Below are 97,124 nucleotides of genomic sequence, written 5' to 3'. Positions count from 1 at the left end.
AGCCAACTGACTGCCTCCATTCGCTTGCCGCATGCACTGCACCCGACACGCCGCAACTCCACATTCAGCCGAACCGCGCGACCCAGTATGGGCAGGTCGCGGATCGAGCGCTGGCAGTATTCGTGGGTGGTGGTACTGGGCTGGTGGCAGCCGCTGCAGGTAGGGAATCTGGTGGTCTGAGGGATCAGGTCGATCAGCAGGTCATCGCCGTCTGGCCTGATCGCGACGACAGAAAAGCCCTCCCAAAAGGGCAGAAACGTATTAATATCGTGCACAAGAACGCCGGTTTGGTTGATGTGTTTGCTCGCACGAACATCATCCATCAAATCGGCGTTCTTGTTTCTGTCTTTCCCGGGATTCCGTGAAGAACCTAAAAAAACCGGGCTCATCGCTGAGCCCGGTTTTTTTGTGTCGGCTTACTGCGAGCCGAGGAGCGAGCCGATGCTCGGGTCCTTGAACAGGCGGGTCAGGGCATCACTCAACACATCGCTGACCAGCTTGGTGTTGGTTTCCTGGTTGGGGGCCATGCCGAAGCGCTGGTCCAGGGACGCGCCGTAACGGCCGCTGTAGCGGCGGGTGCCAGCGGTAACGTCAGACTTGAAGGTTGCACCGATGGTGGCCTCGGTCACGTACAGGCCTTCTTTGGGCGACTGGTATTTCAGCTCGGCCAGGGTGACGGTCAATTGCGGAGCACCCGGCGCATTGGCGGGCGTAAAGCCCAGCAGGCGCACGGCGGCTTCAGCCTGGGCCTGCAACTTGGGCAGCACGTCGGCACCGGTCACCGTGATGGCGCTGGTTTCGGGGTACAGGCCACCGCGCGTGCCCAGGGTCGGCGATGGGCGCCCGTCAACGACACGCACCGACACCGGCTGGCCATGCCCTACAGGCGCCAGCTGGCTGGTGATTTTGGGTTGCGGGCTGAGTTGTTGCGGGCTGTGGGCGCAGCCAACCAGGGTCAAACTGGTCACAGTGATCAAACCGAACAACAGGCGTTGCAACATACTCATTTCTCCAGGACTAGAGGCAAACAGGCCGCCAGTATAACGGCGAGGGCCCGCCACTCACCAGAATTCCTGAACCGGCGCTGACGGGGCGACGAAATTACAATTTTCACACAGAACCGTCACTGCAATGTCATGGCAGACTGCCAACCTTTGCTGCATGTAACGAGTCAGGTACACACTCATGCGTCTTCTCAAATCCCTGTTCATGTCCCACACCCGCCACCGCCACTTTGCCTTGCTGGATGCCCAAGGTTGCTGCCAGGCGTTCAAGCAATGCGCGCTGCCGCCTGTCGGTGAAGGCTGGGTGGAAGTGCACGAGGTTCGCCTGAGCTGGATGCATCGCCCGCTGCCAGCCAGCGCCCGGGTCAGCCCGCAGCGCTCACCGGCGCGGGCGACGCATGCGTTGGCCTCCTGACCCGCTCGTGAATAAAAGTCATTAAACACGCCCATCTGCGCGCATTTCTTCGCTACAATCTCCCCCCGATTATAAGGACGTCTCCTGATCGGGCCTCGCAGCATCGCTAATGCCTTTGGCATCAGCTCCTCCGTACCGCCCACAGAGAGCCGCCCACACAGATAGAGTGAAGCTGGCGCGCCTGCTGTATCGCCCCCGTCTTTACCCGAATCTGCCAGAGCTGCCGTTGCCAGGCCCTGTTTAGTTGTTTGCCCGTGCTGATTTCGGGCCAGGTGCCAGGCCGGGGTAGCCCTTTTTTGAGGTTCACGTCTTCAAAAGAGCGTGAAAAAACGGGTTTTCACAACTTCACAAGAGTGTGGCGAGCAAATGAATAGTTTGGCGTTTGTACAAGCACCATCAGCGTCTGGAACAGCCCCTCCGCACAGGACCGAGCACTCCACCTACACCGGAGCTTGAAGCCTGTCCGCTACGGATTTGGTTGCACGATCGGACGTATTGACCCTAAGTCGAATTGCCACAGGCGCCCCTGGATGCGTTCATACGCCCATCAGGCACCGCTGGTAGCGTCCGCTGAAGTTGCAAAAAATTGCGAAGAATCGGACATGGCAATCCTGGCCACGGGCTCTGCGAGGCGATACGTGAACCGCCCCGCCCGCCCTGGCAGCCATGCCGTCAATTTGGTGCTGCAGATTTTGGAGACGCGTTAAATGGCGCATAACGAAGCAGTCGACGTAGTACTGGTAGGGGCCGGCATCATGAGTGCCACCCTCGCGGTACTGCTCAAAGAGCTCGACCCTGGCCTTGCGCTGGAAGTCGTTGAGCTGATGGATTCGGGTGCCGCGGAAAGTTCCAACCCGTGGAACAACGCGGGCACCGGCCACGCCGGGCTGTGTGAGTTGAACTACACGCCCCAGGCCGCCGATGGCTCCATCGACATCAAGAAAGCTGTGCACATCAACACCCAGTTCGAGGTGTCGAAGCAGTTTTGGGCGTACCTGACCCAAAAAGACACCTTTGGCTCGTCCAAGTCCTTTATCAGCCCGGTGCCGCACCTGAGCTTCGTACAGGGCGAAAAAGGCGTCTCGTACCTCAAGAAGCGCTTTGAAACCCTCAGCCAGCACCACGCCTTCGCCGACATGGTCTACACCGAAGACCGTAGCCAGATGGCCGAGTGGATGCCGCTGATGATGCCCGGCCGCCCGCTGGACGAAAAAATCGCGGCCACCCGCGTGATGAACGGCACCGACGTCAACTTCGGCGCCCTGACCAACCAGCTGCTGCGCCACCTGACCAGTGCGCCGGATGCCCAGGTCAAGTACAGCAAGCGCGTCACCGGCCTCAAGCGCAATGGCGCAGGCTGGACCGTGAGCATCAAGGACGTGAACAGCGGCAATACCCGTGAAGTCGACGCCAAGTTCGTGTTCCTGGGCGCTGGCGGTGCGGCGCTGCCGCTGCTGCAAGCCTCGGGCATCGAAGAGAGCAAAGGCTTCGGCGGCTTCCCGGTCAGTGGCCAGTGGCTGCGCTGCGACAACCCGGAAGTGGTCAAGCATCACCAGGCCAAGGTGTACAGCCAGGCCGCCGTGGGTTCGCCGCCCATGTCCGTGCCGCACCTGGACACCCGCGTGGTCGACGGCAAGAAATCCCTGCTGTTCGGACCGTACGCGGGCTTCACCACCAAGTTCCTCAAGCACGGCTCGTTCCTGGACCTGCCGCTGTCGGTGCGCGCAGGCAATATCGGCCCGATGCTGGCCGTGGCCCGTGACAACATGGACCTGACCAAATACCTGGTCAGCGAAGTGATGCAGTCCATGGAGCAGCGCCTGGAATCCCTGCGCCGGTTCTACCCCGAGGCGAAAGCCGAGGACTGGCGCCTGGAAGTGGCTGGCCAACGGGTGCAGATCATCAAGAAAGACCCGAAAAAAGGCGGCGTGCTGCAATTTGGCACTGAACTGGTGGCCGCCAAGGACGGCTCGCTCGCCGCCCTGCTGGGCGCGTCCCCGGGGGCGTCGGTGACGGTTTCGATCATGCTGGAGCTGATCGAACGCTGCTTCCCGACCAAGGCGAGCGGTGAGTGGGCGGCCAAGCTGGCGCAGATCTTCCCGGCACGCGAAAAGGTCCTGGAAACCGACGCTGCGCTGTATCGCAAGATCAACGCGCAGAACAACGTCGCCCTGGAACTGGTTGAGCCGAGCAGCGAGACTGAAAGCTACGCATAAGGTCCGCCATCAAAAACGCCCCGCTCTCGCAAGAGATCGGGGCGTTTTTTTGTGCGTCAATCAGCGCGCTTGTTCGATCAACTCGATGTAGTCTCCGCCGTTGCGCTGGTCCTTGATCAGGTCGACGAAGGTCTGGCCGTGCTCGTCCTTGCCGTCCAGGTCCAGGCCGGCCTCTTTGAAAAAGCCCAGGAAACGCTCGAAATCGTCGATGCGCAGGCCGCGATACGCCTTGATCAGTTTGTGCAGGGAGGGCGACGTGGCATCGGCCGGTTCGAAATCCAGGAACAGTTTGATCTGCTCGTCGCCGATTTCATCACCAATCACCTGTTTTTTATCTTTACGCATTACCGACTCCAGCCTGCAGACATATACACGGGACGGGCAGTTTACCTATCAGATAGCGCGTTCGAAAGCGGAGCAGATTCAGCGGCGCACTCATTGACGGGCGCGAACCACCCCGGTGTGCAGGTCTGCCCAGATGTGGCCGTTGGCATAGCTCAAGAACTGCACGCACACCGCCTCGTTGCGCAGCAAGTCAACGATCACCCGGTACTGGGCTGCGGGGTAGGACAAGGTCAGGGTTTTGGTTTGGCCGTCGAACACCGGCTTTTTCAGGCTTTTGCTTTCGGCATCAAAGCTCAGGATCACTTGGGCGATGGTAGCGCCCTTGTTCAGAGCCTTGCCCTTGAGGCGAATCATCAACGGCGACGTCACCGGAATCGGCTGCTGGCTGGATTGACGCTGGTTACCCACCACCACCGAATACTCGGTGATTTGCAGCAACTGTTGCTGCTCGGGCGTTTCGGCGCGCAGGGCCAGGTCGTCCGGCGGCAAGAATTGACTGTGCAGCGGCGCGGGGGCGGCCGCTGCACAAAAGCTTGAGATCAACGCCAGCACGGCGCAGGTGCGAATCAAAAGACTCATGGGCCGCTCCGCTACAGATGGCCCAGCACTTTAGCTCAATCGAACTGGGCAAGCATCCAGCGTTGGTACTCGGCCACCCCGGCCTCCCCTTCACGGGGCGCCCAAGTCGCCAGCTCGCCTTCGCCCACCGGGCGGTAAGGCCCGGCCTTGCACTCGAACATCAAGGTATCGGGCTCCAGCACCACCAGGCCGTGAAACACACCGGGCGGCACATCGACACCCACGCACTCGCCGCCCGCCTGCATCACGCGCTTGGCCAGCACCTCGCCGGTTTCGCTGAAAATCAACAAGCCCAGGCACCCCTTGAGTACCAGCAGGGTTTCCGCCTTGTCGGCGCTCAAGTGCCGATGCGGTGGCACATACGTGCTGGGCTGTAGGGCCACGGCCAGGCGGTGGCAAGGTTCTTCCATCTGATGAAAATTGTGATGGTGCCGGCCACGTGGGCTGGCGGCCGCTTTCTCGGCCAGCTCGGCAAACAGGGTTTGGTCCAGAAAGCGGGTCATCGCTTACATTCCTTTAACGGCGTAGATACCGTTGGCGTTGCGCCAGTAACCTTTGTAGTCCATGCCGTAACCAAAGATATAGCGGTCAACGCACGGCAGGCCGACGTAATCGGCTTTGAGGTCCGGGCGCGCCTTGCGGTCGTGGTCCTTGTCGATCAGCACGGCGGTGTGCACTTTGCTCGCGCCCGCGTGGCGGCAGAAGTCGATGATGGCGCCCAGGGTATGACCCTCGTCGAGGATGTCGTCGATGATCAGCACCTCGCGGTCGATGAACGAGACTTCCGGCTTGGCCTTCCAGAACAGATCGCCGCCGGTGGTTTCATTGCGATAACGGGTCGCATGCAAGTAGGACGCTTCCAGCGGGAACTGCAGATGCGTGAGCAGTTTGCCCGCGAAAATCAGACCGCCGTTCATCACACAGAACACCACCGGGTTGGTGTCAGCCATTTCGCGGGTGATATGAGCGCCGACCTTGGCGATGGCCTCTTCGACCTGCGCTTCGGTGTACAGGCAGTCAGCCTCGCGCATGATTTGACGGATATGCTCGAGATCAGCGGACATGTCGCTCTCCAAGGGGTGCTGTGGCAAGAAAAGCGAGCAAAGGTACGCACCTTGAGCCGTCCCATCAAGCCTTTATGGACTAACGTAGGTGTTGTCTATAGGACAACACCCTCGGATAGATTAATCTAGGCCGGTTTTTTTGCCCGCCGCCGGAGCCTTTCCCCATGCCCATCCGTGAGATCCGCCATCCGCTGATCCGACACAAGCTCGGCCTTATGCGCCGCGCCGACATTAGCACGAAGAACTTCCGCGAGCTCGCTCAGGAAGTCGGAGCGTTGCTCACCTACGAGGCGACCAAAGATCTGCCCCTGGAAAACTACGAGATCCCCGGCTGGTGCGGTCCCGTCCAGGTCGAAAAAATTGCCGGCAAGAAGATTACCGTGGTGCCGATCCTGCGCGCCGGTATCGGCATGCTCGAAGGCGTGTTGAGCCTGATCCCGGGCGCCAAGGTGAGCGCCGTGGGCGTAGCCCGCAATGAAGAAACGCTACAGGCCCACACCTACCTGGAAAAACTCGTACCGGAAATCAACGAACGCCTGGCGATGATCATCGACCCGATGCTGGCCACGGGCAGCTCCATGGTCGCCACCATCGACCTGCTGAAAAAAGCCGGCTGCAAAGACATCCGCGCCATGGTGCTGGTGGCTGCGCCCGAAGGCATTGCCGCGGTAGAAAACGCACACCCCGACGTACAGATCTACACCGCGTCGATTGACGAGCGCCTGAACGAACACGGCTACATCATCCCGGGCCTGGGCGATGCCGGTGACAAGATCTTCGGCACCAAGCAAAAGGACGCGTAAACATGCAGGATGAGTTCAACGACCCGCTTTGGCGCCAGATCCTGTCTGGCGCACAGATGCTGTTCGTGGCATTTGGCGCGCTGGTGTTGATGCCGCTGATCACCGGCCTGGACCCGAACGTTGCGCTGTTTACCGCAGGCCTGGGCACGCTGTTGTTCCAACTGGTGACCGGCCGGCAAGTGCCGGTGTTCCTGGCCTCGAGCTTTGCCTTTATCACCCCGATCATTCTCGCCAAGGGCCAGTTCGGCCTCGCCGCGACCATGGGCGGCGTGATGGCGGCCGGTTTCGTTTATACGTTCCTGGGCCTGGCGGTAAAAATCAAAGGCACCGGTTTTATCGACCGGCTGCTGCCGCCGGTGGTGATCGGGCCGGTGATCATTTCGATTGGCCTGGCCATGGCGCCAATTGCCGCCAACATGGCGATGGGCAAGGCCGGTGACGGCAGCGAACTGATTCACTACCAGACCGCCATGATGATTTCGATGCCGGCGCTGCTGACCACACTGATCGTGGCCGTGTTCGGCAAGGGCATCTTCCGCCTGGTGCCGATTATCTCGGGCGTGCTGGTGGGCTTTGCCATGTCGTTCTACTTTGGCGTGGTCGACACGGCCAAGATCGCCGCCGCACCGTGGTTAGCCCTGCCCCACTTCACCGCGCCGGAGTTCAACTGGCAGGCGATCCTGTTTATCGTCCCGGTGGCCCTGGCCCCGGCGATCGAACACATCGGCGGCGTGATCGCCGTAGGCAGCGTGACCGGCCGCGACTACCTGAAAAAACCCGGCCTGCATCGCACGCTGCTGGGCGACGGTATCGCCACCACCGCGGCTGGCCTGTTCGGCGGCCCGCCCAACACCACCTACGCCGAAGTCACGGGCGCGGTGATGCTGACCAAGAACTACAACCCGAAAATCATGACCTGGGCGGCGATCTTCGCCATCAGCCTGGCCTTTATCGGCAAGTTCGGCGCGCTGCTGCAAAGCATTCCGGTGCCGGTGATGGGCGGGATTCTGTGCCTGCTGTTCGGCTCGATTGCCGCGGTGGGGATGAACACCCTGATCCGCCACAAGATCGACCTGGGCGAGGCGCGCAACCTGGTGATTGTGTCGGTAACCCTGGTGTTCGGGATTGGCGGCGTGCTGATCGGCACCGGCACGGGGCCGGATGACTTTGGCCTCAAGGGCATTGCCCTGTGTGCCATCGTTGCGATTGGCTTGAACCTGTTGCTGCCGGGCAATGACGGCTGGAAGAACAAACAGCCGGATGAGCCGTTGCTGTAACCCTGCGCCGCTGCTGGTGGCCTCATCGCGGGCACGCCCGGCTCCTACACGGAAATACTTCCAAATGTAGGAGCGGGCGGGCCCGCCAATGAAGCACTAGAGGTCGCCGAGGCCGTCGATCAGTGCCTGGTTTTGCTCTGGCGTACCGATAGAAATCCGCAGGAACTGGGCAATCCGTTCCTGCTTGAAGTGCCGCACAATCACCCCTTGCTCACGCAACTTCGCCGCCAGACCGGCGGCGTCGTGCTGTGGGTGGCGGGCAAAAATGAAGTTCGCCGCCGATGGCAGCACCTTAAACCCCTTGGCCTGCAACTGGGCCGTCAGCGTTTCACGGCTGTCGATGACCCGCTTGCACGTCGTCTCGAAGTACGCCTGGTCTTCAAACGCCACCGCCGCGCCAACAATCGCCAAGCGGTCCAGCGGGTAGGAGTTGAAGCTGTTCTTGACCCGCTCCAGCGCTTCGATCAGGTCCGGGTGGCCCACCGCCAACCCTACCCGAAGGCCTGCCAGCGAGCGCGACTTGGACAGGGTCTGGGTCACCAGCAGGTTGGGGTAACGGTCCACCAAGGTGATGGCCGTCTCGCCGCCGAAGTCGATGTAAGCCTCGTCCACCACCACGACCGAGTCCGGGCTGGCCTTGAGGATCTGCTCTACGGCGTCCAGTGCCAGCAGGCAACCGGTCGGCGCGTTCGGGTTGGGGAAGATGATCCCGCCGTTGGGCCTGGCGTAGTCCGACACGCGGATCTGGAACTGCTCGTCCAGCGGCACCGCGTCGAAGTGGATGCCGTAGAGGCCGCAGTAAACCGGGTAGAAGCTGTAGCTGATGTCGGGGAACAACAACGGCAAATCGTGTTGCAGCAAGCCGTGGAAGATATGCGCCAACACTTCGTCGGAGCCATTGCCGAGAAATACTTTGTTGGCGTCCACCGCGTAATACTTGGCCACCGCCTGCTTGAGCCGGTCGCTGTTGGGGTCTGAATACAGGCGCAGGTCGTCAGTCAGTTCGGCGCGCATGGCCTCCAGCGCTTTGGGCGAAGGGCCATAGGGGTTTTCATTGGTGTTGAGCTTGACCAGTTTGGTCAGTTTCGGCTGCTCGCCCGGCACGTAAGGCACCAGGTTCTTGACGAACGGGCTCCAGAATTTGCTCATGTCTCAGTTACCTTTCTTGTCGTCAAGGATGCGGTATTCGGCGCTGCGGGCGTGGGCGCTCAGGGACTCGCCACGCGCCAGCACGGAGGCGGTCTTGCCCAGCACTGAAGCCCCTTGTGGCGAGCAGAAGATGATCGAGGAGCGCTTCTGGAAGTCATACACACCCAGCGGCGAGGAGAACCGCGCCGTGCCGGAGGTTGGCAAGACATGGTTGGGGCCAGCGCAGTAATCGCCCAGCGCTTCGCTGGTGTGGCGGCCCATGAAGATCGCACCGGCGTGGCGAATATGCGGCAACCAGGCTTGCGGGTCGGCCACGGACAACTCCAGGTGCTCGGGCGCAATACGGTTGGCCACTTCGATGGCCTGCTCCATGTCGCGGGTCAGAATCAACGCACCCCGGCCATTGATGGACTTTTCGATAATCTCGGCGCGGTCCATGGTCGGCAGCAGCTTGGCGATGCTGGCGGCGACCTGGTCGAGGAACCCGGCGTCGGGGCTGACCAGAATCGCTTGCGCGTCTTCGTCGTGCTCGGCCTGGGAAAACAGGTCCATGGCGATCCAGTCCGGGTCGGTCTGGCCGTCGCACACCACCAGAATCTCCGAGGGCCCGGCGATCATGTCTATGCCGACCTGGCCGAACACATGACGCTTGGCCGTGGCCACGTAGATGTTGCCCGGGCCCACCACTTTGTCGACCTTCGGCACGCTTTGGGTGCCGTAGGCCAGCGCGGCAACGGCCTGGGCACCGCCGATGGTGAACACGCGGTCGACCCCCGCAATGCAGGCGGCAGCCAGTACCAGCTCGTTGATTTCACCGCGCGGGGTCGGCACCACCATGACCACTTCGGCTACCCCGGCCACCTTGGCGGGGATCGCGTTCATCAACACCGAAGACGGGTACGACGCCTTGCCGCCCGGCACGTACAGGCCTGCGCGGTCCAGCGGCGTGACCTTTTGGCCCAGCACCGTGCCGTCGGCCTCGGTGTAGCTCCAGGACTCCTGCTTTTGTTTTTCGTGGTAGCTGCGCACCCGCGCCGCCGCCACTTCCAGGGCTTCGCGCTGAGGCGCGGTGATGCGGGTCAGTGCCAGTTCCAGGCGCTCACGCGGCAGGATCAGGTCAGCCATGGACTTGACGTCGAGGGCATCGAACTGGCGGGTGAAGTCCACCAGCGCCGCATCGCCGCGCTCGCGAACAGCCTTGATGATGTCGAGCACCCGCCCGTTGACCGAGTCGTCGGACACACTTTCCCAGCTCAGCAGATGATCCAGATGATGGGCAAAATCCGGGTCGGCAGCGTTGAGTCGGGCAATTGCAGTGGACGTGGTCATAGCGAGGGCCTCAATAGAATGGCAAAAACTCAGGCGCCCTAAACTAGCAGTCGTTTCCGCTTGGGCACCTGAGAATTCTGGCTATGAGGCGGATAGACGGGCGTAGCTTTTCAGCTACGCGGGTGAGTCAACCGCGGTGTCGCGACTCCACTGCCGTGCGCAGGGTGTCGATCAACGCCTGGATACGGGCGTGCTGCATTTTCATCGACGCCTTGTTGACGATCAGCCGGGAGGTGACGTCGGCGATGAAGTCCTGGGGTTCCAGGCCGTTGGCGCGCAAGGTGTTGCCGGTGTCGACCACGTCGATGATCTTGTCGGCAAGGCCGATCAGCGGCGCCAGCTCCATCGAGCCATACAGCTTGATGATGTCGACTTGGCGGCCCTGTTCGGCGTAGTAGCGCTTGGCGATGTTGACGAACTTGGTGGCCACGCGCAGGCGGCCTTTGGGCTCGACATCACCGACGCGGCCGGCGGTCATCAGCTTGCAGCGGGCGATACGCAGGTCCAGCGGCTCGTACAGGCCCTGGCCACCGTATTCCATCAGCACGTCCTTGCCGGCAACGCCGAGGTCGGCCGCACCATGCTCGACGTAGGTCGGCACGTCGGTGGCGCGCACGATCAACAGGCGGACGTCGGCCTGGGTCGTGGGGATGATCAGCTTGCGGCTCTTGTCCGGATTCTCGGTCGGCACGATGCCCGCTTCAGCCAGAAGCGGCAGTGTGTCGTCAAGGATGCGGCCCTTGGACAGTGCAATGGTCAACATGGGAAACGTCAGTCCTTCATCAGGCTATTGCTGTCCGGTCGCAGTGGGCGCCAGACACAGATCGAGGCCTTTACAGACCTCGATTGAAACAAAACCAGTGGGTACGTCCCTGTACCCGCAGCGGGCCCTAGCCCGGTACGCGGCGGATTTTCGCGCCGAGCATCTGCAACTTCTCTTCGATGCACTCGTAGCCACGGTCGATGTGGTAGATGCGGTCGATCAGGGTGTCACCTTCGGCGCTCAGTGCCGAGATCACAAGGCTGGCCGAGGCGCGCAGGTCGGTCGCCATCACGGGCGCGCCCTTGAGCTTGTCGATGCCGGTGACGATGGCCGTGTTGCCTTCGACCTGGATCTTGGCGCCCATGCGGTGCAGTTCGTACACGTGCATGAAGCGGTTTTCGAAGATGGTTTCGATCACGGCCCCGGTGCCTTCGGCAATCGCGTTCAGGGAAATGAACTGCGCCTGCATGTCGGTCGGGAACGCCGGGTACGGAGCGGTACGCACGTTGACGGCTTTTGGCCGCTTGCCGTGCATGTTCAGCTCGATCCAGTCTTCGCCCGTGGTGATTTCTGCACCGGCTTCCTTGAGTTTTTCCAGGACGGCTTCAAGGATGGTCGGATCGGTGTCCTTGACCTTGACGCGGCCACCCGTGACGGCAGCGGCCACCAGGTAGGTGCCCGTCTCGATACGGTCCGGCATCACTTTATAGGTGGCCGGGTGCAGGCGTGCGACACCGTCGATGGTGATGGTGTCGGTGCCGGCGCCGCTGATGTTGGCGCCCATGGCGATCAGGAAGTTCGCCAGGTCGACCACTTCCGGCTCGCGCGCGGCGTTTTGCAGGACGCTGCGGCCGTTGGCCAGGGCAGCGGCCATCATGATGTTCTCGGTCCCGGTCACGCTGACGGTATCAAAGAAGAAGTTCGCGCCACGCAGGCCGCCTTCTGGCGCCTTGGCCTTGATGTAGCCGCCTTCGACGTCGATGACCGCGCCCATGGCTTCCAGGCCACGGATGTGCAGGTCGACCGGGCGCGAACCAATGGCGCAACCGCCAGGCAAAGCCACTTCGGCTTCACCAAAGCGGGCAACCATCGGGCCCAGCACCAGGATGGAGGCGCGCATGGTTTTCACCAGCTCGTACGGCGCAACCAGGGTCTTGATGGTGCGCGGATCGATTTCGACCGCCAGTTTTTCGTCGATGATCGGCTCGATGCCCATACGGCCGAACAACTCGATCATGGTGGTGATGTCGTGCAGGTGCGGCAGGTTGGCCACGGTGACCGGGCCGTCGCACAGCAACGTGGCGGCCAGAATCGGCAGGGCGGAGTTCTTCGCCCCGGAAATGCGGATCTCGCCATCAAGACGAGCGCCACCGGTAATAATCAATTTATCCATAAAAATCTCGACGCCTAGAGGGGCTCAGGTGCGCTCGGCCCAGGCCGCGCGGCTGAAAAATTTCATAGTGACCGCATGGATGCTGCCGTCGGTGATCCACGGGTTCAAATGGGCATAGATCTGCTGCTGACGCTTGACCGGGCTCAATGCCGCCAGTTCATCGCTAATCACATTCAGCTGGAAGTTGCAGCCTTCGCCCTCAACTTCGACGTTCGTTTCGGGCAGCTTTGCTTCAAGGAAGCTCTTAACTTCTAGGGCCTGCATGATCAACCTCTATCGGCGCCCAGTGCGCGCGGGTCGCACATCATACAAAAAAGCCCCGCGCCTGCGAACCCCGCATGGCAGGACTCTGACGGGGGGCTTCTTTAAATGTATGGCTCAAGGATGCGCCAGCAGCTCGGTCAAACCGCAAACCTGGGCAATTTCACGCATATCTTCGGGCATGGCACGGATGCTGACGGCTTTTTTGGCCGCCTGGGCATCGCGCAAAAAGCACAGCAGCAAGGACAAGCCGACGCTGGTGGACTTCACGACCGAGGAGCAATCCAGCACCAGCGCAGGCGCGGTGCTGGCATTGATCAGCGCCTGGCCCTGCTTGCGCAGGGCAGGCCCGGAGCGGTAATCGAGCACGCCACTGATGAACAGCTCGCCCGCCTCTCCCTGACGAATGGCCGATTCGGTCATTGGGCAGGTTTCCCGGCAGCTTTGTCGGTTTCTTCCTTGGCCTTGGCCACTTCACCGGCCCAACCATTGATGGTCTTGTCCAGATCGTTGCCATTGCGCTGCATCGCGTCCGCGAACTGGTCACGGAACAGCTTGCCGATATTGATACCGTTGATGATCACGTTACGCAGCTTCCACTCGCCGTTGACCTTTTCCAGCGTGTACGACACTGGGTACACGGCGCCGTTGCTGCCCTTGACGGTCATGCCAACGCTGGTGCGGTCGTCCGACTCGTCCTTGGGCGCATCCACGGTGATGCCCTGGTTGTTGTACTCGAGCAAGGCGTTGCCATAGAACTGGAACAAACCGCGCTTGAAGTTTTCCTGGAAGCGGGTCATCTGGTCAGGCGTGGCTTTGCGCGAGTACTTCACGGTCATGATGCTGCGGGAAATGCCTTCGGCATCCACCACCGGACCGACAATGGTATTGAGCGCCTCGTAAAACTTTGTAGGGTCCTGCTTGTAGGCTTCCTTGTTGGCGCTCAGGTCCGACAACATTTTGTTGGTGGTGTCCTGGACCAGGTCGTGCGCAGAGCCTGCCGCGTTAGCCATCAACGGCAGCGCTGCAAGCAGTACCAACAGGCCACGTCGCAAGGTGGAGATCATGAACACATTCCTCATTTGGCGTCTTTATTGACGGTATTGAGCAGGAATTTACCGATCAAATCCTCCAGCACCAACGACGACTGTGTGTCATGAATGGTCGAGCCATCCTTGAGCAAGGCTGTTTCCCCGCCCACGCTGATGCCGATGTACTTCTCGCCCAGCAGGCCTGCCGTGAGAATGGATGCGGTGGAGTCGGTCGGAAGGTTATTCACGCTCTTGTCCACTTGCATCGTCACGCGGCCGGTGAAGCTGTCGCGATCAAGATCGATAGCAGTGACCTTGCCGATGGTCACACCGGCCATGGTCACTTTAGCTCTGACAGTCAAACCGGCGATATTGTCGAAATAAGCATAAAGTTTATAGGTGTCGGCCGTCGGGCTGGCCGAAAGGCCGCTGACTCGCAGGGCCAGCAACAGTAAAGCCAGGATGCCAGCCAGCAAGAAAAGGCCTACACCGATTTCCACAGTGCGGTTTTGCATCAGAAATCTCCAAACATCAAGGCGGTCAAAATGAAGTCAAGGCCCAGTACCGCCAGCGAGGCGTACACAACGGTCTTGGTAGTGGCGCGACTGATCCCTTCTGAAGTGGGCTCACAGTCATAGCCTTGGAATACGGCGATCCAGGTCACGACAAAGGCAAAAACGATGCTTTTGATCACACCGTTGAGCACATCACCGGAAAAGGTCACGCTGTTTTGCATGTTGGCCCAGTAGGAACCGTCATAGACGCCCAGCCAGTCCACAGCCACCCACGAGCCGCCCCAGATACCCACCACGCTGAAGATTGTCGCCAGCAGAGGCAAGGAAATGAAGCCGGCCCACAGGCGCGGGGCCACGATGTACTTGAGCGGGTCCACGCCGATCATTTCCAGGCTGGACAGCTGCTCGGTGGCCTTCATGTTGCCGATCTCGGCGGTCAGCGCCGAACCTGCGCGGCCGGCAAACAGCAATGCCGTCACCACCGGGCCCAGTTCACGCAACAGCGTCAGGGCCACCATCTGCCCCACCGCCTGCTCGGAACCGTAGCTGGACAAGATGTTGAACCCCTGCAGCGCCAGCACCATGCCGATAAAAATACCGGACACCACGATGATCACCAGGGACATCACGCCCACAGCGTGCAGTTGCTTGAGCAACAGGCCAAAGCTGCCGGCAATGCTGCCGCGACCGAGCAGGGCGTGAAACAGAAAAATCGTCGACCGGCCAAGCACCGACAGGATATCGATGGCGGCATGCCCGAAAAGGCGGACCCTTTCGATTAAAGATGTCTTGCGCATCAGCGCTTCCCCAGGAGATCTGCGCGGTAGTCCGCTGCCGGAAAGTGAAAAGGCACAGGGCCATCGGGATCGCCGGTCATGAATTGACGAATGCGCGGGTTGTCAGCGTTCATCAGCTCCTCAGGAGTGCCCTGGCCCAGCACCTGCCCATCACCGACCACATAGAGGTAGTCGGCAATGCTCGCGGTTTCGGCCAAGTCGTGGGACACCACGATGCTGGTGATACCCAGTGCATCGTTGAGCAAGCGGATGAGCCGCACCAGAACGCCCATGGCGATAGGGTCCTGGCCGACGAAAGGCTCGTCGTACATGAGGATCTGAGGGTCCAGCGCAATGGCCCGCGCCAGGGCGACACGACGCTTCATGCCGCCGGACAACTCGTCAGGCATCAGGTCGATGGCACCGCGCAGCCCTACGGCCTGCAGTTTCAGCAACACAATGTCACGAATCATTTCATCAGAAAGCTGAGTGTGCACCCGCAGCGGGAACGCGACGTTTTCGAAAACATCGAGGTCGGTGAACAGTGCACCGCTCTGGAACAGCACGCCCATGTGTTTGCGCGCATCGAACAGGTCGCTGCGCGACAACGTCGGCAGGTTTTGCCCGTTGACCCACACTTCGCCGGCACTGGGGCGCAATTGCATGCCGATCAGGCGCAACAGCGTAGTTTTGCCGCAACCGGACGGCCCCATGATGCCCGTGACCTTGCCGCGGGGAATGCGAATATCCACATTATTGAAGATGCTGCGCGTACCGCGCTTGAAGGACACACCCTTCAGCTCGACCGCGTAGGCGTTATCGGCACTCATCTAAACTCCTTGGGATGCAGCCTTTCACTCAGACACTTTGTTTTCGACAAATGCTTGCGCCGATTAGACACAAAGGCTGTGCGGACCGAACTGGCGGCGAACTATATCACCGCTGACACAGCGCGCCAAAGGCCGCAGCAGAGCTTGTTCAGATTAAGGACAGCTAAAAAATGTGGCTGAGTATCAATCTCGGGCAGCACCGGAATAAACCCTGACGAACTAGCGTGAGGGAATTGTGCATTACCGTTATAATCGCCGACTTTTCGTCAGGCTATACGATTTCAGACATGAGCCAATCCAGCGACCTCATCGAATCCGCACAACGCACCATCCGCCTCGAGCTTGAAGCCGTAGAGGGCTTGCTGGCCCATATCGACGCGGATTTCGTACGCGCCTGCGAGATGATTCTGGCCAGCACCGGCCGTGTTGTCGTGGTGGGCATGGGTAAATCCGGCCACGTCGGCAACAAGATTGCCGCGACCTTGGCCAGCACCGGCACCACCGCTTTTTTTGTCCACCCCGCCGAGGCCAGCCACGGCGACATGGGCATGATCACCAAGGATGACATCATCCTGGCGCTGTCCAACTCCGGCACCACCCACGAAATCGTGACCCTGCTGCCCCTGATCAAACGCCTGGGCATCAAGATGATCAGCATCACCGGCAACCCGCAGTCCACGCTGGCCAAGGCGGCCGAGGTGAACCTGAACGTACACGTTGCCCATGAGGCGTGCCCGCTGAACCTGGCCCCCACCTCCTCCACCACCGCCGCGCTGGTCATGGGCGACGCCCTGGCCGTGGCGCTGCTGGACGCGCGCGGGTTCACCGCTGAAGACTTCGCGTTTTCTCACCCGGGCGGCGCCCTGGGCCGTCGCCTGCTGCTCAAGGTGGACAACGTGATGCACGCCGGCGACGAACTGCCGCACGTACCACGCGGCACGCTGCTCAAGGACGCCCTGATGGAAATGACCCGCAAGGGCCTGGGCATGACCGTCATCCTGGAGGCTGACGGGCGCCTTGCCGGGGTGTTCACCGACGGCGACCTGCGCCGCACGCTGGACCGCACCATCGATATCCATACCGCCATCATCGACGCCGTGATGACCCCGCACGGCAAGACCGCGCGCCCGGACATGCTGGCCGCCGAGGCCCTGAAAATCATGGAAGACCACAAGATTGGCGCCCTGGTCGTCGTCGACAGTGACGACCGTCCGATTGGCGCCCTGAACATGCACGACTTGTTGCGTGCGGGAGTGATGTAAATGACCACAGACCTGATGCAACGTGGCAAACACATCAAGCTGGCGATTTTCGACGTCGACGGCGTGCTGACCGACGGCCGCCTGTACTTTTTGGAAGACGGCAGCGAATTCAAGACCTTCAATACCCTGGACGGCCAAGGCATCAAAATGCTGATGGCGGCAGGCGTGCAGACAGGCATCATCAGCGGTCGCAAGACGCCAGTGGTGGAACGTCGCGCACAAAACCTGGGAATTCCTCACCTCTATCAGGGCCGCGAAGATAAACTGGTGGTTCTGGACGAGCTTCTTGGCCAACTCAACCTAAGCTATGAGCAGGTCGCCTACCTGGGTGATGACCTGCCCGACCTGCCGGTCATTCGCCGGGTCGGCCTGGGCATGGCCGTCGCCAATGCGGCGGCGTTTGTACGCGAGCACGCCCACGGAGTGACGACCGCACGGGGCGGCGAAGGCGCTGCCCGTGAGTTCTGCGAGCTGATCCTGCGCGCCCAAGGCAGCCTTGAAGCGGCCCACGCCGCCTACCTATAGAGCGTTTTATGCTGAGCAAAAAAATTCGCAACTTCCTGATATTCGGGGTCATCGCCGCACTGTTCCTGGCGGTGGGCTACTGGAATATCAGCCCGGAGCGCTTCCTCGACAAGCCTGTTGCACAGGTCGACGAAGGCGCTATCGACTATTACGCCATCAACGCCCATAGCATCCAGTTCCTGCCCGACGGCAAGGTTCAGTATGAAATGACCTCCGACAAAGTCGAGCACCTGAAGGCGTCGGAAGTCACCCTGCTGACCAAGCCGGACATGAACCTGTACCGCGGCGCGGAATTCCCGTGGCATGTCACCAGTGATCGTGGCGAGGTCAACCCGGACGGCACCCAGGTGGAATTGATCGACTCGGTGCGCGTAGCCCGCACCGACGCAAAGAATCGCGAGACGCTTATTACTACAACTCGCATGACCGTATTCCCACAACAGCAATATGCGCAGACCGAGCAAAACGTTAGAATCGACGGCGCTGGCGGTGTATCGACTGGCAAGGGAATGAAGGCGTATTTGAAAGACAGCAGGATACACCTGCTATCGAACGTAAGAGGACAGTATGAGGCTCGTTAAAACCCTCCCTATTTTGCTCGGTCTGGGCGCAGCACTGGGAAGCGTGAGCGCCTGGGCTCTGCCGAACGATAGCCAGCAACCGATCCACATCCAGGCCGACGACGCGCAGCTGGATGACAAGCAAGGCATCGCCACCTACAAGGGCGACGTGATCATCACCCAGGGCTCGATGAAAGTGACGGGTAACACCGTGACACTGACTCGCACCCCTGCGGGCGATATCGACGTGGTTACGTCGGTAGGCAACCTTGCGTATTTTGAACAACTGCAAAAACCTGGCGACACGGTGCCGGTCAAAGGCTACGGCCTGACCATCCAGTACCATGCCCAGCAAAACCGCATCGTGCTGATCGACAAAGCCAAGGTCGTCAATGACGGCAACACCACCGAAGGCGAGAAAATCGTCTACGACACCGTGAAGCAGGTTGCCCAGGCGGGTCGCGCCAACGGCAACAAAGTGACCGCGCCACGTCCACGTATCGACATGGTTATCCAGCCGAAGAAGAAGGCCGAGTAATGGCAACCCTAAAAGCCCAGCATCTGGCCAAGGCCTATAAAAGCCGTCAGGTCGTGCGCGACGTCAGCCTGTCGATCGACAGCGGCCAGATCGTCGGCTTGCTCGGCCCCAACGGTGCCGGCAAGACCACGTGTTTCTACATGATTGTCGGCCTGGTTCAGGCAGACCAGGGCCGTGTGCTGATCGACGACCTGGACGTCAGCCACCAGCCAATGCACGGTCGTGCGCGCGCAGGTATCGGCTATCTGCCTCAAGAAGCGTCGATCTTCCGCAAGTTGTCGGTATCGGACAACATCATGGCGATCCTGGAAACCCGCAAGGAACTCGACCACGCCGGGCGCAAGCAAGAGCTGGAAAACCTGCTGCAGGAATTCCACATCAACCACATTCGCGACAACCTCGGCATGAGCCTTTCCGGCGGCGAACGTCGTCGCGTGGAAATCGCCCGCGCCCTGGCCACGGCGCCGAAATTCATCCTGCTGGATGAACCTTTCGCCGGTGTGGACCCGATCTCCGTAGGCGATATCAAGCAGATCATCCATCACCTCAAGGCGAAGGGCATCGGCGTACTGATCACCGACCACAACGTACGCGAGACGCTGGATATCTGCGAAACCGCGTACATCGTCAACGATGGACAGCTGATTGCCGAAGGCGACTCCGCCACCATCCTGGCCAACCAGTTGGTCAAGGAAGTGTACCTGGGGCACGAGTTCCGCCTGTAACACCATGGTATGAGGCCCTGCACACTGGAGCGCGCGCGATAAAAACCTCAGTGTTTTTATTGTTACCGCGCTCTAGGCAAGGCCCCCGATATCAGGCATATAATTTGCTTATGTTTGGCGCTCACGCGCCCTGTCGTGGATGGCGCACTGCGCCGGCGAATAAGGTGTTAAGCCCCTGCCATGAAACCATCGCTAGTCCTGAGAATGGGCCAGCAGCTGACGATGACCCCGCAGCTGCAACAGGCCATCCGCCTGCTCCAATTGTCGACCCTGGACCTGCAACAGGAAATCCAGGAGGCCCTGGAGTCCAATCCGATGCTCGAACGTCAGGAAGAAGGCGACGACTTCGATAACGCCGACCCCCTGGCCGACAACATCGAGCAAAAGCCCAACACCGACGTACAGGAACCCTCCTACCAGGAAACCGCCCCGACGGTGGACAACCTCGAGGACGGCGAATGGGGCGAGCGCATTCCCAACGAGCTCCCTGTGGACACCGCCTGGGAAGACGTCTACCAGACCAGCGCCAGTAGTCTGCCAAGCAACGATGACGACGAATGGGACTTCACCACCCGCACGTCTGCCGGCGAGAGCCTGCAAAGCCACCTGCTCTGGCAGCTGAATTTGGCCCCCATGTCGGACACCGACCGCCTGATCGCCGTCACCTTGATCGATTGCATCAACAATCAGGGTTACCTGGACGAAACCCTCGAGGAAATTCTCGAAGCCTTCGACCCGGAACTGGACATCGAACTGGACGAAATCGAAGCCGTCCTGCACCGCATCCAACAATTTGAACCGGCCGGCATCGGCGCCCGTAACCTGGGTGAGTGCCTGCTGCTGCAACTGCGTCAACTGCCCGCCAAGACGCCTTGGCTGAGCGAGGCGCAACGCCTGGTGACCGACTACATCGACCTGCTGGGCAGCCGCGACTATAGCCAGTTGATGCGCCGCATGAAGCTCAAGGAAGATGACCTGCGTCACGTCATCGAGCTGGTACAAAGCCTCAACCCGCGTCCCGGCTCGCAAATCGAGTCCACCGAAGCCGAGTACGTAGTGCCAGACGTGATCGTGCGCAAGGACAACGAACGCTGGCTGGTGGAACTGAACCAGGAATCGGTGCCACGCCTGCGGGTCAACCCGCAATACGCAGGCTTCGTGCGCCGCGCCGACACCAGCGCCGACAACACCTTCATGCGCAACCAGTTGCAGGAAGCCCGCTGGTTCATCAAGAGCCTGCAAAGCCGCAACGAAACCCTGATGAAAGTGGCCACCCAGATCGTCGAGCACCAGCGCGGCTTCCTGGAATATGGCGACGAAGCCATGAAACCGCTGGTCTTGCACGACATCGCCGAAGCGGTGGGCATGCACGAATCGACGATTTCCCGGGTAACCACGCAAAAATTCATGCATACCCCACGGGGTATTTATGAGCTGAAATACTTTTTCTCCAGCCATGTCAGTACCTCCGAAGGCGGCGAATGCTCGTCCACGGCGATCCGCGCAATCATCAAGAAACTGGTTGCAGCGGAAAATCAGAAAAAGCCGTTGAGTGACAGCAAGATCGCTGGTTTACTGGAGGCACAAGGCATTCAGGTAGCCCGTCGCACGGTCGCCAAGTATCGCGAATCCCTCGGGATCGCGCCTTCCAGCGAGCGCAAGCGTTTGATGTGACGGGTTCGCCATAGCGTTCCGGCAGCAGGCACCCCGGCCTGCTGCTTTATGCACTGGCAACGAAGGAGAAGCTGTATGCAAGTCAACATCAGTGGACACCATGTAGAAGTCACTCCACCGCTGCGCGACTACGTCGAGCAGAAGCTCAAGAGGCTCGAGGGGCATTTCGACAAGATCACCAACGTGCAGGTCATCATGAAGGTCGACAAGCTTCAGCAGAAAATTGAAGCGACCCTGCAGATCCCCGGGGGTGAAGTCGTCGCCAACGCCGAGCACGAAGACATGTATGCCTCAATCGACTTGCTCACCGACAAGCTTGATCGCCAACTCAAAAAGCATAAGGAAAAGAACCTGAGCCTGCTGCAAGGCACGGGTCGTTAACTCTCCCCCCATGATCCGACTTGAAACCATCCTGACCCCCGGCCGTTCCCTCGTGAACGCGCCGGGCGGCAGTAAAAAGAAAGCCCTCGAACAAATTGCCAACCTGATCAGCCGCGAAGTGCCTGAGCTGGAAATGCAAGAGGTGTACGAGGCTCTGATCGCCCGTGAAAAGCTCGGCTCGACCGGCTTTGGCAACGGCATCGCCATTCCCCATTGCCGCCTTAAAGGCTGCGAAGCCCCGGTGAGCGCCTTGCTGCACCTGGACGCACCCATTGATTTTGACGCCATTGATGGCGCCCCGGTCGACCTGCTGTTTGTGCTGCTGGTCCCGCAGGCTGCCACCGATGCGCACCTGGAGCTGCTTCGGCAGATCGCCAGCATGCTTGACCGCAAGGAAGTACGCGACAAACTGCGCAGCGCCGCCACCAACGAGGCGCTCTACCACGTTGTCCTGGATGAACAAAACGGGCAGTAATCATGCGTTTGATCATCGTCAGCGGCCGCTCTGGCTCGGGTAAAAGTACCGCCCTCAATGTGCTTGAGGACAACGGGTTCTACTGCATCGACAACCTGCCCGCGGGCCTTTTGCCGGAGCTGGCAGAACGCGCCCTGATCCATACCGAACTGGCGCAACCGCTGGTCGCTGTCTCGATCGACGCCCGCAACCTGCCCAGCCACCTCACGCGCTTTCCCGAGTTGCTGGCCGAGGTGCGCGCCAAGCACATCCATTGCGACGTGCTGTACCTGGATGCCGACGAAGAAACCCTGCTCAAGCGGTTCTCCGAAACCCGCCGACGCCACCCCCTGAGCAGTCCTCATCGCTCGCTGGCCGAAGCCATCGAGGACGAAACCAGCCTGCTCGGGCCGATCATTGATCTGGCCGACCTCAAGATCAACACCACGGACCTGAACCTGTATCAACTGCGCGATGCCATCAAGCTGCGCCTGTTGAACCAGCCAGAGCCCGGCACCGCCTTTTTGGTGGAGTCCTTCGGCTTCAAACGGGGCATGCCGGTGGATGCCGACCTGGTGTTTGACGTGCGCTGCCTGCCCAATCCGTACTGGAAACCCGAGCTGCGGGAACAGTCGGGGCTGGATGCGCCCGTGGCCGAGTACCTGGCCGCGCAACCGGATGTCGAGGAGATGTTCCAGGACATTTCCAGCTACCTGCTCAAATGGCTGCCCCGCTTTGCGGCCAGTAATCGCGCTTATGTCACCATCGCCATTGGTTGCACCGGCGGCCATCACCGCTCCGTCTACCTGACCGAACGCATTGGCCAGTTGTTGCAGCAAACCCTCAAGAATGTCCAGGTTCGCCACCGCGACCTCATCTGAAAGGAACACCCCCGCGATGCCCGCTCTGGAAATTGAAATCATCAACAAATTGGGTTTGCACGCCCGTGCTTCGGCCAAGTTCGTCGGCGTTGCCGGGCAGTTTCCTTGCCAGATTCGTGCGGGGCGCTCACCAGACTCCATGGTCGACGGCAAAAGCATCATGGCAATGATGATGCTGGCCGCTGGCAAGGGCACCACCATTCATCTGAAGACCGAAGGCGAGCAGGAAGTCGAAGCGATGAACGCGTTGGTGGCGTTGATCAACAACTTTTTTGACGAGGGTGAGTAACGCCACCCTCAAAGGCCAGGGCTAAAACGGCGTCATCCCAGCGCCGTGTCCATCACCATCATCAAGCAGAACCCGATACACAGTCCCAGGCTCGCAAGCTTTTCATGGCCATTGTGCCGGGACTCGGGAATGACTTCATGAGTCACCACCAGCAACATCGCCCCAGCGGCCAGCGCCAGGCCCAGCGGCAGTAACACCTCGGCCAGGGTGACAAGCCAGGCACACAGCACGGCGAACAAAGGCTCGACAAGACCCGACGCCGCCCCAATCAGAAACGCCTTGACCCGCGACATCCCTGCCCCGGCCAGTACCAACGCAATCACCAGGCCCTCCGGTACATCCTGCAAGGCAATGCCCATGGCGAGGCTGTCGGCACCGGGCATGCCGCCCCCCGCCGATACGCCGACAGCCATGCCCTCGGGAATGTTGTGGGCAATGATGGCCGCGACAAACAACCAGATTCGTGGAGCAATGACCGCACGTTCGGGGCTTTCCAACCGCCTCTCAGGCGTGGTGCCTGACACTTTGCGGTCCACCAGATACAGGCCGAAGGCACCGAGCATAATGCCAAAACTGACCAACCCGCTTGCGCCCCAAGGGGCCAGCCCAAGGTGCTCAGCGGCAGCAATACCGGGCACGATCAGCGAAAACGCCGTGGCAGCCAGCATCACGCCAGCACCAAAACCCAGCAAGGCATCATTTAACGCCTGGGGCATTCGGCGAATCACCAACACCGGCACCGCACCCAATGCGGTGCCCAGCGCACAAATGGCGCCGCCTTGCAGCGCCCGCAACATACGCGGCTCCAGCTCCAGCCAGGCCATGCCTTTGGCCACCAGCAATGCAGTCCCTGCCAACATCAACAGCGAGCCAAACGCATAACGAAACATTCGCACGCTGCTGATCGCCAGTGTTTCCGTGCCCATAGTCAGCCTTAGATCTTGTTGTAGGTGGGGGTTCAGGCCAACGCGGCCTGATAACGTTCAGCGACTTCCGGCCAGTTGACGACGCTATAGAACGCATTGATGTATTCGGGGCGACGGTTTTGATACAGCAGGTAATAAGCGTGCTCCCAGACATCCAACCCCAGCACCGGCGTATTACCGTTCATCAGCGGGCTGTCCTGGTTGCCGCTGCTTTCCACCACCAGGGTCTTTTGCGGCGTGACGCTCAGCCAGGCCCAACCGCTGCCAAAACGCGTCAAGGCCGCCTTGGTGAACGCTTCCTTGAAACGTTCGAAGCCGCCCAATTGCTCGTCAATCGCCTGACCCAAAGCACCATCGGGCTTGCCACCGCCCTTGGGCGACATGACCGCCCAGAAAAGCGAATGGTTGGCATGCCCACCGCCCTGATTGATCACCGCCGTGCGCAACGTTTCAGGCAATTGCTGGACGCTGGACACCAGTTTCTCCACGGGCCAGCCGGCAAATTCGGTGCCCTCGATCGCCGCATTGAGGTTATTGATGTAAGTCTGGTGGTGCTTGGTGTAGTGGATCTCCATGGTTTGCGCATCGATATGCGGTTCCAGGGCATCGTAGGCGTAGGGCAAAGCCGGCAAGGTGTAGGTCATATCAATGTGCTCCGTAGGAAGGGCTGTTGCGGGTCGACGCCTCGGGCTGCGCCGCATGGTTGCCCAGCAGGCGATGGGTACGCGGGTACTCGCCGTGCTCGCTGATGAAATTGAGCAGTTCGACGTAGGTCTTGCTGCTCTGGCGCAACGCCGCTTCACGCAATTGCGGGCTCAGGCGGGTGTCTTGCAGGGTCTGAAGCAACCGTTGGTGGATGGCGCAGAGGTACTCCGCGCTTTCCTCTGGCTGGTTAAGACGCATGTGCAGGTCCGCCAGGTTGTGGTGAGAAATAACGCAGGCCGCCACTGCTTCGTCGGCATCCGCCCAGCGCTCGAACAACACAAGCGCCAGGGCCAGGGCTTGCAGGTAATGCTCGCGCGCATCGACCAATTCGCCGTTCATAAAGCAGCGATTGGCGCGCTCGATCGTGCGTTTCCAGTGCTCCATGGTGAACCTCCAAAGCAGAGTGGGTAATTACACGCCGCCGGCCGTGAGTTTTTCCGGGTTCAGCAGGACTTCCAGTTGGCTGCGCGGCAGGTCGGTATATTCCAGGGCGACCTCAATCACCGGCCGGCCTTGCTGGTAGGCCGTCTTGGCGATTTGCGCGGCCTTTTGGTAACCGATGATCGGGTTAAGCGCGGTCACCAGAATCGGGTTGCGCGACAGCGCTTCCTTGAGCTTGGCCTCGTTGACCTTGAAGCTGGCGATGGCCTTGTCAGCCAATAAACGGCTGGAGTTGGCCAGCAACTCCAGGCTGCCAAGCAGGTTTTGCGCGATGATCGGCAACATCACGTTGAGTTCGAAGTTGCCGGACTGGCCAGCGATCGTGATCACTGTGTCGTTGCCGATCACCTGCGCCGCCACCATGGCCGTGGCTTCGGGAATCACCGGGTTGACCTTGCCCGGCATGATCGAAGAACCCGGCTGCAAACCTTCCAGCTCGATTTCACCAAGGCCGGCAAGCGGACCAGAGTTCATCCAGCGCAGGTCGTTGGCGATTTTCATCAGCGTTACAGCGATGGCCTTGAGCTGCCCGGACACCGCGACGGCAGTATCCTGGGACCCAATCAGGGCAAACAGGTTGACACCCGGCGTGAATTTCACCTGGGTCAGACTGCTCAAGTGTTGGCTGAAACGTGCAGCGAACTCCGGATGCGCGTTGATGCCCGTGCCCACCGCCGTACCGCCCTGGGCCAGCGCTTGCAGGCTGGGCAGCAAGTCTTGCAAATGCGCGATATTGGCCTTGAGCTGCTGGGCCCAGCCGTTTAGCACCTGGCTCATCCGCACGGGCATGGCGTCCATCAGGTGGGTACGGCCGGTCTTGACGAAACCGTGCACTTCTTCAGCCTTGCGTTCGATCACCTGCACCAGGTGCAGCAGCGCAGGCAGGGTTTGCTCATGCAGCACCAACGCCGCGCTGACGTGGATGGTGGTCGGGATAATGTCGTTGCTGCTTTGTCCGCAATTGACGTGATCGTTGGGGTTCACCGGCTCGCCCAGCAAGCGGCTGGCCAGCGTGGCGATGACCTCGTTGGCGTTCATGTTGGAACTGGTGCCGGAACCGGTCTGGAAGATATCCACCGGAAAATGCTGCATGAAGTCGCCTTCCAACAGGCCTTGGGCAGCATCGACGATCGCCTTGCCCTGGCCAGCACTCAGTTGGTTGAGCTCGATATTGGCCTTGGCCGCCGCCGCCTTGGCCAGGATCAGCGCACGAATGAACGGCGCGGGCATGCGCTGGTGGCTGGTGGGAAAGTTGTTCACCGCGCGCTGGGTTTGGGCGCCATAGAGGGCCTCGGCGGGCACGTTCAGTTCGCCCATGCTGTCGCGTTCGATACGGGTGTTACTCATCGGAAGATCCTTGCACCAGGTCAGTGTGAGAAATCGAGGGCAGCAACTGGCAGCTCGCCAATTGCCAGGCAAAGGTTTGCCAGCGCTTGAGGCGGCAGGCACAACCGGACAGTTTTTCCATGTCTCGCAGCGGTCGCCACGCCTGGTCCAGGCACAAGGAGCGCCAATGCCACGGCAGGACGATATCGCTGGCGGTGTCGAGCAGGAGGCGAAAAGAGGTTTCTGCGATGGTCCACGGATGCGTTGCGGTGCAACAGCCGAGGTAACGGCCTTCGGCCAGGTAATGCTCGATCAGTCGGGGCTCGTCAGGATTAAGGCCGCAGCGGATTTGACGGCTCATCCAGCGCCAGCTGTCCAGGTAAGGATCCTCGTGCAGAACAGAACTCATGATCCATGCTCATTCGATAATGATATTTATTATTAAATGATATTGAGAATCAAAACAATAGCGGCAAGGCCCTACTCAAAAATTTTGGACACAAAAAAGGCGCGCTACCCCGATGGGTGGCGCGCCTGTTTAAAAACCGCCGGATTAGCTGCCCGCGACGGTCATCTTCTCTATCAACACCGAACCTGTGCGAATGTTGCTGCGCAGCTCCAGGTCATTACCCACGGCAACGATCTGCTTGAACATGTCACGCAGGTTGCCGGCAATCGTCACTTCCTGGACAGCAAACTGGATCTCGCCATTTTCGACCCAGAAACCCGCTGCCCCACGGGAGTAGTCCCCCGTCACCATGTTCAAGCCGTGGCCCATCAATTCAGTCACCAGCAACCCACGCCCCATGCGCCGCAACAGCGCCGCCTGGTCTTCATCACCGTGGGTCACGAACAGGTTGTTTACCCCCCCGGCGTTGGCGGTGCTGGGCAAGCCCAGTTTGCGGCCGGCATAGGTGCCCAGGATGTAGGACACCAACTCACCGTCCTTTACGAAGGGTTTGGCGTAGGTGGCCAGACCATCGCCGTCAAACGCCGAGCTGCCCATGGCGCGCATCAGGTGCGGGCGCTCATCGAGGGTCAGCCACTCAGGAAACAGCTGCTGGCCAAGTGCGCCCTCAAGGAACGACGACTTGCGGTACAGGTTGCCGCCGGAAATGGCCCCCAGGAAACTGCCGAACAGACCGCCGGCCAGTTCCGCCGAAAACAGCACCGGCACCTCGCAAGTCGGCACCGGGCGTGCACCCAGGCGGCTCGCCGCGCGCTCGGCGGCCCGACGGCCGATGCTGACCGGGTCGGCCAACAGCTCGCCCTGGCGGCTCACGTCGTACCAGTAGTCGCGCTGCATCTGGTCGTTGGCCTGCGCAATCATCACGCAACTCAGACTGTGGCGAGTGGACGCGTAGCCGCCAATAAAACCGTGACTGTTGCCATACACGCGGCAACCCTGGTGAGTACTCAACGTGGTGCCGTCAGCGTTCTTGATCCGGCTGTCGGCTTCAAAGGCGGCGGCCTCACAGGCCAAGGCTTTTTCGATGGCTTGCTCGGGGGTGATGTCCCAGGCGTGGAACAGGTCAAAGTCCATCAGGTCCCGTGCCATCAAGGCAGCATCGGCCAGCCCCGAGCACTCGTCTTCAGAGGTGTGCTTGGCAATCGCCAAGGCGGCGGCAACCGTTTCACGAATCGCGTCGGGGCCACTGGCCGACGTGCTGGCCGAGCCCTTGCGCTGGCCCACGTACAAGGTGATGCCAAAGCCCTGGTCGCGATTGAATTCGACGGTTTCCACTTCCCGCTGACGCACCGACGTCGACAGCCCCTGCTCCAGCGATACCGCCACTTCACAGGCACTGGCGCCCTGGCGCTTGGCCTCGGCCAGGATCTGCTCGACTTGTTCCTGCAGTGCCGGTAACGCTTGCGGACCGACGCTTTGGGCTGAACTCATGGTTTTCTCCACTCAAATTCTGCTTTCGGTTAAGGCCTTCGAGCGACCGGGCCGGACAAGCGGCCCCCGACTGGTTATCATGGCGGCGTTTCTTTGCGGACTGCCACCATGGTTGATTCTTACGACGACTCCCTCGATGGGGAGAAAAGCAAATCTCAGGTCAAACGCGAGCTGCATGCTCTGGTTGACCTCGGCGAGCGCCTTACAACACTCAAGCCTGCCTTGCGTGAAAAACTGCCACTGACCGACGCCCTGCGCCGGGCACTGGACGATGCCCCCAAGCATGTCGCGAACATTGCGCGTAAACGGCACCTGCAATTTATCGGCAAACTCATGCGCGATCAGGACACTGACGCCATCCTGAGCCTGCTCGATCAATTGGACGCCTCTACCCGCCAGTACAACGAACGCTTCCACAACCTGGAACGCTGGCGCGACCGCCTGATTGCAGGCGACGACGCCGTGCTGGAAAAATTCGTGATGGACTACCCGGATGCGGACCGCCAGCAATTGCGCTCCCTGATCCGTCAGGCCCAACACGAAACGGCGCAAAACAAGCCACCGGCTTCCACCCGTAAAATCTTCAAGTACATCCGTGAGCTGGACGAGACTCAACGCGGCCTGCGCTGATCCTCTTCCCGGGTGGCGACCCTCGCCACCCGAAGCTCCCCGCCTTTAAGCGCCCGTGCCACCCACAGTGATCGCATCGATTTTCAAGGTAGGCTGGCCGACACCGACCGGCACCGACTGCCCATCCTTGCCGCAAGTGCCCACGCCGCTGTCCAGCGACAGGTCGTTACCGACCATCGATACCTTGCTCATGGCTTCCGGCCCGTTGCCAATCAACGTTGCGCCCTTGACCGGTGCGGTGATCTTGCCGTCTTCGATCAGGTACGCCTCACTGGTGGAGAACACGAACTTGCCGCTGGTGATGTCCACCTGGCCGCCCCCGAGGTTGGCGCAGTAGATGCCGCGCTTCACAGACGCGATGATTTCCGCCGGGTCGCTTTCGCCACCGAGCATGTAAGTGTTGGTCATGCGCGGCATCGGTAGGTGAGCATAAGACTCGCGGCGACCGTTGCCGGTGCGGGCAACCCCCATCAGGCGGGCGTTGAGCTTGTCTTGCATGTAGCCCTTGAGCACACCGTTTTCAATCAGGGTGGTGCATTCGGTCGGCGTGCCTTCATCGTCGACGCTCAACGAACCGCGCCGCCCGGCCAGGGTGCCGTCATCGACGATGGTGCAGAGCGTGGAGGCGACTTTCTCGCCCATGCGCCCGCTGTAGGCCGAGCTGCCCTTGCGGTTGAAATCGCCTTCCAGGCCATGGCCCACCGCTTCATGCAGCAGCACGCCGGACCAACCCGAGCCCAGCACCACAGGCAAGGTGCCCGCGGGCGCCGGGATGGCTTCCAGGTTGACCAGCGCCTGGCGCAGCGCTTCACGGGCGTAGCCCATGGCGCGGTCTTCGGTGAGGAAATAACGGTAGTCGGTACGCCCGCCGCCACCATGGCCACCGCGCTCACGACGGCCATTTTGCTCCACGATCACACTGACGTTGAACCGCACCAATGGCCGCACGTCCGCCGCCAGGCCACCGTCGGTCGACGCCACCAGAATGCGTTCCCACACACCAGCCATGCTCACGCTGACCTGCTGGATGCGCGGGTCCAGGGCACGGGTCGCTGCGTCCACACGCTTGAGCAACTCGACCTTTTCAGCGCGGCTGATGACTTCCAGCGGGTTATCCGGCGCATACAGTTGGGCGACGTCCTGCGTGCTGAACGCCTGCACCGTGCCGTTCTGCCCGGCACGGGAGATCGAACGGGCAGCGCGGGCGGCCTGGCCCAGGGCTTCCAGGGTGATGGCATTGCTGTAGGCAAACCCGGTCTTCTCACCGGATTGCGCACGTACGCCCACACCTTGGTCCAGGTTGAAACTGCCTTCTTTGACGATGCCGTCTTCGAGCGCCCAGGACTCGGAAATCTGCCCCTGGAAATACAGGTCGGCAGCGTCGATGCCCGGCCCGGCCAGATCGCCAAGCACGGTTTGCAAGCTTTCGATGGTCACGCCACCGGGCGCCAGGAGGTGTTCACTGACTGAGGACAACAACTCGCTCATAGGTTTAGCCTTAAATTCATCGTTCTGAAGCAGGCCGCTGCGCGCCCTGCGAGAAAAAGCGCCGATGGCCTGCCACCGGCATACGCGCCCGTATCGACGCCTGTTCATTGCTATCGCGCTCGGCCAACAGCACCGCTTCGCCTTGATCCTGTTGCGCCAACACTCGGCCCCAGGGGTCGATGATGGCGGCGTGTCCAAATGTCTCACGCGGCCCCGGATGCACCCCGCCCTGGGCGGCAGCCAAGATGTAGCACTGGGTTTCGATGGCCCGGGCGCGAATCAATACGTCCCAATGAGCGGCCCCCGTCACCGCCGTAAATGCCGAGGGCGCGGTAATCAGCTCGGCCCTCGCGGCACGCAGTTCGCTGTACAGCTCCGGAAAACGCAGGTCGTAGCACACCGTCAACCCCAGCCGCCCCACCGGTGTGTCCGCCACAACCACCTGGCTGCCATAAGCATAGTCATCAGATTCGCGGTAACGCCCACGCGTATCGGCTACATCGACATCGAACAGGTGCAGTTTGTCGTAACGGGCAACGACTTCCCCCCGGTCATCCACCAGCAGCGAGCAGGCATTGGACTTGGCGTCCGGCTGGCCCGCTGGCGGCAGAGGCAAGGTGCCCGCCACTATCCATAACTTGAGGTCGCGTGCGGTCTGTTTCAACCAGGGCAAGATCGGCCCCTGTCCCAAGGCCTCGGCACGACCGATATCGGCCACGTCGCGACGGCCCATGGCGGCGAAGTTTTCCGGCAGCACCGCCAGCCTGGCACCGCCCCTGGCGGCTTGCTCCAGCAGACGACGGGCCTGCACAAGGTTGGCCAGCACATCGCTTTGGCTGACCATTTGAATTACCGCAAGGGACATGGGCCGAGACTCCAGAAAAAGCATTCGGCCATGCTACTCCACAGCGGCTTATTGTGGCTTTTCAAATGGCTTGTCAAAGGTGATTTTCGGGTCTTTCCAAGGGCCTTGTACCTTGTATTGCACACTGGCGAACCGGGAAACCTGGTCACCGATCAATTTGTCGATCAGAAACAACGCGCCGCCAATGGCCGGGGCGCCCACGATCAGCGCGGCAATGGGCAGGTTGTTGGTCACCGGCAGCGTCACCAACAGCTTGGCGTCCACGCGGTCAGCCACTAGGTCCAGGGTGCCGTTGATTTCCAGGTTGCTCGAAGGGCCGGTCATGGTGATGGGCTCACGGGTGACAAACACGCCGTCACTCGCCGCCAACAAGCCTTTGACCCGGTCATAACTCAGACCTTTGCCGAGCAGGTCGGAGAAGTCCAGGCGCAAGCGGCGACCAATCGAGTTGAAGTTCAGCAGGCCAAACACCCGCAGCGCCTGTGCGCCGCCGTCCACTTCAACAAACTGGCCCTTGCGAAACGCCGCGTCCAGGCTGCCGGAGAACCGCTTGGGCCCGACCCAGGCCGGCGAACCCGGCCAGCGCCCGTCCACGTCCACACGAAAATCTTCGCTGGTCACGCTGGGCGCAAACCCCCAGCCCTTGAGCACATCGGCGATGTTCTTGCCGTCCAGGCGGCCCTTGTACCAACTGCCGCTGGCACCGGGCGCACCCTCCCAACCGCCAGCCCCGGTAAGCTGCATCCCCTTGAGGCCCATATCGAGGCTGTTGAAGGCCATCCCCTTGGCGGTCGGGCGAATTTTCATCGACCAGGCGCCGACCAGGTCGGGGCCCTGGAACAGCTGGCCAATCGACACATCCAGTGCAGGGATGTCTTTGGGGTCGATATCGGCCAGCGGGTCCGGCGCGTTTTCATCGGCCTGCACCGTCGGGTCCACTGCGGGCAGCTTCACGTACTGCAAGTTGATGGCAATCGGCGCAGCCTTCGCATCCGGCAGGCTCACAGTGCCCTTGGCTTGCTGACTGTCGAACTGCAGGCCCCAGGCAGCAGGCTTGCGGTCCAACAGCAGGTTGACCTGATCGAACTGGATGCCAAAACCCGTCAGTTTGTCGACCTTGAAATCGGCACCGCTCAACAGTTGCTTGGCGCTGCCGCCCGGGTCGTTGGCGGCGTAGCGACCCATCAGTTTTTTCCAGGGGTCGATATCCAGCTCCGACAGCACGCCGCGTATACGCAGCCCCTTGGCGGCCGGCAATATCGCATCGCCATTACCGAGGAACAGCTCGCCGCGCCCTTCGGCAAATTTGTCCGGCGCAGCAGCGAAGGTAAAGCTGGCCAACTCGCCATAATCGAACCAGTAACGCCGCTCCGCACCTTGCAGCGTCATGCGAAACACGCTGTCACGCCCTTGGCTGGCTGGCATGCCGAACGGCGCGGGCAAGTCCACCGTCACCCCCTTGAGGTCGGAGGTGACCATCAATTGGCTATCGGCGCCATCCAGGGTGAGCTGCAATTGGTAGGGAATGTCGCCGGACACCGGCAGCGGCTGGCTGAATTTAAGCCAGTCAGTGAGTTTTTTGACCGTCACCTGGCCCTTTGCCGCGATGCGTGTACTGAGATTGCCTGGCTTGCCATCGGCAAAAATCTGCGCGGTGACAGGGCGATCAAACGCCTGCGCACTGATGTTCTGACCGCTGAGCCCCTTGGCCGTGTCAAAGCGGAAATTGCCTTTGAGCTGGTTCAGGTCCAGGACCGGGTCGGCCAATTGCAGGCGCGCCTTGTCTGTCTTGAAGTCCACCACCACCTTGGGGTCGGCGCCTTTTGACAGGGGGATGTCCAGGTCGAGCTTGCCTTGCAGATCGCCCTCGCCCTTCCAGCCGGCAAAGGTCGATGCCGTACCGATCGGTGCTTCCTGCAGGATTTTCAGGCCATCGCCCAGGCCGCCAGCGAAGCTGCCGGTGAGCAGCAGGTGGCTGTCTTTGTCGCTGGGTGCATGGGGAACGTTGACATACACGTCCTTGACCTTGGTATCGAGCAACTGGCCCTTACTGGCCAAAATACGCACGCCGCTCTCTTCGACGAACACTTCGCCACTGACCTTGCTGACGTGTGGCCAGCCCGGTTGGAAGGCCAGTTCGGCATCATGCACCTTGAAAAACAGGCTGATATTGCGCGCAGCGGACAGCGCATCGTGATCCAGCGAACCTTGGTACTGGAAGAACCCCTGGTCCACCGCGCCCTTGAGAATCGCGGTACGCAGCCATTCATCCAGGGCCGGGCTGAGCACCGCAGGCAGGTACTTGGGCGTGAAACGCCCATCGCCGTCGACCAGCCCTACGCGCAGGTCCATGTAGTCTTCCTGACGATGGTCAAAATGCAGGCGAATCAGGAAGTCGGCAGCGATCTTGCCCTCTTCGCCCAGTACTTTGATGTACGGGGCAATCAGCGTGAAGCCTTCCTTGTCCAGCTTCCACGTCAGGCGGGCATTGGCCTGGATGTACTGCCAGGGCTTGGCGAAGATCGGATACAGGTGCAGGGAAAAATCCTTGCTGTCCATACGCAACTCACCGCCGCCCAGGTCGCCACTGATGCTGCCGGTGACATTGCGCGCGGCCGGCGCGCCGAAATACGCATCGAAGCCTATACGGTCCAGGTTGGCGGCAAAACTCACGCGCTTGTCACCGGCCTCGTCAGGGCGAAAATCCACCCACACATTACGCAACGTACCGGTGGCGTTCAGGTGATCGATGGTCTTGGCAACGCCTTCCGGCAAGGGTGCCAAGGCGTTGAGCAATGGGGTGATGGGAGTCAGGTCCAGCCGGTCGGCTTGCAGGCGCCAGGTTTCACCGGCCGTCTCTTTGGCCTTGGTTTGCTGCAATTGCAGGTGCGATTCCCAACGGGTTTCGCCCAGATTCATCGCCAACGAATCAAACAGCACCTTGAGGCCGTCGTCATTGCGTTGCAGGTAGGCGGTGAGCGCCAGGTTCTCGATGTGAGCGGGCTTGCGATCAGCGTAACTGACGCTCAACTGCGGCGCATTGAGGCGCACGGCAGCGCTTTGTACCGTGCCCTTGGCCCAGGTCAGCCAGAATTCGCCACCGGCCTTCAGCTCGCCCAGCTTCCATTGCTGCAAGAGTGTTGCCGGAACCCATCGTGCCCAATCACTCTGGGGCAGGCTCAGGTAGGCCTCGGCCTCGCCGTCTTTCCAGTGGCTGGCCTGGATGCGGGTGCGCAGGTTGAGCGCCAGGGGCTGGCCATCCGGCAGGGTCAGGCGAGCGTCGAGTCGTTGACGATTCGCGCCGGTCTGCAAGTTGATGCCGACATAGGTCAGCGTCAACGGTGCCTGGTTAAACGGCTGCAACGTCACCTGGCTGTCGAGCAGCGACACTTGCCCGACCCGTTGCAGTTGCGTGAGCAACTGTTGAGGGTCCAGCGGCTGGTCATCCTGCACCGGCAGGCCTTGCAATGCCCAGTGTCCGCCCTCGTCCTCCTTGAGGCTCACCTGCAGGCCGCTGACCTGAAGGCGTGCGATGCGCACTTCCCGCGCCAGCAGGCTGGCCCATAGGTCCGGCACCGCTTCCACCTGGTCCAGGCGCACGGCATGGTTGCCCTCGCCGACCATCACGTCATGGGCCAGCAACACCGGTGCAAACCCGCTCCAGCGCCCTTCCAGGCTGCCAATCGCCAACGGCATATCGAGCGCAGCACGGGCCTTGGTTTCGATTTCGCCACGGTACTCCGCCACCAGCGGCGTCAATTCACGACCCAGGCTCACGTAGACCGCTGCCAGTATTAACAGCAGCGCACACAAGCCAAGGCTCCAACGGGTCAAAGCGGCAAAAAAGCGCGTAAGACGCTCCATGTCAGGCGACCCCCAAGGTAATAATCGGACGGCAGATCAAGGTCCGCCGATCTCGTAGGAATAAGTTGATGCGAATCAGAGCAGCACCACGTCGTATTGTTCCTGGGAGTACATGGTTTCTACCTGGAAACGAATAGTGCGGCCGATAAAGCTCTCCAATTCGGCCACATTGCCCGACTCTTCATCCAGTAGCCGATCAACGACTTTCTGGTTGGCAAGCACTCTATAGCCCTCAGCCTGGTATGCGCGCGCCTCTCGTAAGATTTCACGGAAGATCTCATAGCAAACCGTTTCCGGGGTTTTCAGCTTGCCGCGCCCCTGGCAACTGCTGCAGGGCTCGCACAGCACTTGCTCAAGGCTTTCGCGGGTGCGCTTGCGGGTCATCTGCACCAGCCCCAGCTCGGTGATGCCGATGATGTTGGTCTTGGCGTGGTCACGCTCCAGCTGCTTTTCGAGGGTGCGCAGTACCTGGCGCTGGTGCTCCTCATCTTCCATGTCAATGAAGTCGATGATGATGATCCCGCCCAGGTTGCGCAGGCGCAGCTGACGGGCGATGGCGGTGGCCGCTTCGAGGTTGGTCTTGAAGATGGTTTCTTCAAGGTTGCGATGGCCGACAAACGCCCCGGTGTTCACATCAATGGTCGTCATGGCTTCGGCCGGGTCCACCACCAGATAACCGCCGGACTTGAGCGGCACCTTGCGTTCCAGGGCTTTCTGGATTTCGTCTTCGACACCGTACAGGTCAAAGATCGGCCGCTCGCCCGGGTAGTGCTCCAGGCGGTCGGCAATTTCCGGCATCAGTTCGGCAACAAATTGCGTGGTGCGCTGGAAGGTTTCCCGCGAGTCGATGCGAATTTTCTCGATCTTGGGGCTGACCAGGTCACGCAGAGTGCGCAGCGCCAGGCCAAGGTCTTCGTAGATGACGCTGGGCGCGCCGATGGTCTTGATCTGGGTGCCGATCTGCTCCCACAGGCGGCGCAGGTAGCGGATGTCCATCAGGATCTCGTCGGCGCCTGCGCCTTCTGCGGCGGTGCGCAGGATAAAACCACCGGCCTCCTTGATCCCTTCCGCCGCCACGCAATCGCTGACCACTTTTTTCAGGCGATCACGTTCGGCTTCATCTTCGATTTTCAGGGAAATGCCGACGTGCGCGGTGCGCGGCATGTACACCAGGTAGCGCGAGGGAATCGACAGTTGCGTGGTCAGCCGCGCACCTTTGGAACCGATGGGGTCCTTGGTGACCTGTACCACCAGGCTCTGCCCTTCATGCACCAGGGCGCTGATGCTTTCGACCGCCGCGCCCTCACGCAGGGAAATTTCCGAAGCATGGATAAAAGCGGCGCGGTCCAGGCCGATGTCGACAAACGCCGCCTGCATGCCCGGCAACACGCGCACGACCTTACCTTTATAGATATTGCCGACGATCCCGCGCTTCTGGGTGCGTTCGACGTGCACTTCTTGCAGAACACCGTTTTCTACCACCGCCACGCGCGATTCCATCGGCGTGATATTGATCAGGATCTCTTCACTCATGGCTAGGTCTCGTTCAGGCGTTTTCACAATAGTGGCCGATCGCTTGGGCTTGGCGCTGTAGTACCACGTTTAGCGCGCTGTAAGATTTTGCCAACAGGGTATGCCGAATTGGCCCAGAAGTTCTGCGGTTTCGCAGACGGGCAAACCCACCACTGCGGAGTAGCTGCCGTTAAGACAGGCCACAAACACCGCCGCCAGCCCCTGGATAGCATAGCCGCCCGCCTTGTCCTGAGGCTCGCCGCTGTGCCAGTAGGCCGTGGCTTCCTCGATGGAGAGGGTGCGAAAGCGCACGCGGCTGCTCACCTGTCGCACCTCACAGCGCTGGCCGTCCAGCATGGCAATGGCGGTGATGACCTCGTGTTCACGGCCCGACAGGGCCATGAGCATGGCCAGCGCATCGGCCTGATCCAGCGGCTTGCCAAGAATCTGCCCGTCAAGGATGACCGCCGTGTCGGCGCCCAATACGCACACGCCCGACACCTCGCCAAGCGCCACCCACCCGGCTGCGGCCTTGGCACGCGCCAGGCGTTCGACATAGGCAGTCGCAGGTTCATTGACAAGAGGGGTTTCATCGATGGCGGCACTGACCACGGTGAACGGCACACCGATTTGTGTCAGCAGCTCACGCCGGCGGGGCGAGCCTGAAGCGAGACAAAGCGAATTCATTGCAGACTCTCCCTGTAGGATTGATAACCAGGCAGAGCCTCGCGATCCATCAATTTATTTTGTAGCGGCGACGCAACCCACGCAGGCCAAAGCTGATCCACGGCCACAACAACGCACTGACCAGCGCCGGTAATACCAGGGCCAGGGTCGGCTGGCGGTTGCCAGTCAAGGCGCTGAGCCACAGCTGCACCAACTGCGCCAGGCCAAAGATCACCAGGATCACCAGGCACTGCTGCCACATGGGGAACATGCGCAAGCGCTGCTGCAACGACAGCACCAGAAAGGTGATCAAGGTGAGGATCAATGCGTTCTGGCCAAGCAAGGTGCCATACAGCACATCTTCCGCCAACCCCAGGCACATGGCCGTGACCATGCCCACTTTGTGCGGCAGGGCCAGCGCCCAGAACGCCAGCAGCAAGGCCATCCACAGCGGCCGCAGAATTTCCATGAACTGCGGCAGCGGCGAAACACTGAGCAACAAACCGATGGCGAACGTCAGCCACACGATCCAACCGTTGCGCGGATGAGTACCGGCCATTATTCCTCCCTCTGCCGAGTGGTTGCCGGCGCCGCAGCCGGTGTCGCCGCTGGCGGCTTGGGCGCGGCGGCAGGCTTGGCGGGACGGGCGCTATGGGCGACCGGCTTGGCCGGGGTTGCCACGGGCGCTGCCGGAACAGCCGGGGCCTGTGCAGCGGGCGCCGCCGGTTTGGGCACAGTGGCCGGAATGATCGGCGTGGCGCCGTTTTGCTTGTCTTGCGCTTCCTGGGCTTGCGCGGCTTCGTTGGCGCGCTCTTCCGGGGTGCGGTTGTCACTGAACACCAGCAACAGGTAGCGGCTGCGGTTCAGCGCGGCCGTCGGCACGGCGCGCACAATCGCAAACGGCTGGCCAGAGTCGTGGATCACTTCCTTCACAGTCGCCACCGGGTAGCCCGCCGGGAAACGCTGCCCCAGGCCGGAGCTGACCAACAGGTCGCCTTCCTTGATGTCGGCCGTGTCGGCCACATGACGCAATTCCAGGCGCTCGGGGTTGCCGGTGCCGCTGGCAATCGCCCGCAGGCCGTTGCGGTTGACCTGTACCGGGATGCTGTGGGTGGTGTCGGTCAGCAGCAGCACACGGGATGTGTACGGCATCAGCTCCACCACCTGGCCCATCAGGCCACGGGCATCGAGTACCGGTTGACCGAGGACCACGCCATCGCGCTCACCCTTGTTGATGATGATGCGGTGGGTGAAGGGGTTGGGGTCCATGCCGATCAACTCGGCCACTTCGACCTTTTCGTTGACCAGCGCAGACGAGTTGAGCAACTCGCGCAGCCGAACGTTCTGCTCGGTCAGGGCCGCCAGTTTTTGCATGCGCCCTTGCAGCAGCAGGTTCTCGGTCTTGAGTTTTTCGTTCTCGGCCACAAGCTCGGTCCGGCTGCCAAACTGGCTGGCCACACCTTGCCATAGCCGCTGCGGCAGGTCGGTGATCCAGTAAGTCTGCATCAGCACCAGCGACATCTGGCTACGCACCGGCTTGAGCAGTGTGAAGCGGGCATCGACCACCATCAGCGCGACCGATAGCACGACCAGCACCAACAGGCGCACGCCCAGCGAGGGACCCTTGGCGAAAAGCGGTTTAATGGGCCGCTCCTCCCAGGCAAATGTTTACATTATTCATACGGCATCAAACCGGCCTGGATGCAGATTGAAGAAGATAAACGCCAACAGGCAGCACTGCAAAGTGCTGCCTGCGGGCGAGACACGGAAACACTCAAGCAGCTTATTCGCTGGAGAGCAGGTCCATGGTGTGTTTATCCATCATTTCCAGTGCACGGCCACCGCCACGGGCGACGCAGGTCAGCGGGTCTTCGGCGACGATCACCGGCAGGCCGGTTTCCTGGGCCAGCAGCTTGTCGAGGTCACGCAGCAGCGCGCCACCACCGGTCAGCACCAGGCCACGCTCGGCGATGTCGGAAGCCAGTTCCGGCGGCGATTGCTCCAGGGCGCTTTTCACGGCCTGAACGATGGTGGCCAGGGACTCTTGCAGAGCCTCCAGCACTTCATTGGAGTTCAGGGTGAAGGCACGTGGCACGCCTTCGGCCAGGTTACGGCCGCGAACGTCGACTTCACGCACTTCGCCGCCCGGGTAGGCAGTACCGATTTCCTGCTTGATGCGCTCGGCAGTGGATTCGCCGATCAGGCTGCCGTAGTTACGACGCACGTAAGTGATGATCGCTTCGTCGAAACGGTCGCCACCCACCCGCACGGATTCGGCATACACCACGCCATTAAGGGAAATCAGCGCGATTTCGGTAGTACCACCACCGATATCCACCACCATCGAACCGCGTGCTTCCTCGACCGGCAGGCCCGCACCGATAGCGGCGGCCATTGGCTCTTCGATCAGGAACACTTCGCGGGCACCGGCCCCCAGGGCCGATTCACGGATGGCACGACGCTCCACCTGGGTGGACTTACAAGGCACGCAGATCAGCACACGAGGGCTGGGCTGCAGGAAACTGTTTTCGTGAACTTTGTTGATGAAGTACTGCAGCATCTTTTCGCAGACGCTGAAGTCGGCGATCACGCCGTCTTTCATCGGACGAATGGCAGCAATGTTGCCCGGTGTACGGCCGAGCATGCGCTTGGCCTCGGTGCCCACGGCAACGACACTTTTCTGAGTACCATGGGTCCGAATGGCCACAACGGATGGCTCATTCAGGACAATGCCGCGCTCACGCACGTAAATAAGGGTGTTGGCAGTGCCCAGGTCGATGGATAGATCGCTGGAAAACATGCCACGCAGTTTCTTGAACATGGGAAAGGGACCCTAGGCAACGCGTGGGTAAAAAAGTGCGGCAAACTCTAACAACGACAGGGATTTTGGGCAAGGCGCCAATATGTTAAATTGGCCGACTTTCTGTGCACCAACCCCCACAATCGCGGCCATATGACCGTAGAAATGCGGTAGTGTTCCGACAATCTAACACACGGACAGCCTCCGTTTTGTTTTCCACAGGAGAAACCCATGGCGCTTGATCGCTCCGACGTGGAAAAAATCGCTCATTTGGCCAGCTTGCGCCTCAATGAAGCCGATCTTCCACAGACCACCGAAGCTTTAAACAGCATTCTCGGGCTGGTCGACCAAATGCAGGCCGTGAATACCGACGGTATCGAACCCCTGGCCCACCCACTGGAAGCCCATCAGCGCCTGCGTGCAGACGTCGTGACCGAACGCAACAATCGCGAGGCCTACCAGTCCATCGCGCCAGCGGTCGAAAACGGCCTGTACCTGGTTCCGAAAGTCATCGACTAAAGGGAAAGAGCCTGCAATGCACGAATTGACTCTGGCCGAGATCGCCCGCGGTCTTGCCGACAAAAAGTTTTCCAGCGAAGAACTGACCAAGACCCTGCTTGCGCGCATCGCCGAGCTTGATCCTGCGGTCAACAGCTTCATCAGCCTCACCGAAGAACTGGCCCTGGGCCAGGCCCGGGCCGCCGACGCCCGTCGCGCCAACGGTGAGAACGGCGCACTGCTGGGCGCACCCATTGCCCACAAAGACCTGTTCTGCACCCAGGGCGTTCGCACCAGTTGCGGCTCCAAAATGCTCGACAACTTCAAGGCGCCCTATGACGCCACCGTGGTGGCCAAGCTGGCCGCTGCCGGGGCTGTCACGCTGGGCAAGACCAACATGGACGAATTCGCCATGGGCTCGGCCAACGAGTCGAGCTACTACGGCGCCGCCAAAAACCCGTGGAACCTGGAGCACGTGCCCGGCGGTTCGTCCGGTGGCTCCGCTGCGGCCGTTGCCGCGCGCTTCCTGCCGGCCGCCACGGCCACCGACACCGGCGGCTCGATCCGCCAGCCGGCGGCCTTCACCAACCTCACCGGCCTCAAACCGACCTACGGTCGCGTTTCCCGCTGGGGCATGATTGCCTACGCGTCCAGCCTCGATCAGGGCGGCCCGCTGGCACGCACCGCCGAAGACTGCGCAATTTTGTTACAAGGTATGGCTGGCTTCGATAAAAACGACTCCACCAGCATCGACGAGCCCGTTCCGGACTACAGCGCCAGCCTCAACACCTCGTTGAAAGGCCTGCGCATCGGCGTGCCCAAGGAATACTTCAGCGCAGGCCTGGACCCGCGCATCGCCGAACGGGTGCACGCCAGCGTCAAGGAGCTGGAAAAGCTCGGCGCCGTGATCAAGGACATCAGCCTGCCGAACAACCAGCACGCCATTCCGGCCTATTACGTGATCGCCCCGGCGGAGGCCTCCTCCAACCTGTCGCGGTTCGACGGCGTGCGTTTCGGCTACCGCTGCGAGAACCCCAAGGACCTGGCCGACCTGTACGCGCGCTCCCGTGGCGAAGGCTTCGGCGCCGAAGTACAACGGCGCATCATGGTCGGGGCCTACGCCCTGTCGGCCGGTTACTACGATGCGTACTACCTCAAGGCGCAAAAAATCCGTCGCCTGGTGAAGAACGACTTCATGGCCGCCTTTGAACACGTCGACGTGATCCTGGGCCCGACCACGCCAAACCCGGCCTGGAAGCTCGGCGCCAAGAACGGCGACCCGGTGGCCGCGTACCTCGAGGACCTCTACACCATCACCGCCAACCTCGCGGGCTTGCCGGGCTTGTCCATGCCCGCAGGGTTCGTCGATGGCCTGCCGGTCGGCGTGCAACTGCTCGCCCCGTATTTCCAGGAAGGCCGCCTGCTCAATGTGGCGCACCAGTACCAGTTGCATACCGACTGGCACACCCGCACCCCTACCGGCTTCTGAGGAGAACTGTATGCAATGGGAAGTCGTGATCGGGCTGGAGATTCATACCCAGCTCGCCACTCAATCGAAGATTTTCTCTGGCAGTGCCACCACCTTTGGCGCAGAGCCCAACACCCAGGCCAGCCTGGTCGACCTGGGCATGCCCGGCGTGTTGCCGGTCCTGAACGAAGAGGCCGTGCGCATGGCCGTGATGTTCGGCCTGGCGATCGACGCCCAGATCGGCCAGCACAACGTATTCGCCCGCAAAAACTACTTCTACCCGGACCTGCCCAAGGGCTACCAGATCAGCCAGATGGAATTGCCGATCGTCGGCAAAGGCTTTCTGGACATCCCGCTGGAAGACGGCACGGTCAAGCGCGTCGGCATCACCCGTGCGCACCTGGAAGAAGACGCCGGCAAGAGCCTGCATGAAGAGTTCAACGGTGCCACCGGCATCGACCTGAACCGCGCCGGCACGCCTTTGCTGGAAATCGTCTCCGAGCCGGACATGCGCAGCGCCAAGGAAGCCGTGGCCTACGTCAAGTCGATCCACGCGCTGGTGCGCTACCTGGGCATTTGCGACGGCAACATGGCCGAAGGCTCGCTGCGTTGCGACTGCAACGTGTCGGTGCGGCCAAAAGGCCAGGTCGAGTTCGGCACCCGCTGCGAGATCAAGAACGTCAACTCGTTCCGCTTCATCGAAAAGGCGATCAACACCGAGATCCAGCGCCAGATCGAGCTGATCGAAGACGGCGGCAAGGTCATCCAGCAAACCCGCCTGTACGACCCGAACAAAGACGAAACCCGCGCCATGCGCAGCAAAGAGGAAGCCAACGACTACCGTTACTTCCCGGACCCCGACCTGCTGCCAGTGGTCATCGAGGACGCGTTCCTGGACGCCGTGCGCGAAAGCCTGCCGGAGTTGCCGCAACAGAAACGCGAGCGTTTCCAGTCCCAACTGGGCCTGTCGGTGTACGACGCCAGCGTACTGGCCTCGAGCCGCGAGCAAGCGGACTACTTCGAGCACGTGCTGAGCATTGCCGGTGACGCCAAGCTGGCGGCCAACTGGGTGATGGTCGAGTTGGGCAGCCTGCTGAACAAACAGGGCCTGGAAATCGACGCGTCGCCGGTGTCCGCCGAGCAGTTGGGCGGCATGCTGCTGCGCATCAAAGACAACACCATCTCCGGCAAAATCGCCAAGACCGTGTTTGAAGCGATGGCTGCGGGCGAAGGCAATGCCGACCAGATCATCGAAAAGCGCGGCCTCAAGCAAGTCACCGACAGCGGCGCAATTTCGGCGGTGCTGGACGAAATGCTGGCGGCTAACGCCGAGCAGGTCGAACAATACCGTGCGGCAGACGAAGCCAAGCGCGGCAAGATGTTCGGCTTCTTTGTCGGCCAGGCGATGAAAGCGTCCAAAGGCAAGGCCAACCCGCAACAGGTGAACGAACTGCTCAAGAGCAAGCTCGAAGGCTGATAGCGGCGCAGCGAACGCAGGTGGAAGCGGGCTTGCCCCGCGACCACCTGCCTTTTGTGGAGGCTTTAACAGTGAGGCGTCTACTCGCAAGCTGTGCACTGATGTCGTTGCTCACCGGCTGCGCCAGCGGCCTGATCGACCCCAACGGCTACGACGAAACCGGCACCGCCTCCTATTACGGCGCCCGGCACCACGGCAACCGCACGGCCAGTGGCGAACCCTTCAACCAGAACGCCCTGACCGCCGCCCACCGGCGCCTGCCCTTCGGGACGCAGGTCAAGGTCACAAACCTGGACAACGACAAAAGCGTGGTGGTACGCATCAATGATCGCGGCCCGCATACCCGTGGCCGTTTGATCGACGTTTCGCGCAAAGCCGCCGAACAGTTGGGTATGCTCGGCAGCGGCACTGCGCGCGTGCGCGTCCAAGCACTCGGCAACTGACCCTCGGAGCCCCGACCATTTTTGGATTAACCGCCCTCTCACCCTTCAGCATGATCGAACTTATCAGCGGCCTGGTGCTGTTGATCTTCGGCGCCGAAATACTGGTGCGCGCCGCTGTGCGCCTGGCGGCCAGTCTCAAGGTGCGCCCGCTGATCATGGGCCTGAGCATCGTCGCCTTTGGCAGCAGCGCGCCGCAGATGGCCATCAGCCTGCAAGCCACGCTGGCCGACAACACGGACATCGCCGTGGGCAGCGTGATCGGCAACGGCATCTTCAATACCCTCGTGACCCTGGGCCTGTCGGCGCTGATCATCCCGCTGCGGGTTTCCCGCCAGTTGGTGCGCCTGGACATCCCGGTGATGATCCTCGCCAGCCTGCTGGTGTTTGCCCTGGCCGCCAACGAGTCGCTGACGCCCGCTGACGGGCTGGTGCTGCTCGCGGCGCTGGCGGCCTACCTGGCCCTGCTGCATTACCAGACCCGTCACTCGCGCCGCCCGCGCACGCTGGACACGGTGGCCCGCGCGCCCTGGCTGAGCAGCCTGTTGTGGATGCTCGGCGGGCTGGCGATTCTGGTGGCGGCCGGGCACCTGCTGCTGGGCGCGGCCGTGGAAGTCGCCTCCGAGTGGGGCCTGTCGGAACGCATCATCGGCCTGACGTTGATTGGCGTGGGCACCTCGCTGCCGTGCCTGGCCACTTCGTTGATCGCAGCCCTGCGCGGCGAGCGCGAAATTGCGGTGGGCAATGTGATCGGCAGCAACCTGTTCAACCTGCTGGGCGTGCTGGGGTTTACCGCGCTGGTGGCGCCGTCGCCCTTGTCGGTGTCGCCCAATGCGCTGGACTTCGACCTGCCGGTATTACTCGGCGTGGCCGTGCTGTGCCTGCCGGTGTTTTATTCGGGTTACCGCGTGACCCGCGCCGAAGGCGTGGTGTTTCTCGGGCTGTACCTGATTTACGGGCTGCATGTGGTGTCGTTCACCACCGGCATGCCGCTCGCCAATAAGCTGGAAAACCTGATGCTGTATTACGTCCTGCCGGTGCTGGTGGCGTTTTTGTTGTTCACCTCGCTGCAAGCCTGGCGCCGCCAACACAAGAGGGAACCGCAATGACCGCAGAAAAAAAGCCCGGCGTTGAAATGCGCAGGCAGGTAATGGGCGACGTGTTCGTCGATCGCGCCCTGGGCAACGCCACCGCGTTCACCCAGCCGTTGCAGGACTTTGTCAATGAACACGCCTGGGGCAGCGTGTGGAACCGCGAAGGGTTGCCGCTCAAGACCCGCAGCCTGATCACCCTGGCCGCCCTCACCGCGCTCAAATGCCCGCAAGAACTCAAAGGCCACGTGCGCGGCGCGCTGAACAACGGCTGCACCGTGGAAGAAATCCGCGAGGCCTTACTGCATTGCGCGGTGTATGCCGGCGTGCCCGCGGCGATCGATGCGTTTCGGGCGGCGCAGGAAGTGATCGACGCGTACCAGGCCAATCAGCAATGAGTGCACCCGCCCGCTAGATCCAGCCCCCGGCCTGCAACACAAAAATACCGATATTGGTGGTCACCGCCGCCATCAGCGTGGTGATCACGATAATCGCCGCCGCCAGTTCGTGATTACCTTGCGCCGCCCGGGCCATCACAAAGCTCGCAGCGGCGGTTGGCGCGCCGAAATACAGGAACAGAATCCCCAACTCCGGCCCGCGAAAACCACACAACCAGGCGCCCAGCGTGGCGAACACCGGCAAACCGACCATCTTCACCAGGCTCGCGCTGAGCGCCATATCGCCGCTCTTGCGCAAGGCTGCCAGCGACAAGGTCCCGCCAATGCAGATCAACGCCAGCGGCAGGGTCATGTCCGCCAGGTACTGGCCCGACGACTCCAGCCACCCCGGCAAACCGATCTTGAACACCGCGAACGGGGTGGCGGCGATCACGCTGATGATCAGCGGGTTGGCCAGCACGCTCTTGCAGATGCTCCAGGGGTCGGACTTGATCACCGGGCTGTACACCGCCAGCACAATGGTGGACAGCGTGTTGTAGAACAGGATCACCAGCCCGGCCAGGATAGACCCGAGCGAGATCCCGTAATCGCCATACATGCTGGCCGCCAGTGCCAAGCCGATCACCCCGTTGTTGCCCCTGAACGCACCCTGGGCATAAATGCCGCGGTCTGCGGGCGGGCAACGGAAAATCGCCCAGCCCCAGGCCAGGGCAAAGCTCAGCAACGTGGCGACGGCAAAGTAGACCAACAACCCGGGCTTGAGCGCCGAGTGCAAATCGGCGTGCAAGATGCCCAAAAACAGCAACGCGGGCATGGTGACGTTAAACACCAGGGACGACGCGGTGTGGATAAAGTTGTCGTTGATCCAGTTGATGCGCTTGAGCAACACACCAAGAAACAGCATGGCAAACACCGGCGCGGTGATGGTGAGGGTTGCGAGGAAAATAGCCAGCATGCCGGGGAAACCTGTGGGGTGGGCGTCGGTAGGTGGCTAATGATATGCCAGAGGGGGCCGTGGCGTCTGGTCGGGCGCTATCGCAGGCCCGCCCATGCCCATCAAATAGGGGAACGGGCGGGCCTGCGCTGCGGTTTCAGGTGATAGGTGCCGGGTTGAACAACGTGATGTCATTGTGCAGCTTGTGCCGTTGCGCCCACGTCTGCTTCTTGCCGCTGGCCACGTCCAGGTAGAAGTGAAACAACTCCCAGCCCAGCTCCTCGATGGTCGCCCGCCCAGTGGCAATGCGCCCGGCGTCGATGTCGATCAGGTCCGGCCAGCGCTGGGCCAGCTCCGTGCGCGTCGACACCTTCACCACCGGCGCCATCGCCAGGCCATACGGCGTGCCGCGCCCGGTGGTGAACACATGCAGGTTCATGCCCGCCGCCAGTTGCAGGGTGCCGCAGACAAAATCACTGGCGGGCGTGGCGCAGAAGATCAGGCCCTTGCCCTTGACCCGCTCCCCCGGGCCCAACACGCCGTTGATCGCGCTACTGCCCGACTTGACGATGGACCCCAGGGATTTTTCGACGATATTCGACAACCCGCCCTTCTTATTGCCCGGCGTGGTGTTGGCGCTGCGGTCGGCCTCGCCCTTGGCCAGGTAGCGGTCGTACCAGTCCATTTCCCGCACCAGCTCGCGCGCCACGTCCTGGTCTTGCGCACGGGAGGTCAACAGGTAGATGGCGTCACGCACCTCGGTGACTTCCGAGAACATCACCGTGGCCCCGGCCCGCAGCAGCAGGTCCGACGCATAGCCCAGCGCCGGGTTGGCGGTGATCCCGGAAAACGCATCACTGCCGCCGCATTGCATGCCCAGGATCAACTCGGACGCGGGCACCGTTTCGCGGCGCCGCAGGTCGAGTTTCTTCAGGCGGGTTTCGGCCAAGGCCATGATCTGCTCGACCATCTCACTGAACCCGTGGCCAGCATCCTGCAACCGGTACAACCACGGCTCGCTGAGGTCCACCGACGGGTCGTCCTCGTGCATCACCTGGCCGGCCTGCAACTTCTCGCAGCCAAGGCTGATCACCAGCGCTTCGCCGCCCAGGTTCGGGTTACGCGCCAGGTTGCGCACCGTGCGGATCGGGATATACGCGTCGGTGGCGGTAATCGCCACGCCGCAGCCATAACTGTGGGTGAGTGCCACCACGTCATCCACATGGGGATAGCGGGGCAACAGCTCCTCCTTGATGCGCTTGACCGCATGGTCCAGCACCCCGGTCACACACTGCACGGTGGTGGTGATGCCCAGGATATTGCGCGTGCCCACCGTGCCGTCGGCGTTGCGGTAGCCCTCGAACGTAAAGCCCTCCAGAGGTGCCGCAGCGGGCGGCACTTCGGTGGACAGCGGCAAACTGTCCAGCGGCGGCGCGGTGGGCATGCGCAACTGGTCTTCCTGCACCCAACTGCCCCGGGGGATCGGGCGCAATGCGTAGCCGATGACCTGGCCGTAACGAATGACCTGCCCGCCCTCGGGGATGTCCTCCAGGGTGACCTTGTGGCTTTGCGGCACAAAATCCACGGTCACCAGGCCGTCCGCAAACGCCGTGCCGGCCGGCACGCCCTGGTCGTTCACCACAATCACTACGTTGTCGCGCGCATGCAAACGGATGGAGCGCGGCGAGTCGGCATGTTCAATCAACTGCATCACACCACTCCCTCAAGAATGCACTTCGGACAATGTGCCCAGCTCGGGCCCCTTGGCAGGCGGCTCCTTGAGCACCACACGCTTGATCGGCCCCACAATGACCACGTAGCTGAACACCGCCAGCAGCGCATTGGCGCCCACAAACACCAGCGCCCACTTGAACGAACCGGTGGTGCTGATGATGTAACCGATCACAATCGGCGTGCTGATGGACGCCAGGTTGCCGAACATGTTGAACAAACCGCCGCTCAGGCCGGCGATTTGTTTAGGCGAGGTGTCAGAGACCACCGCCCAACCCAGTGCGCCAACGCCCTTGCCAAAGAAGGCCAGGGCCATGAAGCCCACCACCATCCATTCGATGTCCACGTAGTTGCACGCCACGATGCTGCACGACACCAACAGGCCGCCGATGATCGGTGCCTTACGGGCAAACGTCAGCGAATGGCCCTTGCGCAGCAGGCAGTCGGAAATCAGCCCGCCCAACACGCCCCCGATAAAGCCGCAGATCGCGGGCAACGAGGCGATGAAGCCCGCCTTGAGGATGGTCATGCCACGCTCCTGCACCAGGTACACCGGGAACCAGGTCAGGAAGAAATAGGTGATGCCATTGATGCAGTACTGGCCCAGGTACACGCCCAGCATCATGCGGTTGGTCAGCAACTGACGGATGTAATCCCACTTGGGCCCGTCCGTTTTTTTACCTTTGCCCTTGTCCTGGTCCATGTCGACCATGGCGCCGTTGCTGGCGATGTACTGCAATTCCGCGTCGTTGATCATCGGGTGTTTGCGCGGGCTGTGGATAAGTTTCAGCCAGATCAGCGAGAACAGGATGCCGATGCCGCCCATCACGATAAACACGTGCTGCCAGCCAAAGGTGTAGACGATCCAGCCCATCAACGGGGCGAACAGCACCGTGGCGAAGTATTGCGCCGAGTTGAAAATGGCCGACGCCGTGCCGCGCTCCGCCGTAGGAAACCACGCCGCCACAATACGGGCATTTCCGGGAAAGGACGGCGCTTCGGCCAGGCCCACCAGAAAGCGCAGCATAAACAGCGCGACGATGGCGGTAGAGAGGCCAAACTCACCGACATAGCCTTGCAGCACGGTGAACAGTGACCAGGTGAAAATGCTCAAGGCGTAGATTTTTTTCGAACCGAAACGGTCCAGCAGCCAGCCGCCGGGGATTTGCCCGGCCACGTAGGCCCAACCGAATGCAGAAAAGATATAGCCGAGGGTGACGGCGTCGACGCCCAGGTCCTTTTGCAGGCTGGAACCGGCAATGGCGATAGTGGCACGGTCGGCGTAGTTGATCGTGGTCACCAGAAACAGCATGAGCAGGATCAAATAGCGGACGTGGGTCGGCTTGGTCGCTTGCATGAAGATGTACTCCCACTAATTATTTTTTTTGCGGGTAATCAAATTGTATATCGCGCCAGCCACTTCATGAGGGAGCCCGGCTCCCCCCTGAAGCAGCTGCCGCCGGTCCTGCGTTTACGAACCGATGTAGCTGGTTTTGACCACGGTGTAGAACTCTTGCGCGTAGCGACCCTGCTCACGCGAACCGTAGGAAGACCCTTTGCGACCACCGAACGGAACGTGGTAATCCACCCCCGCGGTCGGCAGATTGACCATCACCATCCCGGCCTGGGAGTGGCGTTTGAAGTGGTTGGCGTACTTGAGCGAGGTGGTGGCGATACCGGCCGACAGGCCGAACTCGGTGTCGTTGGCCATCGCCAGCGCCGCTTCGTAGTCCGCCACGCGCACCACGTTGGCCACCGGGCCGAAGATTTCTTCACGGCTGATGCGCATTGCCGCGTCGCTGTCGGCAAACAGCGTCGGCGCCAGGAAGTAACCTTCGGTGTCGCACGTCACCAGGCCACCACCGCTGACCAGCCGCGCACCTTCGCTTTGGCCGATGTCGATGTATTTGAGGTCCTGGTCCAACTGGGCCTGGGAAACCACCGGGCCAATGTCGGTACCGCTTTTGAGCGCGTGGCCGACCTTGATCGACTTCATCCGCTCGGCCATGGCCGCCACGAACTGGTCGTGAATACCGGCCGTGACAATCAGGCGGCTGGACGCCGTGCACCGCTGGCCGGTGGAGTAGAACGCGCTCTGTACCGCCAGCTCGACGGCCTGTTTCAGGTCGGCGTCATCCAGAATGATTTGCGGGTTCTTGCCGCCCATTTCCAGTTGCACCTTGGCCTGGCGCGACACGCAGCTGACCGCGATCTGGCGGCCCACGCCCACGGAGCCGGTGAAACTGATGCCGTCGACTTTCGGGCTATTGACCATCACGTCACCGACCACGCGGCCGCTGCCCATCACCAGGTTGAACACACCGGCGGGGAAGCCTGCGCGGGAGATGATTTCTGCCAGCGCCCAGGCGCAGCCCGGCACCAGCTCGGCGGGCTTGAGTACCACGCAGTTGCCGTAGGCCAGGGCCGGGGCGATTTTCCAGGCGGGGATGGCGATCGGAAAGTTCCACGGGGTGATCAGGCCAACCACGCCCAGGGCTTCACGGGTGACTTCAACGTTGACGCCCGGGCGCACCGACGGCACGTAGTCACCGGACAAGCGCAGGCATTCACCGGCAAAAAACTTGAAGATGTTACCGGCGCGGGTCACTTCGCCGATGGCTTCGGGCAGGGTCTTGCCCTCTTCACGGGCCAACAGCGTGCCGAGTTCTTCGCGGCGGGCGAGGATTTCACTGCCGACCTTGTCCAGCGCGTCATGGCGCGCCTGGATCCCGGACGTGGACCAGGCCGGGAACGCGGCGCGGGCCGCATCGATGGCTTCATGGACCTGGCCGACATCCGCCTTGGCAAATTCGCCAATCACATCCGACAAATCCGACGGGTTGATGTTCGTGCAGTAGTTCGCACCGGCCACCCATTGGCCGTTGATGTAGTTTTCAAAACGCTTGGCTTGGGACACGAATTTCTCTCCTGACGCAAAAGGCCGCTGATCACTCAGCGGCCTTGGTGATGGGTTACTGCGCGCCTTGCTTGTCGATCAGCGCGGCGAGGGCTTCGTACTCTTCGGGCAACAGGTCGGTCAGCGGCGTGCGCACCGGGCCCGCATCGTAGCCGGCGATTTTTGCCCCGGCCTTGACGATGCTCACTGCGTAACCGGCCTTGCGGTTACGGATGTCCAGGTACGGCAAGAAGAAGTCGTCGATGATCTTGGCGACGGTAGCGTGATCGTCCTGGGCGATGGCGTGGTAGAAGTCCATCGCGGTTTTCGGGATGAAGTTGAACACCGCCGAGGAGTACACCGGAACGCCCAAGGCCTTGTAGGCAGCGGCGTAAACCTCTGCAGTCGGCAGGCCGCCGAGGTAGCTGAAACGGTCACCGAGGCGGCGACGAATCGACACCATCAGCTCGATATCGCCCAGGCCGTCTTTGTAGCCGATCAGGTTGGGGCAACGCTCGGCCAGGCGCTCCAGCAAGGGCGCGGTCAGGCGGCAGACGTTACGGTTGTAGACCACCACACCGATGTTGACCGACTTGCACACCGCTTCAACGTGCGCGGCCACCCCGTCCTGGCTGGCTTCGGTCAGGTAGTGCGGCAGCAGCAACAAGCCCTTGGCGCCAAGACGCTCGGCTTCCTGAGCGTACTCGATGGCCTGGCGGGTCGCGCCGCCGACACCGGCCAGAATCGGCACGCTGCTGGCGCAGGTGTCCACGGCGGTCTTGACCACTTGGGAATATTCGCTGGCCGCCAGGGAGAAGAACTCACCGGTGCCGCCTGCGGCGAACAAGGCCGTGGCGCCGTAGGGCGCGAGCCATTCCAGACGCTTGATGTAACCCGCCTGGTGAAAATCACCCTGGGCGTTGAAGTCGGTCACCGGAAAGGACAGCAGACCGTGGGAGAGGATGGACTTCAGTTCTTGTGGATTCATTATTCGAACACCCTGGGCAAAAGACTTTCTGTTGTGAAGGGACGAGTGGTTTTGATGATGTCGTACGTCATCGTACAACCATAAAAAGATTCGTCAACTGCAATTCATCAACCTTCATGCGGGATTCATGTTTAAAACCGCGTCCTTTACGTAGGAAATTATTCGCCTATTATCCAAATGACTGTATATACATACAGTAATAACGGAAGATTCTTACGACATAGCAAGGAGCTAACATGTCAGATCTTGAACTCGCAGCACCGGAAAAAACCCCGATTCCCCAGCGTTTTGGCGGGGGTGAGCACACCGCCATCGGCGACGATACGCTGCTGCGCCTGGCCAAGGGCGCCGCGGCAGTTCCCGCAAAACAGGTGAAATTGCGCCTGCCCAACGGCCTGGCGCTGACCTATGGCCAGATCATCTCCCTGGGCGGGGATTTTTACGGTATCCCCGGGCAATCCATCAACGAAGGCGCCTCCCCCGCCGATCGGGTGCAGCGCTTCACCGCCGCCTTCAACACCTTGGCGGTACTGCCCGCGTCGCGGGAGGAGGCCGGCAAGATCCTCGCGGTGATGCAAAAGGAGATCGACGCGATCAACCGCGCCATCCGTGAAGGCAAGGAACCGCATGAGGCGTATGACGCACTGGGTGATACGTTGTCCGAAGAGTGGAACCGCATCACCGGAGGTGGCAGCGCCGCGACACCGCTGTTGCCATTGGGGCGCTACCTGAAACTGGCCGCGGACAATGCCGATCATTTCGGTGAGTGGGCCTTGGCGGCTTACCTGGCGGGCCACACGGCGGCACTCAAGCAAGCGGTGGTCGCCCACCAGACCGGCACCGCCCAGGCGCTGGAACTGGCGTATGCGATGAACAGCTTCGCCGACCACTTCCTGACCGACCTGTTCTCGTCGGGCCATTTGCGCGTCCCTCGCAAACAGCTGGCCGCCGTGGTCACGCCCGGCGAGCTGGGTTCGCTGGTCAGCCGCTTCATGCACGATGAAGACAGCAAGTTCGGCCTCAATGTCCGTAACGCCCTGGGGGTTCAATGGCGGGCCTACGGCGATGGGCGCTATTTCGACAGCGTCAGCGCAGCCAATCGCACTCAGGTCAAGCGTGCGGTGCAGGCCTCGGCGGACGAGATTTTCGACGCGTTCATCAGCGGCAACGCGCCCTCCCCGGCCAACTTCAAGGCGCCACTGCATGTGCCGGACTTGAACGCGGCACAAAACCCGGCGAATAACTTCGCGCCGCTGTTCAAGATGGAAGGCGACAAGGTGCTGCGGCGCAAAGACGTCAACAACTTGAATGACAAGCAGTGGACCAACGACTGGTGGGGCTGGAGCACTTACCTGCTGCTCAAGGACTACAAACCCAACACGCCCGCGTAAGGGCAACGCAAACGTTGCGAGGGCCGGCCTGTTGCACGGCGCGCCCTCGCCACTTGTTTAACCGCGCTGCGCTTCGGCTTCTTCATGGGCCTGGCGCAGCCGTTCGCGGCTGTTGGTGAGGTGCAGACGCATGGCAGCACGCGCCGCGTCCGAATCCTGGCGGGCGATGGCTTCGTAGATTTCTTCGTGCTCGCGGCTCAGCCGGCCCATGTAATGCTGCTGGTCGTCGTGGGCCAACCGTGCAGAGTTCAGGCGGGTACGCGGAATAATGCTGGTGCCCAGGTGAGTCATGATGTCGGTGAAGTAACGGTTACCCGTGGACAGCGCGATCTGCAGGTGAAACTGGAAGTCCGACGCCACCGCATCACCGGCGTGGGCGGTGCCTTCATTCATGGCGTCCAGGGCGACACGCATGCCCGCCAGTTGCTCGTCGCTGCGACGCAGGGCGGCAAGCCCGGCAGACTCCACTTCCAGGCTGATGCGCAATTCGAGAATGGCCAATACATCCCGCAACGTCACCACGGTGGCCGGGTCAATCCTGAAGCCGCTGGGGCTTGGGGTGTCCAGCACAAAGGTGCCGATACCGTGCCGGGTTTCCACCTGGCCGGCCGCCTGCAGGCGGGAGATGGCTTCACGCACCACGGTGCGGCTTACACCATGGGCGTCCATGATCGCCGACTCGGTGGGCAGTTTGTCGCCGCGCTTGAGCTGGCCGTCGCGGATCTGTTCGGACAACACCGTGACCAATTCCTGGGCAAGGCTGCGGCGCTTGCGGGGAAGACGTGTGGTGGCGTTGGCGTTTTCCATGATGAATCATCTGTCTCGGCGAGCAAAAGAAGCCTGCATGATAGCCCAAGGCGGTTGTACGATCACCGTTCTGTGATGACTTTCATCTACAAGACCCACGCGTTGCACCGGGCAAAAAAATGCCCCGGCTGGGCCGAGGCACTTTCCTACCCTCATCAGAGAGCCTTACTTCACCACTTTCAGACTTGGCCGACCGCTTGGGCGCGGTGGTTCGGTGTCTGGCGGCAGGTCGTCATCCCCTTCCAACTCAACACCTTCACCCCCTTCAAAGGGCGACTCCAGGTCAAACACCATGCCTTCGCCATTTTCCCGGGCGTAAATCCCGAGAACGGCGCCGAGCGGCACGAACAGCGAATGCGGCACACCGCCGAAACGCCCTTCAAAGCTGACGGCTTCGTTCTTCATCTGCAGGTTACGCACGGCACTCGGGGAAATGTTCAGTACGATTTGCCCGTCGCTGGCAAAACCCTGCGGCACCTGGACCGCCGGAAATTCGGAATTGACCACCATGTGCGGGGTGCAATCGTTGTCCACAATCCACTCGTAGAACGCGCGGAGCAAATAGGGTCGATTGGAGTTCATCAACGGCTCCTTAAGCCTTAGCGCATGTCGCGTTCGACACCAGACAGACTCGCCTGGAAAGCCTCACGCGCAAACTGGCGCTCCATGTAATCAAGCAGCGGTTTGGCCGGCCTTGGCAGTTCAATGCCCAGGATCGGCAAACGCCAGAGTATGGGTAATAGGCAGCAGTCCACCAGGCTTTGTTCCTCGCTGAGGAAAAAAGGCTTGTCGGCGAACAGCGGTGAAACGCCGGTCAGGCTCTCGCGCAATTCCTTGCGCGCCTGCACGCGGACGGGCTCTTTGGTACGCGAATCCAGAATCACGTCTACCAGGCCACACCAGTCCCGCTGGATCCGATGGATCAGCAGGCGGCTGTTGGCCCGTGCAACGGGGTACACCGGCAGTAAAGGCGGATGCGGGTAACGCTCATCCAGGTATTCCATCACCACGGTCGACTCCCACAACGCCAGGTCACGATCGACCAGGGTCGGCAAGCTACCGTAAGGGTTCACTTCGATCAGTTTTGGCGGCTGACGGCCCGCCTCCACGCTGATGATCTCGGCGCTGACACCCTTCTCTGCCAGTACGATGCGCACCCGGTGGGAATAGTGGTCGGCGGGGTCGGAGTAACAGGCCAACCGATTGGTCACGCCCATGGCGGTCCTCCTCGCTTGTTGAAATGTTGAACGCTCAAAAACGAGCACGCCCGGCGGGAGTGCAGATGCCGCCGGGCGCGCAAGATTAACAGCAATTACTTACCAGTGGGTCAATGGACGTCTTTCCAGTACTCACGCTTGAGCAGATAAGCGAAGACAAAGAAGAACGCCAGGTACAGCAGCACGTAGGTGCCGATGCGCTGATGCTGCAGTTTGACCGGGTTGGCCGAGTAGGCGAGGAAGGTCACCAGGTTCTTGACCTTCTCGTCGAACTGCTCCTCGGTCAGCGAGCCGGTCTTGGGCACGATGGTCAACTGGTCGCAGGCCTCATGGGTCAGGGGCGTGCCGGTCAGCGGGTCGTATTGCTTCTTGCCGTCCTCGATGATTTGCACCTGCTTGCAGCCCACCACCTGGCGACCTTGCAGGCCCACCAGCACGTTAGGCATGCCCACGTTCGGGAAGACCTTGTTGTTCACGCCGTAGGGGCGCGCCGGGTCTTCGTAGAACGACTTGAGGTAGCCATAAAGCCAATCAGTGCCGCGCACGCGGGCGACCAGGGTCAGGTCCGGCGGCGCGGCGCCGAACCAGGTCTTGGCGTCGGCGGGCTGCATGCCGATGTTCATGTGGTCGCCGATCTTGGCGCCGGTGAACACCGCGTGGCTGAGCATCACGTCATGGGGGATGCCCAAGTCGTCGGCCACCCGCTCGTAGCGCTGGAACTTGGCGCTGTGGCAGCCCATGCAGTAGTTGGCGAACGTGCGCAGGCCATCTTGCATCGCGGCCTTGTCGGACACGTCGATATCGACTTTTTCCAGCTCTGCGCCGTGCTCGGCCGCAAAGGACAGCATGGGCAGGGCCGCCAAAATAAATGCAGCAAATAATTTTTTCATCAGCCAGTCACCCTTTCCGGAACCGGTTTGGTCTTCTCGAGCCGGGTGTAGAACGGCATCAGAATGAAGTAGGCGAAGTACAGGAAGGTGCAGACCTGCGACAGCAGCGTGCGCTCGGGGGTAGGCGCCAGTACGCCCAACACGCCCAGGATCACGAACGAGATGCAGAACACCCACAGCCAGATCTTGCTCATCCAGCCCTTGTAGCGCATGGACTTGACCGGGCTTCGGTCGAGCCAGGGCAACACGAACAGCACGGCAATGGCGGCGCCCATGGCGATGACGCCCATGAGCTTGTCGGGGATGGCCCGCAAGATCGCGTAGAACGGCGTGAAGTACCAGACCGGGGCAATGTGCTCGGGCGTCTTGAAGGCGTTGGCCTGCTCAAAGTTGGGTTTTTCCAGGAAATAACCGCCCATCTCCGGGAAAAAGAACACGATCGAGCAAAAGATAAACAGGAAGACCACCACGCCGACGATGTCCTTGACGGTGTAGTACGGATGGAACGGAATGCCGTCCAGCGGTACGCCGTTTTCGTCCTTGTGCTTCTTGATATCCACGCCGTCCGGGTTGTTGGAACCCACTTCGTGCAGCGCCAGGATGTGCAGCACCACCAGGCCCAGGATCACGATGGGCAAGGCCACCACGTGCAGGGCGAAGAAGCGGTTCAGGGTGATGCCCGAGATCAGGTAGTCACCCCGGATCCACTGGGTGAGGTCGTTGCCGATCACCGGGATCGCGCCAAACAGCGAGATGATCACCTGGGCGCCCCAGTACGACATCTGGCCCCACGGCAGCAGGTAACCCATGAAGGCTTCGGCCATCAGCGCCAGGTAGATCAGCATGCCGAACAGCCACACCAGCTCACGCGGCTTCTGGTACGAACCGTAGAGCAGGCCACGGAACATGTGCAGATAAACCACGATGAAGAACGCCGAGGCGCCGGTGGAGTGCAGCAGTCGCAGGATCGAGCCGTACTCGACGTCGCGCATGATGTATTCGACGGAGGCGAACGCCTCTTCCGCCGACGGGGTGTAGCTCATCGTCAGCCACACACCGGTGATGATCTGGTTGACCAGCACCAGCAAGGCCAGGGAGCCAAAGAAGTAGAAGAAGTTGAAGTTTTTCGGCGCGTAATACTTGCTGAGGTGGTCTTCCCACATTTTGGTGGCGGGAAAGCGCGCATCGACCCAATCCATGAACTTGCTCATCACGCTTTCTCCGTGTCTTCGCCAATGACAATGACGCTGTCAGACTCGTACTTGTGCGGCGGCACTGGCAGGTTCAAGGGGGCGGGTTGCGACTTGAAGACACGGCCGGCGAGGTCGTAGTGAGAGCCGTGGCAAGGGCAGAAGTAGCCACCGACCCAGTCTTTGCCCAAGTCTGCGGGCGCCACTTCCGGGCGGAAGGTGGGGGAGCACCCCAAGTGGGTGCAGATACCGATCAGCAGCAGAATTTCTGGCTTGATCGAGCGCATTTCCTTATCGACGTAAGCGGGCTGGTCGGAATTCTTCGAGTCGGGATCGGACAAGCGATCTTCGATTTTCTTCAGATTTCCCAGGATTTCCTCAGTACGACGAACGATGAACACGGGCTGACCGCGCCACTCAGCAATCATTTGCTGGCCTGGATCAATCTTGCCGACATTCACCTTCACCGGTGCGCCTGCGGCTTTCGCCTTGGCGCTGGGAAACCATGACCCCACGAACGGGACCGCAGCCCCCACCGCTCCTGCAGCACCCACCACGGATGTGGCTGCTACCAAGAAGCGACGCCGGCCTGCATTCACGCCGTCATTGCTCATTCAGTCCTCTCCCATCAGCTTTGTGGCCTGTTAAATCAGGCGTCTACTAAGTAGTGAATCTTCGCTTATAAAATTTTTGCCGAGATGGTAATGAAAACCCACACACCTGACAAGGTGATTACCCCGGCCATGGCTCTAAGCCTTGTAGTATAGGGGGTCTACGGATGTGGCAAGTTGTCACGCTAAAAAAGTTGCGGATAAACAGCAGGCAATAAAAAACGCCCAGCTCCGTGAGGAGGCTGGGCGTTTTCTGGAACGTAAAAGCGAATTAACGCTTGGAGTACTGCGGACGCTTACGCGCTTTACGCAGACCGACTTTCTTACGTTCAACTTCACGGGCGTCGCGAGTAACGAAGCCAGCTTTGCGCAGAGCGCTGCGCAGGGTTTCGTCGTAGCTCATCAGCGCGCGAGTGATGCCGTGGCGGATTGCGCCAGCTTGACCACTTACACCGCCACCAGCAACAGTGACGTAGATGTCGAACTTTTCAACGGTCTCGGTCAGTTCCAGCGGCTGACGAACTACCATGCGGGCAGTTTCGCGGCCGAAGAACACGTCCAGGGAACGGTTGTTGATCGAGATGTTACCAGTGCCCGGACGCAGGAAAACGCGTGCGGTTGCGGTTTTGCGACGGCCAGTGCCGTAATTTTGAGTCGCCGACATAATGAACTATTCCGTTAAAACTTCAGTTCTTGGGGCTGCTGAGCAGCATGAGGGTGAGCAGCGCCCGCATAGACTTTCAGCTTGCGATACATGTCGCGACCCAGTGGGCCCTTCGGCAGCATACCTTTGACCGCGATCTCGATCGGGGCTTCAGGCTTCTTGGCAATCAGGCCTTCGAAGTTCGAAGACTTGATACCGCCTGGGAAACCGGAGTGACGGTAGTACATTTTGTCGCTGGCTTTGTTACCGGTTACACGAACCTGCTCAGCGTTGATAACGATGATGTAGTCACCGGTGTCAACGTGCGGGGTGTACTCAGGCTTGTGCTTGCCACGCAGACGGCTGGCGACTTCGGTGGCCAGACGACCCAGGGTCTGACCAGCAGCGTCGACGACAAACCAGTCGCGCTGAACTGTTTCCGGTTTTGCAGTAAAAGTTGTCATTCTTTAATAGCCTCAGGGGCCGCCTGTAAATTTAGACGGCGGATCTTACTGAATAGTGCGTACTTTGACAAGGTCAAAGGCAGCCGGATACAGACGCTATCGGGGGCTCGGGTCGGCGCGTCCGTTCAACGGCAAGATTCTTCGGCAGGCGGCGCATCACTTCCACTGCAGAAAGAGGTGGGCAATTATGCAGATTGCGAAAAAAAATTCAACCTGCTTTTATGGCTGTTTTCCCGCAAGGAGCACCTGATGGACTATCGAAAGCTGGGCCGGACCGATCTGAATGTAAGCGCGATAGCCTTGGGCACCATGACCTGGGGCGAGCAGAACAGCGAGCCAGAGGCCTTCGCGCAAATCGAGCGGGCCAAAGCGGCGGGCGTCAATTTCATCGACACCGCAGAAATGTACCCCGTGCCGCCCAACGGTGAAAACTTCGGCGCCACCGAACGCTGCATCGGCAACTACTTCAAGCGCCGGGGCGATCGCGCCAACTGGATCCTGGCCACCAAGATCACCAGCCCCGGCAACAACGTCAACCACATCCGCGGCGGCAACCTCAAGTTCAACCGCCAGCAGATCGTCGAGGCGCTGGACGCCAGCCTCCAGCGCCTGCAAACCGACTGGATCGACCTCTACCAATTGCACGCCCCGGAGCGGCGCACCAATTTCTTCGGGCAGCTGGGCTACAACCATGTGGAAGAAGACGACGTGACCCCACTGGAAGAAACCTTGGAAGTGCTCGACGACCAGGTTCGCGCCGGCAAAATCCGCCACATCGGCCTGTCCAACGAAACCCCGTGGGGCGCCATGAAGTTCCTGGCCCTGGCCGAGGCCCGTGGCTGGAGTCGCGCCGTGTCGATCCAGAACCCCTACAGCCTGCTCAACCGCAGTTTTGAAGTGGGCCTGGCAGAAGTCGCCATCCGCGAACACTGCGGCCTTTTGGCCTATTCGCCCCTGGCGTTCGGCATGCTCACCGGCAAATACGAAGGCGGCGCCCGTCCGGCCAATGCGCGCTTGAGTCTGTACAGTCGTTTCAGCCGTTATTTCAACCCGCAGTCCGAAGCAGCGTGCAGCCGTTACGTGGCGCTGGCCCGCGAGCACGGCCTGGACCCGGCCCAGATGGCCCTGGCATTTGTCACGCAGCAACGCTTCCTGACCAGCAACATCATCGGCGCCACGACCCTGGAGCAGTTGGAGAGCAACCTCGCCAGCGCTGAGCTCAAGCTGTCCAGCGAAGTGCTGGCCGGTATTGAAGCGATCCAAAAGGACCATCCAAACCCTGCCCCCTGATTGCCCCTCGCACACAGGCCCCGCTCCCACCCGGCGGGGCCTGCCACACATGCCCCCTCCTCCCCTAAAACCTGACCACCCTGCTCAAGACGCAGCGACATCACGGGACACTGGACACCCGCACCAAAAAATAAGACGATCCAGCCGTCTGGTGACCACTTTCCCCTATAAGAATAAATTGAAATATGTCGAACCACATCTCCACGCCCTTGCGGCGCGTCAGCATTCTGGCCATTGACCGGGTATTCGCTTCGACCCTCATGCAGGCCAAGGACTTCTTCCACCTCGCCAGCCTGCGGTATGGCAAGCAACAGGGCCTGGGCCTCAAACCCGTATTCGAAACCCGCCTGGTCAGCCCCGACGGGCAGCCGGTGTGCAGCTTCAGCGATGTGATCATGCCGGTGGACGGCGCGCTGGAAGACGCCGACATCATCGTGCTCCCAGCCTTCTGGGACGACTTCGACACCCTGTGCCAACGCTACCCCCAGGTCTTGCCGTGGCTACGTGCACAACACGCCCGCGGCGCCGTGCTCTGCGGCGAAGCCACCGGGGTGTTCTGGCTGGCGGAGGCCGGCTTGCTGGACGGCAAGGAGGCGACCACCTATTGGCGCTTTTTCAAGGCCTTCAGCGAACGCTTTCCCACGGTGCAACTGAACCAGGACAAGCACCTGACCGACGCCGACAACCTCTACTGCGCCGGTGGCACGACCTCGGCCTGCGACCTCTATATTTACCTTATCGAACGGTTCTGCGGCGCCAACATCGCCCAGGCCGTGGCCCGCGACATCCTGTACGAAGTCCAGCGCAGCTACGCCCCCGGCCGCATCGGGTTTGGCGGGCAAAAACTGCATCAGGACGTGATCATCCTGCAGATCCAGCACTGGCTGGAGGAACACTTTGCCGACAAGTTCCGCTTTGAAGACGTGGCCCGGGAACACGGCATGAGCATTCGTAACTTCATGCGGCGCTTTCAGACGGCCACCGGGGACAAACCGCTGCACTACCTGCAACGACTGCGGATCGAGACGGCAAAAGGCCTGCTGTCGGGCAGCCGCAAAAGCATCAAGACCATCAGTTACGAGGTGGGCTATGACGACGCCAGTTTCTTCGCACGCCTGTTCAGGCAGCACACCGAGCTGTCACCGAACCAGTACCGCCAGCAGTTCCAGCAAGCGGCCTGACACGCGCCCAATAAAAAAAAGCCCGCATCGGCTGCGGGCTTTCTGGTTTAAGGCTTGTGCGCCCGCGAGAGGAACTCGTGGGACTGCATCTCCAGCAACCGGCTCAGGGTGCGCTGGAACTCGAAGGTCAAACGCCCCCCTGTGTACAGGTCCTTGAGCTCGACTTCTGCCGAGATGATCAGCTTCACGTTACGGTCGTAGAACTCATCGACCATGTTGATAAAGCGCCGCGCGATGTCATCGGTAGTGACGCTCATCTGCTCCACGCCGCTGACGATCACGGCGTGGAAGATCTTGCCCAGCTCGATGTAGTCGTTCTGGCTGCGCGGGCCGTCGCACAAGGCGCGAAAATCGAACCAGGCCACGTCGTCACAGGTGAGCAGCGCCTTGATCTCGCGGTTCTCGATCATCAGCACATCGTTTTCCACGGCCTTGGTGCATTCCGGCGTCAGCGCCTTGAAACTCTTGCGCAGGCTTTCATGGGCCGCCTCGTTGAGCGGGAAGTGAAACAACTCCGCTTGCTCAAGGTGACGCAGACGGTAATCCACGCCGCTGTCGACGTTGACGATGTCGGTGTTCTGTTTGATCAGCGCGATGGCCGGCAGGAAACGCGCGCGTTGCAGGCCGTCCTTGTACAAACCGTCGGGCACGATGTTCGAGGTGGCGACCAGGGTCACGCCGTTCTTGAACAGCTCTTCCATCAAGGTGCCCAGGATCATGGCGTCGGTGATGTCGGACACAAAGAATTCATCGAAGCAAATCACCCGCGCTTCCTGGGCGAACCGCTTGGCGATGATCGTCAACGGGTTCTTTTCGCCGGTGAGGGTCTTCATCTCTTCGTGCACGCGCTTCATGAAGCGGTGGAAGTGGGTGCGGACCTTTTCCTTGAACGGCAGCGCTTCAAAGAAGGTGTCGACCAGGTAGGTCTTGCCCCGGCCCACGCCACCCCAGAAGTACAGGCCTTTGACCGGTGCGTGGTCTTTCTTGCCAAACAGCTTGCTGAGCATCCCTGGCTTGTTGTTCGACGCCGCGATCAGGTCGTCGTACAGGCGCTGCAAATGACGCACCGCCGTTTCCTGGGCTGCGTCATGGAAGAAATCGGGGCGTTTCAGATCAGCTTGATATCGTTCTAGGGGCGTCATAATTCGTTAGCAAGGCAACAAAAACGGGCCGTCACTGTAGCGACGGCCCTGGATAATGGCAATTAACCCTTTGTCAGGTTAATTCTCAAGGGGGGTCAATGCGACGCGCAAGGCTTCAATGGCGGCATCGCGCGCGGCGCTGTCGGCAAATTCGGCGCTGTCGGCCACGGCGGCATCGTCCAGCCATACGCTGAAGCCGGTGGCTTGGCTGCGCACGTCCAGGGCGGCGCCCGACTGCAGTTGCTTGGTCACGGCACCCGCCGTTTTACCGTCGGCAAAATGGCGCGACAGCAGCAGTTGCTCGCCATCGGCGGCCAGCAGGCGGAAGCGGAAGCTGCCGTCGTCCTCACGGAAGCTGACAAAACGCGCAGCCTTCGCCGCTTTCTTTTTGGTGTCGGCCACCACCGCCGCCTGGGTGACAAACGAGCGCAAGCCTACCGCTTCACGCAGCTCGGCCAGGAACGGCGCCGCCACCGCACGGGCCTTTTGGGCCCCTATCAGCAACAGGTCTTCCATGTCGTCTGGGCGCGACATCAATTGATGGTAGCGCTCACGGGCTTCACCCAACTGGCCGTCCAGCAACTGGAACAGACGGGCCTTGGCCTCGCCCCAGCCCAGGCCTTGCAGCAAGTCGTTGCGAAATTCCGCTTCCTGGGCCGGGGTCGCGAACGCCTGGAACAGGGTGAACAGGTGCGCGTTGTCCGGGTCTTTCGCCTCGCCCGGGGCGCGGGAGTCGGTGACGATGCGCGAGATCGCGTCTTTCATGTCTTTGGCGCTGGTGAACAACGGGATGGTGTTGTCGTAGCTCTTGGACATCTTGCGACCGTCCAGGCCCGGCAAGGTGGCCACGCTTTCTTCGATCAGCGCTTCGGGCATGGCAAAGAATTCCTTGCCGTTGCCGAACAGGTGGTTGAAACGCTGGCCGATGTCGCGGGCCATTTCCACGTGCTGGATCTGGTCACGGCCCACCGGCACTTTGTGGGCGTTGAACATCAGGATGTCCGCCGCCATCAGCACCGGGTAGCTGTACAGGCCCATGCTGATACCCGCGTCCGGGTCTTCACCGTTTTCCAGGTTTTTGTCCACCGACGCCTTGTAGGCGTGCGCGCGGTTGAGCAGGCCCTTGGCCGCCACGCAGGTCAGCAGCCAGGTCAGCTCGGGGATTTGCGGGATGTCGGACTGACGATAGAACGTCACCCGGTTCACATCCAGGCCACCGGCCAGCCAGGTCGCGGCGATTTCCATGCGCGAGCGCTGGATGCGCTGCGGGTCGTCGCACTTGATCAGGGCGTGGTAGTCGGCCAGGAAGTAGAACGAGTCGGCATTGACGTCCTGGCTGGCGAGGATCGCCGGGCGGATGGCACCGGCGTAGTTGCCCAGGTGCGGGGTGCCGGTGGTGGTGATGCCGGTGAGGATTCGGGTACGCGTCGTCATGGGTAATCGCTTATCGGACTGCTATCAATTTGAAAGGCGTGGCAGCACCAGATCCTTCAGATCGGTGAGCTTGCCGTGAAAAAAGTGTCCGCATTCTGCCACTTTCAGCAGCTCATGGGGGCGTTTGAGGGCGGCCGACCAGTCGTAGACGACCTGCGGCTCCACGACCTCGTCGGTTTCGGGCTGGATCAGGGTCAGCGGGCAGTTCTGTGGCAGCACGTCCTGGTCACGCAAGCGCATGACCGCCGCGGCCACCATGAACAGGTGGCTTAACGTTTCGCCCTTGGCCTCCAGGCGACCGCCCAGACTTGCGGCAACAAAACCACCAAAAGAAAACCCCAGCAGGGTGATCGGCAAGTCGGGATGTTTTTCCCGCAGCCACGTGGCCACCGCTTCGGCATCGTCCACTTCACCGCTGCCCATGTCGTGGCTGCCGACGCTGGCGCCCACGCCACGGTAGTTGAAACGCAAGGTAATCAAACCGGCATCGCGGGCCGTGCGTTGCAGGGTCGACACCACTTTGTTGAGCATGGTGCCGCCCTGCACCGGGTTAGGGTGACAGATCAGCGCCAGGCCACGTGGCTCGGGGTGATCCAGGTACAGGGCTTCGAGTTGACCCACCGGGCCATCGATGAAAACAGGGGTTTCGCGCATCAGCAAGGAATGAACTCCGTGACCTCTCAAAGGGTCGACTCGTCTAGCTAAAAGTCTGTGCCTGAGCGCCGCGATACGTCACGTCGCGGTATACAGCGCAGGTCCGAGCCGTTAACGTAAAGCAAAGTCGTTTATAGAGGAAGGACTCGTGGAACACTCGCTCTTAGTTTGGTTGTTGCCGACTCTTGCCCTGGTTGCCGGTGTCGCCATTGGTTTCCTGGTTGCCCGCCTGCTGCCCAACGCCGCGCCTAACCGCACGCAGCGTCAGCTGGATGACATTCAGGAACGTTTTGACAGTTATCAGAACGAGGTTGTTACCCACTTCAACAGCACCGCGACCCTGGTCAAAAAGCTCACCCAGAGCTATCAGGAAGTACAGGATCACCTCGCCGAGGGCGCCAACCGCCTGGCCCTGGACGACATCACCCGCCAGCGCCTGCTGGCTGCGCTGCATTCCGATGCGGTGCAAACCCCGCGCGAACGCCTGACCCCGCCACGGGAAAACCAGGAACCGCCACGGGACTACGCGCCCAAGACGCCGAACGCTCCAGGCATGCTGGACGAGCATTACGGCTTGAAGAAGTAACGGGTTTAAAGGCGTAAAGAAGCCCGGCTGATCACACGATCAGCCGGGTTTTTTAATAGCCGTGCACGGGCCTCAAGAAACCTGCTCCTGAAGCTGCCCGCCTTCGATTCGCACATGCCGCCCGTGGAAACGCTTGAGGCTGCTGCGATGGCCGACACTCACGATACTCAGCCCCGGCAGCTCATCGATCAGCGCCTGATACAAGGCGGCTTCGTCCTCTTCATCCATGGCCGAGGTGGCCTCGTCCATGTACAACCACTGAGGCTTGAACAACAACGCACGGGCAAAGGCCAGCCGCTGCTGCTCACCGGGCGACAACATACGCTGCCAGTGATTGGCCTCATCCAGGCGCGAACTCAAGTGCGCCAGGCGGCAGATCTGCAGCACCTGTGCATAACGTTCTACCGGGTAGCTGTCGGCGGGCTGTGGATAACTCAACACCTCGCGCAACGTGCCAATCGGCAGATACGGCTTTTGCGGCAGGAACAGATAACGCTCTGCCGGTAACCGAATATTGCCGTGCCCGTTGGGCCATAAATCCCCCATGGCCCGCAGCAACGTACTTTTGCCACTGCCGGAGCGGCCGCTGAGCATCACGCGCTCCCCCGGGGCAACAGCGAGGTTCGCCCCGGTGAGCAGATGACGACCGTCCGCCAGGTTCAAATCCAGATCGCGCACCTGCACCGACGCGCCTTCGCGCTGAAGGCCGATGCCCATGCGACGGCCTTCGTTTTCGTCCATCGCCTGGCCGAAACTCAGCAACCGGTCACAGGTGGCACGCCAACTGGCCAGGGTGGTGTACGCCTCCACAAACCAGCTCAGGCTGCCCTGCACGCTGCCAAACGCATTGGCCACCTGCATCAGCCCACCCAGCTCGATCTTGCCGGAGAAATAACGCGGCGCGGCCACCACAAAGGGAAAGATGATCGCGATCTGTGCATAACCACTGGTGAAAAAATTCAGGCGCTTCTTGAGCTGCATGATGCTCCAGAAATTGCTCCACACCAGGCCAAACCGTGCGCTCAGGTGCTGGCGCTCGTTAGGCTCGCCGTTGAACAGCGCAATGCTTTCAGCGTTTTCGCGAACCCGCACCAGGCTAAAGCGCAAGTCGGCTTCAAAGCGCTGCTGGCGGTTGCTCAAGCCGATCAGGCGGCGACCGATCAGGTGGGTCAGCCAACTGCCCACCACCGCATACACCAGCGCGGCCCAGAACATGTAGCCGGGAATGGTAATGCCCCAGATCTCGATACTGCCGGACACGCCCCACAAAATCACCGAGAACGACACCAGGCTCACCAGGTTGCTGATAAACCCCAGCCCCAGGCCCAGGGTGCTGCTGGTGAACGAATTAAGGTCTTCGGAGATACGCTGGTCGGGGTTGTCGGTGTAGCCGCTGTTTTCCAGGTGGTAGTAGTTCTTCTGGCCCAGCCATTTGGCGAAATACACCTCGGTGAGCCAGCGGCGCCAGCGGATGGTGAGCATCTGCTGCAAGTAAGACGTGAACACACCGGTCACGATCGACACCACGGCGATCACGCTGAAGTACATCAACAGGTGGGCAAAGGCGTCGTAGTCTTTCTTTTCCAGGGCGTTGTAAAAGTCGCGGTTCCAGCTGTTGAACCACACGGACACGGCCACGCTGAACAGCGATAACCCCAATACCACCAACAGCAGCAGCCATGCCTGGCCTTTCTCCTCGCTGCGCCAATAAGGGGTGATCAGCCGCCAGACCTTAGGTAGAAATTGCCCATGCACCGCGTCGTTGACCGCGCGATATTCAGCGTTCTGGTTCATTGTTCAGGCTCGCTAGGAAATAAAGAACAGGCTTGGAGCCGATCATAGAGGATCGGCTCGGGGCTCCGTGCAGCCTGACGCAAATTGTTCAGTCGCCGTTCAGCGCCTGACCGGACGCTTTTGCAGCTTGCGCTGCAAGGTACGCCGGTGCATGCCCAAGGCGCGGGCCGTGGCCGAGATGTTGCCTTCGTGCTCGGTCAGCACGCGCTGGATATGCTCCCATTGCAGGCGGTCCACCGACATGGGGTTTTCCGGCACCAGGGTGTCGAGGTCGGCGTGCTCGGAGAGCAACGCGGCCAGCACATCGTCGGCGTCGGCCGGCTTGCACAGGTAATTGCAGGCGCCACGCTTGATCGCCTCAACGGCGGTGGCGATGCTTGAGTACCCGGTGAGGATCAGCACGCGCATTTCCGGGTCCAGCTCCAGCAGCTTGGGCAGCAGCACCAGGCCCGAATCGCCGTCCATTTTCAGGTCCAGCGCGGCGTAGTCCGGCAGGTCCTGCTGGGCCAGGATCAGGCCTTCTTCGGCCGAACCTGCGGTGCTCACGCGAAACCCCCGGCGGCTCATGGCGCGCGCCATCACGCGGGTGAAGGTGGCGTCGTCATCCACCAGCAACAGGTGCGGCAGGTCTTCGCCTTCGACTTGGATCTCGTCACTCATCGATATCTCCTCGTGCGACACGGGGCAGGCGCAGCTCGGTAAGCGTGCCGCCTTCCTCATGACTGTAGAGTTTCACTGAGCCGCCAGCGCGGGTCACGCTCGCCTTGCTCAAGAACAGGCCCAGGCCGAAACCTTTGCCCTTGGTGGTAAAGAAGGGTTTGCCGATCTGCTCGGCGATGGCCAGCGGCACGCCCGCGCCGTGGTCGCGAATGCTGATGGTGATGTTCTCGACGTCCCAGTCCAGGTTCACTTCCAGGCCTTCGGCGCACGCGTCGGCCGCATTGTTGAGCAGGTTCAGCAACGCCTGGGTCAGGTCCGGCGGCGGCGCCAGGCGCGGCACGGTGCCCTGCCCCAGCAACTGGAAACGGTAACTGGCTTCGGGCCGCATCAGGTGCCAACGGTTCACGGCCTCGTCCAGCCAGTGGGTCACGTCCTGCATTTGCACGGCCAGGCGGCGGTTGGCCTCGGCGGCGCGCACCAGTTGCTGCAAGGTTTGCTTGCATTGCTTGACCTGTTCACGCAGCACGCTCAGGTCGTCCTGCAGGGCGGGGTCGTGATGGTCCTGGGTCATTTCGTTGAGCAACACGCTCATGGTCGCCAGCGGCGTGCCCAGCTCATGGGCCGCGCCGGCCGCCTGGGTGGCCACAGCCAGCAGTTGCTGGTCGCGCAGGCCTTCTTCGCGGCGAATGGCGCGCAGTTCTTCCTGGCGGCGCAGCTCTTCGGCCATGCGCGCGGCAAAAAACGTGATGACGGCAGCAGACAATGCAAAGCTCAGCCACATCCCGTAGATCTGCAGGTTTTCCCGGGCGATGGGGAACGTTTGCAGCGGGTAGAACTGCGCCAGCAGCAAGGTGTACAGGGCCAGCGCAATACCGGACAACACCACCGAATAACGCCACGGCAGGGTCACCGCCGCGATGGTCAGGGGCACCAGGTAATAGGAGACGAAGGGGTTGGTGGAGCCGCCGGAGAAATACAGCAACACACTGTGGATAAACAGGTCGCAGGCCAGTTGCAGGGCGTACTCAAGCTCGGTGACCGGCCAGGTGGTGCGCAGGCGAATCGCGGTAAACACACACAACACCGTGGAAAACACCAGCGTCACCGCCAGTTGCAGCCACGGCAGGGGCAGCAGGTCGAACCAATAGGCAAGGCCGACGGAACCGGCCTGCGCGGCCAGCACCAGAATGCGGATAAACGTCAGGCGCCAAAGGTTCTGGCGAGTGGCGGAGGTCAGTTTTACGGCAGCGAGCATGAGCTCTCCCGGTGAGCGCAGCAGGCGGATCGCAGCGAGTATAAACGAAGCGGCACGCTGGCATGGCGTGTGTGGCTGTTTGACGCAGCGGCAAACCGGCGCACGTCCGCCGCATGCCGCGCGCCATTAAAAACTTTCTCCCTTTAACCCGATGAACCCACCCCCTACGTCTACAGTCATACCGATCACGAATACCTCAAGGAGTTTCCATGTCACGTTTGATTCGCAGCGCAGCCCTCATCACCCTCGGCGCCACCGCCCTCGCCAGCCTGCCGGCCATGGCGGCTGAAGAGCTGCACTACAACCAGATCTCCCTGCGGGCCGAAGTCAGCCAGGAAGTGGCGCGCGACAAAATGATCGTCACCCTCTACACCGAGTCGCAGAACGCAGACCCGGCCAAGCTTGCCGCCGAAATCACCACCACCCTGAACAAGGCCCTGGGCCAGGCCCGCGAAGTCAAGGCCGTGACCCTGCGCCAGGGCAGCCGCAACAGCTACCCGATCTACGACAACAAGAACCAGAAGATCACCGGCTGGCGTGAACGCGCCGAGCTGCGCCTGGAAAGCGCCGACTTCCCGGCCCTGTCCAAGCTCACCGGCGACCTGCTGACCACCCTGAAGATGGACAGCATGGACTTCGCCATCGACGACAAGACCCGCAAGACCAGCGAAGACGCCCTGCTCAAGGAAGCCGTGGCCGCCTTCAAGGCCCGCGCGCAACTGGCGACCGATGCGCTGGGCGGCAAGGGTTACAAGATCGTCAACCTGAACTTCAACACCAACGGTTACCCACAGCCCTACGGCCGTGGGGCCGGCATGATGCTCAAGGCCGCCGCGATGGACTCGGCGCCCACGCCTGAGGTGGAAGCGGGCACCAGCCAGGTCAACATGAGTGCCGACGGTGTGATCGAAGTGCTGCAATAAGCCCTTACGGTGACACCACCAACGGCGCGCCCCTCAGGGACGCGCCGTTTTTTTTGGACGATTGCCTGGTCATACCCTGCGTTACTTTCGTTGGAATCAACCCCCCGGTTCTCGATACATAACTACCGCCCCGGCCCGCAGGGAGCGCATTGCCGGCCCGTATCCTTTTTTCGAGAACCCAAGCAATGTCTGTATCGCTCAACACACCCCATACCCATGCGCTCGCACCCACCCGGGGGCCGATTGCCGAAGTGCCCGTGCAGGCGAGCGACGAAGTGCCGCCGCCCGCGCGCGCCAACGGTTCGCCCGCAGAAATGGCCCTGGTGGAGGCTTACCTCGCCGCCGTGCAGCGCAAAATCGTGCACAACAAGGCGGGCTTGATCAAAGTTCCACCGCAGAGCCTGCTGGGCCAATGGCTGGACCTGTACCGGGCGCAGCTGGAACATCCGCTGGTGAAACACTGGCTGCGCGAGCAAAACATCGAGCCCCACACGCTTACTGTCAACCCGGCCACCGGCGCCATGGTTGCCAGCGTAGAGGGCACGATGAAGTCGTTTTCCCTCACCGACAGTTCGGGCTGGGGGCAAATTTCCCGCCCGTTGCTGAGCATCGCCAAGGTGCTGGTGCCGGTGCCGGGCGATCGGTTGCGGGTACAACTGGGGCCTGACTTCGTCGAAGTGCGGGCCAAACAGGTGGCCAGTTTCCACGGCGAACCGCTCCCCACTAACCCCACCCAGGCCCGTGCGCAAATCCGGCGGCTGGAACACAGCAAAGCCTTCGACCCGCTCTCCCCCGACGACCGCCTGCGCCCGGCCGCCCACCGTTCGGCCCAGGCCCTGGAGACGCACAAACAAAACGCCGCCCGGTTCTATCGCACCCTGCCCCAAGTACTGGCCTATAAACAGCTGACCACCGAGGTGGCCCAGACCCTGCCCAATACGCGCGTCGAAGCAAAAAAATGGGCCGAAGCCCTCATCCTGAAATTGACCGGCCAGCACGTCGATGCCGACACGCTCTACCTCAACCGCTTCGCGAATGCCCAATCGGGCAACACCATGACCGGCTGGACGCATAATTTTGAGGAACCGGTGTCGTCGTTGCGCTTGCCGGACGCGTTGCTGAAAAACTTTTCCGAGCATGACTGGGTGCCCGGCAACCTGGACCTCGAGGCCGGTCTTTACACCGACGGGCCTGGCCAAAGTGACAAGGGTGGGTATGGCCAGCGCAATGAATTCCCCCTGGCGCCGTCCCAACTGATGCACACCAGTTGGAAAACCGATTTCCAGGCGCAGATGGACCAGAAAATCCAACGCTTTTGGAGCACCCACGGCGACGATTACCGCGCCGTCCTCAAAGGCGAGTTCATTGCCCAGGCCCGCAAGCAGCTCAAGGAGCAACAGGCGCGTTCGCCCGCCGAACGGGCGTTGCAGCCACCCGAGCAGCGGTTTACCCGCCGCGATTACGAGCTGCTGATGAACGCAGTGCCGGACGTGCCCAAGGATGAACACGCGCCGCTGAGCGTGGCCCAGTTGCGCGCCCAAGTCCCCGCAAAAGGCCTCGTGCAGGCCCATGAATTCGATATCAACGGCTGGGGCGCCAGCGATATCGTGCGCTTCACCGCCGTGGAGCCGGGCCAGAAAGTCTCGTTCAACCAGCGCCGCGATGGCACGCAGATCCTTTACGTACCCGGCGCCACCCCGGCGTTTCTGCGCTTCGACTCGCTCAAGCAGCTGGACCAGTGGGTCGTGAACCAGGCCCAGGACCCGAAAAAACGCGAAGCGCTCGCCTCCCACTTCTCGCTGTACAACCGCCAGGACGGCGGCGTGTTCGGCCGGTTTGGCGTGGACTCCGCCCTGGAGCACCTGGCCAGCGGCGGCTGGACCCCACGCGAAGGCGTGACGATCGACCGTGCCAACACACCGATTCACGACGACGTCTTTACCCATATAAAGAAGCAAAGCAGCGCACGCATGAGCAGCGACGCCGACAGCGTGATCACCTCCAACAGCGAGGTGACACGCGACACCTGGCTCAACGACATTTCGGTGGCCGCCGGGCTCTTGAGCCGTCTCGCGCCAATTGCCGTCCCGGTGGTCGCCGTGGCGGTGGCGGTCGGCGTTGCCGAAATCAGCCTGGGCGCAGAAAAGTCCGTGTCGGGCGACACCCAGGCCGAGCGCAGCGCCGGTGCCTGGAAGGCCTTTGATGGCACCCTCAACACCTTGTTCTCGGCGCTCGGAGCGGCCGGGGAAAGCGAAGACCCGTTCGAGCTCCCCACCGAAGAACCGCCCGTGCCCGCCCCGGCCGAAGCGCCCGCCCCTGAGCCACCCGCGGCCAATCGCCTGCAACCGTCCCAGGCGGGCAATATCAGCGCACTGGCCGTGCCGGAGGGCGAGTCGCTCATCGCCGACGCCCCGCGCAACACCCGAGGCATTTACCAGACCACCGACAGCAGCGGCGTTGACCATTGGTTTATCCGCTACACCGACTCCACGGGCGTGCCCAACATCTACGAGATCCGCAGCGACTTCAAACTGAGCGACAACTATGTGCAGATCATCGACCGCGCCGGCAAAGCCGTGATGACCGTGCGCACCAGTGCCAGCGGCGAATGGGAACGGGACATCGGCGCTGGCGGCATGTGGCGCTGGTGGCGGCGTTCGCCGCCCTCGCCCACCGCAAGCAACGACTTCAAGACCCCGCCCACCTTTGCCGACGCGTTTCCGGAACTGGAAGGCACCCGGATCAAGGGCGCAGAAAAATTCGATGACTACTTACAGATGGGCGACGACATTCAATACGAATCGTCCAGCACCTCATTTGTCGAGAACCGCAGCGTCAAAAAAAGGCTGGGGGTTTCCTGGACCCTGGAGGAAAACACCGTGATCGAGGACTCCGAGCGGGCGGTGCCTACACCGCTGGGTAACGGGGACTACTCGCCCAGTTTCGTCAAGGACATCCACCGGTTCCCCTACACCCTCATCGTCAAAGAAAACGGCGTAGAAACCCGCTCGCTGCTCAAGAGCACCGCCACCACCGAGGAAGGCCTGAAGCAGGAGCGGCTGCAACAACTGGAGGCGCTGATTCCGGACCCGGCTTTGCGCGCACGCATTTCCGAGGTGGCCCACCAAGGCTCCCTGGCGTCGGCGACCACGTACATGAACCTGCCGGACTCGGGCCTCAAGGCCGGCTACCTGATGGCCAACGGGGAAGCAGAAATCACGATCGAATACGACGCGACAGCGCGTCAGGCCCAGGTCAAGTTCGTCTCCCGAAACCCGATCGCCAACCCGGAGCTGGACATCACCAAGGTGCCCGACGCACTGATCACCATCAAGCGGACCTTCACGATTAAAGAAGGCAACGAGGTCATCGACAGTGAGCGGGTGTACGTCATCGACCCGCACGCCCCTACCCACATGGAGCTTTCCATCATCACGCCAACGTGAATCGGGCCCACAGCCCTACCTGATGCGCCAGAACGGCGGTAACCTCGGTGACCGCCGTTTTCGTTCGGGCAGCTTTTGATGCCTGCCACTTCAGGGGTCTTTATGGAAAAAATCACCTTCAAACCGCTGCTGCTCGCTGCCAGCCTGTTGGCCTGCATGCCCGCCGCCCAGGCGGCCAGTACCCTGGTTTATTGCTCCGAGGCCAGCCCCGCCGGTTTCGACCCGAGCCAGTACACCAGCGGCACCGACTTCGATGCGTCAGCCGAAACCGTGTTCAACCGCCTGACCCAGTTCAAACGCGGGGGCACCGAGGTCGAGCCCGGCCTGGCCACCCGATGGGACGTCGCAAACGACGGCCTGACGTATACCTTCCACCTGCGCGATGGGGTCAAGTTCCACACCACCGACTACTTCACGCCCAGCCGCGACTTCAACGCCGACGACGTGGTGTTCACCTTCCAGCGCCTGCTGGATGCCAGCAGCCCGTTTCGCAAGGCTTACCCGTCCGAGTCGCCGTATTTCACCGACATGGGCCTGAACACCACGATTAAAAGCATCGATAAACTCGACGAGCACACCGTGCGCTTTACCCTGAACAACGTCGACGCGTCCTTTGTGCAAAACCTGGCCATGAGCTTTGCCTCGGTCCAGTCCGCCGAATACGCCGCGTTGCTATTAAAGGAAAGCCGCGCCGCCGACATCAACCAGAAACCGGTCGGCACCGGCCCGTTCGTGTTCAAGCGCTACCAAAAAGACGCGCAGATCCGCTACGCCGCCAACCGCCAGTACTGGAAGCCCGAGGACGTGAAGCTCGACAACCTGGTGTTCTCCATCACCCCGGACGCCGCCGTGCGCCTGCAAAAACTCAAGACCGGCGAATGCCAGGTCAGCGGCTACCCACGCCCGTCCGATATCGACGTCATGAAGCAAGACCCCAACCTGCGCGTATTGCAGCAGGCCGGGTTCAACCTGGGCTTTCTGGCCTACAACGTGACCCACCCGCCGCTGGACCAACTCAAGGTGCGTCAAGCCCTGGACATGGCCATCGACAAGCCGGCGATTATCAAGGCGGTGTATCAGAGCGCCGGGCAATTGGCGCAGAACGCGTTGCCACCGGCCCAGTGGTCTTATGACCCGGATATCAAGGACGCGCCTTACAATCCCGACAAAGCCCGTGCCCTCCTCAAAGAAGCAGGTGTTGCACCAGGAACTACCATCAACCTGTGGGCAATGACCGTTCAGAGGGCGTCCAATCCCAACGCGAGAATGTCGGCGCAAATGATCCAGCAGGACTGGGACAAAGTCGGCATCAAGGCCAATATCGTCAGCTACGAATGGGGCGAATACATCAAACGCGCCAAAAACGGCGAGCACGATGTGATGATCTATGGCTGGACCGGCGACAACGGGGACCCGGATAACTGGCTGGGCGTGCTCTATAGTTGTGCAGCGGTGAAGGGCAGCAACTACGCCAAGTGGTGTAACCCGGCCTACGACAAACTGGTGCAGCAAGCCAAGGTGAGCAATGACCGTGAACAGCGCATCAAGTGGTATCAACAAGCGCAAAAAATACTTAAAGAACAAGTACCTATAACACCCATCGCAAATTCGACAGTGTTCCAGCCGATGCGCAAGCAGGTACAAGACTTCAAAATCAGCCCGTTTGGGCTGACCCCGTTCTACGGCGTGAGCCTGGCCAAGTAACAAAAACGCACCAATCCAGTGCGCCATACGCCTGGATTGGTATTTTTTGGTGCCCGCCTCGCACCGAAAAAAACCTGAAAATGTACGTATTTATGTACGAACTTTCATAATTGCGACATTCCTGTACGTTCGTCCCACTGTTTCACCTTTGCAACGGTTCAGCATCTTGCATTGGGTATGGGGCCTGCATAAGTATCCGCAGGTCGATCCACAAGGTCGCCCTCACAACCAAAAATGACAACAAATCATGAGGCCAACATGCTTAAACACGCAGTCATTCCGTTATTAGTCAGCGCTGGCCTGATGGCCGCCGCCCCTTTCGCCCAAGCGGCGACTAACCTGGTGTTCTGCTCCGAAGGGAGCCCGGCCGGTTTCGATCCAGGCCAGTACACCACCGGAACAGACTTCGATGCCTCGGCCGAAACCATGTTCAACCGTCTGACCCAGTTCGAGCGCGGCGGCACCGCCGTGACGCCTGGGCTCGCCACCAGCTGGGACGTGTCCCCCGATGGCCTGACGTACACTTTCCACCTGCGTGATGGCGTGAAATTCCACACCACCTCGTATTTCAAACCGACCCGTACCTTTAATGCCGATGACGTGCTCTTCACGTTCAACCGCATGATCAACAAGGACGATCCGTTCCGCAAAGCCTACCCCACCGAGTTCCCGTACTTCACGGACATGGGGATGGACACCAACATCAAGAACATCGAGAAAGTCGATGACCACACCGTCAAGTTCACCCTTGGCACCGTGGACGCCGCCTTTATCCAGAACCTGGCCATGAGCTTCGCGTCTATCCAGTCGGCCGAATACGCCGCTCAACTGTTGAAAGAAGGCAAAGCCGCGGACATCAACCAGAAGCCGATCGGCACTGGCCCGTTCGTGTTCAAGAGCTACCAGAAAGACTCCAACATCCGTTACACCGGCAACAAGGACTACTGGAAACCTGAAGACGTGAAGATCGACAACCTGATCTTCGCCATCACCACCGACCCGTCGGTGCGTATCCAGAAGCTGAAGAAAAACGAGTGCCAGATCACTCTGTTCCCACGTCCGGCCGACCTCAAGGCCCTGGGTGAAGACAAAGACCTGAAGCTGCCGCACCAGGCCGGTTTCAACCTGGGCTACATCGCCTACAACGTGATGCCCGTGCTCAAGGGCCAGACCGCGCCAAACCCGCTGTCTGACCTGCGCGTACGCGAGGCCCTGGACATCTCGGTGAACAAACAGCAGATCATCGACTCCGTTTACCAGGGCGCAGGCCAACTGGCGGTCAACGCCATGCCGCCGACCCAATGGTCGTACGACACCACCATCAAAGACGCTCCGCACGACGTGGCCAAGGCCAAGGAACTGCTCAAGGAAGCCGGCGTGAAGGAAGGCACCGAGATCACCCTGTGGGCGATGCCGGTCCAGCGTCCGTACAACCCGAACGCCAAGCTGATGGCTGAAATGCTGCAGAACGACTGGAAACAGATCGGCCTCAAAGTGAACATCGTCAGCTACGAGTGGGGCGAGTACATCAAGCGCTCCAAAGGCGGCGAGAACCAGGCCATGATCATTGGCTGGAGCGGTGACAATGGTGACCCGGACAACTGGCTGAACGTGCTGTTCGGCTGCGATTCGCTGTCGGGCAACAACTTCTCCAAATGGTGTGACAAGAAGTTTGATGGCATCGTGAAGGAAGCCAAGGCCACCTCCGATGTTGCCAAGCGCACCGAGCTGTATAAGCAGGCGCAACACATCCTCAAAGATGCAGTCCCGATGACACCTATCGCGCACTCGACGGTGTATCAACCCATGCGCGCCAACGTGCAGGACTTCAAGATCAGCCCGTTTGGCTTGAACTCCTTCTATGGCGTCAGCGTGAGCGGCAAGTAAGGATCGATGACGGCGACGTGTAAAAACGTCGCCGTTGTCATGTCCGCCAAGGTCTTAGGAAATGGACCACATTCGCCACAGCTGCCGTCCTACGGCAATTAACCGCGAACCGCGTCGCCATTACCTACAAGACTTGTCAGATTCGTTGCATTTACTGCCCGGTTCCCGACCCATAACGTCGTGGCACGGCAGTTGCTCCGTACCTGTTAGGCACCTGCTGCATGCCCACTCAGTGTTGTCGCCGGCCCTCACCGGCCGCGCGATTGTTCACTGACGACAACAACAAACAAGGATCGGGATCGTCATGCGCCATACCACACTTGTCTCTGCGATAGTCGGCACGGGCCTGTTGGCCGTTGCTTCGATGGGCCAGGCCGCCGAGAAAAAAAGCCTGGTGTTCTGCTCCGAAGGCAGCCCGGCAGGCTTTGATACCGCGCAATACACCACGGCCACCGACAACGATGCCGCCGAGCCGCTGTATAACCGCCTGGCCGAATTCGAAAAGGGCGCGACCAATGTCGTCCCGGGGCTGGCAACAAGCTGGGATGTGTCCGAAGACGGCCTGACCTACACCTTTCACCTGCGCCAGGGGGTGAAATTCCACAACAACAAGGACTTCAAGCCTACGCGCGACTTCAACGCCGACGACGTGCTGTTCACCTTCAACCGCATGCTTGACCCCGACCACCCGTTCCGCAAGGCCTACCCCACCGAGTTTCCGTACTTCAACGGGATGAGCCTGAACAAGAATATCGCCAAGGTCGCCAAAACCGACCCGCACACCGTGGTGATGACCCTGAACACGGTGGACGCCGCGTTTATCCAGAACATCGCCATGAGCTTTGCCTCCATCCTGTCCGCCGAATACGCCGAGCACCTGCTCCAGGCGGGCAAGCCGAGTGATATCAACCAGAAACCCATCGGCACCGGGCCGTTTGAATTCCAGCGTTACCAGAAAGACTCGCAAATCCGCTACGTGGCCAACAAACACTACTGGGACCCGAGCCGCGTCCAGCTCGACCAGCTGATTTTTGCGATCAACACCGACGCCTCGGTGCGCGTGCAAAAACTCAAGGCCAACGAATGCCAGGTCACCCTGCATCCACGCCCTGCCGACGTCGAAGCCCTCAAGGCCGACCCCAAGCTGCAACTGCTGACCAAGCCTGGCTTCAACCTTGGCTACATCGCCTACAACGTGCGCCACAAGCCGTTCGACCAGCTTGAAGTGCGCCAGGCGCTGGACATGGCGGTGAACAAGCAAAGCATTCTGAACGCCGTGTACCAGGGCGCGGGCCAGTTGGCGGTCAACGCGATGCCGCCCACCCAGTGGTCTTACGACGACACCATCAAGGACGCCGCCTACAACCCGCAAAAGGCCCGTGAGCTGCTCAAGGCCGCCGGCGTAAAAGAAGGCACCGAGATCACCCTGTGGGCCATGCCGGTGCAACGCCCCTACAACCCCAACGCCAAGCTGATGGCCGAGATGCTGCAAAGCGACTGGGCCAAGATCGGCCTCAAGGTCAAGATCGTCAGCTACGAATGGGGCGAATACATCAAGCGCACCAAAAACGGCGAACACGACGTAAGCCTGATCGGCTGGACCGGCGACAACGGGGACCCGGACAACTGGCTGGGCACCCTCTACAGCTGCGACGCCATCGGCGGGAACAACTACTCCATGTGGTGCGACCCGGCCTACGACAAGCTGGTCAAGCAAGCCAAGGTCGTCACCGACCGCGAACAACGGACCGTTCTGTACAAACAGGCGCAACAGTTGCTCAAGCAGCAAGTGCCCATCACCCCGGTCGCGCACTCCACGGTCAACCAGCCGTTAAGCGCCAAGGTGGAAGGGTTCAAGGTCAGCCCCTTCGGCCGCAACGTGTTCTCGGGCGTCACTGTAAACCCATAAGAAAATAACCGGATTGCGCAGGGCGAACATTCGCCTTGCTGCAAACGTGCGGCCTGAATGTGGAATTTTTCCTACAGCAAACGTTTGCAAAGGCTTGAACGAGTTCCACACCCAATAGCCGGTTCACCTAAAAAGACCGGCATTAAAAAAGAGAACCAAAGGAGCTTTACCCATGAAACTACGCAGCACCGCGCTACTGGCCCTGGCCATCAGCAGCATCACGGCGACCGCCTATGCGGAACCGGCCAGTCAGGAATTCCTTCCTACCACATTGGCCGGCACCAGCGCCCAAAGCGAGGCCAAGGGCTTTATCGAAGGGTCGAGCCTGGGCGGTACTACCCGTAACTGGTACTCCAACGAGATGAAGTTTCGTGGCGACCGTTTCAGCTACACGAAAAACGATGTGAAGCACGACGTGGATCCGGCCAGAACGCCGACGTCGCGCCGTATCAACTGGGCCCAGGGCACCATCGTCAACTTCTCCTCGGGCTTCACCCAGGGCACCGTGGGCGTCGCCACTGAAGTGGCGGCCTACAACGTTGTCATCCTGGACCGCGACCGCAAAGACATCGCCGGCGGCTCCAACCGCACCCTGGCCCACTCCGACGGCGACGCCGTTGACCAGTGGAGCAAACTGGGCCTGGCCAACGTCAAGTTCCGCGTGTCGAACACCACCTTGACCGCCGGTCGCCAGAACTTCAACACCCCGATCATCGACAACATCGGCAACCGTGCCCTGCCTTCCAGCTTTGAAGGTATCGCGCTGCACAGCGAAGAGCTGAGCAACCTGTCGTTCGACCTGGCCGGTTTTGACCGTGTTTCGCCACGTACCGAACAGAGCCTGTCGAAATTTCGTACCGAGTACTCTGCCAACAGCGCAGAAACCGACAAGGTCTACACCGCAGGCGTGAACTACCAGCCGTTCAAAAGCCTGAAGACCAGCCTGTACGTGGCCAACGTCGAAGACTTCTGGAACCAATACTACTTCGGCGCCACCCACGAACTGGGTGACAGCCAGACCCTGGCACTGACCACCGGTCTGAACTACTACAAGACCAAGGACACCGGCAGCAAGAAGATGGGCAGCATCGACAACGACACCTACTCGCTGTCGTTCGGCCTGACTCACCAGGCCCATAGCCTGACCTTCTCGTACCAGCAAGTGATCGGCGACGAGTACTTCGACTACCTGCACGAAACCAACGGCATCTACCTGGCCAACTCCCTGACGTCTGACTTCAACAGCCCGAACGAGAAGTCCTTCCAGGTTGCCTACGGCATCAACATGGCCGAATACGGCATTCCAGGCCTGAAGTTCAACGTTTACTCGGCACGCGGCTGGGGCATCGACGGAACTCACTACACCGGCACCGCCTACACCGACAAGGGCACCAAGCGTGGTGACCTGAGCCTGATGGACGGCGAGCATCACCAGGAATACGGCATCGGCGCGTCGTACGCCGTCCAGAGTGGCTGGTTCAAGGCCACCACCGTGCGCGGCACTTACGTGACCCACCGTGCGAGCGAGCACCAGGCTGACGGCAACATCAAAGAGTTCCGCCTGGTCACCACCGTTCCATTCAACATCCTTTAATTAGCGCCAGGTAGACGGCGGGCTCATGACGAGCCCGCCCTCTATGCTTGTCTGGTCCCATCGATTGCAGAGGCCTTTCAATGAAAATGCTCCCGTTACAAGCCGCCATGGCTGCTGCGCTGCTCAGCGTGGCGATCGGCGTCTCGGCCAAACCGCTGGTCGTCTGCACCGAAGCCAGCCCGGAAGGCTTTGACCCGGTTCTTTACGTCACGGCCGTCACCACCGACGCCGCGGCCGAAACCATGTTCAACCGCCTGGTGGATTTCAAGCCCGGCACCACCGAGATCGTCCCGGCGCTCGCCGAGTCGTGGGAAATCAGCGCCGATGGCCTGACCTACACCTTTCACCTGCGCACCGACGTCAAGTTCCACACCACCGACTACTTCACACCCACGCGCAACATGAATGCCGACGACGTGCTCTGGAGCTTCCATCGCCAGATGGACCCCAAGCACCCTTGGCATGACAAGTCCGCTAACGGTTTCCCTTATTTTGAAAGCATGGGCTTCAAGGAACTGCTCAAAAGCGTCGAGAAGACCGATGACCACACGGTGGTCTTCACGCTGACCCGCCCCGAAGCACCGTTCCTGTCCGATGTGGCGATGCCGTTTACCGCTATCCATTCCGCCGAATACGCTGACAAGTTGCTCGCCGCGGGCAAGACCGACGAGCTCAACAGCAAGCCGATCGGCACCGGGCCGTTCATTTTCACCCGCTACCAGAAAGACGCCCAGGTACGCTTCAAGGCCAACCCGGAGTACTTCCGTGGCAAGCCGCCGTCTGACCCGTTGATCCTGGCGATTGCCACCGATAACAACGTGCGACTGCAAAAGCTCAAGGCCAACGAGTGCCAGGTCGCGCTGTACCCCAAGCCCGATGACATTCCCAGCGTGAAGGCCGACCCTAACCTGAAAGTCGCGGAACTGGCGGCCATGACCACCAGCTACACCGCCATGAACACCACCCACAAATACCTGAGCGATGCACGGGTGCGTCACGCGATCAACATCGCGTTCGACAAAGAGGCGTACACCAAAGCCCTGTACGGCCCGGGTAACGCGGTGGTGGGCACCGGCCCCTACCCGGCCACCCTGCTGGGGTTCAACGACAAGCTGAAAAACCCGCCGCGCACCCCCGCCGAACTGGACAAGGCCCGCGCCCTGCTCAAGGAAGCCGGCGTACCGGAAGGCACCGTATTCACCCTGTTCACCCGCAACGGCGGCGGCCCGACCAACCCCAACCCGCTGCTCGGCGCACAAATGATGCAAGCGGATCTGGCCAAGATCGGCCTTAAAATCGACATTCGCGTGTTCGAGTGGGGCGAAATGCTCAAGCGCTCCAAAGCCGGTGAACACGACCTGATGTCGGCCGGCTGGGCGGGGGATAACGGGGACCCAGACAACTTCCTCACACCAAACCTGAGTTGCGATGCTGCGAAAAACGGCGAAAACTACGCCCGCTGGTGTAACAAGGAGTTTCAGGACCTGATCGACAAGGCCCGTGCGATCTCTGAACCCCAGCAACGTGCCGCACTCTATGTGCAAGCACTGGACGTTTTCGACAAAGACCAACCCTGGATCCCCATGGCTTACCCGAAAATGTTCACCGCCATGCGTAAAAACGTCGAGGGCTATATCCAGAGCCCTCTGACCACCAATAACTTCGCCACTACCCAGGTGAAGTAATAAGAGACGCCCGGCATCGTCCAACCGGACGATGCCGGACCTGCCTAACCGGCTGATTGAGGTACACAACACGATGTTTAGTTTTATTGCCCGCCGATTGGGGTTACTGATCCCCACGTTTTTCGGCATCACCCTACTGACGTTCGCGTTGATTCGCATGATTCCTGGCGACCCCGTGGAAGTCATGATGGGCGAACGACGCGTCGACCCGGAGATGCACGCACAGGCAATGGAACGCCTTGGTTTGAACAAACCGTTGTACGCGCAATACCTGGACTATGTCGGCAAGCTCGCCCACGGCGACCTCGGCGAGTCCCTTCGCACCCGCACCAGCGTGTGGACTGAGTTCACCTCCCTCTTCCCGGCGACCCTGGAACTGTCCATGGCCGCCCTGTTGTTCGCCGGCATCATCGGCCTGTTGGCCGGGGTGATCGCGGCACTCAAACGAGGCTCCCTGTTCGACCATGGGGTGATGGGCATCTCCCTTGCGGGATATTCGATGCCGATCTTCTGGTGGGGCCTGATCCTCATTATGTTTTTCTCGGTCAGCCTGGGCTGGACCCCGGTTTCCGGGCGTATCGACCTGCTCTACGACATTGAGCCGCGCACTGGCTTCATGCTGATCGACACCCTGTTGGCCGATGACATCGACGCCTTCCTCGACGCCCTGCACCACCTGATCCTGCCCGCCATCGTGCTGGGCACCATCCCGCTGGCGGTGATCGCGCGCATGACCCGTTCGTCGATGCTCGAGGTGCTGCGCGAAGACTACATCCGTACCGCCAAGGCCAAAGGCCTGTCGCCAGCTCGGGTGGTTTTCGTACACGGCCTGCGTAACGCTCTGATCCCGGTCCTGACCGTGGTGGGCCTGCAAGTGGGCACCCTGCTGGCCGGTGCCGTACTGACCGAAACCATCTTCTCGTGGCCCGGCATCGGCAAATGGCTCATCGAAGCCATTGGCGCGCGGGACTATCCCGTGGTGCAAAACGGCATCCTGTTAATCGCCTGCCTGGTGATCCTGGTGAACTTCGTAGTGGACATCCTCTACGGCTTCGCCAACCCACGCATCCGTCACCAGCGCTGAGATCATGACCATGACCACAACTACGCCCTCGGTAGCAGTCGATCAAAGCCTGCTGTATCCATCCCCGTACAAAGAATTCTGGCAAGCCTTTTCCAAGAACAAAGGCGCGGTTGCCGGCCTGTTGTTCATGCTGCTCGTCGTGTTTTGCGCGCTCTTCGCCCCCTGGGTGGCGCCGCATAACCCGAGCGAGCAATACCGCGACTTTTTGCTGACCCCACCGGCCTGGCTGGAAGGTGGCCAGTTGCAGTTCTTGCTGGGCACCGACGAACTGGGCCGTGACCTGCTCTCGCGCCTGATCCAAGGCTCGCGCCTGTCGTTGCTGATCGGCTTGTCGTCGGTGGTGATGTCGCTGATCCCGGGCATCCTGCTGGGTCTGTTTGCCGGGTTCTTCCCGCGCCTGCTCGGCCCGACCATCATGCGCCTGATGGACATCATGCTGGCCCTGCCGTCGCTGCTGCTGGCCGTGGCGATTGTCGCCATCCTCGGCCCTGGCCTGATCAACACCGTGATCGCCATCGCCATCGTGTCGCTGCCGTCCTACGTGCGCCTCACCCGCGCTGCGGTGATGGGCGAATTGAACCGCGACTACGTGACCGCCGCCCGCCTGGCCGGTGCCGGCCTGCCGCGCCTGATGTTCATCACCGTGCTGCCCAACTGCATGGCGCCGCTGATCGTACAGGCCACCTTGAGTTTCTCCTCGGCGATTCTCGATGCCGCAGCGCTGGGCTTTCTCGGCCTTGGCGTACAACCGCCCACCCCCGAGTGGGGCACCATGCTGGCCTCGGCGCGTGACTACATCGAACGCGCCTGGTGGGTCGTGAGCTTGCCCGGTTTGACCATTTTGCTCAGCGTGCTGGCAATCAACTTGATGGGTGACGGCCTGCGCGATGCGCTGGACCCGAAACTCAAGAACGCCGCCTGAGGAGATTCCCATGTCACTGTTAGAAATCAAGAATCTCAACGTACGCTTCGGCGACAAGACCGCCGTGCCGGTGGTCGATGGCCTCGATCTGTCCGTGGACAAGGGCGAAGTCCTGGCAATCGTTGGCGAGTCGGGCTCGGGTAAATCCGTGACCATGATGGCGCTGATGGGCCTGATCGAGCACCCCGGCATCGTCACCGCCGACTCTCTGACCTTTGACGGCAAGGACATGCTCAAACTGAGCAACCGCCAGCGCCGCCAGATCGTCGGCAAAGACCTGGCCATGGTGTTTCAAGACCCCATGACCGCGCTCAACCCCAGCTACACCGTGGGTTTCCAGATTGAAGAAGTGCTGCGCCTGCACCTGAAACTGTCCGGCAAGGCCGCCCGCAAGCGCGCCATCGAACTGCTGGAAAAAGTCGAGATCCCGGGCGCCGCCAGCCGCATGGACGCCTACCCGCACCAGCTGTCCGGCGGGATGAGCCAGCGCGTGGCCATCGCCATGGCGATTGCCGGCGAGCCTAAACTGCTGATCGCCGACGAGCCCACCACCGCACTGGACGTGACCATCCAGGCGCAGATCATGGAGCTGCTGCTGGCCCTGCAAAAAGAGCAGAACATGGGCCTGGTGCTGATCACCCACGACCTTGCCGTCGTGGCCGAAACCGCCCAGCGCGTGTGCGTGATGTACGCCGGCCAAGCGGTCGAAGTCGGGCAAGTGCCCGGCCTGTTCGATGTGCCCGCGCACCCGTACAGCGAAGCGTTGCTGGCCGCCATCCCGGAACACAGCATGGGCGCCGCGCGCCTGGCGACGTTGCCGGGGATCGTGCCCGGTCGGTATGACCGCCCACAGGGTTGCCTGTTGTCGCCGCGCTGCCCGTACGTGCAAGACAGCTGCCGCCAGACCCGCCCGGGCCTGGACCCCAAAGCCCACAGCCTTGTGCGCTGCTTCTACCCCTTGAACCAGGAGGTGGCGTAATGGCCGTCGTTCTTACTGCCCGCGACCTCACCCGCCACTACGAAGTGTCCCGCGGCCTGTTCAAGGGCCACGCCACGGTGCGGGCCCTCAACGGTGTGTCGTTTGAACTGGAAGCCGGCAAGACCCTCGCGGTCGTAGGCGAGTCCGGTTGCGGCAAGTCCACCCTCGCCCGCGCCCTGACGCTGATTGAAGAGCCATCGTCCGGCTCGCTGAAAATCGCCGGTCAGGAAGTGGCAGGGGCTGACAAGGCCCAGCGCAAGCAATTGCGCAAAGACGTGCAGATGGTGTTCCAGAGCCCCTACGCCTCGCTCAACCCACGCCAGAAAGTCGGCGACCAGTTGGCCGAGCCGCTGTTGATCAACACTAACCTGTCGGCCGCCGAGCGCCGGGAAAAAGTGCAGGCCATGATGAAGCAAGTGGGCCTGCGCCCCGAGCATTATCAGCGCTACCCGCACATGTTCTCGGGCGGTCAGCGCCAGCGTATCGCCCTGGCCCGCGCCATGATGCTGCAACCCAAGGTGCTGGTGGCGGATGAGCCGACGTCGGCGCTGGACGTGTCGATCCAGGCCCAGGTGCTCAACCTGTTCATGGACCTGCAGCAGGAATTCAACACGGCCTACGTGTTCATTTCCCACAACCTGGCGGTGGTGCAACACGTTGCCGATGACGTGATGGTGATGTACCTCGGTCGCCCGGTAGAGGTGGGCCCCAAGGAAGACATCTACGCCCGTCCGCTGCACCCCTACACCCAGGCGCTGCTGTCGGCGACCCCGACCATTCACCCAGACCCCAACAAGCCCAAGATCAAGATCGTCGGCGAGTTGCCCAACCCGCTGAACCCGCCGCCCGGCTGCGCGTTCCACAAGCGCTGCCCGTACGCCACGGCGCGGTGCAGCACCGAGGAGCCGCTGTTGCGGCCACTGGATAACCGCCAGGTGGCGTGCCACTACGCGGAGCAGTTTGTGGCATAACCCACAAAAAAGGCTCTGGCGCATCACGCCAGAGCCCTCGAGTTCTACAGCCCTTCCCGTCAGATTGCGCATCAGTCTGGCGGGAGGGGCTTTCTTTTTTCAGCGCCACTCAGGTATCGCTGTCACCTTCGGGGTCGTCGTCCTGCGGCTCATCCGGGGTTTGCGAGTCGTCATCGCCTTTTGAGCCACCCTGGTCCTGATCACCGGGCTCCGACTCACTCTTGGCCAGTTGCAAACCACCACCGGGCTGGGTTTTGACCGCCACAACCCCCGGGCCATGGCCGGGAGCGGCCGTCGTGGCCCACGCCGACGACAGGCCCAACGACAACAACACCAGCACTTTGAGCAGCAGTACTACACGTTGAAAAATACTCATGGTCGATTTCCGTCCAGTCGTTAAGTCCGGTGCGACGGCAAAGCCGCCGCTGTGTGTGACGCGTGTTTCAAGCCGTGGCCGGTGCGACCGGCCTACTTGTTGCCATCATCGTAACTTTCACTGTCCTCGCCTTCGTTGATCGGGTTCTCCGCGTCGCTTTCCGCACTGGCGCCGCTTTGTGGCTTCCAACTGCCGGCATTGCTTGGTTTGTACGGGTTGTAGGTGTTGGCGGGCTTGTCCTGGTTTTTCCACGACCACGAGGGTGGGTCGGACGCCAATTGCGGCGTGCCGGGCGGCCCGGATTGCGCCCAGGCGAGCGGCATGCCCAATGCCATCACGTTGACCAACAACAGGGCTTTTGGAAAAACACGCATGGGGGGCTCCACTCAAAGGATCGGCCCTGAAGACGCTAGCCCTTATCCGCAGGTTTTGCCACTAGCCGGGCCCCGGCCCGGATAAAAAATCGCCATGAAAAAGGGCGAAGCCATCACAGCTTCGCCCTTGTGCCAACCGCTCAGACCTTAGTGGTGCTCGCGGGTCGCGCGGAACTTCACGTCCGGCCAGCGCTCTTCCATCAGCGCCAGGTTGACCCGGGTCGGGGCCAGGTAGGTCAGGTGACCACCGCCGTCCACCGCCAGGTTTTCCACGGCCTTGACCTTGAACTCTTCGAGCTTTTTCTTATCGCCACAATCGATCCAGCGGGCGGAGTACACGGTGATCGGCTCGTAGGAGCATTCCACTTTGTATTCCTCCTTCAGGCGGCTGGCCACCACGTCGAACTGCAGCACACCGACCGCGCCCAAAATGATGTCGTTGCTGCGCTCGGGGAAGAACACCTGGGTGGCGCCCTCTTCGGCCAATTGCTGCAAGCCCTGGCGCAGCTGCTTGGACTTGAGCGGGTCACGCAGGCGCACGCGGCGGAACAGTTCCGGGGCGAAGTGCGGGATACCGGTAAAGCCCAGCGCCTCGCCTTCGGTGAAGGTGTCGCCGATCTGAATGGTGCCGTGGTTGTGCAGGCCGATGATGTCACCCGCGTAGGCTTCTTCCAGCTGTTCACGCTCCGAAGAGAAGAATGTCAGGGCGTCGCCGATGCGCACGTCCTTGCCGGTGCGCACGTGGCGCATCTTCATGCCTTTATCGTATTTGCCGGAGCAGATGCGCATAAAGGCGATGCGGTCGCGGTGCTTGGGGTCCATGTTTGCCTGGATCTTGAACACAAAGCCGGAGAACTTCTCTTCCTGCGGCTCCACGGTGCGCTCGTTGGCCACCCGCGACAGCGGGCGCGGCGCCCAGTCCACTACGGCGTCCAGCACGTGGTCCACACCGAAGTTGCCCAGCGCGGTGCCGAAGAACACCGGGGTCATCTGCCCGTCGAGGAACTCCTGCTGGTTGAACTCATGGCAGGCGCCCTGCACCAGTTCCAGCTGTTCGATGAAACGCTCGTACTCGTCGCCCAAGTGCGCGCGGGCTTCGTCGGAGTCGAGCTTCTCGATGATTTTGACGTCGGTGCGCTCATGCCCGTGACCGGCGGTGTAGACAATGATGTAGTCGTCCGCCAGGTGGTACACGCCCTTGAAGTCGCGGTAGCAACCGATCGGCCACGTGATGGGCGCGGCCTTGATCTTGAGCACCGCTTCGATTTCGTCGAGCAGTTCGATGGGGTCGCGGATGTCCCGGTCGAGCTTGTTGATAAAGCTGACGATCGGCGTGTCACGCAGACGGCACACGTCCATCAGCGCGATGGTCCGTGGCTCGACGCCTTTACCGCCGTCGAGCACCATCAGGGCCGAGTCCACCGCGGTGAGGGTGCGGTAGGTGTCTTCGGAGAAGTCTTCGTGGCCCGGGGTGTCGAGCAGGTTGACCATATGGTCGCGATACGGGAATTGCATCACCGAGGTGGTGATGGAAATACCCCGTTGCTTTTCCATCTCCATCCAGTCGGACGTGGCATGGCGGTCGGATTTACGGGATTTCACCGTGCCAGCCACCGTAATCGCCTTGCCCATCAGCAACAGCTTCTCGGTGATGGTGGTTTTACCGGCATCGGGGTGGGAAATAATGGCGAAAGTGCGGCGTTTCGCGACTTCGGCGGCCTGTTGGGTCATGGGAAATCGCCTGGCAGGTGAGTCAAAAAAAGGGCGGCGAGTATAGCGTAAACCCGGGCCGCCAGACCACCGTTCGCCCGTTAAGGGGTGGCTAATTGCTGCCAAGTGTGGAACCTTTTAAAAGATGGAGACGTCCATTCCCCTGCTGCCGCACACGTACCAGGGGCTGATAAATCAGCAGGTTAGCCTGACGGGGCTGCGCTCATGGCTCGACCGCCTGCCGCTTTGACGGCGTGGACGAGCTGCTCTTCGCGATCACATTCATCGGCAACCAGGAACGGTATTGCCACCCGACAATGTGCTCGCCGACTACAAGAAAAGGAGTCCGCCTGTGGCTATCCGCTATGGCAAAGGGCTGATAGGGGGCGCGGTCGTCATCGCCCTCCTGGCCCTGCTGATCCACTGGATCGGCATCAACACGATCCAGCTGTACCGCGACGATTTGTTGTTCTACCTGCAGGCCCACTTGCTGCTGGTACTGGCCTCCATGCTGGCCGCCCTGCTCGTGGGGATCCCCGCCGGCATCCTGCTCAGCCGCCCCCACCGGGTCGCGCAGGCAGAACGGTTCATGCAAATCTTCAACATCGGCAACACCGTCCCGCCCCTGGCCGTACTGGCCATCGCCCTCGGCATCCTCGGCATCGGCAGTGGCCCGGCCATCTTCGCGCTGTTCCTCGCCTCCCTCCTGCCCATCGTGCGCAACACCTATGAAGGCCTGAAAAACGTGCAGGGCTCCCTCAAGGAAGCCGCCACCGGCATCGGCATGACACCGCGCCAGGTGCTGCTGCGCGTGGAATTGCCCAACGCCGTGCCGATCATCATTGGCGGCGTGCGTGTGGCGCTGGCGATCAACGTGGGCACCGCACCGCTGGCCTTCCTGATTGGCGCCAACAGCCTGGGCAGCCTGATTTTCCCCGGCATCGCCCTGAACAATCAGCCGCAACTGGTACTCGGCGCCGCGTGCACCGCGCTGCTGGCGTTGGTGCTCGATGGCCTGGTGACCCTGGCCAGCCGCCTGTGGCTGGAACGTGGACTGCGCCCGTCGTAAGGCCTGGCTGAGGATTGGATATGAAAAAACTGACATTGATCTTGAGCTGCGTCCTGCTGCTTGCGGGGTTTGCACAGGCGGCGGACAAACCGCTGATCCGCATCGGCGCCCGGGTGTTCACCGAACAGACCCTGCTCGCCGAAATCACCGCCCAGTACCTGCGCACCAAGGGGTATGACACCCGCGTCACCGGCGGGCTGGGCAGCAACCTGGCTCGCAGCGCCCAGGAAAGCGGGCAACTGGACTTGCTGTGGGAATACACCGGCGTGTCGCTGGTGGCCTACAACCATGTCGACGAGAAACTCGACAGCGAACACACCTACGCCCGGGTCAAGGCACTGGACGCGAAAAAAGGCCTGGCCTGGCTCAGCCCGTCCAAATTCAGCAACACCTACGCCCTGGCCATGCCCGAAAACGTGGCCAGGGAACACCCGCAGATCAACACCATCAGCGAGCTCACCCAGGCCCTGGCCGAAAAAACCCGGGAAAACCGCCTGGTGGCGCTGGACACCGAGTTCGCCAACCGCTCCGACGGCATGGCCGGCATGGTCGCGCTGTACGGCATGAACCTGACCCGCAAAAACACCCGGCAGATGGACGCGGGCCTGGTCTATACCGCCCTGCGCAATGGCCAGGTGTTCGCAGGCCTGGTCTACACCACCGACGGGCGCCTGAACGCCTTCAAATTGAAGCTGCTGCAAGACGACAAACACTACTTCCCCGACTACACCGCCGCGCCCGTGGTGCGCCAGGCCTACCTGGACGCCCACCCGCAACTGGCCGCCGACCTCAAGCCCCTGGCCGCCTTGTTCGATGACGCGACCATGCGCCAGCTCAACGCACGGGTCGACGTCGACCACGAAAGCCCCTCCGCCGTGGCCGCAGACTTCCTGCGCCAGCACCCACTCAACTAATTGGAGAAGACATGGAATTTCTGAACGCCTTTTCCCATCTTGATTGGGCACAGGTCCTGCACCTGACCTGGCAACACATCACCCTGGTCGGCATCGCCGTGTTGCTGGCGATTATGGTCGGCGTACCGCTGGGTATTCTCATGACGCGCTTCGAGGCGCTGGCAGGTCCGCTGCAAGCCAGCGCCACGGTGCTGCTCACCGTGCCGTCCATCGCCCTGTTCGGCCTGCTGCTGCCGTTCTACTCCAAGTTCGGCCAGGGCCTGGGGCCGCTGCCGGCCATCACGGCGGTGTTTCTCTATTCGCTGTTGCCGATCATGCGTAATACCTACCTGGCCTTGACCGGCGTGGAGCCGGGCATTCGCGAAGCCGCACGCGGCATCGGCATGACCTTCGGCCAACGCCTGCGCATGGTCGAATTGCCGATTGCCGTGCCGGTGATCCTCGCCGGGGTGCGCACCGCCGTGGTGATGAACATCGGCGTGATGACCATCGCCGCCACCATCGGTGCCGGCGGCCTGGGTGTATTGATTCTGGCCTCCATCAGCCGCAGCGATATGTCGATGCTGATCGTCGGCGCCGTACTGGTCAGCCTGCTGGCCATCTTCGCCGACCTGCTCCTGCAATGGCTGCAACGCTCGCTGACTCCAAAAGGACTGCTCAAATGATCGAACTTCAACACCTGACCAAGACCTTCCAAAGCAACGGCAAGACCATCACCGCCGTGGACGCCGTGAGCCTGACCGTCAATGAAGGCGAAATCTGTGTATTTCTGGGGCCCTCGGGCTGCGGCAAAAGCACCACGCTGAAAATGATCAACCGCTTGATCCAGCCCACCTCGGGCAAGATCCTGATCGACGGCCAGGACACCACCGACCTCGACGAAGTGACCCTGCGCCGCAACATCGGCTATGTCATCCAGCAAATCGGCCTGTTTCCCAACATGACCATCGAGGAAAACATCGTGGTGGTGCCCAAGCTGCTCGGCTGGGACAAGCAGAAATGCCACGACCGCGCCCGCGAACTGATGAGCATGATCAAGCTGGAGCCCAAGCAGTACCTGCACCGCTACCCGCGTGAATTGTCCGGCGGCCAACAGCAGCGCATCGGCGTGATCCGCGCCCTGGCGGCCGAAGCGCCGCTGTTGTTGATGGACGAACCCTTCGGCGCGGTAGACCCGATCAACCGCGAGATGATCCAGAACGAGTTTTTCGAGATGCAGCGCGCCTTGAAAAAGACCGTGATCATGGTCAGCCACGACATCGACGAGGCTATCAAGCTGGGTGACAAAATCGCCATCTTCCGCGCGGGCAAGCTGTTGCAGATCGACCACCCGGACACCCTGCTGGCGCACCCGGCGGACGATTTCGTCAGCAACTTTGTCGGCCAGGACAGCACCCTCAAGCGCCTGCTGCTGGTGAAGGCCGAAGATGCGGCAGACAACGCACCGTCCGTCAGCCCCGAAACGCCGGTGGCAGAGGCCCTGGAACTGATGGACGAGCATGACCGCCGTTATGTGGTGGTCACCTGCAGTGAGAACAAGGCGCTGGGCTATGTACGACGCCGCGACTTGCACCGTCAGGCCGGTACGTGTGGGCAATACCTGCGCGAATTCAACGCCACGGCGGCGTACGACGAGCATTTGCGCATCCTGCTGTCGCGCATGTACGAGTTCAACCGCTCGTGGTTGCCGGTGATGGACGCCGAGCGGGTGTTTTTGGGCGAAGTCACCCAGGAGTCGATTGCCGCCTACCTGAGCTCGGGCCGCTCGCGCGGGGCCAAGACCCATATCGTGTCGCCGGCCGAAACCGCCCTGGCCTGACCCCAACGGCCCTTGCGGTGAACGGGCGCGCCCCGTTCACCGCAGGCAATGCCCGCCGCCAGGGGAACATCAATCCGTCACACCGGTCCGTTACATAAGTAGCAGCAGGGGGCACGCGACGAACGCGTGCAAAAACGCGACATTTTTAGTTGATCTCAAACCCCTCACGCCCTACAGTTCGCGCCGAACGTCCATGCTGGAAACGATCCATCCGGCTCAAGTACTGACGACGAGACAGCAAGGCCAAGGGAAGCGGTTGATCCCATGGCCTTTTTGCTTTCGGCGACATGCCTTGGGAAGTAGGCGAACCAAAGTGGGGATACGGAGGACGTTCATTTGCACCCATTGATCAATTCAGTTTGCCCTTAGGAGTTCCCAGCATGTCGATCCAGGTCGAAGACTATTTCGCGCGCGATACCTTTCAAAAAATGAAGGCATTCGCCGACAAGCAAGAAACCCCGTTCGTGGTGATCGACACCGCGATGATCGCCCAGGCCTACGATGACCTGCGCGCCGGTTTCGAGTTCGCCAAGGTGTATTACGCCGTCAAGGCCAACCCGGCCGTCGAAATCATCGACCTCTTGAACAAGAAAGGCTCCAGCTTCGACATCGCGTCTATCTATGAGCTGGACAAAGTACTGGGCCAAGGCGTGAGCGCCGACCGCATCAGCTACGGCAACACCATCAAGAAATCCAAAGACATCCGCTACTTCTATGACAAGGGCGTGCGCCTGTTCTCCACCGACTCCGAAGCCGACCTGCGCAACATCGCCAAGGCCGCCCCGGGCTCCAAAGTGTACGTGCGCATCCTCACCGAAGGCTCCACCACCGCCGATTGGCCGCTGTCACGCAAGTTCGGCTGCCAGACCGACATGGCCATGGACCTGCTGATCCTCGCCCGCGACCTGGGCCTGGTGCCGTACGGCGTGTCGTTCCACGTGGGCTCGCAACAGCGCGACATCAGCGTGTGGGACGCGGCCATCGCCAAGGTCAAAGTGATCTTCGAGCGCCTTAAAGAAGAAGACGGCATCCACCTCAAGCTGATCAACATGGGCGGCGGCTTCCCGGCCAACTACATCACCCGCACCAACAGCCTGGAAACCTACGCCGAGGAAATCATCCGTTTCCTCAAGGAAGACTTCGGTGACGACCTGCCGGAAATCATCCTGGAGCCGGGCCGTTCGCTGATCGCCAACGCCGGTATCCTGGTGAGCGAAGTGGTACTGGTCGCCCGCAAATCGCGCACCGCCGTCGAGCGTTGGGTGTACACCGACGTGGGCAAATTCTCCGGCCTGATCGAAACCATGGACGAAGCCATCAAATTCCCGATCTGGACCGAGAAGAAAGGCGAGATGGAAGAGGTGGTGATCGCCGGCCCGACCTGCGACAGCGCCGACATCATGTACGAAAACTACAAATACGGCCTGCCGCTGAACCTGGCGATTGGCGACCGGCTGTACTGGTTGTCTACCGGCGCGTACACCACCAGCTACAGCGCGGTGGAGTTCAATGGGTTTCCGCCGTTGAAGTCGTTTTATGTTTGAGGGCCGTGAGCTTTAAGCGGCACGCTTTTAGCGACTCGCGGTGAGAGAAAGCCCATGCATGGTCATGGGCTTTTTTGTGGGCGGCGCCCAGCTTTAATGCCAGCGCCAATACAGGCGTTTTATATAACCGTTAGAAAAATGATTGGGCTCGCCAATCACGATATAGAGACAACCTCACGACTGTTCGCCGCTCTTTACTTCGCTGTTGACTGGCCTCAGAAAAACGACCCCAACGATGGCAACCCCTATTTATAACGTCCCCATAAAACTGCCGGAATAACCACCAGCAAAAAATAGACAATCACGGGGATAAAATAAACGATGAACAATATTGCGCAAGAAAATAGCGCGTACGCAAGCACGTGAGTGCCGAACATCCTGGACCTGGAACCGCCCACGGCAAGATCATGAGGATCAAAATAAATCATCGATAAAATAATGAAGATAAACCCTGAAAAAACCACCAGGCAAAAAAGGTATTTAAGAAGGGTCATCCCTTCATACTGGGCAGGGTCAATCCTTATATTCTTATAAACACTGAAAAAAACCACTATCGAAAACAGCGGCCCTGCTAGGCCAACATAATTTGCGATAACTTTAGACACCCATGGAAAACCCGATGACCAAAACCCCGATGCGCCCAGTAGATGCCTATCAACAAAAGCTTCGATCTGGATATAAGGATAACTATCAGCCTGCCCTGAAAACGAAAAGGCCACCATCCAAATCGGCACCATCGTGATCATAATAAAAAGCCACGGAAATGAAATTTCAGGCTTCAATTTTTCAATCATAACTAAAGAGCTCTAAAAGTTAGATTTCACAAATCAGTGACGATTGGTGTAAAACCAATCGCCACACCACTTACCTAACAACAAAGTTATTAATCTCTTCAACCTTACTATCGTCAATATAAGTCGCTACCGCCGCCATCATTACCGAAATCACTACAATTCCAAGAGTAGCAGATGCAAACGTGGGAAACGCGAACGCTATGCCTGCTGCTAGCACGGCTCCAGCACCAGCTCCCAAGGCTATGGACTCAAGCTCCAACATGAGAGGTCTCCAATTATTGGTTTCAAAGCCTAAAATCGCTTTCTGTCGAATATTATCTGCTTGTACGACTTTACCAGCCACTCCAAATGCCTTGCCCAGGCGAACTACATTATCAGAAAACATAGCCTTATCAAACGCCTCAAGAGCACTAGCAACTGCTCGCGCATCTTGAGAGTTTAACTTAAACATTGGATTAGTCTGAATTTTCTGAAAGGAAGCCATCGCATCAGCATAGCTATTTATTTTTTTCCCAACAATGTTAACCTGGAGCCCCTTAGCAACTTCACTTACTTTAGCACCGTATTTGACGAGTATACGCTCGTTCATATCTGTTACAAAACCCACCCAGCGCTTATAAATTTCAATTTGATCATTATCCGGCACACGACTTCCTGGTAGCGCTGCCAATTCAGCAGAAGCAACATTAATCTTGAGACTCAAGTAAGAATTTTCATTTCGCAATATCTCCGCCAGATGTGCGGCCCTATAAGCATCGACAAATTCTTTTTTGGTTAGCAACAAATTTTTAGTACGATTAACCGTATTAGTGAAGGTCCCAGTAATATTCAACCGAGTATCAACCAAAGGATCCCTTAAGAAAAACATGGAAGTTTTATTTTGAAAAACTAACAAATCCAAAGCTTTTTGAGCATATAAAACCTCCATTACATCCAAACCGATATTGACATTTTTTTCGAAAGATTGTTTAGGATCACGTAAAATCCCGCCAATCGTCGAAACCTCATCATCAACTTTCTTGATCAAGCCTTTTTTAAGACTTTCAAAGTCCGGCTTAATCAACTTATCAACTTATCAACTTCACTCAACAAATTATTACTATATGCATCTTGAGCTTTAATATTTTTTATTTCTTCATGAATTTTAGTTCCTGCACTGCTAGACCCCCATCTAATACCATCACCGCCTATGGGGAATGGATCATTTGTTGCGTTGATTTCAATTTCCGGTAAATACAGCGTCCCATCTGAACCCACTGGCATTTTTATAAAACTCCTTAACAATTATAGAGATCAGCCGCCGTTTAAAAACAGCCAAACCGAAAAACTGTACATAAAAACAGTCCCACAACCACAACAAATGATGCATTTGCGCATAAAAAATACGCAAATGATAATTAATTCCATTTGTTAATTTTTAAGTTTTACCTCTTGCTACGCCAACTCGTCACATGTGGTGTGGGACGAGTGAAACGCAGGCAAAAGAAGCATCTTTGACGTGACGTCTAGGTACGCGATCGGTGGGCATTAAAGGTAGTAACTCTGTCAACGAGAGCAGCCTTGTGGCTCGGACCTGCTTTTGAATTGGGTTGACTGCTTTTTGCCTCAAGTTCTGAAATTACATCTCACCGCTAGTAACCTGACCTCAGGCTGAATAGCCGTTTCAGCAGGTAATATGCCAGCCACAAAAATACAAACTCCTGTCATCCAGCGCCTCGCGCAACCACCTCAGTGCAAACTCAATTTCGCTTTGGTCTTCCAACACCGCGCCATAGCTGAACTGTCCGCGAAAGCCATCGCTTTCTACCGATTGCCGGGAACATTCATACTCTACCGACCGATCCCAAGGGCTCTGCTGCCTGCCGGCCGGCCGGCACTAGTGTACTGTTTTCGAAATAATTTACTTATTGACTACGGCTTCAAGTGCCTCGCGCGCACGCTGGATTTTGTTCAAAATCTCCTCTCCCTTCGCGTTCCAAACGTATCGGGTCGGCTGAGCATTGCGTAACGCCATAAACGCCGTAATGGCGCTTTCCAGCTCGCGAATCGAAGCAAAACTACCGTCGCGAAGATACACGGTGATGTCTCGAAAGAAGCGTTCAACCATGTTCATCCACGAGCTGGAGGT

96 protein-coding genes and 1 pseudogene are annotated in these 97,124 nt (G+C 60.6%); 41 read left to right on the top strand and 56 right to left on the bottom strand.

The features are described 5' to 3' along the window. Window positions 1-275: transposase family protein (locus ACW9H9_RS11805; protein ID WP_457343338.1), on the bottom strand; the 275-nt coding region annotated here is incomplete at its 3' end. A gap of 141 nt (window positions 276-416) precedes the next feature. Beyond that, window positions 417-1,001, bottom strand: a complete 585-nt coding sequence (locus ACW9H9_RS11800) for a YajG family lipoprotein (RefSeq protein WP_457343335.1) — start codon at window positions 999-1,001, stop codon at window positions 417-419. Between the two features lie 184 nt (window positions 1,002-1,185). On the opposite strand from ACW9H9_RS11800, the gene ACW9H9_RS11795 reads away from it, so the two are divergent. Next, complete coding sequence (locus ACW9H9_RS11795) at window positions 1,186-1,419, top strand: hypothetical protein (RefSeq protein ID WP_457343334.1); 234 nt, start codon at window positions 1,186-1,188, stop codon at window positions 1,417-1,419. 707 nt (window positions 1,420-2,126) lie between these two features. Further along, window positions 2,127-3,635 (top strand): malate dehydrogenase (quinone), encoded by a 1,509-nt coding sequence (mqo, locus tag ACW9H9_RS11790; RefSeq protein WP_457343333.1) that lies wholly within the window; start codon window positions 2,127-2,129, stop codon window positions 3,633-3,635. 60 nt (window positions 3,636-3,695) lie between these two features. On the opposite strand, the gene ACW9H9_RS11785 is transcribed toward mqo, so the two are convergent. The 4 genes from ACW9H9_RS11785 to ACW9H9_RS11770 all read right to left on the bottom strand — a co-directional run bounded on the left by ACW9H9_RS11785 (window position 3,696) and on the right by ACW9H9_RS11770 (window position 5,623). Beyond that, window positions 3,696-3,980 (bottom strand): PA4642 family protein, encoded by a 285-nt coding sequence (locus ACW9H9_RS11785; RefSeq protein WP_457343332.1) that lies wholly within the window; start codon window positions 3,978-3,980, stop codon window positions 3,696-3,698. Window positions 3,981-4,070: 90 nt separating this feature from the next. Further along, on the bottom strand, window positions 4,071-4,559 hold the full coding sequence (locus ACW9H9_RS11780; RefSeq protein WP_457343331.1) for a hypothetical protein: 489 nt from the start codon (window positions 4,557-4,559) through the stop codon (window positions 4,071-4,073). 35 nt (window positions 4,560-4,594) lie between these two features. After that, window positions 4,595-5,062 carry a WbuC family cupin fold metalloprotein gene (locus ACW9H9_RS11775; protein ID WP_457343330.1) on the bottom strand — a complete coding sequence of 156 codons (468 nt, stop codon included), beginning with the start codon at window positions 5,060-5,062 and terminating at the stop codon, window positions 4,595-4,597. A gap of 3 nt (window positions 5,063-5,065) precedes the next feature. After that, entirely contained in the window at window positions 5,066-5,623 is a 558-nt protein-coding gene (locus ACW9H9_RS11770) for a hypoxanthine-guanine phosphoribosyltransferase (protein WP_457343329.1), read from the bottom strand. Between the two features lie 164 nt (window positions 5,624-5,787). Between ACW9H9_RS11770 and upp the strand changes: the two genes are divergently transcribed. Beyond that, a complete protein-coding gene (gene upp, locus ACW9H9_RS11765) occupies window positions 5,788-6,426 on the top strand; it encodes a uracil phosphoribosyltransferase (RefSeq protein WP_457343328.1) in 639 nt (212 codons plus the stop codon). Window positions 6,427-6,428: 2 nt separating this feature from the next. Further along, window positions 6,429-7,703: a uracil-xanthine permease family protein gene (locus tag ACW9H9_RS11760; protein WP_457343327.1), complete on the top strand. Its 1,275-nt coding sequence runs from the start codon at window positions 6,429-6,431 to the stop codon at window positions 7,701-7,703. A gap of 96 nt (window positions 7,704-7,799) precedes the next feature. Here ACW9H9_RS11760 and hisC read toward each other — a convergent pair whose 3' ends face one another. The 10 genes from hisC to ACW9H9_RS11710 all read right to left on the bottom strand — a co-directional run bounded on the left by hisC (window position 7,800) and on the right by ACW9H9_RS11710 (window position 15,750). Beyond that, window positions 7,800-8,852 (bottom strand): histidinol-phosphate transaminase, encoded by a 1,053-nt coding sequence (hisC, locus tag ACW9H9_RS11755; protein WP_457343326.1) that lies wholly within the window; start codon window positions 8,850-8,852, stop codon window positions 7,800-7,802. 3 nt (window positions 8,853-8,855) lie between these two features. Then, the gene (gene hisD / locus ACW9H9_RS11750; RefSeq protein WP_457343325.1) at window positions 8,856-10,181 is read right to left on the bottom strand and encodes a histidinol dehydrogenase; all 1,326 of its coding nucleotides are present in this window, start codon (window positions 10,179-10,181) and stop codon (window positions 8,856-8,858) included. 127 nt (window positions 10,182-10,308) lie between these two features. Then, window positions 10,309-10,944, bottom strand: coding sequence for an ATP phosphoribosyltransferase (gene hisG / locus ACW9H9_RS11745; protein WP_457343324.1), 636 nt, complete (start codon window positions 10,942-10,944; stop codon window positions 10,309-10,311). A 127-nt stretch (window positions 10,945-11,071) separates the two neighbouring features. Further along, window positions 11,072-12,337, bottom strand: coding sequence for a UDP-N-acetylglucosamine 1-carboxyvinyltransferase (gene murA, locus ACW9H9_RS11740; RefSeq protein ID WP_457343323.1), 1,266 nt, complete (start codon window positions 12,335-12,337; stop codon window positions 11,072-11,074). Between the two features lie 24 nt (window positions 12,338-12,361). Next, window positions 12,362-12,601, bottom strand: coding sequence for a BolA family protein (locus tag ACW9H9_RS11735; RefSeq protein WP_457343322.1), 240 nt, complete (start codon window positions 12,599-12,601; stop codon window positions 12,362-12,364). Between the two features lie 114 nt (window positions 12,602-12,715). Next, window positions 12,716-13,021, bottom strand: coding sequence for an STAS domain-containing protein (locus tag ACW9H9_RS11730; RefSeq protein WP_457343321.1), 306 nt, complete (start codon window positions 13,019-13,021; stop codon window positions 12,716-12,718). After that, complete coding sequence (locus tag ACW9H9_RS11725) at window positions 13,018-13,665, bottom strand: MlaC/ttg2D family ABC transporter substrate-binding protein (protein WP_457343320.1); 648 nt, start codon at window positions 13,663-13,665, stop codon at window positions 13,018-13,020. The genes ACW9H9_RS11730 and ACW9H9_RS11725 overlap by 4 nt, the downstream gene beginning before the upstream one ends. A gap of 11 nt (window positions 13,666-13,676) precedes the next feature. Next, the gene (gene mlaD, locus ACW9H9_RS11720) at window positions 13,677-14,144 is read right to left on the bottom strand and encodes an outer membrane lipid asymmetry maintenance protein MlaD (protein ID WP_457343319.1); all 468 of its coding nucleotides are present in this window, start codon (window positions 14,142-14,144) and stop codon (window positions 13,677-13,679) included. After that, complete coding sequence (gene mlaE / locus ACW9H9_RS11715) at window positions 14,144-14,941, bottom strand: lipid asymmetry maintenance ABC transporter permease subunit MlaE (protein ID WP_457343318.1); 798 nt, start codon at window positions 14,939-14,941, stop codon at window positions 14,144-14,146. The genes mlaD and mlaE overlap by 1 nt, the downstream gene beginning before the upstream one ends. Continuing rightward, the gene (locus tag ACW9H9_RS11710) at window positions 14,941-15,750 is read right to left on the bottom strand and encodes an ATP-binding cassette domain-containing protein (RefSeq protein ID WP_457343317.1); all 810 of its coding nucleotides are present in this window, start codon (window positions 15,748-15,750) and stop codon (window positions 14,941-14,943) included. Before ACW9H9_RS11710 ends, mlaE begins: the two co-directional genes overlap by 1 nt. Window positions 15,751-16,037: 287 nt before the next feature. Here ACW9H9_RS11710 and ACW9H9_RS11705 point away from each other — a divergent pair, with 287 nt between their 5' ends. The 10 genes from ACW9H9_RS11705 to ACW9H9_RS11660 all read left to right on the top strand — a co-directional run bounded on the left by ACW9H9_RS11705 (window position 16,038) and on the right by ACW9H9_RS11660 (window position 23,039). Continuing rightward, window positions 16,038-17,012, top strand: a complete 975-nt coding sequence (locus ACW9H9_RS11705) for a KpsF/GutQ family sugar-phosphate isomerase (protein ID WP_457343316.1) — start codon at window positions 16,038-16,040, stop codon at window positions 17,010-17,012. Next, entirely contained in the window at window positions 17,013-17,537 is a 525-nt protein-coding gene (locus ACW9H9_RS11700) for a KdsC family phosphatase (protein ID WP_003216124.1), read from the top strand. A gap of 8 nt (window positions 17,538-17,545) precedes the next feature. Then, complete coding sequence (gene lptC / locus ACW9H9_RS11695; RefSeq protein ID WP_457343315.1) at window positions 17,546-18,118, top strand: LPS export ABC transporter periplasmic protein LptC; 573 nt, start codon at window positions 17,546-17,548, stop codon at window positions 18,116-18,118. Further along, complete coding sequence (gene lptA, locus ACW9H9_RS11690) at window positions 18,105-18,635, top strand: lipopolysaccharide transport periplasmic protein LptA (RefSeq protein WP_457343314.1); 531 nt, start codon at window positions 18,105-18,107, stop codon at window positions 18,633-18,635. Before lptC ends, lptA begins: the two co-directional genes overlap by 14 nt. Beyond that, the gene (lptB, locus tag ACW9H9_RS11685; RefSeq protein WP_457343313.1) at window positions 18,635-19,360 is read left to right on the top strand and encodes an LPS export ABC transporter ATP-binding protein; all 726 of its coding nucleotides are present in this window, start codon (window positions 18,635-18,637) and stop codon (window positions 19,358-19,360) included. The genes lptA and lptB overlap by 1 nt, the downstream gene beginning before the upstream one ends. Before the next feature lie 180 nt (window positions 19,361-19,540). Further along, window positions 19,541-21,034 (top strand): RNA polymerase factor sigma-54, encoded by a 1,494-nt coding sequence (locus tag ACW9H9_RS11680; RefSeq protein ID WP_457343312.1) that lies wholly within the window; start codon window positions 19,541-19,543, stop codon window positions 21,032-21,034. Between the two features lie 75 nt (window positions 21,035-21,109). Continuing rightward, on the top strand, window positions 21,110-21,415 hold the full coding sequence (hpf, locus tag ACW9H9_RS11675; protein WP_457343311.1) for a ribosome hibernation-promoting factor, HPF/YfiA family: 306 nt from the start codon (window positions 21,110-21,112) through the stop codon (window positions 21,413-21,415). A gap of 10 nt (window positions 21,416-21,425) precedes the next feature. Then, window positions 21,426-21,890 (top strand): PTS IIA-like nitrogen regulatory protein PtsN, encoded by a 465-nt coding sequence (gene ptsN, locus ACW9H9_RS11670; protein ID WP_457343310.1) that lies wholly within the window; start codon window positions 21,426-21,428, stop codon window positions 21,888-21,890. Window positions 21,891-21,892: 2 nt separating this feature from the next. Then, window positions 21,893-22,750 carry an RNase adapter RapZ gene (gene rapZ, locus ACW9H9_RS11665; protein WP_457343309.1) on the top strand — a complete coding sequence of 286 codons (858 nt, stop codon included), beginning with the start codon at window positions 21,893-21,895 and terminating at the stop codon, window positions 22,748-22,750. A gap of 16 nt (window positions 22,751-22,766) precedes the next feature. Further along, window positions 22,767-23,039, top strand: coding sequence for an HPr family phosphocarrier protein (locus ACW9H9_RS11660; RefSeq protein ID WP_457343308.1), 273 nt, complete (start codon window positions 22,767-22,769; stop codon window positions 23,037-23,039). A 32-nt stretch (window positions 23,040-23,071) separates the two neighbouring features. Here ACW9H9_RS11660 and ACW9H9_RS11655 read toward each other — a convergent pair whose 3' ends face one another. From ACW9H9_RS11655 to pmbA, 6 genes are all read right to left on the bottom strand, one after another. Further along, a complete protein-coding gene (locus ACW9H9_RS11655) occupies window positions 23,072-23,965 on the bottom strand; it encodes a ZIP family metal transporter (protein WP_457343307.1) in 894 nt (297 codons plus the stop codon). A 32-nt stretch (window positions 23,966-23,997) separates the two neighbouring features. Continuing rightward, window positions 23,998-24,609, bottom strand: coding sequence for a superoxide dismutase (locus ACW9H9_RS11650; RefSeq protein ID WP_457343306.1), 612 nt, complete (start codon window positions 24,607-24,609; stop codon window positions 23,998-24,000). A 1-nt stretch (window position 24,610) separates the two neighbouring features. Continuing rightward, on the bottom strand, window positions 24,611-25,054 hold the full coding sequence (locus ACW9H9_RS11645; RefSeq protein WP_457343305.1) for a hypothetical protein: 444 nt from the start codon (window positions 25,052-25,054) through the stop codon (window positions 24,611-24,613). 27 nt (window positions 25,055-25,081) lie between these two features. Further along, window positions 25,082-26,458, bottom strand: a complete 1,377-nt coding sequence (locus tag ACW9H9_RS11640) for a class II fumarate hydratase (protein ID WP_457343304.1) — start codon at window positions 26,456-26,458, stop codon at window positions 25,082-25,084. Beyond that, complete coding sequence (locus tag ACW9H9_RS11635; RefSeq protein ID WP_457343303.1) at window positions 26,451-26,846, bottom strand: FagA protein; 396 nt, start codon at window positions 26,844-26,846, stop codon at window positions 26,451-26,453. The genes ACW9H9_RS11640 and ACW9H9_RS11635 overlap by 8 nt, the downstream gene beginning before the upstream one ends. 144 nt (window positions 26,847-26,990) lie before the next feature. Next, window positions 26,991-28,337 carry a metalloprotease PmbA gene (pmbA, locus tag ACW9H9_RS11630; protein ID WP_457343302.1) on the bottom strand — a complete coding sequence of 449 codons (1,347 nt, stop codon included), beginning with the start codon at window positions 28,335-28,337 and terminating at the stop codon, window positions 26,991-26,993. A gap of 108 nt (window positions 28,338-28,445) precedes the next feature. Between pmbA and yjgA the strand changes: the two genes are divergently transcribed. Beyond that, window positions 28,446-28,967 carry a ribosome biogenesis factor YjgA gene (gene yjgA / locus ACW9H9_RS11625; protein ID WP_457343301.1) on the top strand — a complete coding sequence of 174 codons (522 nt, stop codon included), beginning with the start codon at window positions 28,446-28,448 and terminating at the stop codon, window positions 28,965-28,967. A gap of 45 nt (window positions 28,968-29,012) precedes the next feature. On the opposite strand, the gene tldD is transcribed toward yjgA, so the two are convergent. From tldD to mreB, 8 genes are all read right to left on the bottom strand, one after another. Continuing rightward, complete coding sequence (gene tldD, locus ACW9H9_RS11620; protein WP_457343300.1) at window positions 29,013-30,455, bottom strand: metalloprotease TldD; 1,443 nt, start codon at window positions 30,453-30,455, stop codon at window positions 29,013-29,015. A gap of 16 nt (window positions 30,456-30,471) precedes the next feature. Continuing rightward, on the bottom strand, window positions 30,472-31,320 hold the full coding sequence (locus ACW9H9_RS11615) for a carbon-nitrogen hydrolase family protein (protein ID WP_457343299.1): 849 nt from the start codon (window positions 31,318-31,320) through the stop codon (window positions 30,472-30,474). A 48-nt stretch (window positions 31,321-31,368) separates the two neighbouring features. Then, window positions 31,369-35,184, bottom strand: coding sequence for a YhdP family protein (locus ACW9H9_RS11610; protein ID WP_457343298.1), 3,816 nt, complete (start codon window positions 35,182-35,184; stop codon window positions 31,369-31,371). 75 nt (window positions 35,185-35,259) lie between these two features. Beyond that, complete coding sequence (rng, locus tag ACW9H9_RS11605; protein ID WP_457343297.1) at window positions 35,260-36,717, bottom strand: ribonuclease G; 1,458 nt, start codon at window positions 36,715-36,717, stop codon at window positions 35,260-35,262. Between the two features lie 69 nt (window positions 36,718-36,786). Further along, the gene (locus ACW9H9_RS11600) at window positions 36,787-37,383 is read right to left on the bottom strand and encodes a Maf family protein (protein WP_457343296.1); all 597 of its coding nucleotides are present in this window, start codon (window positions 37,381-37,383) and stop codon (window positions 36,787-36,789) included. A gap of 49 nt (window positions 37,384-37,432) precedes the next feature. Further along, on the bottom strand, window positions 37,433-37,921 hold the full coding sequence (mreD, locus tag ACW9H9_RS11595; RefSeq protein ID WP_457343295.1) for a rod shape-determining protein MreD: 489 nt from the start codon (window positions 37,919-37,921) through the stop codon (window positions 37,433-37,435). Next, entirely contained in the window at window positions 37,921-39,006 is a 1,086-nt protein-coding gene (gene mreC / locus ACW9H9_RS11590) for a rod shape-determining protein MreC (RefSeq protein WP_457343337.1), read from the bottom strand. Before mreC ends, mreD begins: the two co-directional genes overlap by 1 nt. 139 nt (window positions 39,007-39,145) lie before the next feature. Continuing rightward, the gene (gene mreB, locus ACW9H9_RS11585) at window positions 39,146-40,183 is read right to left on the bottom strand and encodes a rod shape-determining protein MreB (protein WP_457343294.1); all 1,038 of its coding nucleotides are present in this window, start codon (window positions 40,181-40,183) and stop codon (window positions 39,146-39,148) included. 210 nt (window positions 40,184-40,393) lie between these two features. Between mreB and gatC the strand changes: the two genes are divergently transcribed. The 6 genes from gatC (at window position 40,394) to ACW9H9_RS11555 (ending at window position 45,534) form a co-directional block, all read left to right on the top strand. Further along, complete coding sequence (gene gatC / locus ACW9H9_RS11580) at window positions 40,394-40,681, top strand: Asp-tRNA(Asn)/Glu-tRNA(Gln) amidotransferase subunit GatC (protein ID WP_457343293.1); 288 nt, start codon at window positions 40,394-40,396, stop codon at window positions 40,679-40,681. A gap of 16 nt (window positions 40,682-40,697) precedes the next feature. Then, a complete protein-coding gene (gatA, locus tag ACW9H9_RS11575) occupies window positions 40,698-42,149 on the top strand; it encodes an Asp-tRNA(Asn)/Glu-tRNA(Gln) amidotransferase subunit GatA (RefSeq protein WP_457343292.1) in 1,452 nt (483 codons plus the stop codon). Between the two features lie 10 nt (window positions 42,150-42,159). Beyond that, window positions 42,160-43,605 carry an Asp-tRNA(Asn)/Glu-tRNA(Gln) amidotransferase subunit GatB gene (gene gatB, locus ACW9H9_RS11570; protein WP_457343291.1) on the top strand — a complete coding sequence of 482 codons (1,446 nt, stop codon included), beginning with the start codon at window positions 42,160-42,162 and terminating at the stop codon, window positions 43,603-43,605. 71 nt (window positions 43,606-43,676) lie between these two features. Next, window positions 43,677-44,048, top strand: a complete 372-nt coding sequence (locus ACW9H9_RS11565; protein ID WP_457343290.1) for a septal ring lytic transglycosylase RlpA family protein — start codon at window positions 43,677-43,679, stop codon at window positions 44,046-44,048. Window positions 44,049-44,098: 50 nt separating this feature from the next. After that, window positions 44,099-45,154, top strand: coding sequence for a calcium/sodium antiporter (locus tag ACW9H9_RS11560; RefSeq protein ID WP_457343289.1), 1,056 nt, complete (start codon window positions 44,099-44,101; stop codon window positions 45,152-45,154). Next, the gene (locus ACW9H9_RS11555; protein WP_457343288.1) at window positions 45,151-45,534 is read left to right on the top strand and encodes a carboxymuconolactone decarboxylase family protein; all 384 of its coding nucleotides are present in this window, start codon (window positions 45,151-45,153) and stop codon (window positions 45,532-45,534) included. Before ACW9H9_RS11560 ends, ACW9H9_RS11555 begins: the two co-directional genes overlap by 4 nt. A 13-nt stretch (window positions 45,535-45,547) precedes the next feature. Here the strand turns inward: ACW9H9_RS11555 and ACW9H9_RS11550 are convergent, their stop codons facing one another. From ACW9H9_RS11550 to kdgD, 5 genes are all read right to left on the bottom strand, one after another. After that, entirely contained in the window at window positions 45,548-46,489 is a 942-nt protein-coding gene (locus ACW9H9_RS11550; protein WP_457343287.1) for an AEC family transporter, read from the bottom strand. 136 nt (window positions 46,490-46,625) lie between these two features. Beyond that, window positions 46,626-48,179, bottom strand: a complete 1,554-nt coding sequence (gene garD / locus ACW9H9_RS11545; protein ID WP_457343286.1) for a galactarate dehydratase — start codon at window positions 48,177-48,179, stop codon at window positions 46,626-46,628. 12 nt (window positions 48,180-48,191) lie between these two features. Further along, window positions 48,192-49,556 (bottom strand): MFS transporter, encoded by a 1,365-nt coding sequence (locus tag ACW9H9_RS11540; RefSeq protein WP_457343285.1) that lies wholly within the window; start codon window positions 49,554-49,556, stop codon window positions 48,192-48,194. A 114-nt stretch (window positions 49,557-49,670) separates the two neighbouring features. Further along, window positions 49,671-51,116 (bottom strand): aldehyde dehydrogenase family protein, encoded by a 1,446-nt coding sequence (locus ACW9H9_RS11535; protein ID WP_457343284.1) that lies wholly within the window; start codon window positions 51,114-51,116, stop codon window positions 49,671-49,673. A 55-nt stretch (window positions 51,117-51,171) separates the two neighbouring features. Next, window positions 51,172-52,083 (bottom strand): 5-dehydro-4-deoxyglucarate dehydratase, encoded by a 912-nt coding sequence (gene kdgD / locus ACW9H9_RS11530; RefSeq protein WP_457343283.1) that lies wholly within the window; start codon window positions 52,081-52,083, stop codon window positions 51,172-51,174. A gap of 236 nt (window positions 52,084-52,319) precedes the next feature. Between kdgD and ACW9H9_RS11525 the strand changes: the two genes are divergently transcribed. Continuing rightward, complete coding sequence (locus tag ACW9H9_RS11525; RefSeq protein WP_457343282.1) at window positions 52,320-53,474, top strand: phospholipase; 1,155 nt, start codon at window positions 52,320-52,322, stop codon at window positions 53,472-53,474. Window positions 53,475-53,531: 57 nt separating this feature from the next. Here the strand turns inward: ACW9H9_RS11525 and ACW9H9_RS11520 are convergent, their stop codons facing one another. The 8 genes from ACW9H9_RS11520 to rplM all read right to left on the bottom strand — a co-directional run bounded on the left by ACW9H9_RS11520 (window position 53,532) and on the right by rplM (window position 59,296). Beyond that, window positions 53,532-54,281, bottom strand: a complete 750-nt coding sequence (locus ACW9H9_RS11520; protein WP_457343281.1) for a FadR/GntR family transcriptional regulator — start codon at window positions 54,279-54,281, stop codon at window positions 53,532-53,534. Between the two features lie 165 nt (window positions 54,282-54,446). Continuing rightward, window positions 54,447-54,863, bottom strand: coding sequence for a ClpXP protease specificity-enhancing factor (locus ACW9H9_RS11515; RefSeq protein ID WP_457343280.1), 417 nt, complete (start codon window positions 54,861-54,863; stop codon window positions 54,447-54,449). Between the two features lie 17 nt (window positions 54,864-54,880). Continuing rightward, window positions 54,881-55,498 (bottom strand): glutathione S-transferase N-terminal domain-containing protein, encoded by a 618-nt coding sequence (locus ACW9H9_RS11510; protein WP_457343279.1) that lies wholly within the window; start codon window positions 55,496-55,498, stop codon window positions 54,881-54,883. A 110-nt stretch (window positions 55,499-55,608) separates the two neighbouring features. After that, window positions 55,609-56,388: a cytochrome c1 gene (locus ACW9H9_RS11505; protein WP_457343278.1), complete on the bottom strand. Its 780-nt coding sequence runs from the start codon at window positions 56,386-56,388 to the stop codon at window positions 55,609-55,611. Next, window positions 56,388-57,599, bottom strand: a complete 1,212-nt coding sequence (locus tag ACW9H9_RS11500; RefSeq protein ID WP_457343277.1) for a cytochrome b — start codon at window positions 57,597-57,599, stop codon at window positions 56,388-56,390. The genes ACW9H9_RS11505 and ACW9H9_RS11500 overlap by 1 nt, the downstream gene beginning before the upstream one ends. Continuing rightward, complete coding sequence (gene petA, locus ACW9H9_RS11495) at window positions 57,599-58,192, bottom strand: ubiquinol-cytochrome c reductase iron-sulfur subunit (protein ID WP_457343276.1); 594 nt, start codon at window positions 58,190-58,192, stop codon at window positions 57,599-57,601. Before petA ends, ACW9H9_RS11500 begins: the two co-directional genes overlap by 1 nt. Before the next feature lie 268 nt (window positions 58,193-58,460). Next, a complete protein-coding gene (rpsI, locus tag ACW9H9_RS11490; RefSeq protein ID WP_457343275.1) occupies window positions 58,461-58,853 on the bottom strand; it encodes a 30S ribosomal protein S9 in 393 nt (130 codons plus the stop codon). A 14-nt stretch (window positions 58,854-58,867) separates the two neighbouring features. Beyond that, window positions 58,868-59,296 (bottom strand): 50S ribosomal protein L13, encoded by a 429-nt coding sequence (rplM, locus tag ACW9H9_RS11485; protein WP_457343274.1) that lies wholly within the window; start codon window positions 59,294-59,296, stop codon window positions 58,868-58,870. A gap of 249 nt (window positions 59,297-59,545) precedes the next feature. Between rplM and ACW9H9_RS11480 the strand changes: the two genes are divergently transcribed. Beyond that, complete coding sequence (locus ACW9H9_RS11480) at window positions 59,546-60,586, top strand: NADP(H)-dependent aldo-keto reductase (protein ID WP_457343273.1); 1,041 nt, start codon at window positions 59,546-59,548, stop codon at window positions 60,584-60,586. A 260-nt stretch (window positions 60,587-60,846) separates the two neighbouring features. Beyond that, window positions 60,847-61,767 (top strand): GlxA family transcriptional regulator, encoded by a 921-nt coding sequence (locus ACW9H9_RS11475; protein WP_457343336.1) that lies wholly within the window; start codon window positions 60,847-60,849, stop codon window positions 61,765-61,767. A 47-nt stretch (window positions 61,768-61,814) separates the two neighbouring features. Here ACW9H9_RS11475 and zapE read toward each other — a convergent pair whose 3' ends face one another. The 3 genes from zapE to ACW9H9_RS11460 all read right to left on the bottom strand — a co-directional run bounded on the left by zapE (window position 61,815) and on the right by ACW9H9_RS11460 (window position 64,997). Continuing rightward, on the bottom strand, window positions 61,815-62,909 hold the full coding sequence (gene zapE / locus ACW9H9_RS11470) for a cell division protein ZapE (RefSeq protein ID WP_457343272.1): 1,095 nt from the start codon (window positions 62,907-62,909) through the stop codon (window positions 61,815-61,817). 78 nt (window positions 62,910-62,987) lie between these two features. Beyond that, window positions 62,988-64,343: a tryptophan--tRNA ligase gene (locus ACW9H9_RS11465; RefSeq protein WP_457343271.1), complete on the bottom strand. Its 1,356-nt coding sequence runs from the start codon at window positions 64,341-64,343 to the stop codon at window positions 62,988-62,990. A 24-nt stretch (window positions 64,344-64,367) separates the two neighbouring features. Beyond that, entirely contained in the window at window positions 64,368-64,997 is a 630-nt protein-coding gene (locus ACW9H9_RS11460) for an alpha/beta hydrolase (protein WP_457343270.1), read from the bottom strand. Between the two features lie 148 nt (window positions 64,998-65,145). Between ACW9H9_RS11460 and ACW9H9_RS11455 the strand changes: the two genes are divergently transcribed. Then, window positions 65,146-65,583 (top strand): YhcB family protein, encoded by a 438-nt coding sequence (locus ACW9H9_RS11455; RefSeq protein ID WP_084376340.1) that lies wholly within the window; start codon window positions 65,146-65,148, stop codon window positions 65,581-65,583. A 72-nt stretch (window positions 65,584-65,655) separates the two neighbouring features. On the opposite strand, the gene ACW9H9_RS11450 is transcribed toward ACW9H9_RS11455, so the two are convergent. The 3 genes from ACW9H9_RS11450 to ACW9H9_RS11440 form a co-directional block, all read right to left on the bottom strand. Beyond that, entirely contained in the window at window positions 65,656-67,377 is a 1,722-nt protein-coding gene (locus ACW9H9_RS11450) for an ABC transporter ATP-binding protein/permease (RefSeq protein ID WP_457343269.1), read from the bottom strand. A 99-nt stretch (window positions 67,378-67,476) separates the two neighbouring features. Continuing rightward, window positions 67,477-68,037 carry a response regulator transcription factor gene (locus ACW9H9_RS11445; protein WP_457343268.1) on the bottom strand — a complete coding sequence of 187 codons (561 nt, stop codon included), beginning with the start codon at window positions 68,035-68,037 and terminating at the stop codon, window positions 67,477-67,479. Beyond that, on the bottom strand, window positions 68,030-69,292 hold the full coding sequence (locus ACW9H9_RS11440) for an ATP-binding protein (protein WP_457343267.1): 1,263 nt from the start codon (window positions 69,290-69,292) through the stop codon (window positions 68,030-68,032). Before ACW9H9_RS11440 ends, ACW9H9_RS11445 begins: the two co-directional genes overlap by 8 nt. 209 nt (window positions 69,293-69,501) lie before the next feature. On the opposite strand from ACW9H9_RS11440, the gene ACW9H9_RS11435 reads away from it, so the two are divergent. The 11 genes from ACW9H9_RS11435 (at window position 69,502) to ACW9H9_RS11385 (ending at window position 86,396) form a co-directional block, all read left to right on the top strand. Further along, on the top strand, window positions 69,502-70,215 hold the full coding sequence (locus ACW9H9_RS11435; protein WP_457343266.1) for an SIMPL domain-containing protein: 714 nt from the start codon (window positions 69,502-69,504) through the stop codon (window positions 70,213-70,215). A gap of 185 nt (window positions 70,216-70,400) precedes the next feature. After that, the gene (locus ACW9H9_RS11430; RefSeq protein ID WP_457343265.1) at window positions 70,401-73,661 is read left to right on the top strand and encodes a dermonecrotic toxin domain-containing protein; all 3,261 of its coding nucleotides are present in this window, start codon (window positions 70,401-70,403) and stop codon (window positions 73,659-73,661) included. Between the two features lie 102 nt (window positions 73,662-73,763). After that, entirely contained in the window at window positions 73,764-75,365 is a 1,602-nt protein-coding gene (locus ACW9H9_RS11425) for an ABC transporter substrate-binding protein (protein ID WP_457343264.1), read from the top strand. Window positions 75,366-75,623: 258 nt separating this feature from the next. Beyond that, complete coding sequence (locus tag ACW9H9_RS11420) at window positions 75,624-77,252, top strand: ABC transporter substrate-binding protein (protein ID WP_457343263.1); 1,629 nt, start codon at window positions 75,624-75,626, stop codon at window positions 77,250-77,252. Between the two features lie 304 nt (window positions 77,253-77,556). After that, on the top strand, window positions 77,557-79,161 hold the full coding sequence (locus ACW9H9_RS11415; protein WP_457343262.1) for an ABC transporter substrate-binding protein: 1,605 nt from the start codon (window positions 77,557-77,559) through the stop codon (window positions 79,159-79,161). A 172-nt stretch (window positions 79,162-79,333) separates the two neighbouring features. Then, complete coding sequence (locus tag ACW9H9_RS11410) at window positions 79,334-80,755, top strand: OprD family porin (protein WP_457343261.1); 1,422 nt, start codon at window positions 79,334-79,336, stop codon at window positions 80,753-80,755. 80 nt (window positions 80,756-80,835) lie between these two features. After that, window positions 80,836-82,440 carry an ABC transporter substrate-binding protein gene (locus ACW9H9_RS11405; protein ID WP_457343260.1) on the top strand — a complete coding sequence of 535 codons (1,605 nt, stop codon included), beginning with the start codon at window positions 80,836-80,838 and terminating at the stop codon, window positions 82,438-82,440. Between the two features lie 73 nt (window positions 82,441-82,513). Beyond that, a complete protein-coding gene (locus tag ACW9H9_RS11400; RefSeq protein ID WP_457343258.1) occupies window positions 82,514-83,524 on the top strand; it encodes an ABC transporter permease subunit in 1,011 nt (336 codons plus the stop codon). Window positions 83,525-83,534: 10 nt separating this feature from the next. Further along, window positions 83,535-84,446 (top strand): ABC transporter permease subunit, encoded by a 912-nt coding sequence (locus ACW9H9_RS11395; RefSeq protein ID WP_457343257.1) that lies wholly within the window; start codon window positions 83,535-83,537, stop codon window positions 84,444-84,446. Window positions 84,447-84,456: 10 nt separating this feature from the next. Continuing rightward, window positions 84,457-85,425 (top strand): ABC transporter ATP-binding protein, encoded by a 969-nt coding sequence (locus tag ACW9H9_RS11390; protein ID WP_457343256.1) that lies wholly within the window; start codon window positions 84,457-84,459, stop codon window positions 85,423-85,425. Further along, window positions 85,425-86,396, top strand: a complete 972-nt coding sequence (locus tag ACW9H9_RS11385; RefSeq protein ID WP_457343254.1) for a peptide ABC transporter ATP-binding protein — start codon at window positions 85,425-85,427, stop codon at window positions 86,394-86,396. The genes ACW9H9_RS11390 and ACW9H9_RS11385 overlap by 1 nt, the downstream gene beginning before the upstream one ends. A gap of 109 nt (window positions 86,397-86,505) precedes the next feature. On the opposite strand, the gene ACW9H9_RS11380 is transcribed toward ACW9H9_RS11385, so the two are convergent. From ACW9H9_RS11380 to ACW9H9_RS11370, 3 genes are all read right to left on the bottom strand, one after another. Next, a complete protein-coding gene (locus ACW9H9_RS11380; protein ID WP_457343253.1) occupies window positions 86,506-86,772 on the bottom strand; it encodes a hypothetical protein in 267 nt (88 codons plus the stop codon). 92 nt (window positions 86,773-86,864) lie between these two features. Continuing rightward, a complete protein-coding gene (locus tag ACW9H9_RS11375; protein WP_457343252.1) occupies window positions 86,865-87,146 on the bottom strand; it encodes a hypothetical protein in 282 nt (93 codons plus the stop codon). A gap of 147 nt (window positions 87,147-87,293) precedes the next feature. After that, on the bottom strand, window positions 87,294-88,877 hold the full coding sequence (locus ACW9H9_RS11370) for a peptide chain release factor 3 (RefSeq protein ID WP_457343251.1): 1,584 nt from the start codon (window positions 88,875-88,877) through the stop codon (window positions 87,294-87,296). Window positions 88,878-89,208: 331 nt separating this feature from the next. Here ACW9H9_RS11370 and ACW9H9_RS11365 point away from each other — a divergent pair, with 331 nt between their 5' ends. From ACW9H9_RS11365 to ACW9H9_RS11345, 5 genes are all read left to right on the top strand, one after another. Then, entirely contained in the window at window positions 89,209-89,925 is a 717-nt protein-coding gene (locus ACW9H9_RS11365) for an ABC transporter permease (RefSeq protein ID WP_457343250.1), read from the top strand. A gap of 20 nt (window positions 89,926-89,945) precedes the next feature. After that, window positions 89,946-90,839 (top strand): glycine betaine ABC transporter substrate-binding protein, encoded by an 894-nt coding sequence (locus tag ACW9H9_RS11360; RefSeq protein WP_457343249.1) that lies wholly within the window; start codon window positions 89,946-89,948, stop codon window positions 90,837-90,839. A gap of 11 nt (window positions 90,840-90,850) precedes the next feature. Continuing rightward, window positions 90,851-91,504 carry an ABC transporter permease gene (locus ACW9H9_RS11355; RefSeq protein WP_457343248.1) on the top strand — a complete coding sequence of 218 codons (654 nt, stop codon included), beginning with the start codon at window positions 90,851-90,853 and terminating at the stop codon, window positions 91,502-91,504. Then, on the top strand, window positions 91,501-92,658 hold the full coding sequence (locus ACW9H9_RS11350) for an osmoprotectant ABC transporter ATP-binding protein OsmV (RefSeq protein WP_457343247.1): 1,158 nt from the start codon (window positions 91,501-91,503) through the stop codon (window positions 92,656-92,658). The genes ACW9H9_RS11355 and ACW9H9_RS11350 overlap by 4 nt, the downstream gene beginning before the upstream one ends. Before the next feature lie 380 nt (window positions 92,659-93,038). Further along, window positions 93,039-94,202 carry a type III PLP-dependent enzyme gene (locus tag ACW9H9_RS11345; RefSeq protein WP_457343246.1) on the top strand — a complete coding sequence of 388 codons (1,164 nt, stop codon included), beginning with the start codon at window positions 93,039-93,041 and terminating at the stop codon, window positions 94,200-94,202. A 245-nt stretch (window positions 94,203-94,447) separates the two neighbouring features. Here ACW9H9_RS11345 and cui read toward each other — a convergent pair whose 3' ends face one another. From cui to ACW9H9_RS11325, 4 genes and pseudogenes are all read right to left on the bottom strand, one after another. Continuing rightward, on the bottom strand, window positions 94,448-94,996 hold the full coding sequence (cui, locus tag ACW9H9_RS11340; protein ID WP_457343245.1) for a colicin immunity protein Cui: 549 nt from the start codon (window positions 94,994-94,996) through the stop codon (window positions 94,448-94,450). Window positions 94,997-95,066: 70 nt separating this feature from the next. Next, window positions 95,067-96,059, bottom strand: coding sequence for a colicin-like pore-forming protein (locus ACW9H9_RS11335; protein WP_457343244.1), 993 nt, complete (start codon window positions 96,057-96,059; stop codon window positions 95,067-95,069). Beyond that, entirely contained in the window at window positions 96,056-96,259 is a 204-nt protein-coding gene (locus tag ACW9H9_RS11330) for a hypothetical protein (protein ID WP_457343243.1), read from the bottom strand. Before ACW9H9_RS11330 ends, ACW9H9_RS11335 begins: the two co-directional genes overlap by 4 nt. Before the next feature lie 637 nt (window positions 96,260-96,896). Beyond that, window positions 96,897-97,124 (bottom strand): annotated as a pseudogene (locus ACW9H9_RS11325) (IS630 family transposase); the annotation flags it as partial.

The organism is Pseudomonas sp. SDO5215_S409 (assembly GCF_054071325.1).
The sequence above is the reverse complement of the archived record's forward strand: the minus strand, read 5'-3'. Positions and strand labels throughout refer to the sequence as shown.

Coding starts and splice junctions, on each gene's coding strand:
- ACW9H9_RS11500 (WP_457343277.1), bottom strand. CDS start 57,599: ATGAGCAAGTTCATGGATTGGGTCGATGCGCGCTTTCCCGCCACCAAA.
- ACW9H9_RS11610 (WP_457343298.1), bottom strand. CDS start 35,184: ATGGAGCGTCTTACGCGCTTTTTTGCCGCTTTGACCCGTTGGAGCCTT.
- ACW9H9_RS11615 (WP_457343299.1), bottom strand. CDS start 31,320: ATGTCCCTTGCGGTAATTCAAATGGTCAGCCAAAGCGATGTGCTGGCC.
- ACW9H9_RS11375 (WP_457343252.1), bottom strand. CDS start 87,146: ATGCGTGTTTTTCCAAAAGCCCTGTTGTTGGTCAACGTGATGGCATTG.
- ACW9H9_RS11435 (WP_457343266.1), top strand. CDS start 69,502: ATGTCACGTTTGATTCGCAGCGCAGCCCTCATCACCCTCGGCGCCACC.
- ACW9H9_RS11475 (WP_457343336.1), top strand. CDS start 60,847: ATGCAGGCCAAGGACTTCTTCCACCTCGCCAGCCTGCGGTATGGCAAG.
- yjgA (WP_457343301.1), top strand. CDS start 28,446: ATGGTTGATTCTTACGACGACTCCCTCGATGGGGAGAAAAGCAAATCT.
- ACW9H9_RS11705 (WP_457343316.1), top strand. CDS start 16,038: ATGAGCCAATCCAGCGACCTCATCGAATCCGCACAACGCACCATCCGC.
- lptC (WP_457343315.1), top strand. CDS start 17,546: ATGCTGAGCAAAAAAATTCGCAACTTCCTGATATTCGGGGTCATCGCC.
- rng (WP_457343297.1), bottom strand. CDS start 36,717: ATGAGTGAAGAGATCCTGATCAATATCACGCCGATGGAATCGCGCGTG.
- ACW9H9_RS11760 (WP_457343327.1), top strand. CDS start 6,429: ATGCAGGATGAGTTCAACGACCCGCTTTGGCGCCAGATCCTGTCTGGC.
- ACW9H9_RS11700 (WP_003216124.1), top strand. CDS start 17,013: ATGACCACAGACCTGATGCAACGTGGCAAACACATCAAGCTGGCGATT.
- hpf (WP_457343311.1), top strand. CDS start 21,110: ATGCAAGTCAACATCAGTGGACACCATGTAGAAGTCACTCCACCGCTG.
- pmbA (WP_457343302.1), bottom strand. CDS start 28,337: ATGAGTTCAGCCCAAAGCGTCGGTCCGCAAGCGTTACCGGCACTGCAG.
- ACW9H9_RS11425 (WP_457343264.1), top strand. CDS start 73,764: ATGGAAAAAATCACCTTCAAACCGCTGCTGCTCGCTGCCAGCCTGTTG.
- garD (WP_457343286.1), bottom strand. CDS start 48,179: ATGCAGTTGATTGAACATGCCGACTCGCCGCGCTCCATCCGTTTGCAT.
- upp (WP_457343328.1), top strand. CDS start 5,788: ATGCCCATCCGTGAGATCCGCCATCCGCTGATCCGACACAAGCTCGGC.
- tldD (WP_457343300.1), bottom strand. CDS start 30,455: ATGAGCGAGTTGTTGTCCTCAGTCAGTGAACACCTCCTGGCGCCCGGT.
- ACW9H9_RS11560 (WP_457343289.1), top strand. CDS start 44,099: ATGATCGAACTTATCAGCGGCCTGGTGCTGTTGATCTTCGGCGCCGAA.
- mqo (WP_457343333.1), top strand. CDS start 2,127: ATGGCGCATAACGAAGCAGTCGACGTAGTACTGGTAGGGGCCGGCATC.
- ACW9H9_RS11390 (WP_457343256.1), top strand. CDS start 84,457: ATGTCACTGTTAGAAATCAAGAATCTCAACGTACGCTTCGGCGACAAG.
- ACW9H9_RS11525 (WP_457343282.1), top strand. CDS start 52,320: ATGTCAGATCTTGAACTCGCAGCACCGGAAAAAACCCCGATTCCCCAG.
- ACW9H9_RS11680 (WP_457343312.1), top strand. CDS start 19,541: ATGAAACCATCGCTAGTCCTGAGAATGGGCCAGCAGCTGACGATGACC.
- ACW9H9_RS11520 (WP_457343281.1), bottom strand. CDS start 54,281: ATGGAAAACGCCAACGCCACCACACGTCTTCCCCGCAAGCGCCGCAGC.
- ACW9H9_RS11650 (WP_457343306.1), bottom strand. CDS start 24,609: ATGACCTACACCTTGCCGGCTTTGCCCTACGCCTACGATGCCCTGGAA.
- ACW9H9_RS11600 (WP_457343296.1), bottom strand. CDS start 37,383: ATGAATTCGCTTTGTCTCGCTTCAGGCTCGCCCCGCCGGCGTGAGCTG.
- lptA (WP_457343314.1), top strand. CDS start 18,105: ATGAGGCTCGTTAAAACCCTCCCTATTTTGCTCGGTCTGGGCGCAGCA.
- ACW9H9_RS11410 (WP_457343261.1), top strand. CDS start 79,334: ATGAAACTACGCAGCACCGCGCTACTGGCCCTGGCCATCAGCAGCATC.
- ACW9H9_RS11800 (WP_457343335.1), bottom strand. CDS start 1,001: ATGTTGCAACGCCTGTTGTTCGGTTTGATCACTGTGACCAGTTTGACC.
- zapE (WP_457343272.1), bottom strand. CDS start 62,909: ATGACGCCCCTAGAACGATATCAAGCTGATCTGAAACGCCCCGATTTC.
- ACW9H9_RS11380 (WP_457343253.1), bottom strand. CDS start 86,772: ATGAGTATTTTTCAACGTGTAGTACTGCTGCTCAAAGTGCTGGTGTTG.
- mlaE (WP_457343318.1), bottom strand. CDS start 14,941: ATGCGCAAGACATCTTTAATCGAAAGGGTCCGCCTTTTCGGGCATGCC.
- ACW9H9_RS11640 (WP_457343304.1), bottom strand. CDS start 26,458: ATGAGTAACACCCGTATCGAACGCGACAGCATGGGCGAACTGAACGTG.
- ACW9H9_RS11725 (WP_457343320.1), bottom strand. CDS start 13,665: ATGATCTCCACCTTGCGACGTGGCCTGTTGGTACTGCTTGCAGCGCTG.
- ACW9H9_RS11645 (WP_457343305.1), bottom strand. CDS start 25,054: ATGGAGCACTGGAAACGCACGATCGAGCGCGCCAATCGCTGCTTTATG.
- ACW9H9_RS11770 (WP_457343329.1), bottom strand. CDS start 5,623: ATGTCCGCTGATCTCGAGCATATCCGTCAAATCATGCGCGAGGCTGAC.
- ACW9H9_RS11540 (WP_457343285.1), bottom strand. CDS start 49,556: ATGCAAGCGACCAAGCCGACCCACGTCCGCTATTTGATCCTGCTCATG.
- ACW9H9_RS11505 (WP_457343278.1), bottom strand. CDS start 56,388: ATGAAAAAATTATTTGCTGCATTTATTTTGGCGGCCCTGCCCATGCTG.
- ACW9H9_RS11415 (WP_457343262.1), top strand. CDS start 77,557: ATGCGCCATACCACACTTGTCTCTGCGATAGTCGGCACGGGCCTGTTG.
- cui (WP_457343245.1), bottom strand. CDS start 94,996: ATGATTGAAAAATTGAAGCCTGAAATTTCATTTCCGTGGCTTTTTATT.
- ACW9H9_RS11775 (WP_457343330.1), bottom strand. CDS start 5,062: ATGACCCGCTTTCTGGACCAAACCCTGTTTGCCGAGCTGGCCGAGAAA.
- ACW9H9_RS11550 (WP_457343287.1), bottom strand. CDS start 46,489: ATGCTGGCTATTTTCCTCGCAACCCTCACCATCACCGCGCCGGTGTTT.
- gatB (WP_457343291.1), top strand. CDS start 42,160: ATGCAATGGGAAGTCGTGATCGGGCTGGAGATTCATACCCAGCTCGCC.
- ACW9H9_RS11385 (WP_457343254.1), top strand. CDS start 85,425: ATGGCCGTCGTTCTTACTGCCCGCGACCTCACCCGCCACTACGAAGTG.
- ACW9H9_RS11420 (WP_457343263.1), top strand. CDS start 75,624: ATGCTTAAACACGCAGTCATTCCGTTATTAGTCAGCGCTGGCCTGATG.
- ACW9H9_RS11635 (WP_457343303.1), bottom strand. CDS start 26,846: ATGAGTTCTGTTCTGCACGAGGATCCTTACCTGGACAGCTGGCGCTGG.
- ACW9H9_RS11730 (WP_457343321.1), bottom strand. CDS start 13,021: ATGACCGAATCGGCCATTCGTCAGGGAGAGGCGGGCGAGCTGTTCATC.
- ACW9H9_RS11430 (WP_457343265.1), top strand. CDS start 70,401: ATGTCTGTATCGCTCAACACACCCCATACCCATGCGCTCGCACCCACC.
- gatC (WP_457343293.1), top strand. CDS start 40,394: ATGGCGCTTGATCGCTCCGACGTGGAAAAAATCGCTCATTTGGCCAGC.
- ACW9H9_RS11660 (WP_457343308.1), top strand. CDS start 22,767: ATGCCCGCTCTGGAAATTGAAATCATCAACAAATTGGGTTTGCACGCC.
- kdgD (WP_457343283.1), bottom strand. CDS start 52,083: ATGAATCCACAAGAACTGAAGTCCATCCTCTCCCACGGTCTGCTGTCC.
- ACW9H9_RS11555 (WP_457343288.1), top strand. CDS start 45,151: ATGACCGCAGAAAAAAAGCCCGGCGTTGAAATGCGCAGGCAGGTAATG.
- ACW9H9_RS11360 (WP_457343249.1), top strand. CDS start 89,946: ATGAAAAAACTGACATTGATCTTGAGCTGCGTCCTGCTGCTTGCGGGG.
- ACW9H9_RS11400 (WP_457343258.1), top strand. CDS start 82,514: ATGTTTAGTTTTATTGCCCGCCGATTGGGGTTACTGATCCCCACGTTT.
- rplM (WP_457343274.1), bottom strand. CDS start 59,296: ATGACAACTTTTACTGCAAAACCGGAAACAGTTCAGCGCGACTGGTTT.
- ACW9H9_RS11395 (WP_457343257.1), top strand. CDS start 83,535: ATGACCACAACTACGCCCTCGGTAGCAGTCGATCAAAGCCTGCTGTAT.
- ACW9H9_RS11440 (WP_457343267.1), bottom strand. CDS start 69,292: ATGCTCGCTGCCGTAAAACTGACCTCCGCCACTCGCCAGAACCTTTGG.
- ACW9H9_RS11710 (WP_457343317.1), bottom strand. CDS start 15,750: ATGAGTGCCGATAACGCCTACGCGGTCGAGCTGAAGGGTGTGTCCTTC.
- murA (WP_457343323.1), bottom strand. CDS start 12,337: ATGGATAAATTGATTATTACCGGTGGCGCTCGTCTTGATGGCGAGATC.
- ACW9H9_RS11510 (WP_457343279.1), bottom strand. CDS start 55,498: ATGGGCGTGACCAATCGGTTGGCCTGTTACTCCGACCCCGCCGACCAC.
- ACW9H9_RS11465 (WP_457343271.1), bottom strand. CDS start 64,343: ATGACGACGCGTACCCGAATCCTCACCGGCATCACCACCACCGGCACC.
- ACW9H9_RS11450 (WP_457343269.1), bottom strand. CDS start 67,377: ATGAACCAGAACGCTGAATATCGCGCGGTCAACGACGCGGTGCATGGG.
- hisC (WP_457343326.1), bottom strand. CDS start 8,852: ATGAGCAAATTCTGGAGCCCGTTCGTCAAGAACCTGGTGCCTTACGTG.
- ACW9H9_RS11405 (WP_457343260.1), top strand. CDS start 80,836: ATGAAAATGCTCCCGTTACAAGCCGCCATGGCTGCTGCGCTGCTCAGC.
- ACW9H9_RS11655 (WP_457343307.1), bottom strand. CDS start 23,965: ATGGGCACGGAAACACTGGCGATCAGCAGCGTGCGAATGTTTCGTTAT.
- rpsI (WP_457343275.1), bottom strand. CDS start 58,853: ATGTCGGCGACTCAAAATTACGGCACTGGCCGTCGCAAAACCGCAACC.
- ACW9H9_RS11445 (WP_457343268.1), bottom strand. CDS start 68,037: ATGAGTGACGAGATCCAAGTCGAAGGCGAAGACCTGCCGCACCTGTTG.
- ACW9H9_RS11735 (WP_457343322.1), bottom strand. CDS start 12,601: ATGCAGGCCCTAGAAGTTAAGAGCTTCCTTGAAGCAAAGCTGCCCGAA.
- hisD (WP_457343325.1), bottom strand. CDS start 10,181: ATGACCACGTCCACTGCAATTGCCCGACTCAACGCTGCCGACCCGGAT.
- ACW9H9_RS11780 (WP_457343331.1), bottom strand. CDS start 4,559: ATGAGTCTTTTGATTCGCACCTGCGCCGTGCTGGCGTTGATCTCAAGC.
- mreD (WP_457343295.1), bottom strand. CDS start 37,921: ATGGCCGGTACTCATCCGCGCAACGGTTGGATCGTGTGGCTGACGTTC.
- gatA (WP_457343292.1), top strand. CDS start 40,698: ATGCACGAATTGACTCTGGCCGAGATCGCCCGCGGTCTTGCCGACAAA.
- lptB (WP_457343313.1), top strand. CDS start 18,635: ATGGCAACCCTAAAAGCCCAGCATCTGGCCAAGGCCTATAAAAGCCGT.
- rapZ (WP_457343309.1), top strand. CDS start 21,893: ATGCGTTTGATCATCGTCAGCGGCCGCTCTGGCTCGGGTAAAAGTACC.
- ACW9H9_RS11370 (WP_457343251.1), bottom strand. CDS start 88,877: ATGACCCAACAGGCCGCCGAAGTCGCGAAACGCCGCACTTTCGCCATT.
- mreB (WP_457343294.1), bottom strand. CDS start 40,183: ATGTTCAAGAAACTGCGTGGCATGTTTTCCAGCGATCTATCCATCGAC.
- ACW9H9_RS11480 (WP_457343273.1), top strand. CDS start 59,546: ATGGACTATCGAAAGCTGGGCCGGACCGATCTGAATGTAAGCGCGATA.
- ACW9H9_RS11345 (WP_457343246.1), top strand. CDS start 93,039: ATGTCGATCCAGGTCGAAGACTATTTCGCGCGCGATACCTTTCAAAAA.
- ptsN (WP_457343310.1), top strand. CDS start 21,426: ATGATCCGACTTGAAACCATCCTGACCCCCGGCCGTTCCCTCGTGAAC.
- ACW9H9_RS11330 (WP_457343243.1), bottom strand. CDS start 96,259: ATGCCAGTGGGTTCAGATGGGACGCTGTATTTACCGGAAATTGAAATC.
- ACW9H9_RS11795 (WP_457343334.1), top strand. CDS start 1,186: ATGCGTCTTCTCAAATCCCTGTTCATGTCCCACACCCGCCACCGCCAC.
- ACW9H9_RS11785 (WP_457343332.1), bottom strand. CDS start 3,980: ATGCGTAAAGATAAAAAACAGGTGATTGGTGATGAAATCGGCGACGAG.
- petA (WP_457343276.1), bottom strand. CDS start 58,192: ATGAGCAATGACGGCGTGAATGCAGGCCGGCGTCGCTTCTTGGTAGCA.
- ACW9H9_RS11515 (WP_457343280.1), bottom strand. CDS start 54,863: ATGAACTCCAATCGACCCTATTTGCTCCGCGCGTTCTACGAGTGGATT.
- mlaD (WP_457343319.1), bottom strand. CDS start 14,144: ATGCAAAACCGCACTGTGGAAATCGGTGTAGGCCTTTTCTTGCTGGCT.
- ACW9H9_RS11350 (WP_457343247.1), top strand. CDS start 91,501: ATGATCGAACTTCAACACCTGACCAAGACCTTCCAAAGCAACGGCAAG.
- ACW9H9_RS11460 (WP_457343270.1), bottom strand. CDS start 64,997: ATGCGCGAAACCCCTGTTTTCATCGATGGCCCGGTGGGTCAACTCGAA.
- hisG (WP_457343324.1), bottom strand. CDS start 10,944: ATGTTGACCATTGCACTGTCCAAGGGCCGCATCCTTGACGACACACTG.
- ACW9H9_RS11355 (WP_457343248.1), top strand. CDS start 90,851: ATGGAATTTCTGAACGCCTTTTCCCATCTTGATTGGGCACAGGTCCTG.